This window comes from Chitinophaga tropicalis, from assembly GCF_009758205.1.
GTDB lineage: Bacteria > Bacteroidota > Bacteroidia > Chitinophagales > Chitinophagaceae > Chitinophaga > Chitinophaga tropicalis.
This window is the reverse complement of the sequence record NZ_WRXN01000006.1, coordinates 1-115343: the sequence shown is the minus strand read 5'-3', so window position 1 is coordinate 115343 and position 115343 is coordinate 1. Positions and strand designations below refer to the sequence as shown.

Annotated in this window: 95 protein-coding genes and 1 tRNA gene (1 of these 96 running past the window's edge); 34 read left to right on the top strand and 62 right to left on the bottom strand. The window is 44.2% G+C overall.

From position 1 onward, the window contains the following. The 7 genes from GO493_RS15105 to GO493_RS15075 all read right to left on the bottom strand — a co-directional run. On the bottom strand, positions 1–162 hold the 5' end (the start) of the coding sequence (locus tag GO493_RS15105; RefSeq protein ID WP_157307039.1) for a hypothetical protein. It extends 714 nt beyond the left edge of the window; 162 of the gene's 876 nt are visible here — the first part of the coding sequence; the start codon lies at positions 160–162; the stop codon falls past the left edge of the window. Between the two features lie 87 nt (positions 163–249). Further along, entirely contained in the window at positions 250–954 is a 705-nt protein-coding gene (locus GO493_RS15100; RefSeq protein ID WP_198315725.1) for a DUF2589 domain-containing protein, read from the bottom strand. A gap of 51 nt (positions 955–1005) precedes the next feature. After that, a complete protein-coding gene (locus GO493_RS15095; RefSeq protein ID WP_157307038.1) occupies positions 1006–1425 on the bottom strand; it encodes a DUF2589 domain-containing protein in 420 nt (139 codons plus the stop codon). A 379-nt stretch (positions 1426–1804) separates the two neighbouring features. Further along, a complete protein-coding gene (locus tag GO493_RS15090; protein WP_157307037.1) occupies positions 1805–3415 on the bottom strand; it encodes an AAA family ATPase in 1611 nt (536 codons plus the stop codon). An 88-nt stretch (positions 3416–3503) separates the two neighbouring features. Further along, a tRNA-Pro gene (locus tag GO493_RS15085) sits at positions 3504–3578 on the bottom strand. 158 nt (positions 3579–3736) lie between these two features. Then, positions 3737–4657, bottom strand: coding sequence for a hypothetical protein (locus GO493_RS15080; RefSeq protein ID WP_157307036.1), 921 nt, complete (start codon positions 4655–4657; stop codon positions 3737–3739). A gap of 21 nt (positions 4658–4678) precedes the next feature. Then, positions 4679–5407 carry a YoaK family protein gene (locus GO493_RS15075; protein WP_157307035.1) on the bottom strand — a complete coding sequence of 243 codons (729 nt, stop codon included), beginning with the start codon at positions 5405–5407 and terminating at the stop codon, positions 4679–4681. Between the two features lie 157 nt (positions 5408–5564). Here GO493_RS15075 and GO493_RS15070 point away from each other — a divergent pair, with 157 nt between their 5' ends. After that, on the top strand, positions 5565–6806 hold the full coding sequence (locus GO493_RS15070; protein ID WP_157307034.1) for a multidrug effflux MFS transporter: 1242 nt from the start codon (positions 5565–5567) through the stop codon (positions 6804–6806). 63 nt (positions 6807–6869) lie between these two features. On the opposite strand, the gene GO493_RS15065 is transcribed toward GO493_RS15070, so the two are convergent. The 6 genes from GO493_RS15065 to GO493_RS15040 all read right to left on the bottom strand — a co-directional run bounded on the left by GO493_RS15065 (position 6870) and on the right by GO493_RS15040 (position 16461). After that, the gene (locus GO493_RS15065) at positions 6870–7166 is read right to left on the bottom strand and encodes a hypothetical protein (protein WP_157307033.1); all 297 of its coding nucleotides are present in this window, start codon (positions 7164–7166) and stop codon (positions 6870–6872) included. A 201-nt stretch (positions 7167–7367) separates the two neighbouring features. Next, positions 7368–8777 carry a sigma-54-dependent transcriptional regulator gene (locus tag GO493_RS15060; RefSeq protein ID WP_157307032.1) on the bottom strand — a complete coding sequence of 470 codons (1410 nt, stop codon included), beginning with the start codon at positions 8775–8777 and terminating at the stop codon, positions 7368–7370. 1 nt (position 8778) lies between these two features. After that, positions 8779–10875: a histidine kinase dimerization/phosphoacceptor domain -containing protein gene (locus GO493_RS15055; RefSeq protein WP_157307031.1), complete on the bottom strand. Its 2097-nt coding sequence runs from the start codon at positions 10873–10875 to the stop codon at positions 8779–8781. A gap of 203 nt (positions 10876–11078) precedes the next feature. Continuing rightward, positions 11079–13322 carry a histidine kinase dimerization/phosphoacceptor domain -containing protein gene (locus GO493_RS15050; protein ID WP_157307030.1) on the bottom strand — a complete coding sequence of 748 codons (2244 nt, stop codon included), beginning with the start codon at positions 13320–13322 and terminating at the stop codon, positions 11079–11081. A gap of 386 nt (positions 13323–13708) precedes the next feature. Beyond that, positions 13709–14167 (bottom strand): thioredoxin domain-containing protein, encoded by a 459-nt coding sequence (locus GO493_RS15045; protein WP_157307029.1) that lies wholly within the window; start codon positions 14165–14167, stop codon positions 13709–13711. A 14-nt stretch (positions 14168–14181) separates the two neighbouring features. Beyond that, entirely contained in the window at positions 14182–16461 is a 2280-nt protein-coding gene (locus GO493_RS15040) for a TonB-dependent receptor (RefSeq protein WP_157307028.1), read from the bottom strand. Positions 16462–17059: 598 nt separating this feature from the next. Here GO493_RS15040 and tssD point away from each other — a divergent pair. From tssD to GO493_RS14990, 10 genes are all read left to right on the top strand, one after another. Continuing rightward, positions 17060–17455: a type VI secretion system tube protein TssD gene (gene tssD / locus GO493_RS15035; RefSeq protein WP_157307027.1), complete on the top strand. Its 396-nt coding sequence runs from the start codon at positions 17060–17062 to the stop codon at positions 17453–17455. Between the two features lie 45 nt (positions 17456–17500). Beyond that, positions 17501–18313, top strand: coding sequence for a hypothetical protein (locus GO493_RS15030; RefSeq protein WP_157307026.1), 813 nt, complete (start codon positions 17501–17503; stop codon positions 18311–18313). A gap of 1 nt (position 18314) precedes the next feature. Beyond that, positions 18315–18878 (top strand): hypothetical protein, encoded by a 564-nt coding sequence (locus GO493_RS15025; protein WP_157307025.1) that lies wholly within the window; start codon positions 18315–18317, stop codon positions 18876–18878. Between the two features lie 25 nt (positions 18879–18903). After that, complete coding sequence (locus GO493_RS15020) at positions 18904–20745, top strand: type VI secretion system Vgr family protein (protein ID WP_157307024.1); 1842 nt, start codon at positions 18904–18906, stop codon at positions 20743–20745. 17 nt (positions 20746–20762) lie between these two features. Continuing rightward, a complete protein-coding gene (locus GO493_RS15015) occupies positions 20763–22121 on the top strand; it encodes a hypothetical protein (RefSeq protein WP_157307023.1) in 1359 nt (452 codons plus the stop codon). A gap of 50 nt (positions 22122–22171) precedes the next feature. Continuing rightward, complete coding sequence (locus GO493_RS15010; RefSeq protein ID WP_157307022.1) at positions 22172–26254, top strand: DUF6531 domain-containing protein; 4083 nt, start codon at positions 22172–22174, stop codon at positions 26252–26254. A 16-nt stretch (positions 26255–26270) separates the two neighbouring features. Beyond that, the gene (locus GO493_RS15005) at positions 26271–27092 is read left to right on the top strand and encodes a hypothetical protein (protein WP_157307021.1); all 822 of its coding nucleotides are present in this window, start codon (positions 26271–26273) and stop codon (positions 27090–27092) included. A gap of 206 nt (positions 27093–27298) precedes the next feature. Next, a complete protein-coding gene (locus tag GO493_RS15000; protein WP_157307020.1) occupies positions 27299–28048 on the top strand; it encodes a dioxygenase family protein in 750 nt (249 codons plus the stop codon). 166 nt (positions 28049–28214) lie between these two features. Beyond that, positions 28215–28721 (top strand): hypothetical protein, encoded by a 507-nt coding sequence (locus GO493_RS14995; protein ID WP_157307019.1) that lies wholly within the window; start codon positions 28215–28217, stop codon positions 28719–28721. Position 28722: 1 nt separating this feature from the next. Further along, complete coding sequence (locus tag GO493_RS14990; protein ID WP_157307018.1) at positions 28723–29406, top strand: pirin family protein; 684 nt, start codon at positions 28723–28725, stop codon at positions 29404–29406. Between the two features lie 94 nt (positions 29407–29500). Here GO493_RS14990 and GO493_RS14985 read toward each other — a convergent pair whose 3' ends face one another. The 9 genes from GO493_RS14985 to GO493_RS14945 all read right to left on the bottom strand — a co-directional run bounded on the left by GO493_RS14985 (position 29501) and on the right by GO493_RS14945 (position 41757). Continuing rightward, a complete protein-coding gene (locus tag GO493_RS14985; protein ID WP_198315724.1) occupies positions 29501–31882 on the bottom strand; it encodes a TonB-dependent receptor in 2382 nt (793 codons plus the stop codon). Positions 31883–32004: 122 nt separating this feature from the next. Then, a complete protein-coding gene (locus tag GO493_RS14980) occupies positions 32005–33363 on the bottom strand; it encodes an alkaline phosphatase family protein (protein WP_157307017.1) in 1359 nt (452 codons plus the stop codon). 243 nt (positions 33364–33606) lie between these two features. Then, complete coding sequence (locus tag GO493_RS14975) at positions 33607–35370, bottom strand: hypothetical protein (RefSeq protein WP_157307016.1); 1764 nt, start codon at positions 35368–35370, stop codon at positions 33607–33609. A 98-nt stretch (positions 35371–35468) separates the two neighbouring features. After that, entirely contained in the window at positions 35469–36236 is a 768-nt protein-coding gene (locus tag GO493_RS14970) for an ABC-2 transporter permease (RefSeq protein ID WP_157307015.1), read from the bottom strand. Continuing rightward, entirely contained in the window at positions 36233–36940 is a 708-nt protein-coding gene (locus GO493_RS14965; RefSeq protein ID WP_157307014.1) for an ABC transporter ATP-binding protein, read from the bottom strand. Before GO493_RS14965 ends, GO493_RS14970 begins: the two co-directional genes overlap by 4 nt. After that, the gene (locus GO493_RS14960) at positions 36937–38166 is read right to left on the bottom strand and encodes a nitrous oxide reductase family maturation protein NosD (RefSeq protein ID WP_157307013.1); all 1230 of its coding nucleotides are present in this window, start codon (positions 38164–38166) and stop codon (positions 36937–36939) included. The genes GO493_RS14965 and GO493_RS14960 overlap by 4 nt, the downstream gene beginning before the upstream one ends. Then, complete coding sequence (locus GO493_RS14955; protein ID WP_157307012.1) at positions 38163–39143, bottom strand: nitrous oxide reductase accessory protein NosL; 981 nt, start codon at positions 39141–39143, stop codon at positions 38163–38165. The genes GO493_RS14960 and GO493_RS14955 overlap by 4 nt, the downstream gene beginning before the upstream one ends. 136 nt (positions 39144–39279) lie before the next feature. Continuing rightward, positions 39280–41244 (bottom strand): Sec-dependent nitrous-oxide reductase, encoded by a 1965-nt coding sequence (gene nosZ / locus GO493_RS14950; RefSeq protein WP_157307011.1) that lies wholly within the window; start codon positions 41242–41244, stop codon positions 39280–39282. Positions 41245–41271: 27 nt separating this feature from the next. After that, positions 41272–41757, bottom strand: a complete 486-nt coding sequence (locus tag GO493_RS14945; protein ID WP_157307010.1) for a c-type cytochrome — start codon at positions 41755–41757, stop codon at positions 41272–41274. Positions 41758–41908: 151 nt separating this feature from the next. Between GO493_RS14945 and GO493_RS14940 the strand changes: the two genes are divergently transcribed. Genes GO493_RS14940 through GO493_RS14915 form a run of 6 tightly spaced genes read left to right on the top strand, consistent with a single transcriptional unit; the run spans position 41909 to position 46978 of the window. Then, positions 41909–42532, top strand: coding sequence for a Crp/Fnr family transcriptional regulator (locus tag GO493_RS14940; RefSeq protein ID WP_232538855.1), 624 nt, complete (start codon positions 41909–41911; stop codon positions 42530–42532). A 36-nt stretch (positions 42533–42568) separates the two neighbouring features. Continuing rightward, entirely contained in the window at positions 42569–43783 is a 1215-nt protein-coding gene (locus GO493_RS14935) for a hypothetical protein (protein ID WP_157307009.1), read from the top strand. Next, complete coding sequence (ric, locus tag GO493_RS14930; RefSeq protein ID WP_157307008.1) at positions 43761–44639, top strand: iron-sulfur cluster repair di-iron protein; 879 nt, start codon at positions 43761–43763, stop codon at positions 44637–44639. Before GO493_RS14935 ends, ric begins: the two co-directional genes overlap by 23 nt. 1 nt (position 44640) lies before the next feature. Then, complete coding sequence (locus tag GO493_RS14925) at positions 44641–45417, top strand: DUF2249 domain-containing protein (RefSeq protein WP_157307007.1); 777 nt, start codon at positions 44641–44643, stop codon at positions 45415–45417. Beyond that, positions 45414–46649: a hypothetical protein gene (locus GO493_RS14920; RefSeq protein WP_157307006.1), complete on the top strand. Its 1236-nt coding sequence runs from the start codon at positions 45414–45416 to the stop codon at positions 46647–46649. Before GO493_RS14925 ends, GO493_RS14920 begins: the two co-directional genes overlap by 4 nt. Then, positions 46646–46978 (top strand): metal-sulfur cluster assembly factor, encoded by a 333-nt coding sequence (locus GO493_RS14915; RefSeq protein WP_157307005.1) that lies wholly within the window; start codon positions 46646–46648, stop codon positions 46976–46978. The genes GO493_RS14920 and GO493_RS14915 overlap by 4 nt, the downstream gene beginning before the upstream one ends. A 46-nt stretch (positions 46979–47024) precedes the next feature. Here GO493_RS14915 and GO493_RS14910 read toward each other — a convergent pair whose 3' ends face one another. The 10 genes from GO493_RS14910 to GO493_RS14865 form a co-directional block, all read right to left on the bottom strand. Further along, entirely contained in the window at positions 47025–47465 is a 441-nt protein-coding gene (locus tag GO493_RS14910; protein WP_157307004.1) for a VOC family protein, read from the bottom strand. A 229-nt stretch (positions 47466–47694) separates the two neighbouring features. After that, a complete protein-coding gene (locus GO493_RS14905; protein ID WP_157307003.1) occupies positions 47695–48648 on the bottom strand; it encodes a DUF6268 family outer membrane beta-barrel protein in 954 nt (317 codons plus the stop codon). Further along, a complete protein-coding gene (locus tag GO493_RS14900) occupies positions 48638–51760 on the bottom strand; it encodes an efflux RND transporter permease subunit (protein ID WP_157307002.1) in 3123 nt (1040 codons plus the stop codon). The genes GO493_RS14905 and GO493_RS14900 overlap by 11 nt, the downstream gene beginning before the upstream one ends. A 10-nt stretch (positions 51761–51770) precedes the next feature. Further along, complete coding sequence (locus GO493_RS14895; protein WP_157307001.1) at positions 51771–52829, bottom strand: efflux RND transporter periplasmic adaptor subunit; 1059 nt, start codon at positions 52827–52829, stop codon at positions 51771–51773. Positions 52830–52836: 7 nt separating this feature from the next. Next, a complete protein-coding gene (locus GO493_RS14890) occupies positions 52837–54171 on the bottom strand; it encodes a TolC family protein (protein ID WP_157307000.1) in 1335 nt (444 codons plus the stop codon). 140 nt (positions 54172–54311) lie between these two features. After that, the gene (locus tag GO493_RS14885; protein ID WP_157306999.1) at positions 54312–55079 is read right to left on the bottom strand and encodes a LytR/AlgR family response regulator transcription factor; all 768 of its coding nucleotides are present in this window, start codon (positions 55077–55079) and stop codon (positions 54312–54314) included. Continuing rightward, a complete protein-coding gene (locus tag GO493_RS14880) occupies positions 55054–56109 on the bottom strand; it encodes a sensor histidine kinase (RefSeq protein WP_157306998.1) in 1056 nt (351 codons plus the stop codon). Before GO493_RS14880 ends, GO493_RS14885 begins: the two co-directional genes overlap by 26 nt. A gap of 179 nt (positions 56110–56288) precedes the next feature. After that, positions 56289–58679 carry a penicillin-binding protein 1C gene (pbpC, locus tag GO493_RS14875; protein WP_157306997.1) on the bottom strand — a complete coding sequence of 797 codons (2391 nt, stop codon included), beginning with the start codon at positions 58677–58679 and terminating at the stop codon, positions 56289–56291. Between the two features lies 1 nt (position 58680). After that, positions 58681–64257, bottom strand: a complete 5577-nt coding sequence (locus GO493_RS14870; RefSeq protein ID WP_157306996.1) for an alpha-2-macroglobulin family protein — start codon at positions 64255–64257, stop codon at positions 58681–58683. Between the two features lie 49 nt (positions 64258–64306). Continuing rightward, entirely contained in the window at positions 64307–65788 is a 1482-nt protein-coding gene (locus GO493_RS14865) for an ATP-binding cassette domain-containing protein (protein ID WP_157306995.1), read from the bottom strand. A 449-nt stretch (positions 65789–66237) separates the two neighbouring features. Here GO493_RS14865 and GO493_RS14860 point away from each other — a divergent pair, with 449 nt between their 5' ends. Next, positions 66238–66642, top strand: coding sequence for a GNAT family N-acetyltransferase (locus tag GO493_RS14860; protein WP_232538854.1), 405 nt, complete (start codon positions 66238–66240; stop codon positions 66640–66642). Positions 66643–66716: 74 nt separating this feature from the next. On the opposite strand, the gene GO493_RS14855 is transcribed toward GO493_RS14860, so the two are convergent. From GO493_RS14855 to GO493_RS14830, 6 genes are all read right to left on the bottom strand, one after another. Next, positions 66717–67580 carry a DUF6048 family protein gene (locus tag GO493_RS14855; protein ID WP_157306993.1) on the bottom strand — a complete coding sequence of 288 codons (864 nt, stop codon included), beginning with the start codon at positions 67578–67580 and terminating at the stop codon, positions 66717–66719. Next, positions 67546–68022, bottom strand: a complete 477-nt coding sequence (locus GO493_RS14850) for a DUF6452 family protein (RefSeq protein ID WP_157306992.1) — start codon at positions 68020–68022, stop codon at positions 67546–67548. The genes GO493_RS14855 and GO493_RS14850 overlap by 35 nt, the downstream gene beginning before the upstream one ends. A 125-nt stretch (positions 68023–68147) precedes the next feature. Continuing rightward, positions 68148–71021, bottom strand: a complete 2874-nt coding sequence (uvrA, locus tag GO493_RS14845) for an excinuclease ABC subunit UvrA (RefSeq protein ID WP_157306991.1) — start codon at positions 71019–71021, stop codon at positions 68148–68150. A 311-nt stretch (positions 71022–71332) separates the two neighbouring features. Next, positions 71333–72595, bottom strand: a complete 1263-nt coding sequence (gene fabF, locus GO493_RS14840) for a beta-ketoacyl-ACP synthase II (RefSeq protein WP_157306990.1) — start codon at positions 72593–72595, stop codon at positions 71333–71335. 111 nt (positions 72596–72706) lie between these two features. Continuing rightward, positions 72707–73786, bottom strand: a complete 1080-nt coding sequence (locus tag GO493_RS14835) for a fatty acid desaturase family protein (protein WP_157306989.1) — start codon at positions 73784–73786, stop codon at positions 72707–72709. Between the two features lie 145 nt (positions 73787–73931). Beyond that, a complete protein-coding gene (locus GO493_RS14830) occupies positions 73932–75860 on the bottom strand; it encodes a galactose-binding domain-containing protein (RefSeq protein ID WP_157306988.1) in 1929 nt (642 codons plus the stop codon). Positions 75861–75960: 100 nt separating this feature from the next. On the opposite strand from GO493_RS14830, the gene GO493_RS14825 reads away from it, so the two are divergent. Together GO493_RS14825 and GO493_RS14820 are read left to right on the top strand one after the other, a co-directional pair. Beyond that, on the top strand, positions 75961–76830 hold the full coding sequence (locus GO493_RS14825; RefSeq protein ID WP_157306987.1) for an AraC family transcriptional regulator: 870 nt from the start codon (positions 75961–75963) through the stop codon (positions 76828–76830). 174 nt (positions 76831–77004) lie between these two features. Then, the gene (locus tag GO493_RS14820; RefSeq protein WP_198315722.1) at positions 77005–77787 is read left to right on the top strand and encodes a nuclear transport factor 2 family protein; all 783 of its coding nucleotides are present in this window, start codon (positions 77005–77007) and stop codon (positions 77785–77787) included. Between the two features lie 113 nt (positions 77788–77900). Here GO493_RS14820 and GO493_RS14815 read toward each other — a convergent pair whose 3' ends face one another. Beyond that, on the bottom strand, positions 77901–78350 hold the full coding sequence (locus tag GO493_RS14815; RefSeq protein WP_157306985.1) for a VOC family protein: 450 nt from the start codon (positions 78348–78350) through the stop codon (positions 77901–77903). Between the two features lie 316 nt (positions 78351–78666). After that, on the bottom strand, positions 78667–79617 hold the full coding sequence (locus GO493_RS14810; protein WP_157306984.1) for a bifunctional helix-turn-helix transcriptional regulator/GNAT family N-acetyltransferase: 951 nt from the start codon (positions 79615–79617) through the stop codon (positions 78667–78669). Between the two features lie 256 nt (positions 79618–79873). Between GO493_RS14810 and GO493_RS31430 the strand changes: the two genes are divergently transcribed. Then, complete coding sequence (locus GO493_RS31430) at positions 79874–79987, top strand: AraC family transcriptional regulator (protein WP_394350737.1); 114 nt, start codon at positions 79874–79876, stop codon at positions 79985–79987. On the opposite strand, the gene GO493_RS14805 is transcribed toward GO493_RS31430, so the two are convergent. The 3 genes from GO493_RS14805 to GO493_RS31090 all read right to left on the bottom strand — a co-directional run bounded on the left by GO493_RS14805 (position 79973) and on the right by GO493_RS31090 (position 81277). After that, positions 79973–80689: an SDR family NAD(P)-dependent oxidoreductase gene (locus GO493_RS14805; RefSeq protein WP_157306983.1), complete on the bottom strand. Its 717-nt coding sequence runs from the start codon at positions 80687–80689 to the stop codon at positions 79973–79975. The genes GO493_RS31430 and GO493_RS14805 overlap by 15 nt on opposite strands. A gap of 85 nt (positions 80690–80774) precedes the next feature. Then, complete coding sequence (locus GO493_RS14800) at positions 80775–81002, bottom strand: tautomerase family protein (protein WP_262885968.1); 228 nt, start codon at positions 81000–81002, stop codon at positions 80775–80777. An 8-nt stretch (positions 81003–81010) separates the two neighbouring features. After that, complete coding sequence (locus tag GO493_RS31090) at positions 81011–81277, bottom strand: hypothetical protein (protein ID WP_232538852.1); 267 nt, start codon at positions 81275–81277, stop codon at positions 81011–81013. Position 81278: 1 nt separating this feature from the next. Between GO493_RS31090 and GO493_RS14795 the strand changes: the two genes are divergently transcribed. The 4 genes from GO493_RS14795 to GO493_RS14780 all read left to right on the top strand — a co-directional run bounded on the left by GO493_RS14795 (position 81279) and on the right by GO493_RS14780 (position 85291). Beyond that, a complete protein-coding gene (locus GO493_RS14795) occupies positions 81279–82265 on the top strand; it encodes an aldo/keto reductase (RefSeq protein WP_157306982.1) in 987 nt (328 codons plus the stop codon). A 16-nt stretch (positions 82266–82281) separates the two neighbouring features. After that, positions 82282–83115 (top strand): aldo/keto reductase, encoded by an 834-nt coding sequence (locus GO493_RS14790; protein ID WP_157306981.1) that lies wholly within the window; start codon positions 82282–82284, stop codon positions 83113–83115. Between the two features lie 219 nt (positions 83116–83334). Continuing rightward, positions 83335–83616, top strand: coding sequence for a hypothetical protein (locus GO493_RS14785; protein ID WP_157306980.1), 282 nt, complete (start codon positions 83335–83337; stop codon positions 83614–83616). Positions 83617–84211: 595 nt separating this feature from the next. Then, positions 84212–85291 carry a Fic family protein gene (locus GO493_RS14780; RefSeq protein ID WP_157306979.1) on the top strand — a complete coding sequence of 360 codons (1080 nt, stop codon included), beginning with the start codon at positions 84212–84214 and terminating at the stop codon, positions 85289–85291. 306 nt (positions 85292–85597) lie between these two features. Here the strand turns inward: GO493_RS14780 and GO493_RS14775 are convergent, their stop codons facing one another. The 7 genes from GO493_RS14775 to GO493_RS14750 all read right to left on the bottom strand — a co-directional run bounded on the left by GO493_RS14775 (position 85598) and on the right by GO493_RS14750 (position 93357). After that, positions 85598–88282 (bottom strand): ABC transporter permease, encoded by a 2685-nt coding sequence (locus GO493_RS14775; protein WP_198315720.1) that lies wholly within the window; start codon positions 88280–88282, stop codon positions 85598–85600. Then, the gene (locus GO493_RS14770) at positions 88279–88572 is read right to left on the bottom strand and encodes a PadR family transcriptional regulator (protein ID WP_198315719.1); all 294 of its coding nucleotides are present in this window, start codon (positions 88570–88572) and stop codon (positions 88279–88281) included. Before GO493_RS14770 ends, GO493_RS14775 begins: the two co-directional genes overlap by 4 nt. A gap of 940 nt (positions 88573–89512) precedes the next feature. Beyond that, positions 89513–90646, bottom strand: a complete 1134-nt coding sequence (locus GO493_RS14765) for an Ntn hydrolase family protein (RefSeq protein WP_157306977.1) — start codon at positions 90644–90646, stop codon at positions 89513–89515. Between the two features lie 1085 nt (positions 90647–91731). Then, positions 91732–92088: a DoxX family protein gene (locus tag GO493_RS14760; protein ID WP_157306976.1), complete on the bottom strand. Its 357-nt coding sequence runs from the start codon at positions 92086–92088 to the stop codon at positions 91732–91734. Between the two features lie 11 nt (positions 92089–92099). Further along, positions 92100–92366 carry a nuclear transport factor 2 family protein gene (locus GO493_RS30850; RefSeq protein WP_198315718.1) on the bottom strand — a complete coding sequence of 89 codons (267 nt, stop codon included), beginning with the start codon at positions 92364–92366 and terminating at the stop codon, positions 92100–92102. Next, positions 92350–92541 (bottom strand): hypothetical protein, encoded by a 192-nt coding sequence (locus GO493_RS30845; RefSeq protein WP_198315717.1) that lies wholly within the window; start codon positions 92539–92541, stop codon positions 92350–92352. The genes GO493_RS30850 and GO493_RS30845 overlap by 17 nt, the downstream gene beginning before the upstream one ends. Positions 92542–92607: 66 nt before the next feature. Next, positions 92608–93357 carry an SDR family NAD(P)-dependent oxidoreductase gene (locus GO493_RS14750; protein ID WP_157306975.1) on the bottom strand — a complete coding sequence of 250 codons (750 nt, stop codon included), beginning with the start codon at positions 93355–93357 and terminating at the stop codon, positions 92608–92610. A 103-nt stretch (positions 93358–93460) separates the two neighbouring features. On the opposite strand from GO493_RS14750, the gene GO493_RS14745 reads away from it, so the two are divergent. Beyond that, positions 93461–93859: a winged helix-turn-helix transcriptional regulator gene (locus tag GO493_RS14745; RefSeq protein WP_157306974.1), complete on the top strand. Its 399-nt coding sequence runs from the start codon at positions 93461–93463 to the stop codon at positions 93857–93859. Positions 93860–94480: 621 nt separating this feature from the next. Here GO493_RS14745 and GO493_RS14740 read toward each other — a convergent pair. The 10 genes from GO493_RS14740 to GO493_RS31425 all read right to left on the bottom strand — a co-directional run bounded on the left by GO493_RS14740 (position 94481) and on the right by GO493_RS31425 (position 107601). After that, positions 94481–95344, bottom strand: coding sequence for a hypothetical protein (locus GO493_RS14740; RefSeq protein WP_232538851.1), 864 nt, complete (start codon positions 95342–95344; stop codon positions 94481–94483). 16 nt (positions 95345–95360) lie between these two features. Next, positions 95361–97193: a restriction system-associated AAA family ATPase gene (locus tag GO493_RS14735; RefSeq protein WP_157306972.1), complete on the bottom strand. Its 1833-nt coding sequence runs from the start codon at positions 97191–97193 to the stop codon at positions 95361–95363. Beyond that, the gene (locus GO493_RS14730) at positions 97190–98917 is read right to left on the bottom strand and encodes a restriction endonuclease subunit S (protein WP_157306971.1); all 1728 of its coding nucleotides are present in this window, start codon (positions 98915–98917) and stop codon (positions 97190–97192) included. The genes GO493_RS14735 and GO493_RS14730 overlap by 4 nt, the downstream gene beginning before the upstream one ends. Further along, positions 98914–100494, bottom strand: coding sequence for a class I SAM-dependent DNA methyltransferase (locus tag GO493_RS14725; protein WP_157306970.1), 1581 nt, complete (start codon positions 100492–100494; stop codon positions 98914–98916). The genes GO493_RS14730 and GO493_RS14725 overlap by 4 nt, the downstream gene beginning before the upstream one ends. A gap of 1 nt (position 100495) precedes the next feature. Next, on the bottom strand, positions 100496–103288 hold the full coding sequence (locus GO493_RS14720; RefSeq protein ID WP_157306969.1) for a type I restriction endonuclease subunit R: 2793 nt from the start codon (positions 103286–103288) through the stop codon (positions 100496–100498). Positions 103289–103297: 9 nt separating this feature from the next. Beyond that, entirely contained in the window at positions 103298–103597 is a 300-nt protein-coding gene (locus tag GO493_RS14715; RefSeq protein WP_157306968.1) for a helix-turn-helix domain-containing protein, read from the bottom strand. Positions 103598–103824: 227 nt separating this feature from the next. Then, on the bottom strand, positions 103825–104541 hold the full coding sequence (locus tag GO493_RS14710; RefSeq protein WP_157306967.1) for a hypothetical protein: 717 nt from the start codon (positions 104539–104541) through the stop codon (positions 103825–103827). A 64-nt stretch (positions 104542–104605) separates the two neighbouring features. After that, positions 104606–106483, bottom strand: coding sequence for a PD-(D/E)XK nuclease domain-containing protein (locus tag GO493_RS14705; protein WP_157306966.1), 1878 nt, complete (start codon positions 106481–106483; stop codon positions 104606–104608). Continuing rightward, positions 106476–107264, bottom strand: coding sequence for a hypothetical protein (locus GO493_RS14700; RefSeq protein ID WP_157306965.1), 789 nt, complete (start codon positions 107262–107264; stop codon positions 106476–106478). Before GO493_RS14700 ends, GO493_RS14705 begins: the two co-directional genes overlap by 8 nt. A gap of 109 nt (positions 107265–107373) precedes the next feature. Then, entirely contained in the window at positions 107374–107601 is a 228-nt protein-coding gene (locus tag GO493_RS31425) for a helix-turn-helix domain-containing protein (RefSeq protein WP_157306964.1), read from the bottom strand. 602 nt (positions 107602–108203) lie between these two features. Between GO493_RS31425 and GO493_RS14690 the strand changes: the two genes are divergently transcribed. The 4 genes from GO493_RS14690 to GO493_RS14675 all read left to right on the top strand — a co-directional run bounded on the left by GO493_RS14690 (position 108204) and on the right by GO493_RS14675 (position 110247). After that, positions 108204–108449, top strand: a complete 246-nt coding sequence (locus GO493_RS14690) for a hypothetical protein (protein ID WP_157306963.1) — start codon at positions 108204–108206, stop codon at positions 108447–108449. 62 nt (positions 108450–108511) lie between these two features. Further along, positions 108512–108862, top strand: coding sequence for a hypothetical protein (locus tag GO493_RS14685; RefSeq protein WP_157306962.1), 351 nt, complete (start codon positions 108512–108514; stop codon positions 108860–108862). Positions 108863–109014: 152 nt separating this feature from the next. Further along, the gene (locus GO493_RS14680) at positions 109015–109272 is read left to right on the top strand and encodes a hypothetical protein (protein WP_157306961.1); all 258 of its coding nucleotides are present in this window, start codon (positions 109015–109017) and stop codon (positions 109270–109272) included. Positions 109273–110097: 825 nt separating this feature from the next. Further along, on the top strand, positions 110098–110247 hold the full coding sequence (locus GO493_RS14675) for a hypothetical protein (RefSeq protein WP_157306960.1): 150 nt from the start codon (positions 110098–110100) through the stop codon (positions 110245–110247). A 22-nt stretch (positions 110248–110269) separates the two neighbouring features. Here GO493_RS14675 and GO493_RS14670 read toward each other — a convergent pair whose 3' ends face one another. Then, entirely contained in the window at positions 110270–111298 is a 1029-nt protein-coding gene (locus tag GO493_RS14670) for a hypothetical protein (protein ID WP_157306959.1), read from the bottom strand. Positions 111299–111318: 20 nt separating this feature from the next. Continuing rightward, positions 111319–112386, bottom strand: a complete 1068-nt coding sequence (locus GO493_RS14665; protein ID WP_157306958.1) for a DUF4238 domain-containing protein — start codon at positions 112384–112386, stop codon at positions 111319–111321. Between the two features lie 362 nt (positions 112387–112748). Here GO493_RS14665 and GO493_RS14660 point away from each other — a divergent pair, with 362 nt between their 5' ends. The 4 genes from GO493_RS14660 (at position 112749) to GO493_RS14645 (ending at position 115274) form a co-directional block, all read left to right on the top strand. Continuing rightward, a complete protein-coding gene (locus tag GO493_RS14660) occupies positions 112749–112976 on the top strand; it encodes a hypothetical protein (RefSeq protein ID WP_157306957.1) in 228 nt (75 codons plus the stop codon). A 181-nt stretch (positions 112977–113157) separates the two neighbouring features. Then, positions 113158–113355, top strand: a complete 198-nt coding sequence (locus GO493_RS14655) for a hypothetical protein (protein ID WP_157306956.1) — start codon at positions 113158–113160, stop codon at positions 113353–113355. Between the two features lie 75 nt (positions 113356–113430). Then, the gene (locus GO493_RS14650; RefSeq protein ID WP_157306955.1) at positions 113431–113673 is read left to right on the top strand and encodes a hypothetical protein; all 243 of its coding nucleotides are present in this window, start codon (positions 113431–113433) and stop codon (positions 113671–113673) included. Beyond that, positions 113670–115274, top strand: coding sequence for a recombinase family protein (locus tag GO493_RS14645; protein ID WP_157306954.1), 1605 nt, complete (start codon positions 113670–113672; stop codon positions 115272–115274). The genes GO493_RS14650 and GO493_RS14645 overlap by 4 nt, the downstream gene beginning before the upstream one ends. Positions 115275–115343: the final 69 nt, after the last annotated feature.

The following is a 115343-nucleotide window of genomic DNA, read 5'->3' as shown; positions in this document are numbered from 1 at the left end:
CATTTCAGGTACCTTGAAGCGGGGTACAGAGAAATGCTTTAGTACATCGTCCTTTGCATAGGCAATGGCCATCTCTTTTGCTACCTTGTCTGCATGATCGCGCGCGCGGTTGATCTCAGAGAATATAAAGCCAACATAGTCTGCTAGTGTAATATTTGACATGATTATATCAGGTTGACAGGGAAAAAAAGGGCTGGCGGAAGGTGTCTGCGATAGCTTCTCTGCCTTTCAGCCAGCCCTGGTTAATAATTACGCAGCGAGCATGCCCAGGATCTTTTCAAGGCCGCCAGGCATTTCGTCCTGAACAGCTTTTACATTCACATTCAGGGCAAATTCCTTTTTAACTTCTATGCCTGTAACAGATTTTCTCTGGTAAGAAGCAGATACTTTGAAGCTAACAGGACCCCAGCCACCTTTCACTTCTGCGCTAACGCCAAGGGCGTCAGATACAGTGGAAGATTCTACGGAGTTAAGCTTAGCATTAAAATCGATGATCACATGTTCGATACGCAGGCTCGGAATGGGGAGCATGGCGAGCAGCGGTACCTTTACATAAACTTTTTTGTTGATTGCACTACCGGTATCACTCACATCGTTCCTTTCATGGGTGAAGTCTACCATTACAAGTGTTTTCTTGCCGTCTTCTTCAACGAAACCAACGGCGTTGATGAAATTCACTGTAGCCATGGAGCTGGCTACCTGTGCATCTACAGCTGCCTGTAACGGTCCACCGATCATTTTTTTGAAGTCGATGTTGTTCAGTTCTGACACGAGGTTTGTGTTGATACCTCTTGCAGTTGCCGCACCTCTTGGGGTTACCGCACGGGACAGCTTGTTAAGCGTTTCTACGGCGGCATCAGTAGCATCGGCTACAGTGGGCAGGGAAGCATCAGTAGTTGTCTGTAATGCGATTTTCTGCTGTGGGGTCTGGCTTTTTACATTTGTTTTTGCCATTGTGTTTTACATTTAGTGATAAAAAATGGGGTTACTATTTGTGATGTTATACTAAAACGAAGGGAGGTTCAGTTCTGAGATGAGACTATCAGGCAGCTCTTCCCGCACGGCTTTCACCTGCATATGCATCTGGTAAGACGCATTGGTGGTTGTACGGCGGCTGGCCATGCTGGCGCGGGATTGACTGCTGACCTTCACATTAAAATCTACATTCATTTCCTGTATGCTCAGGCAGTTGAGTGGAATGAGCGAGATCAATGGCACCTTTAATTGCATACTTCCCTCTCCGGGGCGGTTATGCGAAAAGTCTGCCATTACAAGCTGCTGCTTATCATCAAATCCGATCTTTTTTACAAGGCCGGCAACTGCCAGAGAGGAGGCTGTTTGTGCTTCCATGGCTGCTTGCAGAGGTGCAGCGATCAGTTGCCGTAATGTTGTAGCGGCAACGGGTGTGGTGTTATTTTGGGGCATCTCAATATTCAATTTTTCAAATAGCTTATACAGAAACTATTCGAGAACTTTGGATTAGTATGCTGGAAATTTTCTAAGTATTGTCCGGGGTCTAGCTGCTTCAGTACAATTTCATCTTTTGGGGCCAGTGTTAAAACAAATCAGGCTGCAATATTAAGCAACAATTTTTAATCACCAAAAAAATTTTCTTTCCGGAGTGCCTCATTTTCAATTTCTTTTTGATGTGTAGGTTAGGAGAAAGAGCTGAAACAAATTACTTTCATCTTTGTAAAAGTGGTTTTTTGAAAGAGCTTTTGAATTAGTACTGATTGAAATTTAATTGTATTGTGTTTAGCACTAGTAAAGAGGCATAACATCGCTATAAAAAAGAAGTGACAGACTATTTCAATAAATCTTCAATTTTATCCCTAAACCAATTAGTTTTAACAAGATCACTGATAGCAACCTTATTAAGTATTGGTTGCAGATACGTTCTACTATAATAGGTCTTCATACTGAAAAAAGGATAAAAGGTTTCAAATTCATCACTTCCCAATGCCTGCAAAATAGGCTCTATTGATTTATTCTTTTGAACACCATCCTTAAAATCACTATAGCCTTGTCTTGCCACCTCAATACCAGAAACTATCGCAAGAAGTTTTTGATTCTTTTGATCCGTAATTTCTTTAATATACTCTTGTTTATTAAAAACAATCAAATCAAGTTCTGCTATATTATCTGGATGATAAATATAATTTTCAAAAGCGTAGTAACGCAATATGCGGAGATTGGGATATTTTGTCTGAATTCTTGTGATTTCATCATCCATGATATAGTCTCTATCTCTTATGCCCAATTTAGAAGCATCTCCTTTAACGTTTAGAAACACATCTCTACTATCTTTCTCAGGAAGAAACAAATACTTCTTTCCACTTAGCGCCAGATTGTAATGTGCTGCATTTTGATTTTCAACTACTACTAATTTATAATCACGAAGGATATTTTGCAGGGTCTCCTTAGGCAAAGCAATATTGTAAACTTCCAGATTTTCTTTTGGTTCCGGAGTAATTATTTGAGGTATATCAAAATTAAGTAAATCAAGATCTATAATACTAGCATTGTCTGCGCTTCGTGCATAATCAATAAAACCCAATGCATGAGAAGCTGTCCATAATTGTGCATCGTCAGGAATCCATGTATTAACAATTTCTTCAAGCAACCTGGATTGCAAAGAGGTATTCAAATGACAATCCATTTCATCAATGTAAATAATTGCATCTTTATATTGCTCTTTCCTTACTATAAAGTTTAAAAGAAGAATGACAACCTGCTTTTCACCATGGCTTAATAAGTCATAATTAATTCTAGAAGCTCCCTTTTTAAAAATTAATTTAGGATTTGTCTGGGCATTCGCATTCTGATATTCTGCAATCTGAATTGTTGTACTCTCGTCACCACCAAAAATATTTAGTAAAGAAGTATTTAAAGGCCGGATAAAGTCCTGAAAGATTTTCAAAGTATCAGCAGAGCGACCACTAAATACAGGTTCACGCAGCGCATTGTCAATCATTTGAATATATGCAGTCACATCATTATTGAATCGTTCATCTACATCAATAAAGGAAGCAGGACTATCCCCATTGGAAGCCAAAACATCGACTTCTCCTGAATTTTTAATTCTGGGTACAATCCGAATACTACTTCTTCCAATAAACTTATTATATAATCGGAGATTATCACTTATATAATTGAAACCATCGACCGTACCCTCTCGTTTTCCATCGGCAAACGTAAATAGCAATTTAATATCACCGCCTTCCTTCAAATAGTAATCCATCATTATTGGATTCTTATATCCTCTTGCGAAATAATCAAACGCATCAAAAACAGAAGACTTTCCCGACCCATTTGATCCAATCAACAAAACGAGTTTAGACGTCGCGGGAATTCCCTCGATCGTCAGATCAGAAAAACGTTTAAAATTTCCCAGTTCTAATTTTGTGATACGCATAGACCAAATATACCGATTAGGATAACAAATCTAAGAAGTGGCGTACAAAACAAAAAGGAGATCAATTTCTTGATCTCCTTTTTCCCGGTCGGGGCGGCAAGATTCGAACTTGCGACCTCCTGCTCCCAAAGCAGGCGCGATAACCGGGCTACGCTACGCCCCGAGCCCGTGACCATCTTTCGATGTTTGGGATTGCAAAGGTAGGGGATTTTTGTAAATAACCAAATATCAGTTGAAAAAAATTTTCAAATTCTGATTATTTATTGGTTTGAATTTTTCTATAAAGAGCAATCTGGCCCTGCGGGGCAGATTGAAATACTACTAATTAAACCGGTATTCATATTTCATTTCCTGGTACAACCGCTCTCTGCCTGAAGGGTCCAGAAGGTAGTATAAGGCCGCGGTTTTTAGTCCGCGGGAGTCTAAGAGTATCACTTCCCGCTTGCAGGGAGCCAGGCGGCCTTCCATTGTTCTGTAACGGATAACATTCAGGCTGTCTGCTTTTCTGGAGGTATGCACTTCCTCCAGCAATTTATGCTCCTCATTCAACGCATAGGTGCGCGACATACTGTAACTGCTGTCAGCCATATAGTGTTCTTCTGTGTAAAGCAACAGCGGACCACCACGTAAACGCCTGTATGTCATTTTCCCCGTTACAGCCATGGAAGGCCAGGGAGCATATTGGTATACCTCCTTCTCTTCCACACTATCGTCTGACACTACCTTGTCATACAGCCGCTCTTCCTTCAACCGGCCGTGCTGATCGTCTTCCCGCACCTTTATCTTTATGAACTGAGGATTCTTCCGGTCTGTTATCCGCGCCTGTTTCTTGCTGTAGGCAATGACCTTGTCTGTCAGCACCAGCGAAGCATCGCCGATAAAGGCTATCTGAGCCACTGCCCTGTGCTGCGCATCGTAGGTAACAGAATCTTTGAGGCGGATACTTGTAGTGCCTGAAGTCAGGGTAGATATCAGCTGGTCGTAACTATTATAAAGGAATCTTCTTTCTGTAAATCCCGGCTGACCATACCAGCTGTATGTCCGCTGCAGGCTGAGCCGGCCCTGCCGGTCGTAGATGCTGCTGTCTACCGTACGGTATTGCCGTACCTGCGGGTCATTCACCTGGGCAATGCAGGCAACTGAAGACCGGACCTTATGACGTTTCATCAATGCAGTATCGCCAGGAGGCTGCGCCATACCTGTAAAAGGGATGAGAAGGGATAAGAGTAGTAAATATTTCATAGGCTCTCTGAAAGCCGTAAATTACGAAAACAATCGTTTTTTCAACCTGTGCAGTAATACAGGATAAATATCATACAACAGGATGGTTAACAGTATGCAGGGTATGACAAAGAACGTTGCTATCCCGATGATATTAAAAAGATAACCTCCCAATACACCGCCAAATATGAAAAAGGCCAGAATAGTGAGCCTGATATAGATCTTTTCTCTCAAAGTGCGGGTATTCTCCACATTTGGGTGCAACAGTTCCGCCAGTTCTACACCAAGATCTGTGATCAGGCCTGTAAGATGGGTGGTTTTGATCAATCCGCCGGAGGCCCGGGAGACAAGACCATTCTGTAACCCCATAGAGAATAGTACCGCGCCGGTAATAGCCTCCCGTTGCATTTCGCTCCCATTGTACACATCATTGCCATAAATAGCCACTCCCGTCAGGATGATGATCTCCATCAGGATAGGTGTGGCATTGGCACGGTAGGTGCTCTTATTCTCCAGCGATCTTACAATGAAATTGGAGATGAAGGCCCCCAGGAAGAACATGAACAGCCAGTAGATCACAATATATACTTCCCGGATGTTCCGGTCAGATATATTCCCCGCCAGGGTAGCTACGTGGCCGGTTACGTTCGATACAAATGATAAAAAAGCAATTACGCCTACTACATTGGTCATACCTGCAACAGATGCAGTGGATGATGCCAGCATGAGGTTCTTTTGCAGGCTGCGTTGTCCGGGAACATCTCTTAACATAATGGGATGGTTGATGATGGATGAATCCGGCAATTGTGATGCCAAGAGTTTTTCCGGGAAAAGGGCCGGCCGGAAGCAAATTCAAACTTGATAGTTTTGACATATTGATAATCGTCGATATTTCGATATCTTTGTGCAATCATTATTCAATCTTAGCATGGAAGCAAACGTAACGGGCAGGCAATATTTTGTTCTGATCCTCATTTTAGGTTTAATGACCGCACTGGGCCCTTTCTCAATAGACATGTACCTTTCAGGTTACCAGGCCATAGCAGCGGATATGCACACCACCTCTGCCAGCATAGGATTGTCACTGGCCAGCTATTTCATAGGTATTTCAGCAGGACAGCTGTTATACGGTCCCCTGCTGGACAGGTTTGGCCGTAAGAAACCGTTGTATATCGGACTGGTGGTATATATACTGGCATCACTGGGCTGTATTGCCGCGCATACGCTGGGTGCATTTGTAGTTGTACGGTTTATACAGGCCATAGGCAGCTGCGCAGCTACCGTAGCTTCTGTAGCAATGGTACGCGACCTCTTCCCCATTAAAGACAGCGCTAAAGTATTTGCACTGCTCATGCTGGTGGTAGGCGCCTCTCCCATGATAGCTCCTACTGTTGGAGGATATGTGACCGTTGCCTGGGGATGGCAGAGCGTATTTATTATCCTCACCCTCCTGGGTGCAATGGTGCTGGCTGCCTGTATCTTTTTCCTGCCGGAAAGCCATCAGCCGGATCCCTCCATTTCCCTGAAACCAGGGCCTATCATCAATGGTTTCCTGGAAGTGATACGCGAGCCACAGTTTGCTACTTATGCGCTGACAGGTGCATGGGCGTTTGCAGGGCTGTTTGTTTACGTATCCGCATCACCGGTTATCTTCATCGATATCTTTCATGTAAGTAAAGAAACTTTCGGCTGGATCTTCGCAGGGCTCTCCGTAGGATTTATTGGCTCCAACCAGTTGAACAGCCTGGTGTTAAGGAAGTACCGCAGTGATCAGATCATTGGCCCGGCTCTCCTGGGACAGGCAATAGCAGGCGCCATATTCTTTATAGGTACTTATTATGGATGGTTTGGTATTACCGGCACTATCATTATGCTTTTCCTGTATCTCAGCGGATTGGGATTTGCTTATCCTAATGCTGCTGCGCTTTCCATTGCGCCTTTCAAAAGGAACGCCGGTAGTGCAGCTGCGCTGATGGGAGCTTTGCAGATGGGTATTGGTGGATTGGCGTCTACTTTTTCAAGCCTGCTCAGTAAAGATAATCCCATGCCAATGGTGACAATCATGGCGGGGTGTGCTATACTTTCCTGTGTTATACTGGCAGGAGGACGCACACGTATTACCAATCCTGTATTGCTGCAGGATGGTGGGGATGCTGTAGTTGTACATTAACGTTAATAAAACCAACCGCATATATAAAGGGACTGTGTTGTTAAATGCAGTCCCTTATTATTTTTACCTGAGAGATAATTTTTCTAACATTTCTGCGGACAATGGGTCTGCAGAGGCGCCGTAACCTGTTACAAGTACTCCTTTGGATCCGTCTGATGATTCTATGGCATATACGGCGGCTTCGTCAGAAGGATCGCTGTTGCCTTCATAGCGGTATACATCTACTATTTTGAAATCGTTGAGGTGCACTTTACTATTGTCGCAGATGAGAGAGTTACCGTCTATGTTGAAGTCTTTGGTGAAGCCTTGCTTTTTCAGGGCGTTTACTGCGTTTGCAACAGTATCGTAATGATATTCCATAAAAGTTGTTTTTTAATTTAATGATGTCAGTTAAAGTCAGTACAAAAAAAGGACCGTTCCTTGATAGAAACGGCCATTACAATCAAGCTCCACTGTATGAATAAAAGGAAGGTATTCGATTTATTTACACCTCAAATCTACTCTCACAGCGCCTGACTATCAATGGCCGTATTCCTTTGATTGTTGTATCTTTTATCGGGACTATAATGTATGCCGCTTCACAATCCCTAACTTCTTCATTTTCGAAGCCAGCGTGGAAGGCGGCAGGTTTAACAGCTCAGCTGCACCACCAGGACCGGATATCTTGTGATTACATTGTTTCAGTACTGCCAGTATATGATCCCGCTCCATTTCCACAATGGTTTTAATAGATCTGTCTGCAGATATTCCTACCGCTGTTTCCTTCTTTTCTTCCTGTACCGGCAATACCACATCCTTCAGTATGCTATCACGTGAGAGCAATACACTCCTTTCGATAAGGTTCTGCAGCTCCCGTACATTTCCCGGCCAGTTGTATTCCATCAGCTGCCGAAGCGCCGCCGGCGATATGTCATGCACCTGTTTCCCCGCAGCAACGGCATACAGCCTGATAAAATGAGATACCAGCAGCGGAATATCTTCCCTCCTTTCCCGTAACGCAGACAATATGATAGGGAATACATGCAAACGATAATAGAGGTCCAGCCGGAAACGGCCTTCCGCTATCTCCTTTTCAAGATTACGATTGGTAGCGGCAATAATACGCACATTCACTTTCACAGGCCCGTTACCGCCGATGCGTTCTATTTCTTTCTCCTGTAATACTCTCAGCAATTTCACCTGCATATCTGCCGGCATATCTCCTATTTCATCCAGGAAGATAGTACCACCATCCGCCCGTTCAAACTTGCCAATACGCTTTTCCAGCGCACCGGTAAAAGCGCCCTTCTCATGCCCGAACAACTCTGATTCTATCAGGTGTACCGGCAATGCAGCACAGTTCACTTTTATAAAAGGCTTGGACTTCCTGGGCGATAAGTTATGAATACAGTTAGCCACCCCTTCTTTTCCCGTACCCGTTTCTCCCAGCACCAGCACAGAAGTATCCAGCGGAGCTACCTGCTTTATCAGGTCAAATACCCTTTGCATCACGTCACTATCACCAATAATACCCTCAAAGCTGGGAATGACCGGTTGTTTATCTTTCCTGTCAGACGGCTCCGGCACCAGTCTGCCGGAAGGATTCACCTTCAATTGCCTGCTATGCTCATGACGGTAACGCGCAATATCCAGCGTTACCAGCAGGTCTTTTTCACGGAACGGTTTTATAATAAAGCCATAAGGCTGTGTTACTTTAGCCTCTTCCAGCACCTGCCTGTTACAGTTGGCAGACAGGTATACGAATGGGATATTACTTTTATTAAGCTCCCTGGCCAGGTCTATGCCGGTCTGTTCTCCTTTCAGAAAAATGTCCAGCAATACAAGGTCAGGTTTGTTGGTCCCAATGATCTCCAGCGCCTGGTGTACAGAACGGGCTATTCCACAGACCTTGTACCCCGCTCTTTCAAGCGTTAAACGGATGTCTCCTGCTACGATGAGCTCATCTTCCACGATCATAATTTTTTCATCCATACTACGCAGTTTTGTTAAGTACATTCTTTATTGCAGGAGTGCTGTTTCTGGTATGCGGTGGTTTAAATATCAGCATAACAGTTGTTCCCTTTTCTCCTTTGACAGATAGTGAACCATCCAGTTGCTCACTCAGGGTTTCCATCAGCAGCAATCCCATTGACGAATGTTTATGTTTTTCAAAATCGGGAGGTAATCCCTTACCGTCATCCTTTATTGTTAATAAAAGATACTCTCCCAATGTACAGTGCAATGATACAGTTATTGTTCCTTCTTCTTTCTCTGTGAAAGCATACTTAAGTGCATTGGTCAGCGCTTCATTCAGGATCAGCCCTACCGGCACCACCTGGATCACATCCAGCCAGACGGGCGCTATTTCCAGCTGAAAGCTGATCTGCTGTGTACACACGAAACTATCCTTAAAATATGCTACCAGTTCCTGTGTATACAACTGCATATCTACAGTAGAACGACCTTCAGACAAAAATAATTTCTGGTGGATCAGCGAAATGGCCTGCATTCTGCTCCGGCTTTCCCGGATCACTTTCACTGCTACCTTATTATCAAGGTAAGCCGTCTGCGTGTGCAACAGGCTGGTGATGGTCTGTAAATTATTCTTTACCCGGTGATGGATCTCCTTTACCAGCCATTGCTTCTCTTCCAGCAATGTACCTTGTGCCAGCAGCAAGGTATGCAGCGCTTCATGCTGTTCATTGATAGCCCTCCGCTGGGTTTGTAACTGCCGGTGAATGGCCCGTTTCATCTGGTAACGGTTATATCCCATAACCAGCAGAATGACCAGCAATGTAGCTCCTCCTGTTATTACACCGCCTGTGAGCCGGGTATGGTTCAATGCGGCCTGTTGTAACCGGCTCTGCTCTTTCAGCAAACGGATATCCTGGTCTTTCAGACGTATGGCATGGTCTTTCCTTTCCGTTTCGTACTTTACCTGCAACTGTGCTATCTGCCGGCTTTTAGCCTCTCCGTAAAGAGAGTCGTTCAGCAGCTTATACTGCTGATACCAGTCTATGGCGGCCAGCGATCTGCCCAATGCAGAATCGGCTTTGAAGAGGTAAAGATAATCGTTCAGCAGCTCATGAATATAACCTCCCTCTTCACAATATTTCTTATATGCTTTGCCATAGCGGTATACCTGATGGTATTGCCCTGTTGCCAGGTAATAATTGAGCACTGCTGCAAAGACCACGTCCTGCATATAATTAGATGCAGAAAAAGTTTTTGACAACTCCTCCAGCTGTTGTATATATTTCGCTGCTTCCCCATACTGCTCCATGCGGACGTAGCTGCCGGCAAATCCGGCGGCTAAGGTAATTTTATCTTCATTGGAAGTAATGGGGTACCGGTCCCTCATATCTTCCAATACACTAACAGCATCTTCCGGCTGGCCCAGGCGCTGAAAGGAATTGGCAATGTTGGGCCCCAGCGTCAGGATGGCAATGGTATCCCTGCATTTAACCGCTATGGCCATGGATTGCTGGAAATAATACAGGGCATGCTGATAGTCTGTCAGATGATAATATGTCAATCCCAGCCGGTTATAGATAGTGCATAACAATGCTGAAGAGTCTTGCTGCTCTTCCGCTGTTTGTGCGGCCAGAAAACCATATTGTAATGCCTTGTCATAATCGCCCATCTGGTCCAGCACATTTCCCAGGAGATTATATACGCCCTGCAGCTGCCTGCATGACACCTGCCGGTATAGCGCCAGGGAGTTTTCCAGTGTGGTCCTGGCAGGTTGCAGCCATCCCCGGTGATTATAACAATCGCCCAGCCGCTGTAATGCCATGGCTTCTTTCAGTGTATTACCGGTACCTTTTAACAGGAATATCGCCTGTTCATAGCAACCGGTCCTGCAGGTCAGCTGTTCTTCGTCATAGATATTATAGGTTTCCGCCTTTGCCATCCACATATCTGCCAGCGCTTCACTGATGGGATGTGTAACGGGGCGGGTTTCCATCCAGGCATCAATACCCGTTTGCTGCGCCATTGTAGTAAATGGCAGCAACAACACTGTTATACAGATCAGTATCCCGGATAACCTGTCAGAATATTTTATATGTATGGCCTCTTCTTCTCCCATAGTGCAGTTTTTCCATCTCCCGGTTGAATTATGTTATTAATGCTACAACTTACGCATTACACTTTTCCAGCGGCTTTTGTTCATGTTTCCTTATTGCTACAAGTTTTTCATTATTGGGATAACTGGTTAGCATAGTATCTGAAAATAGAATGGCTTGGGCTACGGAGCGACTATCTCCACGAAAATTACAATATTTTTCATGATCAGGCAATGGTATCGGAAAGAGGTTGTTGTTTAAATGTGACAGTGACAACTACTCCGCCGGCATTCTTAATAGTCAGTACTCCTTCCAGCTGCTCTGTCAGTGTATCCATCAACCTGGCGCCCATAGAGCCCCTGGTAAGGATATCAAAGCCCTCCGGGAAGCCCTGCCCATTATCTGCAACAGTGAGTGCTAAAAGATTACTACCGGTATATTGCAGGGATACAGTTACAGTACCATGCGCCATTGAGGGGAAGGCGTATTTGATAGCATTGGTAACGGCTTCATTCAGGATCAGTCCTACAGGGACGGCCTGCGATACGTCCATCTGCACATCTGCTATCTGCAGGTCAAAATAGATCCGTTGTATGTCTGAAAAATTGTCTTTCAGATAACTTATCAGTTCCCGTATGTACTGCTGCATATCTATCAGCGCCATGTTCTCTGACTGGTATAGTTTCTGGTGGATCAGGGAAATGGCCTGCATGCGGTGCCTGCTTTCCCGGATGGCATCCAGGGCATCTTCATCATGCAGGTATGCTGCCTGTGTATTGAGTAAACTCATAACTATCTGCAGGTTATTCTTTACCCGATGATGTATCTCCTTCACCAGCCATTCCTTTTCATCCAGTAATTTATTCTGCATGGCGATCAGCTCCTGCAGGGAAAGGTTTTGCTGGGCAATTTCCTGCTGCTGTTCCTGTAATTGCTGATTACTGCGTTGCTTCAGCTGATAGCGGTTGAAGCCCAGTACCAGCAGTAATAATAACATTCCCGCGCCAGCAATGATCACGTTGCGGATGAGCCGTGTCTGTTTCAGATCAGCTTCTCTTAATAAGCCCTGGCGGGTAAGTAATTCAATGTTCTGTTGTTTTAACCTGATATCCTGGTCTTTCTTCTCTGTTTCATACTGGATCTGCAGCTGCGCTATCTGCCCGCTTTTTGCCACATTGAACAGTGAGTCTGTAGTAGCTTTGTAAAGCTGGTAATGCTGAATAGCCTGGGGATACTTTCCCAATGCAGAATCAGCTTTAAACCAGTAAAGATAACTCTGGGACAGAGGTTTCAGCATTCCCAGTTTAGTGCTGGCTTCCATTTGCAGCCGGCAGTACATGGCTGCGCGGCCGTATTTCCGGGTAGCGAGAAAATACTTTATTAAGGCATTACAGGCCAATACCAGATTGAAATGCGGCTCCTTTACCTCCGACACTAATGTTTCCAGCTCATGAACATATACTCCGGCATTGGCATACTGTTTCATATCTGTATAAGCTATTAACTTAAGTACCTTTATCCGGAACATCACATCGGGCGCCACAGGTTTGTACCTTTGAGAAACATCATCCAGCAATACCAGCGCTTCTGCAGGGTTCCTCTGTTTGATATAAATACCCGCCATATTGGCGAATACTGTAAGAATAGCTGCTGTATCGTGCAGGTGTTGGGCAACCAGCAGGGATTTGCGTGCGTATATCAGCCCCTGTTCCGTATTTCCCATATCTGAAAAAGTAACGCTCACCCTATTATAGATCGTACATAGCTGTGTAGAAGTGTCTTTCAGTGTTTCTGCGGTCCTGACAGCCAGCAGGCCATAGCTCAGGCCTTGTTTGTAATCTCCCATGGCTGTGGCGACTATCCCCAAAAGATCGTAAATAGCTTGTAGTTCTTTATAATTGTTTTCCTTATATAATTTGAGAGCCTGCTGTAATGCCGGAAGCGCTTCCCTGTATTTGCCCCCGAAGTGATAGCAATCGCCCATTATCATCAGCGTATTAGCTTCATTTATTTTCTGTCCTGTTTTCCGGTAGAGGGGAATGGCTTGTTCATATAATTGTATTTTATGTTCTAACCGGGCATCTTCATAAATACTGTAGTAATTAGCTTCTTCTACCAGGGCATCTGCCAGTTCTCCCTTCATATTTTCTTCAGTGAAAACCTCCCGGGCTTTTTCAGCAGCGGCTTTTCCTTTTTCAAGGCTTCCTTTTTCCCTGTAAGCTTTGGAGTACAGGTAGTAACATTTGCCTGTTCTTCCGTTGTCATGCAGGGAAGCGCTTAACCGGGCTGCTTCAGAGAGGAGGGTTAGTGAGCTGTCTAGAGTGGCTGGTTCCTCTCCGGGTTTGTTGATAAGGGCTGCTGCATGGTAGAGGAGCTGGTCTATTCTGCCGGTGTTTGTATCTTTTCTTTGCCCCTGGGTATGGGGAGTAAAGAGAGAGGTACAAAATAACAGCAGCAGTAGCCTGCACATAAGGGTACATGTTTAGGTAATTGTATGCAATAATCCGGTATTGTTTTTAATATTAATGGGAATTCGATGATATGTACAAGAAATTATATGATTTGGCAACAATTGTAAACTTCAAACAGGATTATCTGACAGAAGTGTAAACCTATATCAGGATTATACCGTGATGCGGAAGTGCTACCGCAATACATACACTAAACATGCTTATGACATGCTTATGACATGCTTGAAACATACTTGAAAGGTGGAGTTGAAGTAAGGTATAGATACCGCATAGATACTCCTACTCAAAGGCTACTATAAAGTATGGGTAGTGTATGGGCTGCGGTAGCACTTTAGCGCCACGTCGCTTTCTACTGGAAAGTGTCATTTTTTTATATCTGCGGACCTTAGGAATCCTGTTCATGCAGATATAAAAGCAGGAACCGGAGCAGCTCCCTGCTTTTCAGCATGCCGGCATAAGTTCCCTTCACCACATATTTCTCATCCAGCACCACCCAGGCAGGATAAGCAGGCTTATTACCAACCAGTTTTAATGCCAGCAGATGAATGCCATTGGCAGAACCATTGGAATAGAAAGTATAAGTAGTATCATTAAACTGTACCGGTGTATGCTGTTCAGCATCCAGTACCAGGAAATAGCAATCATTGCGAAGCACCTGCTGAACATCTGCTGAAGCGGAGATCTGCCTGTCCTGCAGCCGGCAGTAGGGGCACCAGCTGGTAACGATCTTTATTACCACAGGTTTTGGATGAACAGCCATACTATCTGCCAGCTGCTCAAAAGAAAGAGGCTCCTGCTGCGCATGCACAACGGCAGTCAACAACAGGAGCCATATGGTATTCATTAACACACGCATTGTTACCTGAACAAATTATACCTTACTCCCAGGAAACCACGGATGCCCTGTAGCGGAGCGTAATTATATTCTGTATCGAATGTATAACCATTAGGATTATTCACAGGATCATTCACATGCTTGTCAAACGGATCGAATGGACGCATCAAAGCATACTTTGGCACATAGTTCAACAGGTTCTTTACACCGCCATACACCTCCCAGCCTTTGGGGAATTTCTTTGTAAGCTGGATATTGGCAAGCATGAACCAGGGAGAATAATCTGGCCGGTAATCATTGTGCTGCACAGGCAGCCGCATAGGACCGTTCCAGTTGCCCGTCAGATCGGCAGAAAAGCCGGCAGGCAGGCTATAGCCTATCACAAAAGTACCTGACCAGGCGGGTGCATTCAGCTGGATAGATTTCTGTGACACGCCCACAGCGTTATCTTCCACCTGGTAAACATCCATATAAGATATACCTGTCATTATTTTAAGAGGAAAAGAAAACGCGAAGTCCGTATTGAGCGAGATACCACGGGAAACGGCATGTCCGCGCAGGTTATCATAAATGATCTTGTTGGGATCTGTATCAAAATCGCCCGTGATCTTATTGGTGAAATAAGAATAGAAGCCTGTTGCATCTATATTGATGAAGGCGTTATCCATCGTTATTTTCCACACATAATTAAGATTAGCGTTGTAAGACTTCTCCGGCTTCAGCGCTTCCGCCACAACAACTTCTCTTGAACCGGTCAAAGCGGCATGTTCTTCTGTGAACAGGTTCACTACGCGGAAACCTGTACCAAAGCTGGCACGCACAGTATGATCTGTATTAGGCGTCCATTTGTAAGCTATCCTGGGAGAATGGATATTGCCATGGTGTTTGTCATAGTCATAACGATATCCCAGTAACAGCTTATGTTTTGGAGCAAACACCCATTCATCCTGCACAAATATTCCGGGCAGCGGTGTCTTCATTGGTTCATTTACCTTACCATCTGCCCCTAAAGTACCGGGCGTATTATCATCATAATAGGTATACCGGAATGAAGCGCCAGCCAGCAGGCTGTGTTTTTCACCCAGTTGTTTGTCCCAGTAAGCCTGGGCAAAGGTCACATTCTGATCTGCCATGAAAGGGGTATGACCATAGTAAGAATTCTGGTTATGGCGATTGTAGGAGAATTGCAGCATGATCTTTTCTTTGACCGGCAACTGGTACATGCCTATCAGTTCCAGTCTTTTTGTATAGATGCTTTCTCCGTAGATGCTGTCAGAACCTCTCCATTGCCTGCTCCATTTCATATCGCCACCCCAGCGGTCCTCATATACATAACGCGCTGCCAGGCTGGCTACCCTGTTATCTCTTCGCTGAAATCCCCATTTATTGAATACAGAGATCCTCTGTTGCAGAGTAACATCCGTGAAGCCGTCATGATTCTTATCTAACGGATGCTGGTAGTTGAAGTAATTTACGCCAACAATGGATTGTGCGGAGCCTGCCTTTAACTTTACAGCGGCATCAACATTATATTCCTGCCAGGAAGTCCCGAATGCGTCCAGGCTCACTACCGGAGCTGTAGCAGGATTCTTCGTGATCACGTTGATAAGGCCTCCCATGGCTTCTGAACCATATAATGAAGAACCGGGGCCTTTTACTACTTCTATACGTTCTACCATACTAATAGGTATTCCGTTCAGCCCGTATACTGTAGATAGTGAGCTGACGATAGGCATACCATCTATCAGGACCATAGTATAAGGCCCTTCCATACCATTAATATGAATATCTCCTGTATTACACACGTTACAGTTCAACTGTGGCCGTACGCCGTTCACCATACCGATAGATTCAAACAGGGAAGGTGATGGGTTCTTCTGAAAATATTTAGGGGTATATACTTCTACCGGTATGGGGCTTTCTGCCCGGCTGACAGGTCTCAGCGTACCAGTCACCACCACATCGTTCAGTTTGGTAACGTCCTGCTGTAAAGTGATATTCACGGTTACGGGCGTATTGCCGGTTATGGTGACACGGCGGGTGTAAGGTCTGAATCCTGTAGCGGATGACTTTAATGTATAGCTTCCCGGCTTGACATTTTCCAGTTTGAAATAACCGGCAGAGTCTGTGGCTATGCCTTTACCGTTCTCTGCCAGGAAGATGCTGGCTAAGGATATGGGTTGACCGTCTGCCATGACCCGGCCGCGTATGGTTTGGGAAAAGGCAGGACTGGATATCAGTAAGAATACGACCGGTCCTGCGATTGAGAATTTTAGATATTTGAAAGTAGAATTAAGATACATTACAGAATATTATTTAGTCTTGTCTAAATTATTATTTTAGACAAATCTAATTTATTTATTTAGATTTTTATATAGTCAGAGTTGGGTTTTTAGAATTTAGGGAAGAGCGAGTGGCAACATGAGCACAAAAAATGAGTTTCGCCTTCGGCAAAACTCATTTTTCGTGCAGTTTTTTTTTTGCGCTGCGTGCGGCTATTAAAGAATGGAACTAAATAAAAACGCCCGGAGCAAAAGCTCCGGGCTTCGTTTCTAGCATCATTATTTATCTGATCTTAGATGGGTCAAATCTCTTTACGGGATTATGACCACAAAGCTAACCGGCGGTGGGTTGCTGCTCAATGATGGAGGTCAGGGAAAAGAATGACACTGGGAAGAATTATTTAAATAATATATCAAGTAACTGAAAACCAGTATTTTTCCAATGACAAATGATAAAACATAACCGGAAATGCGGAATATGTCTGGGAATGGTTAAATTCGCATGTAGCCATATATTGTAACCCGGTTTTAAATGTTTGCACCCTGGGTTGTGATTGGAATTCAGTTATTTAGTTAACAAACCCTGAAAAGTACCATATTAATTAAAAACCTGTAGACTATGTCTTTCAAATCAGTAATGCGTTTAGACGGCGAAGAAATGAATGTGATCAACTGCCACTATTCATTCACCCAAAGTATAGATCATAACGGCAAGCCGGCCGCTCGCCCCAAAGGAGGTCTTGTAACTGTTACACTGGAATCTGACGGTAATACAGAGTTGTTTGACTGGATGATCTCAAATACCAAGCTCAAAAGCGGCAGTATTATATTTTACAGGCGTGACGCACTTTCAAAAATGAAAGAGCTGCGGTTTAAGGATGCCTACTGTATTGAGTATCACGAAAGCTTTGCAGCTAAGGGAGAAACACCCATGGAAGTTCAACTCACTCTTTCCGCCCGTGAGCTGGAGCTGGGCAGCAGCAAGTTTGAGAACCCCTGGCCCGCCGGTTCATGACCTGAAGGAGCTTTTCACCCTTATTTTATTTAACTATATGTCTGCATGCCAAAGTACCAGTACACCAAGATATTTGAGGTGGACGCAAGAGGGGGACTATCAAAGGAAACCATCAGTAAAATACCCCGGCTTGCTACAGAGGGACATACCCCCACACGTTCCGGCAGATTTACCATTCTGACCATAGAGAAACATGTGAGTGGCGGAAGATGGCTCTTTTCCACGATCCCATGGGGCACTCCCATGAGAATAGACCCTGATGCAGTTTACATCAAGCTTAATAATAAATGGAGAAAACTCAGCTCCATGGACCCACGCTGGCTGGCCAGCTATAAGTCTGCGCCCAAACCTGAGCTGGAATTAAGAAAGATGATCCTGGACTACTATAAGCCCATGGGCGCTTACTTCGGCAATTCCACTCCTGATTCCTGGGTGTTCAATGACTTCGGACATGTGTCTGTAAAGTATTTCCGTGATACCAACAGGAATGGCATATTTGACAAAGGCAAAGAAGAAATTATAAGCGACTTTATACATACCACTCCACCGGATGAAGCGCAGACCGCTTACAATAACCGTAATAAGCAGCCTGACAATATCGCCCTCAGTTATTCACATGGCTGTATCCATGTGAAACCTAATGATATTGATAAACTGATCTCCAATGGTTATGCCCGCAAAGGCATTATCATAGAGATACATCCTTATTCAGCCACCCTTAACGCTCCCGTTTCTTTTCTGAGCAACGATGGCAGCCAGCCACATGAACTGCATTTCTTTCCCATGAAAAGTACAGATATGAACCGTGTGGATGGCCAGGGGAAACTGATCGTTTATAAAGTCTCAAAACTGAATTAATATGATGCGCCCGCTTATATATATAGCTATTTTCTTTTCTCCGCTGATAGTTGCCTGTGGCAGCAGCCCGTCTACACATAAAACGGCAGACAGCAGCATCGGTACAACGCAGGATACGCGGCTGTCAGAAAAGATCATGGCCATAGCAGAGGCCCTTCCACTTATTCATGACAGCGCGGCAACGTTCCTGCCATCCCTCTTTTCACCAGCAGACAGTCTACATGTTTCTATAGACGGGAATTATACACATTTTGCCGGAAAGACCTTTGCCCTGGTGATAGAGAACAACCCGCAGGACAGTGTAAGAGATGTAATGATATGGCCCACGCCGGGCGGTTTCCTGCCGGTGTCATTACAGGAGCTTGGCACTAAAATGGACAGCGCCTGGAAACAGCAGCCTAATGGTCCTATAGCAGTAAAGGAACCGCCGCCGGCAGTAACAGCATATTATACGGACCATCATCACAGGAAAAAGAAATTCGTTGTACTGGGCCCATCCGGTCTGGAAACAGCAGAAGAACCGGGAATCACGGAAATTAATATCAGCGCTGACCTGCAACAATAACCCATCCTTTTAAAAATTCTTGACCATGGCTTTACATACAAAAACTTCGTTCTCCATAGCCGGCAAACAGTTTGAAGCCTTCAGCTCTATGACCCTGCTGCAAAGCAGCAACAACCACCACGAGTTTGAAATACTGACCAGCTATGACTGGTTCCAGCAAATGGGCGCTAACCTCTTCACCGCTTCCAGGCAATTTCTGGGTGAAGAGATCAATATAAATGTAGAACCTGTGGAAGCGGCTGCGGGCCAGCAGAAACTTATATTCAAAGGCATTGTCACTTCCGTATCTACCGGCAAGGAAAGCGACGGCACACATGGTTTCTGTGTGATAAAAGGGTACAGTCCCACAATCCTGCTGGATAATGACCCGCATGTACAAAGCTTCGAAAGCCAGTCCCTGCAGGACATTGTGGGCATTGCACTGAAAGGCGCCCCGCCCAATGTGCTGAAATCGTCCGTTAATCCTGACACGAAAGATGTGCAGAAATATATTGTTCAGTACCGTGAAAATAACTGGCAGTTTGTACGCCGGCTGGCCGCCCGTTACGGGGAATGGTGCTTTTACAACGGACAACAGCTGGTATTTGGCAAAAGCACGGGCGATAAAACTACACTCACTCACCAGATAGATCTTACCGAATTTGATATAGAGCTGTCAGTACAACCAGGTAACGTTCGCTTTAACGGGTACGACTACAGGCAGGACAGTGTGGTGGAAAGTGATACGAAGAGCCAGTCGCCCGGGAAACTGAATGCCCATTCCACTCACGCGCTGCAGATCAGTGAGAAGCTGTATGGCAAGGAGTCATTGTATAAGATGAACTATGCTTTCAACAGCAGCGCCAAAACACAGATAGATAAGCTTGCCAGGCTCAGGAAGAAAGATGCCATTGCGCAGATGGTAACCCTGAAAGGCAGCAGTATCAACACTTCTCTGAAGATAGGCGACATTGTGAATGTAAAAGAGGCTGTATTCTCCCAGGAGCAGCATGGTGAGTTCTTCATCACCAACATCCGTCATTACTGTGAAGGCAATGGCAACTACTACAATATGTTTGAAGCTATTCCGGCAGATGCAGCGGCTCCGGAGATACGACTGGACAGCTTCCCGCACTGTGAGCCACAATCCGCCACTGTTGTAGAGAATAATGATCCTAAGGGGCTGGGCCGTATCCGGGTGAGGTTCCGCTGGCAGCAGCAGGGCATTTCACCGTGGATACGTGTAGTATCGGCCTCCGGTGGAGGCGATAAAGGCTTCTTCATGATACCTGAAGTAGGTGAGGAAGTGATCACAGACTTTGAAGGCGGCAACGCAGAGCTGCCATTTGTAATAGGCACCACTTATAACGGGAAGGCCAAAACCAGTTATGGTAATGCCGGCAATGATGTGAAAGCCCTGAAAACGCGCAGTGGCAACACTATCCTGCTTAATGACGCCGCCGGCAGCATTACTGTAACAGATAAGAACGGCAGCACCATGGCGATGGACGGAGCCGGCAATATTACTGTACAGTCGCAAACGCTGATCACCGTTAAAACGGACGATAAGATCATACTGGAAGCGCCTAACTCTATAGAGATGCATTCCAAAAAGATCAACATCAACGGTAAGGAAACTGTGCTGGTAGGCGAAGGCGCTACATTGATCACAGTAGATAATACTGCTACCAAGATCACTTCTAATGCCAAGTTCGTAGATACTGTAGCTACGCAGAAGCTCTATATGAAAGGTGATGCCAATGTAAACGTAGTAACAGCAGCATACCAGAGCGATGCCCCCAGCACCAATATTAACGGGGAATCTGTACTGATAGACGGCAAAAAGATCACTAACGTGAACGGTGGTATGCTGAACCTGAACTGCTGATCTCTCAAAAGAACATTATGAGCTTTATTGAACATAATCCTATCTCCCATCGTATAGACCTGATGCGTGCACGCTGGCACCAATATGTGCAGCCTGACGTACAGATAATACGCTGGCTGGTGGAACCCGATGAAGTGCAGATGGTAGAAGGATTTTTCCGGCTGGAATCATCGCCTCATGGCCAGCTGCCGGAGCTGTTCCTGAAACTGGCCACTCCCTTCTATGAAGAACAGGCATATGAGAATGCTATGCTGGAAGAGTGGCTGCACCGCTGGGAAACACCCGAAGGCCAGCAGGAGCTGCAAGCCACCGGCATCACTGTACAATATAATGCAGCACAATACCGGCAAGCCCTGAATGCCGGACACGATGCCGGAAAAATATTATGGAAGGCACTGGAAGACTTTGCTACCAATATATCCGGATTTGATGGCAAGCTGGTACTTTTTATCTGGCCGGAGGAATGCGCCTTCCCAAAAAAATGGGCCTCGTGGCTGCAGCAGTTCCTGGAGCCGGGCATACCACCGCACCTGCGTGTCATGTTGTTTGATGTAAAGAAACAGGAATACCTGCAGCGCTGTGCCGCACTGAAGCATGCAACTACTATACCTGCCAACCTGAACATGCGGGAAGCAATAAGACAAATAGCCACCAGCGGCAATCCTCACAATCCCACGGTACAGTTTAACCAATGTATGTTCAACCTGGGAGACGCTCTTTCCCGCCGGAAGTTACGGGAAGTGCATGAATGGGGACAAAAGGCCGTGGCTGCAGGTAATAAAAGCGGGCAGATAAGTCTTGAGGCCACCGGTGTAATAGGTTATGGCAGCGCCTTATTTCAGCTGAAAGAATATCCTGATGCTATCAGGCAGCTGGAGAGGGCAGTACAGCTTACCTCCCAACCTGCACAGACCGGAGATATGAGCGCCGGCGGCGTGCTGGTACAGGCGCATGCTTTCAGAGGCGCCGTCTATTACCGCACCCGCTCCTGGAAAGATGCAGAAATTGCCTACCGGCAAATGGGTGAAGCCGCCACACAGCTGCAGATGCCTGTTATGGCAATGGAAGGCTGGCGGCAGGCTGCACATGCCTGTGAAAAACATGGTAACCGCAAACAGGCATTTGAATACTTCCAGCATGCATATAAAGCCGGCCTGGGATTAGATCCTGAAACCCGTAAAGTAACGGCCTTTCCACTGGTGGCAGCAGCCCTTCACCTGCAGGCTAAAGCACTGAAAGAAACCGCCTTGCAGCAGGATATAGAAACACAATTACAACAGATACTGGGCCCCCACTGGGAACAGCAGATCAGGAACTATAAGGCCAGCGTGCCCAAAGGGAACAGGCCCATGCCTGAAATGCTGGCCAACCACTGATCAACACTCCGCCTATTGACCCATACCCTGAAAGCCAAAAACATTTGACTATGCAACTGGCATCAAAACACCTGGATGTGATATTAGGCGTTGACTTCCACTTTGTTAACGCCCCTACTCCTTTTGTACTCTTACCCCATCCCTTCATAGGGATGGTGCTGGATATATTTGATTATTTACCTTTTATAGGATCTACTGTTCAGATCAACGGTAAAAAGCGCTCCAACTCCGGTACTGCCGGTACACTGATCACTTATTTCCATATTCCTTTCGGCCTGGGATTTACACTGGCTCCGCTTATTGCACATGACGCAGTGATGTTCTTTGGTCATAAGAATACCTCCGCAGAAGGCGCACTGATGAGCGGCTCTCTCTTCCCGCTGATGAGCTGTCAGTGTATAGGCCTTCCGCTATCCCTCAGCATTAACAAGATAAAGCCCAAGAAATTCAAGCTGGTGCCCGGACGTTATTTACCCCTGTCCATGTCATTGCCTATTCCCTGGGGAAAGCCGGTGAATGTAGGTTCTCCGCTGGTGCCGGATTTCGGGGCAGCTATTATGCGGTTATTAGCAGGTGCTTTGTTTGGCTTCCTGGTGAAAGCAGGTGTGAGAAGAGTGGCGAACAGGCTAAGTAAGCTCATGGCTAAGGGAGGCCCCAAAGCGGCCAAAGCAGGTAACAAGCTGAAAAGCGCAGTATGCCGCACCATTGGCGATCCTGTAGATCCCTCCAGCGGACGGATGATGGTGACCGCGGAAGATTTTTCCCTGCCCGGCCCTATACCTCTTGCATGGAAACGTTTTTACGATACCACCTCTGAATATGAAGGCCCACTGGGTTACGGCTGGCATGGCCAATATGACTGGGAGCTGGAACTTCTTCCGGAAGAAGGGCTGATACTGCTGCGCATGGAGGAAGGACGTTATATGGCAGTGCCTGTACCTCCGCCCGGTCAGTCGTATTTTGACAGGGAAGAGCGTATTACTGTGTTCCAGGATGAAAAAGGATTTGGTGCAGCCGTGCATGATAAACACCTGACCTACCGTTTTGCTGGTGCACGGCAGCAGAAGCTGGTGAAAATAGAGAACAGGTCAGGACATTATATCCTCTTCAATTATAAACAGGGCTTGCTTAGCAGCATAAAAGACAGTGCCGGCCGCTTGCTACAGGTCACCAACGATAATTCAGGCCGTATTGAAAGCATTGCACTGGCAGGAGGTGATGAATACATCCTGCTTACCAGTTACACATATAACAAAGAGAACGATCTTGCCGCCACCACCGGCGCTATGGGAAAATCTACCGTGATGGAATATCACCGGCACCGGATGACAGCCAAAACCGACCGTAATGGCGTTACCTTCTACTGGGAATATGACCAGCAAGGCAGATGTGTACATACCTGGGGACCGGAAGGAAAGCTGGAGAACAAGCTGGAATACCTGCCGGACGAGACGATCGTTACAAACTCCCTGGGGCATATTACCCGGTACGGCTTTAATGGGGCTGGTATGGTTGTAACTGAGACTAACGCGCTGGGGTATACTAAGTCCTATACATATAATGAGTATAATGAGTTGCTGACAGATACAGACGAACTGGGGCGCACTGTCTCTTTTGCATATGATGAATGGGGTAACGAAATTGCCGTTACCCAACCTGGAGGCGGCACATTGAATACACAGTACGAAAACTTCCTGCCTGTATTCGTAAAGGATGAAGCAGGCAAAGGCGTTGTAATATCGAAATACAATGAACAGGGCCAGCTGGTGATGCGTATAGGGCCTACCCAGGATGTAGAACAATACTCTTACGAGAACGGCCTGCTGAAAACTATTATCGAACCGGATGGCCAGGAGACTACATTGCATTTTGACGCACAGTGTAATCTTGTAAAGGCAGAACACCCCGGTAAGCTTGTATCTGAATGGGAATATGACGCCATGGGCCGATGTGTATGGCAGAAAGACCAGGAAGGCAATGAACAATGGTTCCGTTATGACCTTGAAGGCCGCGTTGTAACGCACGAACTGGCAGATGGTAACCAGTTGCTCATGCAGTACGATGCCTATGATAAGGTGATCTACGCACGCGATAAACAGCACGAAGTATCTTTTGAATATACAGTGCTTGGCAGCCTTCGCACGCGTATCCAGAATGGTACAAAAACAGAATACCGTTATGATAATGAGGAACAGCTCCGGGCCGTACGTAATGAAGCCGGAGATTTCTATACATTCCTCTATGACCCTACCGGTATGCTCATGGAAGAGAAGAGCTTTGACGGCCTTACCCGCCGCTACCAGCGGGACGCTGCAGGTCAGATCACCACTGTAATACGCCCCGGCGGTAAACAGACCCATTATGAATACGATGCCAATGGCAACATGATACGCATCGAATATCATGATGGTACTGAAGAGCTGTTTACATATGATAACAACGGGCAGATGACAGAAGCCGTTAACGAGAACGGTATTATTCAACTGGAAAGAGACCCGGCGGGAAATGTGATCAGTGAAATACAGAACGGCATACAGGTACTTACCCGTTATGATAATACCAGCAGGCGCACCAGCGTGACAAGCAGTCTGGGAGCAGAGCTCAGTTTCTCATACAACCATCTGGGTTATCTTGAAAATGTGATGGCTTCCATGGGGCACCAGCAATGGTCTGCCAACATTAAACGAAGCGTTTCAGGACTGGAACTGGAACGCATGCTTCCCGGAAAAGTATGGCAGACCTGGCAGTATGATACCCTTACCCGGCCTGTTACCCAGGAGGTATTCAGCAATAATGAGCTGAAGCGCAGCAAATCATACCGGTGGAAATCTGACGATAAGCTCTCAGAGATCTTCAACAATCTGAATAATAAGAATACGCGCTTTTACTATAATGAAGATGGTTTCCTGACAGGGTCCAGTGACGAGGATGGCAACCGCCTGTACCGCGTACCTGATGAAACCGGCAATATCTATGAAGAACCGGTAAAACGGGACCGCCGCTATAACAAAGCGGGGCAATTACAGGAGAAAGGCACCGCCAGTTACCAGTATAACGAAGAAGGCGCCCTGATAAGGAAAGTCACCAGCCAGGGAAAGACCTGGCGGTATGAATGGTATGAAAGCGGGCTGCTGAAGAAGGTGATACGGCCGGACAGAAAAGAAGTGACCTTCACTTATGACGCCCTGGGAAGACGTATCAGCAGGACGTTTGAGGAAATCACTACCCGCTGGGTATGGAATGGTAACAACCTGCTGCATGAATGGCAGGAAGCGGCGGTATCGCACGTCAGCACCAGCGGTCAGCTGGAACATCCCAAGCCGGAAAATCCCATCACCTGGCTTTTTGAAGAGTACACCCAGATACCTATGGCAAAGATCACTGCCGATGATACTTTTTCTATTGTCTGTGATCAGTCGGGCGTACCTGTAGAGATGTATAACTCCTCCGGGAAAAGGGTATGGGAAGCTATCATGGATATCTACGGCAGGATACGGGTCATTACCGGCAGCCGCACTGACTGTCCTTTCCGTTTTGAAGGGCAATATGAAGATGCAGATACCGGTCTTTACTATAACAGGTTCCGTTATTATGCACCCGAGGAAGGTATCTATATCAGCGCCGATCCCCTCGGTATTTTTGGGAACAACCCCAATCTTTACGGATATGTGGCTGCTCCCTTTATGGAAGCAGACCTGTATGGGTTGATGCCTAACAACACTCCCCTGGGTGATGCGGCAGAGAAACGATTCATTGAGATGCTGGAGAAACGAGGCTTCAATGTTTACTCAGCCATTCAGAACAATTCAAAGAACGGGATAGATATTATTGCACAAGGCCCGCTTGGAAAAAAGGTTTATGTCTTTGAAGTTAAAGCAAATAGCTCAAGGTTAAGTAAATTGCAGAAAGCAGATGATTATGTAAAGGACATCCTTAACGAAATCAGGACCAATGGTACTCTCAGACGCCAGCGAGTACCGCCGTCTATGGTGCGTAGAGCAAACGAAATTCTGAGGCAGATAGCTCAACACGGCGTTGAGGGCCACCAGGTGCGTTATGAAGTAACCAAACTAAGCTCCGGCAAGTATAAAGTGAAATTTAAAGAGATGCTCAAATGGTGTCAAAACGTTTAACAGTCTAATAAACAATATGAATTATAACACATTTCTCAAAAAGGAAACGGATAAGCTAAGGAAAGATCCCCTCCCTGAAGATGATATCCAGGAGTACAAGGCCATGGTTGTAGACGAGATCAATTCAAAGCTGGACAATAATGAGAGACAAGGCCTGGCCGAAAGCCTGGGGTTAGCCATCGGTATTCACCTGGACAATAATGCCAAGAATAAGATCCTGAATGGGGACAGCTCTGCCTGGGTACTGATTGAACAACAGACCTACTGGATGGCACACATTATCGAAAAGGTACCGGGGTCTATTCACATGGATTCAAGGAATTATGGTGGCATATTAGGTATGAGCATGCTCTGGGGATATGATGATCTTGCTGCGCTCATTGCTGCCGATGCTGAAAGAGAGTTTCAGAAGAACAGGGCAAAATTCGAAAGGTCTCAGGCTATTCATGTATTTATGGCAAGCCTCTATCGCAAATACAAAGACGGGACAATCCCCGAATACTTTAACATTCTTCCTCCTGACCATATCTACCAACGGTTGATAGCTTCCTGGCAGGACGAAGCTGCATATGCGAAACTAATGCCGGAGGTATGTGATTATCATCTGTACAGCGCTTATGACGATGGTAAAAATAAGATGCTGGAGATACTGACCTTCGATCTCATTCCTTTTGACATCCGCACTATTGAGCTGGTGAGGAAAAAAGAAGGGCTTCCTACTCCGGCCATTGATCATCCGTTATTAAAAACACCGCTGGCAGATATTCCTGCTCAAAGACCGGGATATGATCCGGCTTCTGATGAGATACTGCAGCTGGTTCTGAAGAACGAAAAATAAGCGTAGTGAAAAGAAACTGTACAAAAAATGCTTTTGCCTTCGGCAAAAGCATTTTTTGTTGTGAAGGGCCTGCGGCCGACCCGAAACCCAATTTGATGTATTCTGCCATTCACCGCAGAAATCCCCCGGTTCACCTCAAAACGCCGATGAACGGTTAAACCCCTGGTATCCTGCACTGTCATACTCCCGACCAAACTCACTGTGACATGGAAAGAAAACACTTCCTGAAAAACTCTCTGGCAGCTCTCGGGCTTGCAGCAATTGCTCCTCTGGCTAATTCCTGCGGAAAAGACTCAGACGCCACACCCACGACCACAACTGGTACAGATACTACAGGCACCAGTACCGGCACCACCTCAGGCGATTGTACAGTAACAGATACTGAAACAGAAGGGCCCTATCCAACGAAATCTCCTTCTTCCTATGTAAGAAGCGATATTACCGACGGACAAACCGGGGTTGCCCTCACCGTAAAGATCACTATCAGAAATGTAAACAATAGCTGTGCTATACTTGCCGGTGCATTGGTAGATATCTGGCATTGTAATGTGACCGGCTACTATTCAGAATATACGGTGAACCCAGGCGGAGGTTACTCCAGTATTAACTACACCTCTGCCCACTTTCTCAGGGGCCGGCAAGTCACTGACTCTAACGGGCTGGTTACTTTCACCAGTATCTTCCCCGGATGGTATGCTTCCAGGGCGCCGCATATTCATGCGCATATTTACAACTCAAGCGGAACTTCCCTGCTGGTTACGCAGATAGCTTTCCCTACCGATGTATGTAATACTGTCTATACTACTGCAACAGACTACATTGCACACGGTACCCAGGATACATCCAACAGTGCTGATTCCGTTTTCAAAGACTCCCTGGATAATGAGCTGGCTACTGTTACCGGTAGCGTATCAGGGGGATATACGCTGACACATACTATTTATGTGAAAGCTTAAACCTGCAATTGTTTACTCTGACTCAAAAATTGCTTCGCCTCCGGCAAAAGCAATTTTTGAGGGAGGGGTTCCGGCCTGAGATTGAGGGATTTGCTTTAGAATTAAGTTGCGATTGGAGTGAGAATAACTGGTTTCAGACATGTAGCTAATAAGAAAAAAATAACCGATGAAAAAAGGTATTATACGCCTGCTGTACAGAAAAGTCATTGACATCAATTCAAAGAAACCATGGGATAAACTGGTATTCGAAGCCACCTGGCAGGAGCTACTCATGCAGGCACAGTATTACAACCAGGAAAAGAAATACAACACCTTTGCTGAACTACTGGCTAATGTACCTAATGCAGAAAAACTGCATTTCCTGGTTACACCTTCCATTATCGGGTACTTACAACAACTTGGCGGGAAAGTACCGGATATCCTGAATAATACGGGTAAACATACTCTTCCCTTTGCCGGATACAGGTTTGAGATCATCAACTCTGACCTGAGAGATAAAAATAAACACCAGGTAGCTGTGAACTTCATTTCAGCACCACTTACCTGGTATGATACCATCAATAACATGCTGCTGGTATCTGTTAACAATGAACAGGAAAACGGGGAAACGCTGACAGAACTATTCTCTATGCAGCCTTACCTCAGCATCTATTCACTCAAAGAAACTGTCTGATATGCTACCTCAATCAAAGGGAAAGATGTTCCTTGCAGATGAACGCGGATTGAATGAAATGGCATGGTTCCGCACTTATAACACGTTCAATTTTGGCAGATATTACAATGAACATAAAACGCCTTTCGGCTCATTATACGTCCTGAATGAAGATATACTGGCTGGCGGTAAAGGGTTTAATATGCTGGTGGAAGAGCCGACAGATATTATTCTCCTGCCTGTAGTAGGGGCTATCAGCTTCAAAAATACAGAAGGACATAACGGCATCATAGAAGCAGGACAGGTACAGCTGCTGCACATGCAGAAAGGGACACAACTGGAAATAAGGAACCCTTATGAAAGCGACCTGGTTAAGTTCCTGCAGCTCTGGATCAAAATGCCTGCTATAGAAGAAACAACGCCTGTATCTGCGTCTTTTACCCTGGATAATCACCTCAGGGAGATATTTAACAGGGAGGGTTGTCACAGAGGAGCTATTGTAAAACTGGCGAGTAAGGAAGAAGCGGTATATAAACTTAGCAACCCGGAAAATGGCGTGTTTGTTTTTGCAATAGAAGGAGATATGGAAGCTCAGTACAGGTTGCTTTATGCGGGGGATGGGCTGGCGCTTTGGGAAGTGGAGGAAGTAGAAATCGAGGCGCTTTCGGCGAGTGCTATTGTATTGATCGTGGAAGTGTCTTTGTGATTATAGAGCGGAGGAATTGCTCAAAAAAAGGTTTGGCCTGCGGCCAAACCTTTTTTGAGAGGGAGCTTTAACCGGCCTGCGGTTGGTTAAAGTGTTAAAATTTCAGAGCCAGGCTACCCATGAAACGTGCTGGGGCCTGTGGTGTTAACCTTACAGACCAGGCCTTCTCACTTGTCAGGTTATCTACTTTAAAGCCTATACGTATCTTCTTCTGTTCATAGAAAACAGTAGCATCAAATAGCTGGTAAGAAGGAATGATGATCTTTGTTTTGATAGTATTTGTATGATAAGATTCACTACCACCATTACCACCGAAACCAAAACCAAAGCCATTCAGGGCTCCTTTAGGGAAGCGATAGCTGATCCAGAAATTATACATATCCGGCGGACCGGATAATCCCGGGCGCAGGCCATTCGTCATCCTGTCAGAGCGGGTCAGCTTGCTATCGTTATGTGCATATCCGGCAACTATATTCAGGCCTGGCAGCGGGTTGGCAGTCAGTTCTACTTCAAGTCCGCGGCTGCGTTGTGTACCATCCTGTATGCTATACTGATCATTCTGCGGGTCTGTACGAACAATGTCCTTTACCTGGATATCATAGTAACTCACTGTTCCCACCAGTTTATGATCAAACACGTCTGCCTTCACACCGCCTTCCAGCTGGTTACCCTGCTCCGGTTTAAATGTATTACCGTTGATATCTGAACCAGTTCTGTTAAAGAAACCGTTCATATAATTACCGAACAGGGAAACATGATCTTTCAATACTTCATATACTATACCCAGTTTCGGTGACAGCGCTGTCTGTCCATATTTCCCCGTATTGACACCTGTTGCCAGGTTAGTTGTGCCACGGCTTTCTATACGGTTTACACGCAAGCTGGCCATTACAGACAGGTTACTGGTGATGTTGAACACATCAGACACGTATACTGAATAGTTGTCATCTCCATTATTCTCTGCACGTAGGGTACCACTGGACGCCAGGTTATCAATGATCTGCCTGTTTATTTTAGTGGATGCAGTTTGTGTGATGAAGCTGATGGTTGGGCCGTTGATAGTTACCCTGTCAAACGAGTTGGAGTTATTGTAATAATCCAGTCCTAACACTACCCTGTTACGGAAGCTGCCGATATTAAAATCGCCTATAAAGTTCTGCTGGATATTAGTTGCAATGAAGGATGTGTTACCTCTCATTATTGATGCTCTCAGTGAAGTATCTGAGCGACCGTTCAATGCAGAGATGTATCCGTCTATAGTAGATCTTGCCCTGGAAACGATGGTCTGAGAAGTCCATTTCTCTGAGATCTTGTAATTCAGCTGGGCGAAGATGTTCATCATTTGTGTCTGGTAGGTAAGGTCGTTAGCCCCAAACAGCCTCTTGTAGGGGAACTTCATGTCTGCAATAGACTTTGAAACGACTACACTAGTATCGATATATGGGTTGAAACGTACTACAGAGGTACCGGTAGCCTGGCCAAACTCCACATCGAACAGCAATGCCAGGCGGTCATTGATCTGGTAGGAGAAGCTTGGCGCCAGGCTCAGGCTCCTGGTAAAGCCCTGGTCCTGGAAGCTTTTCTCGAATGTAGTGGCTCCGTTCAGGCGGAATAATATGGTTTTATCTGCATTTACAGGTGTGTTCACATCCAGTGTGAGGCGGTTGAAGTTCCAGCTGCCGCCGCTGTAGGACACTTCTCCACCGAAACCATTATATGGTTTCTTGGTCACCCTGTTGTAGAGACCGCCGTAGCTGCTGGAGATATTAGCTCCGAATAAAGTGGCAGAGGGGCCTTTGATGGCTTCTATGCGTTCCAGGTTGGCCGGATCGATGAAGGAGAAAGCAGCACCGGCAACGCCATTTCTGGCATTGGGCTCTGTATCGAAACCGCGGGAACGGAAGGTTACTCTGCCCTGGTTTGCGATCATCGGCACACCTGCTCCCGGTACGTTCTTAGAGATACTTGCCAGGTCCATTGCCATTTGTTCTGTGAAAAGTTCTTTAGGAACAACATTATATACCTGTGGGTTCTCCAGGTTCTTTAATGGCAGCCTGCTTACATACATGCTTTCCTTCTTGGAGAATTTGTTGGTAGTACCGACAATCCTTACTTCCTGTAAGGCCTGGATATTTTCTTTTGTGAACCGGTAGTTCAATTCAGCAGGCTGGCCGTCGGTTACTTCTACCGTGAAGTCTTCTTTGGGAGCACCCAGCATCTGAATGCGTACGGTATATTTACCAGGATAGAGGCCCCTGATCTGGTAGTATCCGTCATTATTGGTAAGAGTGCCTTTCTGCAGCTCTACTATTGATACTGAAACGAGTTCCAGCGGTTGATTGTCAAATGAGGTGATACGCCCCCCGATGGCGCCATGGTATTCTGTTTCCTGTGATCTTTCCTTGATTTGTCCCGTTGATAGAATAGGAGAAAAAAGCAGTGCTGACAGCACAACACGCCTGAACATTCTTAACATGCAGCAAATTTTGCGCAAAGGTAGGACGGATGAGGCCGGGCATGTTTATGGATTCGGGAAATTCTGGGGGAGTTTATTTATGGATTTGGGAAAAAGGGGGCATGGATGCCCCCCCAATAATATTAATTCTTTTTGTCTGCCACTATACCAGGATACAATACTCCGTCCGGTGCATCGAAGCTCAGTCCCAGCAACTTAGCAACAACAGGCGCTACGTCCTGCAGGCCCATTACCGGCACTACCGCTCCTTTTTTGATGCCTGCGCCGAAGCTCACAAAGCCGGTCTGCATTTCCGGAAAATCAGGGAAATATCCGTGAGTGCCACCACTGGCAGCCTTTACATCTGCATTTCCTTTATCGCCTCCGCCAAATACAACACCCTTAACAGGCGCCAGCGCTAATGGAACATCGGGATCAGCGCCTATGCTGTCCAGTTCTGCCCTTTCCACTACGCGGAACAATCTTTTCTTGCTGGCCGGAAGTTTTGCCAGGATAGCTTTCACCTTTGCCACCGTTTCCTTATCGTTCTTATCTTTCAGGTGCAGGAAGGCAGAACCTCCGGAAGGGTGGAACAGCGCTTTCCAGTTGTCTTTGCTACCGGGTTGAGAAGGAGTAGCAAAGCCGTTCTCTCTTAACCAGATATTGGGTTGCAGGGAAGTATGGATATCGGAAAAGCCATGATCTCCCAGTACAATAACGGCAGTGCTGTCTGCTATACCAGCTCTGTCCAGGGCTTCAATAATGGTTTTAACGGCCCTGTCGGCAGAGGCTACCGCCTGTCTTACCTTATCGCCATCACGTCCCTGTTCATGTTCCATATGATCTACACATGGCAGGTGGAGTGATACCAGCGCGGGTTTATATTGTTTAATAATATATGCTGCCAGGCGGGCTATATTATCATCTGCTGCAAGGAAGTCAGCATTGAGATCGTCTTCAGTCAGCTTACCTGTAGCGTTCTGTTGTGCTTCTTCCAGCAGTCCTGCGGGAGTAGCTTTGCTGGCTCTTATTGCCAGCTGCGCTTTTTCACCCGGCCAGGTCCATATTTCAGGGATATTGTAAGTGATAGGTGCTCCTACTGTTACCGGCCAGTTTACGGCGCCGGAGGTCAGGCCTGCTTTTTTAACGGCGTCCCACAAAGTAGGGACTTTGATCTCTGAGGCGTTCCAGTACCAGCGGCCGGGTTCATCCCAGGGTTCAAAGTAGGTGTTGTAATAGATGCCGTGATGGATAGGTAATGCACCTGTCATCATTGTTGTGTGAGATGGGTAGGTAACGGAAGGGAATACACCCTGTACTCCTTCTGCGTATACGCCTTTCTGCATCATCTGTCTGAGATTGACCATTCCCCAGGATGGGTCTTTGTAGAAGTCTGGTCGGAATCCGTCTATGGTTATCACGATGACGTGTTTAGCGGATTGGGCCATAGCGGCGGAGGTGAGTAGGACTCCGGCTATGAACAATAATAGTTTCCTTTTCATAGGGGTAAAATTAGAAAATAGGATAGTGGGGGTGTATTATTTGTAGGTTAAGAAAAGGGGGCTGTTTTCCTGAGCGAGGGGAATTGCGCAAAAAAAACGATTTCGTCTTCGGCGAAACCGTTTTTTTTCATGGGCGGCCTGCGGCCAGCTTTTTTTAAGTTGAGAGGCGCCGTAGTGAATCAGCTTAGTTTTGTGAGTACGTCTGCGGCAGGCTTTTTGAGCGGAGTTTGGCTTGCGGCAGGCTTAGCTGATGCGCAGCGCTGCGAGTGTAATTGCGGCAGCATCCAGCTCGGTTTTCATAGATGTAAATGTTGTTGCCAAACCTTTATAGTATTCAATTCCTTCCAGTAAATTTTTCTTAAATGTTTCCAAAGCTCTTACCTGTTTAGGAGGAAGACTTACTCCTGTAACCAGTTTCTTTTTGAGATAATCTATATAGAGATGCAGCTCATTTACAAAAAGGTTAGGTCTGTGCAATGAATTGAGCAGGTTCAGTTTACCATAAATGTGCCCTACCATTTCTGCTAAAGAAAAGACACCGGAGAAGTATGCCAGGTTAGGGCCCGGACATAGGGTCACAGCTGTTAACCCATGAGAAGGAGGAAGATCATTCTTCTTCAATGCAGATGCTCCTAATCCTTCGCAAAGGCAATCCTTTTCAAGCACATTATCCAATTCCTGCCTGTATTCTGTAGCAGGCAGGCCCTTGGCTTCCAGTTCTTTTATCTTCAGGTGGAGGTACTGACGGGAGGCCGTACAGATAGGTTCTGTTGTAAATTCTGTATTGGAGACAAGGTATTTTTTATGACAGGGACTTCCCGGCCTGTTCTTCGCTATTCTTTCTTTACGTTGTACTTCCGAGGTACTTTTCCTGAAGTTGTTGAACGGCACACCTAACGGAGATGCATAACTCATATAATAATCTTCCTTGCTGGCGCCGGATAGTTGGGTAAGGGTATCCGAATCTACATTGGTTGCCTCTGGTACCAGAAGAAACGGGCTACCCCACCCTGCACCATCCAGGATATAATTATCTATGAGAAAAGCATGCTCACTTGCTGTACCGATCCCCCCCTGTACGGTGATCTTCAATGCCGGCCGATTGCTGAAGGCGGGAAGACCGTTCTTCTCCAGCGTGCTGTTACAAAGCTCAAACAGCTCTGCCGTTAACTCCTCACGTTTGTTCTTAAACTCTTCCAGTATGGGACCTAACAATAAACCGTCCGTAGCAAACGCATGGCCGCCACAGTTCAGGCCCGACTCTATCCTGAATTCCGAGATCCATAAACCTTTTTTAGCCAAAATTTTCCCTTGTACCAACGCCGAGCGATAGTCACTGACCTTTAAGATCAGCTTCTTCTTTAATTTGTCATCTTTACCAGGATAGAAGTCGGGGAACTGTTCAATATAACTGTACAATGCCGGATTATACCCGGCAGACAATACGACGGAAGATTCCAGATCACTCCTGGCAAAGCCGCGCAGGGCAGCCAATGCGTCAGAGTATTCAGGAGGCAGCGGGTTGCCCTTTGCATCTGTGCCAGCCCTGTCCAGCTTACACATGATGTTCACATCTATAGCACCTGCCGTTACATGGCGACGGAGTTCCTGCTGCATCTGCTGCTTTTCGCTACCTTCATCCAGGCTGCACATGCGGTTATACATCTTTTTCAAAGATGAACTGTCAGGCAGCAGCTCAAAATATTTCACAAGATCATTATCACCTTCAAAAGGTAGCAAGACTATCTCCTTCATCTGATCTTTTACAATAGCATGTATTCTGTTCAGATAATCGGTGATGCGTTTAGCGCGATAGTCATCCTCTTTTTCCGTAATAGGGAAGTAATCTACTCCTGCCGTTTTACAGTGAAGGACTCTCATTCTTTCCACCAGCTGATCGTCCACTATAGATATTACAGAGGAGATCCCGAATCGCGCCACCTTCACAGGTGTATCAATACTATATCCCAGGCCAAGAACAGGAATATGAAAACTATGTTTGTCCATTGTTGCAGGTTACTTTGAAATTTAGCACGAAGGTCATTTTATATTTCAGCAGGAACCCTGACCACAAACAGTCCTTTAGCTGATTTAAAACCGGATAATTAAAGATCTTTCCTGTTAAATATCCTTAATGATAACAGGAAAGGAATAATGACCCATAGCACCATGATCATACAGGATACGATCATCCCCAACACGGAACCAAAAAATTGTTTGAATACGGCGCCGGTGTATCCCATCAGGGCAGACATGTCCAGGAACAACAGCATGAAGATGCGGCACAGGTCTACAGGGTTCAGGGATATTACTGCCACCATTCCGTTCTCTATAGGATAGTCAGCAAACTGGAACAGCAGCCAGAGTATCAGTCCGTCAAACAATAATGTGAACAGCAGCCATATCATGATAGCCAATCCTATTCCCTTGGCCTTATCCCTTATTTTCACTGCTCCCCATAATGCCAGCGATACGAAGACGGCAGACAGTAAACAGCCACAGGCCATCATTATCCACCCCGTTACGCCGGGGGCATAGATCAATACCGGAATGCCCACGCCTACAATGAAGGCAAGGCATAAGGCAACTGCCAGTCCGCAGAAAAGGCTGGTCCAGATCACCTTCCGTTTTACCGGCTGGCTTACCAGCAGTTCTATAAATTCTGCGCTGTTATACACATAGATGGTTGAAAAGATCAGGCTTACCAGGGGCACTATCAGCAGTACTATATTTAATAAGCTGAGCAGGCCTTTTGATGTATTATCCTCCAGGCTGAAGATGCTGAACGATATTACCATCAGGAACAGCATATAGGCGATAACGATCCTGTTACGGAGAATATCTGCCATTACATATCTCGTCATCTTTTTCATATTCCCGACATTACTTTTGCGATGGCTCTGCCCAGTCTTTCTTCTTTTGTATCAGACAAAAGCCGCTCTATCTGTTTATGAAAACATAATTTTCCGTCCTGCATGTAGATCACTTCGCTCACCAGTTCTTCCAGGTCGCTCAGCACATGGGAAGTGATCAGTATCAGCTTTCCTTTATCTGTTTCCCTGACAATCTTTTCTTTCAATATTTCTGTGGATACGGGATCCAGCCCTGCAGTTGGTTCATCCAGGATCAGCACATCCGGCTGGAAGAGAAATGCCAGACAGGCGCTGACCTTTTGCCTGGTGCCACCGGAGAGGGTACCCATGCGTTTATGCAGCAAGGAGGGTATTTTGAAAGCCCTGATCAGCTCTTCATCCAGCCTGGCAGCAGGGGTCTGTCTCATATCCTTTATCATGTCCAGCACCTGGCCAATGGTCATATTGTCCGGGTAGCGGCCTATCTGCGGCATGTAACCAATCCCTTCCCGGTATTTCCAGCCGCCTGCAACATCTTCCCCGTTAACCAGTATTTTCCCGCTATCCGGCACTATCATGCCCAGTATAGATTTTATGAGGGTGGTCTTACCACTTCCGTTAGGGCCGGTCAGGGCAATACATTCGCCAGAGCGGCAGGTGATGGATATATTATCGAGTGCTTTCAGCTTTCCGAAAGATTTCGACACAGCGTCTACAGTGATCATAATACAATTGGTTTCATTAACGGCGCATCATCTTTCAGCGCTTCCGGTGTAAGGCTGGGAATGACCCTTTCCGCCTTTTCCAGCAGTGTTACCATAAAACTTCTGAACAACAGCATGGAAGGCGGATATCTTTCTATGATCATGGCATACATGCTGACGGGGTGATAAGGCACATCGCCTTTTCTGTCCCTGTTCAGGTCGTAGCCTTCGTATTTATCCCAGTAATTACCATTAAATACATTCAGCACCAGGCTGCCATTCGTGGCCACATCGAAGGTGTTGCCGGTGAAGTTGTTATTACTGACATGGTTGTCCATGCAGCTTGCCTGGATCTTCAAAGCCCAGCCATTGCCAGTGAAAGCATTCCTGCTTACGTTGATCCGGCTGGCGCCTTCCATATAAATAGCTGTGGTATTATTCACAAAACGGTTATGCTCAATACGGCTGTCAGAGATCTCTTTCAGCAGGATACCATAGGCAGCATCTCCCCAGTTCTCTTCAAACAGGTTGTCCAGCATGGTGACGTTGCGGGTGAACATCACCGCTACTCCTGCCCCATTCTTACGGAAGGTGTTGCTCTTATAGGTGTTATTGTGAGAGAACATAAAATGTAATCCATACCGGTTGTTGGAAGCAGATATGTTCTTCTCGATCAATGAATGTGTAACGAATTCAAAATAGATACCATCCCGGTGACCGGACACCCGGTTGCCGCTGATGGTCATGCTATCGCTTTTCCAGCAATGGATACCATTGCCGGACAATTCTGTTGCCCTGCTATACGCGGTTAAATGATTATCTGTAATGGTACAGTGTTTAGCCCCCTGGGCGTAGATCCCGAAAAAATTGTTATCCAGTGTATTGTTGATAACAGTGACATGATGTGTATTGTATATTTTGATGCCGGCTATATCTGTTACAGAAGAATATCCTGAGTGTTTTACCAGGAAGCCTTCTATCACCACATAAGGCGATTTCACAGAAATGATCTCATGTTTTCCTTCCCCGTCCAGTATGGGCTGGTTCAGTCCCTTCAAAACAATGGGTTTATCTACAATGATATTCCCTTCTTTATAAGTCCCTTTGTCCACCAGTACCGTGTCTCCTTTTACAGCCATGCTGATAGCCCGGTGTATGGAAGTGATACGTTGACCCTTTCCTACCCGGATAGTATGTGCATGGGCGGTCCCCACCATTAACAGACATATCAGCAACAGGCATCTCATGGCAGTATTTCTTTCCAGGTGAGTGTTTTGCCGTTGTATTTCGCCGTGGCCTCTTTATCTGAGAAAGCAGCTGTTTGTCCACCCATAGGCCCTTTCAATTCAGCGCTTTCAACAAATATCATCTTGTCTGCCGGCTGTAACGTAAACGGCTGTTCGTAATCCGAGACATAATATTTTCCGTTCTCTGTTGGAGTGGCTTTCAGATATGCCAGCAGGCAGTGCAGGTCGTCAAACTTATATACTCTTCCTTTCTGTGTAACCAGTTCTCCTGCAAAGCGGGCATCGCTGATGGTCATCTTACAGAAATCGCAATGATCTGTTCCCGGTTTAATGGCTGATGGCCCCTGGCCGCAGGAAGACAGGAAGAAAAGCGGGAAGACGAATGCCAGCATTAATGAGAGCTTTGCCTTGCGGTATTCCCAGAAGGATGCGCCCACCAGCAGCACGCCTACAGCTGCGAAGATCCATCCACCGGCATCCAGCATGGAATAAGCACCGAAGTTCAGCAATTGTTTAAATCCTATTAATGGCGGCTGATAAGCCATGCCAGGTACTTTTATGGCTGCATCCGGGTTCAGGTTATGCCCGTAGTCATACTCCCATTTCCAGAAGTCTATCATTGATACGATACCGAACAGCAGGAAGAGTATGCATACTTTATACAGGAACTTACGGCGACCGACTATTGATGCCAACAGGGTTAGTGCGCTGAAGCAGAAGATAATTACTGGCAGTATTTTAAATTCAATGAATGCGTCTGAGTGCAGCGTTCTCATTCCTATGTAGTGGTTCAGTCCATTGATGATCTCTACGTCTCCCGCCAGGCGGTTAGCAAAGATCAGCAGCTTTAATCCTTCCGGGTACTGCGGCGCATCCAGTTCTATCCTCCAGATGGGCAGGAATAGTGCACCCAGCAGCACGATACCGCCTATGAGCAGTAAGACCCGCGTTATACCATGTAATTGAGCTTTCTTCATGACAAATTCTTGAAATAAGGATAGTGTATCAGTTTGGAATAGTTGGCCCTGCGGGCTAGACTGAGACACTACCGAAATAAGGAAACAGGGAAGCCGTCTCTCTCTACATCTGAAACAGCCTCCCGTTCCAATAATATTACTCTGCCGGCAGGTTAGTGCCTGTGCTGAATGTGAGGGGTACGTTGCTACCTGCAGGAGATACCCTTACATAACCAGACATTTCCTGGTGCAGGGCGCTGCAGAAGTCTGTACAGTAGATGGGGAAGATCCCTACTCTGTCAGGTACCCATTTCAACGTGGTAGTTTCTCCGGGCATTACCAGCAGCTCTCCATTGTTGGCGCCTTTGATGGCAAAGCCATGTGGTACGTCCCAATCCTGTTCCAGGTTGGTAACATGGAAGTACACTTCATCGCCCATCCGGATACCTTCAATATTATCTGGTGTAAGGTGAGAGCGGATAGTTGTCATCCGTACATGTACTTTATTACCTTCCCTTGTTACTTTCGTATCAGACTCTCCTTTTGCTACATAAGGATGTTTGTTCTCTTCTATCTTAAAGATCTTCACTGACTTTCCGGTTACTTTATCGGCTTTGATGGCCTGTGCATAGTGAGGCTCGCCGATGGTGGGATAGTCGAGGATGAGCTGCATCTTATCGCCGGAGATGTCGAACAGCTGTGCACTCTGTGAGAGTTCCGGTCCTGTTGGCAGGTAACGGTCTTTTGTGATCTTGTTGTATGATACTACGTATTTGCCTTCAGGATGGATAGCATCTCCGCCGGGAATCATCAGGTGGCCGGGAGAATAGAATGTAGGCTGACGGTCGATCACCTTCAGGTCTTTAATATTCCATTTCACGATCTCGGATGATACGAACATAGTGGTGATAGCGTTGCCTCTGCCGTCAAACTCTGTGTGTAATGGTCCCAGGCCGGGTTTATCTACTTCGCCATACAGCGCTGATTCATATTTGATGACAGGGATACCGGCAAAGTCGCCCTCAAAGTCTTTCTTCTCAATGGCTTTGATCATCTTGTCAAAAGAGAACACAGGGATCAATGCAGCCAGTTTACCGCTACCTACCATGTACTGACCGGTAGGATCAACGTCAATACCATGAGGGGATTTAGGACAGGGGATGAAGTAACAGATATCCTTCAGTTCCTTTGCATCCAGTACAATAACGTTGTTCTTTGTTTCAGAAGTGGCAGTATGTGTGGATTCATCGAATACATTGTGCATATACTTTGTATTCACTTTCTTTCCTTTGCCGGCTTTCACATATTCTTCTGCTTTCTTCCAGTTCACTGCCATTACAAAGTCCTTATCGTTCTTTGAGGCGTTCACTTCCAGCAAAGTATTGGCCTGTTCGGTGTTATAGCAGGAGAAGAAGAACCATCCGTGAGAAGGGCCTTTGCCTGCGCGGCTCAGGTCAAAGTTCACGCCTGGCGTTTCGATCTGGAAAGCGATGTCCATGTTCCCGGATTGGGGGTTTACACTGACAAAGCTGAGAGTACCTTTAAAGTTCTTTTTATAGGTGTTGATAGGTACGTCGCCATCGGCATCGTCCATCGGTACGCTGAAGCGTGTACCTGCCACTACATATTCCGTGTTTTCGGTAATGAAGGGAGAAGAGTGGTTACCGCCGCTGTTAGGCAGTTCCAGTATCTCTGCAGTACGGAAAGTGCTCAGGTCAATTCTTGCCAGCCTGGGCGTGTTGTTACCGTTTACAAATACCCAGCGGCCATCGTTATCTCCTTTGGTTTTGGAGAGCTGCACGTGGTGCAGGTCATCCCAGGGAGTGAAGCCGTGTGAGGTATTCAGCATGGGTTTTGTTTCTTCACTGAAACCCCAGCCTTTTTCCGGATCAAGGGAAAATACGGGAATGACCCTGAGCAGGCGTCCGGAGGGTAGTCCGTATACGGATAGTTGTCCGCTGAAGCCACCGGACACGAAATTGTAATATTCATCGTATTTGCCGGGTGCCACGTATGTTTTTTCCGCAGCATTGCCACTTACGGCATTGCCGGCGTTCTTAGGTTTACAGGCGCCCAGTCCCCCTATTATAAGAGAAGTCAGGACAAAACAAGCAGCTCTCATAGTATACATTTTTTGAGATTTTGAGTATTATTTAACACCGTCGTTCTGCCTCATAAACTCCAGTATGTTCCTGGCATCTTCATCATTCAGGTTCTGGTTAGGCATGCGTACCATGCATATGGCCAGCTGTGCCTGCAGTTTGGGATCCTTATCGATCATGGGATCAGGATTGGTGATGAAGTTCATGATCCATTCCGGTCTGTGACGTTCTGTAACGCCTTTCCATCCGGGACCTACCAGTTTTTCGTCTGACAGTTTGTGACAGCTGGAGCATTTCACGTCAAAGATCTGTTTCCCTTTCACGGCCATTCCCTGGTCCAGGGCTTTTCCAACATCTACTTTGTCAAATTTTCCGAGTCCCCGTAACGAGTCATATGCAGACGCCTCCTGTGGCACCTCCTGCACTTCCTGTACGGCCGGCTCTGTTTTAGATGCGGTTTCCTGTGTGTTTGTGCTCCCCCCACAGGCATACAGCAACAAGGCCGAGAGGCCTAAAAAAGCTACCTTTTTCATATAGTATGCATTGATTATGCTGCAAGACTACCGTGTTCAGGCTTCCTATTTTATGATCGTACTCATAAAGACCGGAATCCTGCCGAGGATCATTTCTTTACAGGACGGTGGTCAGTATTGGAGGGAGCCGAGATCAGTAATTTTATACTGTATGATGATAGACATTGAAACACTTATTTCACTGGGAGCTGTTTCCAAACAGGTCAGCGCCGGAGAGATGCTTTTCCTGGAAGAAGGAAGCGCACACTTTTATAACCAGCTGATAAGCGGCCGGGTACGTTGTGTAAATATTACCGATGAAGGGAAAGAATTCACACAGATGATCATTCAACCCGGGGAATGCTTCGGTGAACTGGCGCTGATAGATGACCAGCCCTATGCCGTAACTGCCATTGCAGATACAGATGCCGTATACCTGCGGCTGAATGGAGACGCATTCAGACAATTGCTGAAGGAGGACACTGAGCTACATCTTGCTTTTACCCAACTGCTTTGCAGAAGGCTTCGTTTCAAATACCTTTTATCTAAAGAGCAGGCTAACCAGAACCCGAGGCATAGTATCTTAAACCTGCTCAACTACTTCAAGCAAACAAAGCAGAACGTCTGCTCACAATGTTCTAAAGTAATGCTTACACGCCAGCAGATAGCAGACATGACAGGGCTGCGCGTAGAGACCGTGATACGCGCTATCAGGCAGCTGGAAGAGCAGGGAGTGCTGTGGATCAATAATGGGAAGGTATATCTTTCCTCTTATGATTGTGCGCATAGAAAGTAGTCTGCAATGTTTGTTGCTTTGCAATAAACACATGATATGCTTTCATCAATAAAGTTCTGGACGAGGTTGGCGATATGGAACATACTGATTGTTGCCATACTGGGCATGGTAATGCGTTATAAGATACTCTTCTCCCTGGAATGGCTGGACCAGAAGTCCCTGATGCACGCACATTCGCACTTCGCATTTGCAGGATGGGTATCTCTTTCTTTAATGGTGCTGATGGTATACAGCCTGGGCATTACCCGGCTTACTCCTGTCTATAAAAGGATACTCATTACACACAGCATTGCTGCGTATGGGATGTTGTTCTCTTTTCCCTTTCAGGGATATGGAGGTTTCTCCATCTTCTTCTCTACCTTATCTGTTATTGTTTCTTATTTCTTTTCATGGTATTGCTGGCAGGATTGTAAACATCATGTTGCTGCCAGATGGTTCGGAGGGGCGCTGATCTTTCTTGTACTATCATCTGTGGGGCCATTCAGCCTGGGGTATTTCATGACGCATCCTACAGACCAGCAATATATTCTTGCTTCCATTTACTACTACCTGCATTTCCAGTATAACGGCTGGTTCTTCTTTGCCTGTATGGGGCTGGCAGTACATGCACTTGCTGAAAGGAATGTACAGCTGCTGTCTTCCAATACAGTGTTCAACCTCTTTGCTGTAGCCTGCGTACCCACATGTTTCCTCTCTATAACATGGATGACCGTTCCTGTATGGGCTTATGTGGCAGTGATCTTTGCGGCAGGCATGCAACTGTTTGCATGGATGCTGTTCTGTAGGGAGCTGGTGCGATACCCGGTGGTATTCGGGCCTCTTCCAAAATGGCTGTTCATCTTATCTGCCATTGGGGTGACTATCAAAGTAGTACTGCAGGCATTGTCTGCCATTCCTTCCCTGAGCAGTGTGGTATATGGTTACCGGCCTATTGTAATAGGCTACCTGCACCTGGTCTTACTGGTGATCATTACCCTGTGCATTATTGGTTACATGATTACAAACGAGCTTGTTTCCCTTACCGCAACAGGTATTGCCGGTATTATACTTTTTGTGTCAGGCGTATTTCTCAACGAGCTGCTGCTAATGATACAGGGTATCACAGCATTGGGATATATACACCTTGGCTATATGAACGAACTGCTTTTTGTTATTGCTTTTATAATGGTTGCGGGACTGCTGTTCCTCAATCTTGGACAATATTTTATTACTACCAAAAAATACAATTATGATAAACGGCACCACGCTTGATGTGACACTGATCGAGCCCAGGCTCAAGCATCCTACTATCTTCAAGTACTTTGACAATCTTTCTTACGGAGAACATTTCACTATTCATAATGACCATGACCCCAGACCACTTTATTACCAGTTGCTGGGTGAAAGAGGGAACACCTTTACCTGGGAATATGTTCAGAACGGACCGGAAGAATGGAAGGTAAAGATCACCAGCTATAAGGAAGATACTGTAGGGGAAATAGCTGCCAGCGACCTGCGCAAGGCGGATGTGTTCAAGGCAATGGGGATTGACTTCTGCTGTGGCGGTGGCAAAACCGTTAAACAGGTATGTGCGGAACAGGGTATTCCGGAGGATAAGCTGCGGGCAGCGCTGGAAGAAAGCAATTATACCAGCACCTCTCCTTCCAGGGATTATAACAAGTGGGAGCCGGCTTTCCTGGCAGATTACATCATTCATACCCATCATAGTTATGTAAAGGAGCAATCTCCACAACTGAGAGAACTGGCGGCTACAGTAGCTGCCCGTCACCAGGAACAGCATCCGGAGCTGAAGGAGCTGTATTCATTGCTGGACCAGCTGCTGACAGAGCTGGCAGATCACCTGAAGAAAGAGGAAGAGATACTCTTTCCGATGATCAGACAAAACCTGGCGGAAGCAGAGATCATCCGTAAGCTGGAGGGTGAGCATGAAACTGCTGGTCAGCTGCTCAAACAGATACGGCAGGTGACCAACAACTATACTCCGCCACCTTCAGCCTGCAATTCTTACTGTTATCTTTTCAAAAAGGTAGAAGAGTTTGAGGAAGACCTTCACCTGCATATACACCTGGAGAACAATATCCTGTTCAAAAAATGTAAACTGATGTAGCATGATCCCGATCAATGCCAACACAAAGATCTCCGCGCTGATAAAGGCCAACAAGGAAAGCATTGAAGCCATTGCGTCCCTGTCCCGGCCACTGGAAAAACTCCGGAACCCATTGCTGCGTAAGATGATGGCATCGAGGGTCAGCATAGCGGAAGCGGCAAAGATGGGAGGATGCTCCATACAGGCATTTGCCGATGTATTAGCACCACTGGGATTTGTCTTTGAGCAGCAAGATACCGCTATGCAGGCAGAAGGGAATAAAGCGCCGCAATGGCTTACTTCCGCACGTATACATTACCTCGATGTGCGCCCTTCCCTGGCAGAGAACAAAGATCCTTTTAAAGAGATCATGCAGCATTTTACGGCATTGCCGGAAGGAGAGGTACTTTGTATCATCAACACCTTTGTACCTTATCCACTGATCTCCTTACTGGAAAAAAGAGGAGTGCTGAGTTATGCTGCTCCTGTTGCCTCAGGTGAATTCCATACATGGTTCCTTAAACAGGCGCCTTTCAATATCAGCATTGCTTATCCGAAGGAGTTCCCTTCATTTCCGCAGGAAAAGATAGTACAGATAGATGTACGGCAGCTGGAAATGCCGGGGCCTATGCAGGCTATACTACAGGCATTGGAGACATTGCCGCAAGGCCATGCGCTCTACGTACTGCATAAGAAGAAGCCTGTATACCTGCTGGATGACCTGGCAGGGCAGAATTACCAGGTACATATGAATGAAGTGGGAGAAGGAGATGTACGACTGTTAATTATTAAATCATGAGCAATATCAACATAGCAAAAGCGCCAGAAAATTATGCAGTACTGCCTTTTTATGCAACCGCTGCTTTCTTTTTCCTTTTGTTGTCATTGCTGCTTTTCATATCGGCAGGTGAGCTGGGCGGGCATTACTTTCATCCGCGGTTGCTGGCTATTGTACATACTGCCACATTAGGGTGGGGCACCATGATCATTTATGGCGCTTCGTACGAGCTGCTGCCTGTGTTGTGTGAGAATGACCTGTACAGCTCTCCGCTGGCGCTTTGCTCCTGGATGGTGCTGACAGCAGGTATCCTGCTGCTGGCGCCATCCTTCTGGTTTTTCAGTACAGGGCCTGTCATGATAACAGGAGGCGCACTGGTATTACTATCTGCCCTGTTGTTCCTTTTCAATACAATCCGGACGGCAGGCAGCTGCCGGGCATATACCGCCCAGAAATGTTTTATGATCAGCGCAGCGGTATGGCTGGTCATCACGGCATCTATAGGGTTGTTACTGGCTGTGAACCTGCGCTACCCTTTTCTACAGGTGAATCATCTGCAGATATTAAAGCTACATGCACATGCCGGTATAGCAGGCTGGTTCCTGCAACTGGTTACCGGGGTAAGCGCCAAGCTGATCCCCATGTTCCTGCTGGGAAAGTCAACAAAGAAAGGGCTGCTGACCACCGCCTTCATCCTGCAAAATGCCGGGCTGCTGCTTTTTATGGCAGATGGTTTTACAATACGCGCCCTGTTTTACGGCCTGCTGATCATTGCCGGGATTATATGCTGGCTATGCTATCTGTACGATGCTTTCCGGTCACGCGTGAGAAAAGCTATTGACCTGCCTATGCAGCATACGGCACTTTCTTTTATCTGCCTGTTGCTGTCTGTCATTATGATACCTTTTGTATGGCATGATGGCAAGTGGGGCGTGCTTTACGGTACGCTTATACTGCTGGGCTGGATTACTGCCATCATCCTTGGTAAAACATTTAAAACATTACCTTTTATAATCTGGAACCAGCGGTATAAACATCTGAACGGGAAAGTAAATGTGCCCCTGCCCAAACAGCTCTACTCCTCTCCTTTATTGAAATTCCAATACGGTTCCTATATACTGGCATTGCTGACACTGTGCACAGGCATCATAACCCGGCACCATCTGACACTGCAGATAGCTGCAGGGATATGGATAGTTACTGCCCTGTCATATAATGTGAATGTCCTTAAAATAATTTTTCATAAAAGATGACTATCTCTATCAGCGATCCTCATTTTGAGGATAAGACCAAAGCTATTGAAGTATTATACCAGGTAATAGATCCTGAGTTATTTGTAAACGTCATTGACCTGGGGCTGATCTATGATCTTAACATGGAAACAGAAGGGAAGATCATCGTAACAATGACCTTATCTACTCCTCATTGCCCGATGGGAGAAGCTATTACCATGGGTGTAGAGAATGCGTTGTCTGCCGCATTCCCGGGGAAAGAGACAGAGATAATACTTACCTGGGAGCCTGCCTGGGATTTTACAAGGCTTACTGAGGAGGGGAAGAGGCAGTTGGATATCATGTCCTGAGATGTTACAGACTGCCCGGACCAAAGGTCCAGGCAATCTTCCTTTATTATGGTTTTTCCGGGCAATTGAACATCCAGTTAATGCCATACTTATCAGTAAGGCTTCCAAAATAATCTCCCCAGAACATGTCCTGTAATTCCATTGTTACGTTACCACCTTCTTTCAACCTGTCAAAGATGCGTTTTGTTTCTGCACGGGTACCGGGGTCAAGGTTGACGTGCATGTTATTGCCGGATGTGGTTTGCATACCGCATGACCCTATACTGTCTGTTCCCATTAAAGTGTGAACGCCGAGAATACGCAGCTCTACATGCATTACGAGATTTTTATCCTTCTCTGATAATGGCGGCATGCCTTCCTGGGGAGGCGCATCTCCCATACGCATGATACCGGCTCCTTGAAATTCCCCGCCGAATATTGACTTGTAAAAATTGAATGCTTCTTCTGTTTTTTCCTGGAAGTTCAGGTATGTGCTTACTGATGCCATGGTATTCTTTTTTGGTGATTCAATGCTTCAAAGGTAAGTAGGGCATTATGTTTAAGAAGGGGTTGAAATGGACAAAACGAGGGGTGGTTTACGACATTTTTTGAGAGAGGCATTTTTGCACTGCGCACGAATGAAAGGATATTTATAAAGATGCCGGTATAAGATTATACCGGCACGTTCCTTAGGTCTACATATGTACTGTCACAAATTTCAAGGTGTGTTCACCGTCCTAAAATTTAAAACTCAATGTTGCCTGGAACATAGGAGAACTTTTCTCATAAGAGACCAGTTTTATTCTATCCTTCATTGTTGCCAGGCTATTGAAAGATATCTTCTGATCGTTGTTAAACGTTTGTAGTTTCTGGCTGAATGCATATCCCCCCATCAGGTTAAATGTCCAGTGCCGGCCTATATTAAGCTCATACATCAGTCCACCGCTGACCTGCTGGAACTGCAGGTATTTACCTGTTTTGGTTGAATCATTGAGACGATAGCTGGCTGTATTGAGGCCTTGTACCAATGCTAATGTCTGTGTCTTATTTAGCTTATACTTCAATGCTAACCGGGTTGGCATAAATGCTTCCAGCTTCCACCTGGAGCTGATGGTCCAGTCAAAATCAGGCATAGGGATCAGGGTGCGGCCTACATAAGTATCAGAATATACCAGTGTTACACCTAACCTGAACCTCTTTGTTTGCCTGAAGCCGAACCTTACTCCGGCAACGTAAATAAGATCATCTGATGTAACATCCTTACGAAAATCTGAAGCAATGCCTCCGTTAAGGATGGCTGTAATGCTGGTGTTACGGGATGCAACGTAGGTGAGCATCAACGGAATACTTACGGAGTGAAAGTTATCTCCGTCTATTGCCTTCTCGTTAGCCAGGAACAGGCCCTGGTAGCGGAGGCCGAATCTCAGCATCAAAGGATGCGGAGATCGTTTCTTTGTGAGTCTGTATAAGGGGCTGATCTCGTCTACAGTCAGCTGACTAACTGCAAAAGTGCTTGTCCCTGCATCTACAGGTGCCAACATATAATTTACGTTAACCCGCCCCATTAGCGGAGGCGCTGTGGCTATAGGTTGTTTCTTCTCTGCGCGGAGAGAATCGTTCATGTTCACTTTTCCCTGTGCTGACAGCTTTGCAGATGCCAGCAGGAGTAAGGGGATGATGCTATACTTCATATTGTATATGATGTTTATGTTGCTCGTGCTTTTTCTTGCGATGGATCATGTTATCTATGATCAGGTACATAGATGGTACAACAAACAGTGTCAGGATCATTGAGCTTGTAAGTCCGCCGATGATAACCCATGCCATACCATTCTTTATTTCCGAGCCGGCGCCAGCTGCCATCGCAATAGGCAGCATACCGAATATCATTGCCAATGTTGTCATTAATATGGGGCGCAGACGTTCTTTCCCTGCTTCTATCAATGCTTCGCTCACAGAACGGCCTTCTTCTTTCAGCTGGTTGGTAAAGTCTACTATCAGGATCGCGTTCTTGGAAACAAGTCCCAGCAGCATGATGATACCTATTATCGAAAAAATGTTCAGTGTTTCCATTGTGAGTGCCAGCGCCAGCAGAGAGCCGATCAGTGCTACAGGAATGGAGAAGAGCACTACGAAAGGATATACCGCATTCTCGTAAAGAGCCACCATGATCATGTATACCAGGAGGATAGCGGTCAGGAGCGCCAGTCCCAGGCTGCCGAAGGCGTCCTTTTGATTCTTTGCATCTCCCAGGTATTCAACTGTGATACCCGGGGGTATCTTTACGGTTGCCAGTTTGGTCTTAATATCACTTACAACGGTACCTGTGGGACGACCTACCACGTTGGAGTTGATCGTGATATTACCTTCGCGGTTCCTGCGTTGCAATACACTTTCTCCCATGCCTTCATAGACATCCGCAAACTGGTCCAATGTGAAAGTCCCTCCGGAAGAGCTTGTAAAGGCGAGCTTCCTGATATCGCTGATGGTGGACCTGTTGCCGGCGTCCAGCCTGATCAGCATGGAATATTCATTTCCTTTCTCCCTGAATTTGCTGTCGTCATTACCATTGAAGGCATTCTGCAATGCGGCGCCCACCTGCCTGGCATCTACACCGAGCATCATCATTTTTTCACGGTCCAGTTCCAGTTCTATTTCAGGTTTCTGTGCTTTTACTGACAGCTCTACAGATTGGGTGCCCGGTACTGTAGCGATCAGGTCTTTACATTGATCAGCTACATTTCTTAGCGTTACAGGATCGCTGCCTTTTATTGCGATCTGGATGGGAGGGCCGCTGCTATTGCCGGAGAGGGATACCGGCGCAGCGCTTACCTTGGCTCCGACCACTGCCCTGCTTACTTCCTGTTGCAGCAATAATCCAAATTCATCGGATGACAGGGAACGTTTCTTTTTATTTACCAGCGTTATGGCTATCTCTGCCTGGTTGGCGTTACTTGTAGAACCCGCTACGCTTCCTGTAACGAAACCTACAGTAGAGAAAACATTCACTACTTCCGGATGGGCCATGATCAGCTTTTCAGCTTCCTGTGTCGCCATATTTGTCTGGTAGAGAGAAGCGGCGGGCGCCAGTTCGATCTTTATCAATAATTGCCCCTGGTCCATTACAGGAATGAAAGCGGCGCCGATAAAGCCTTTCACCAATAAGGAAAAAGAAGCCACAATCATAATAATGACACCGGAGAGCAGCCATCTTTTCTTTCTTAACAGGAGCGCCAGTAGCTTGGCATATTCTTCTTTAACGCCGTCAATAAAGTGTTCGAACCCGAGGTTCACTCTTCCCCATAAGGTTTTTTTACTTAATTCTTCCAGCTTTCCGAAACGGCTGGCAAGCAGTGGTGTGATAGTGAAGCAGACGATAAGGCTCATCAGGGTGGAGACTACAACTACCAGCGAAAACTCTTTCAGGACAGCACCGATTATCCCTCCGGAAAGCGCCAGCGGCAGGAACACTACTACGTCTACCAGTGTAATGGCCAGGGCGGTGAAGCCTATTTCATTACGGCCGTCCAATGCTGCCTGCCACCTGCTTTTACCCATTTCCAGGTGCCGGTAGATATTTTCCAGTACAACGATGGAATCGTCTACCAGGATACCAACCACCAGCGACATAGCCATCAGCGTCATCATGTTCAGTGAGAACCCGAGAACGTACATAGCGATGAAAGTGGGAATTATGGAAGAAGGGAGCGCAATGAGTACGAACATAGAGCTTCTGAAACTGTGGAGAAAGGCCAGCATTACTATTCCTACTATCACGATAGCCAGTACAAGGTCTTCTATCACCGCATTTGCCGAGGCCAGCGTATATGTGCTCTGATCTGTAGATACAGAGAACTTTATCCCCTGCGCTGCATATTGTTTTTCCAGTTCGCTGAATTTCTCTTTTACCAGCCGGCTTACATCAACAGCATTGGCATCGGACTGTTTGATGATCTGTAAACCGATAGAAGGAGAACCGTTCAGATGGGTGACAGCAACAGGATCTGCAACGGCATCGCTGATGCTTGCTACATCTTTCAGATATATTACACCACCTTTATTATCCTTATAGATAATGAGATCGCTCAGCTCTTTTACAGAAACGATATTAGCATCGTAGCGGATAGAGAGACGCTCGTTACTTGTCTCAATGCTACCTGCGGGGAAAGACTGGTTGGCATTGGTGATAGCCTGTGTTAATGCAGGAATGGCCATTCCGTAAGCATTCAGTTTATCATGTTCAATATTCACCTTTATCTGCCTTTCATCGCCACCTATGATATTGAGCTGACCAACACCAGCAACATTCTGTAATGCAGGTTTTATCTGCTTATCTACCAGGTCATACAAAGCCCTGGAGTCTACTTTACCTGTAACCCCCGCTTGCACAACCGGTGTTTCTTCCAGGTTGATCTTCTTTACTATTGGCTTGTCAGCCTGGTCAGGCAGATCATTTTGCGACTGATCTATCTTACGTTGAATGTTGCGTTCTGCTTCATCAACGTCTGCATTGCTTTTAAGTGTAATGGTTACCTGGGATACTCCCTGCTGTGAAGTGGAGCTGATCTGATCCAATCCTTCCACAGAGGAAAGTATGTCTTCCAGTTTCCTGGTCACCGAAGTTTCCACCTCAGTAACGGAAGCACCTGCATAAACGGTGCTGACCGTTACCGTGTTGACCTGTATCTTAGGTAACAGGTTATAGTTCAGACTGATGTAACATTGTATGCCGAAAAGGATCAATACCGTGAATATTACGACGATAAGCAACGGCCTTTTAATGGCTATTTCAGTAATTGACATGAAGCATATTTTATTTGGATAAACTAATGGATGATCCATCCTTCAGATTGATCTGACCGGACACTACCACCTGGTCTCCTTCTGTCAGGCCGCTCAGCACTTCGATCATTCCATTTACCTGTTCACCTGTTCTGATCTTTTTCAGTTCAACACGGTTATTCTTCACAAGAAATACGGAAGCATCGTCCAGACTACCGGAGATAGCCTCCCGCGGAATAAGCGTTGCTATCCTGCCTGTATTGCCCATGAAATCAGCTTTAACAAAGGTGCCTGGATGCAGCATGAATTCGCCGTTATTGCCGGTTGTAACTTCCACCATGTAATTATGTGATTCATCTGCGCTTGGGCTGATGAAAGTGATCGTTCCTGTAAACTCATGTTCAGGGTAAACGGCCGCCGTTATTTTCACCTGCTGCCCCTGGCGTATATGGTATACCTCACTTTCTGAAAGGTTCACCTGGATCTTCGCTTTTTCTGCATTCACGATAGTAGCTATCTGTGTACCCGGGCTGAGAAAAACGCCCGCCTCCACATCTTTGCTGAGTATGACACCGCTGATAGGGGCAGTGATCTTTGTATCTTCCAGTTGTTTGGCAGCTATTCTTTCCTGGCTTACTGCATTGTCATAATCCTGCTGCAGGTCTTTCACCTTCTGTGCCGTTGTTGCTTTTCCTGCCAGCAGTTCTTTGTATGTACTCAGGTCGTTTGACAGTTTTGCGGCAGTCAGCTTTGCTTTCTGCAGGTCTATCAATGCTGTTTTGTTATCCATTACAGCCAGCAGCTGTCCCTGTTTTATCTTACTGCCCAGTTCAAAATGCAGGTTCATTACATTACCACTTTGAGTAGCGAATACCTTAGCTTCTTTGAAAGGTGATATGTTACCTGTTTTCTGAATACTGGTAACTATACTGTCTGATCTTACCGCTACCGCCTTTACAGGGATAATGATGGCGGCAGTATCATTACGCTGCTTACGCGTATCGATCTCCTTTTTGTTACCCGCCAGTTTCCAGGCAACCAGGATAACTACCAGCAATACGATACTACCTGTGATAATTTTCTTTTTCATGCTGTTTTTATAAAGAGTTATAGTATTCTTTCAAAGTGCCGTTTGCTTTTTCAAGATCTATCCTGGCGGTATAGAAAGAATAAAGGGAATTGAGATAATTATTCTGCGCTTCTTTAAGTGAGTTCTGGGCATTGAGCCAGTCTGTCAGATCTGTCACTCCTTTCTGGTATTGCAGGTTGGTGCTTTCGAAAACTGATCTGGCCAGTTCAATATTGCGGTTATCGTTGGCGACATTGGCTTCTGCTTTCACCAGTTTTGTCTTCGCATTCTCATATTCAACCTTGTATTTATCTGCATCCAGCTTCATATTTTCCTGTGCATTCAAAAGATCTATCCGGGCTTGCTGGTATTGTGCGTTCTTCTTAAACCCGTTAAAGATGGGCACCTTCAGGGTCAGCCCTATTACTGAGAATGTATTCTGTGAGCTGAAGGATTGTCCGAGCTTATCGCCAAACCCATTGCTACCGTAGCGTGCGTAAAGTGAAAGGGTAGGTAATTTTCCTGCGCGGGTTTGTTTTGCATTAATATCCAGTAATGAAGCTTTTGCTTTGGACAACAGGAAATCTGAACGGTTATCGACCTGGAATGTGTCAGGGCGCTGTGTTTCAGGCACAGGCAGGGTGCTGGTTAAGGTAAGTGTATCTATCAGCAATGCCTCGCTGAGCGGATAACCCATTTCATTCTTCAACTGCAGGCTTACCTGTTCCAGGTTTCTTTCTGCCACATTGATATCAGACATGGTGTTGTTATAATTTACCCGGATCTTGTTAAGGTCTACCTCTGCAGTTACGCCTTTGCTGACGCCCAGTTCAGAGATGCGCAGCTGTTCCCGGTAGGTTTCTTCATTGGCATGCAGCAGCATGAGCTGCAGCTGGTAAATGTGTACCTGGTAATAAGCGTTGCTGATATTGTAGATGAGTGCTTCATCATTGTTCCTGATATTCAGGTCGGCCGTTTCTTTGTTGTACTTATTGGCTTTCAGGCCAATGATGGCTGACTGGTCAAAGATGGGCTGGTTCAGCTCTACCTGGGTGCTGGTGTTATATCTTTTGGTAAAAGCCACCTTCATATCTGTAGGGCTGAATAAACCGGCAGGAATGATGCTTACCTGGGGTTTGATGTTATCTGCCAGTCCGCCGGTACCTTCTATACTTGGCAGATAGGAAGCCAGTGCCTCTTTTGCCTTTTCATTAGCGGCTATTTTTTCATTCTGGTAGACCCTGGTGCTCCGGTGGTACTTCAATCCGTAGCTGAGACAGGATTTCAGATCCCATCTTTGTTGCGCATGCAGAAATCCCGGAGCAAGTAAAAGGAGTAAGAGACAATACTGTATATTCTTCATTTGACCATGTTTTCACCGGCAACAGAGCGGCCGGCGCTTTCATGGGTCAAAGATCAATATATAGGTCAGTGGAGAGGAGCCCAACCGGTACGAAACAGCCAAATTCCTCAATGAAACATCCCTGAGGGGATATTTTGATCTCAGCTTCCGGTCTGTGTCAGCCATTCCAGGAACTGGGATACCTTTTCCTTGCTGATGGTAACGGTTTCTTTGGTGGGAACTGTGAGGTTAACAGACAGCTTGCGGGAAAGGTAGCTGGAGGCGTCCTGCACGGCTTTCCGGTTTACCAGGAACTGCCTGTTGGTACGGAAGAACAAGGGGCCTGTTATCTTACTTAGCTCTTCCATATTTTTATTGACAGTATAGCTTTTGAGGTCGAATGTAGTGAGTTGTACCAGGCCTTTATTCAGGTAAAAGAATGCGATCTGGCTGATGGCTACCGGCAGGATCCTGTCCTTATAAAATACTAGGATAGATCCCGGATCAAGGCTTTTTTTCGAGACAAATATCTCTTCGAGAAATTCATATTTAGGGCGGTTATCAGCAAACTTCTCCCTGAAGCTCAGGTACTTCTTCACAGCTGTATTTACAGTAGCGGAAGTGAAGGGTTTTAATATATAATCGATACCATTCGCTTTAAAGGCATTCAGGGCATATTCATCGAAGGCGGTACAGAATATAACAGGTACTGTTATTTCAACTCTGGAAAATATTTCAAAGCTCAGTCCGTCGCCCAGCTGGATATCAGAAAAGATGAGATCAGCATTTGTGGTTTCACGGAAATAGCTGACGCTTTCCTTCACAGTGCCTAATATAGCTTCTATCTCTGCTTCAGGATATAACTGGGTGATGGTTTGCGCCAGGTCCCTTGCAGTCACTTTCTCATCCTCTATGATTACTATCTTCATTGTTCAATACTTTAATACTGACTGAAAATGTGTCGTTTTCCTGGCTGATTATAACTTCATCATCAGATAATATCCGGTAACGTTCTACTAAGTTCATAAGTCCCTTTCTGCTGGGAGTATCTGTCATTGTTCTTAACTGTATGTTATTCTCTGTAATGATGCGGTCATCTTTATAGTAGACCCTGATCACAAGCGGAGACAGCTCTGACACTTCATTATGCTTGATAGCATTCTCTATCAGGGACTGAATGGAGAACAAAGGTACGGAACCATGTAATAATACGTTTTCCGGAATGTCTATGGTGCAGACCAGCGCATTTTCAAACCGGATCTTCTGCATTTCGAGGTAGTCATTACACAGATTAATCTCGTCAGAGAGGCGGGCAACCCTGGCGTGGCTTTCTGCCAGTGAAGCGCGGAGGAAATTAACCAGGTGCGTAAGATATTCTTCACCTGCATTAAGATCCGATTTATAAAGGCTTTTCAACATGCTCAGGGCATTGAACAGGAAGTGAGGATGTATCTGTTGTTTGAGCAGCAGATTGGTTGATTCTACATTTGCAGCGCTTAGCCGGGCTATTTCAAGCTCATGGTTGGCCTTCTGATGTTGCAGTATAACGAAGTTATGCAGGATCAGCACAAGGCTGTTATTCATTAACCCCTGTACCAGAACGGCAAGTATCTGATCAGGCCAGAGTTTATCATGGAGTAGCGGATGAGTAAGGAATTGCGCTATGGGATCTGTTATAAAGAAAAAGACGAGTACAATAGCATAACCTACCCCATAGCGGATAAATTTCTTCTTCCTTTCCGTCATTGAAGGCCTGTTTTTATCGAGCCAGATCAATATAATTATATTGAGAACGCCCATTAAAAAGAACCGCATACCGACCATTAATGAATAAAGAACAGGTTGATGGCTGGCCTGTTTAAATACATACAGGAAGATCATTGCTATTGCTGCAACGATCAATGACAACAAACAGCTGTACCGAAACAGGTCTTTACAGAGCGCATTGATTTTCATCATATAAAGCTAATGAATTTGTTGTTTGGGCAGGGCATGGAGGGATGGTTAAGCGGACAATTTGGTTGTTAAGGCGGTTGTTCCGGGCTTTTTTCAGGCCGATGTGGGGTATGCAAAGAAATGCTTTTGCCTGAGGCAAAAGCGTTTCTTTGTGAAGAGGTTCTGATCTGTAAGAGATAATCTTAGTTATTCTCTTTCTCCAGTATCTCGAAAGAGACGTGTACCTGTTCTCCTTCTTCGTCTACTAATGTAATGGTATGTTTTCCCGGCTTTGGATGCAATGCTAACTGATGATATTCTTCTGTGCTTCCTACATAGTTATTATCCAGGTGCCAGTAGATCTTTTCTGTGATGTTGCGGTGAGTAGCTGTGAATACAGTCTCTCCGGGCGTACCATCAATTTCTATAGGCACATAGATCCTGGCATCAGGGCGAGGATAGATCAGCTCCATCGGCGGTTTTTCCTGTGCAAGCCCAGCCAGGCAGTCCTGTTTGTAGGGAGGTAAGGGTAAGTAGTTATGTTTTGTACGATAGTAGAACTCCATTGCAGGAGGCAATACAAACCAGGGCACATGTTTCATCTGTGAAGGAGATTCACAGTCGTCTGTTACACGCCATTGCCCGGTATGATCAAGATGTACCAGCTGGTGATAGGGACAAATACCTGAGCGCAGGCCTGCCAGTGGTACGGCAATAGAATCTTTTTCAGGACAGAGCTCACCGGCCCTGTAGCCGCTTTGCCTGCAGACTTCTATTTTCCGGAGCTTATTGTAAGGCGTGTTGAACCAGCTACCGGTCTGTAACAGGCGGAACACATCAAACATTACCGGGGCAGCCGTAGCTACGCCTATCAGGCCCGGACGGCCTTCTCCATCTGCATTTCCTACCCATACGCCTACTACATACTGAGGTGTAACACCGATAGCCCATCCATCGCGAAAGCCAAAGCTGGTACCTGTTTTCCATGCTATGCGCTGAGAAGAGGAGAATTGCTGCCACAGCAGCTCCTCACCCGGGCGCATCACTTCTTCCATAGCCTGGAAGGTGTACCAGATAGCCCCGGCATCCAGCGGACCGGAGGCAGCAGGGGTATGCCTGGAGATACGCTTTATATCTTTCCGGTAGTTAGGTGGATGAATATCATCAGCATCATATTTACCATTATACTGATCCAGGTGCAGCAATGTACGGGCCATGCTGGCGTACATACCACCCAATTCCCAGAGAGTGGACTCACCACCGCCAAGAATGAGAGAGAGGCCGTAATGATCTGCCGGTTGATTGAGTGTGGTGATGCCCAGTTTTTTAAGCAGGGCATGTAAGCGTTCATAACGATACTGCTGCAACATGCGTACTGCCGGTATATTCAGGGAACGCGCCAATGCCCTGCTGGCAGGGACAGCGCCATCATAACCCAGGTCAAAGTTCTGCGGCGTATAACCTGCTATCTGTGTGGGAATATCTGCCACCAGGCTATGCGGCAGCAACATACCGTCTGTCAGCATAGCGGCATATAACACAGGTTTCAATGTACTGCCGGGGCTGCGGGGCGCCTGGATAATATCTACATGGCTTTCCAGCTCTGCATTATCAGGATGGTAGATATTGCCAACATAGGCAAGTGTATTACCTGTCTCTACATCCAGCACCAGGGCTGCAATATTATTAATACCGTTTGCTTTATAGATGTTGTGATAGCGTTCTGCAATACGGGATACATTTCTTTGCAATTGTGCGTCCAGTGTGGTTTGCAGGCGCGTGCTCCGATCTTTCCCTGGCTGATAGTCCCGGCGGTACCGGTCCAGCAGGTGAGGCGCATCCTGCGGGAGGGCCTGTGGCTGGTCTGGCAGTGGTTCCAGCTTTGCCAGCTGGCAGGTGGTGCTATCTATTGTTTTGTTATGCCAGAGTTTTTCCAGCAGCTGATTACGTTTATTTAATAAGATCTGCCTGTTACGGCCGGGGTGCACCAATGCGGGGCTGTTGGGTAATACTGCCAGGGCAGCCGTTTCACCCCAGGAAAGCTGGCTTGCACTACGGCCATAATAACGCCATGCAGCAGCTTCCAGCCCTACTACGTTGCCGCCAAAAGGAGCATTGCCAGCGTAGAGGGAGAGAATACTTTTCTTTGAATAGGTAAATTCCATCCGGGTAGCTAACACTGCTTCTATCAGCTTCTGAAAGATGGTACGGGGTTTATTGCGGGACAGGCGTATGACCTGCATAGTGAGGGTGCTACCTCCGCTGATCACTTTATGATTACGCAGATTCTGTTTTATGGCGCGGCTTAAAGCCAGGATATCTACTCCCCAGTGATAATAGAAACGTTTGTCTTCATAAGACACTATACATTCAGCGAATTTCTCCGGCACGTCTTTATCTGCCGGGAAGCGCCATTGTCCATCTGCAGCAATGGCGGCACTGAGCAGTTCTCCGTTGCTGTCTTCTATCACAAATGAGGTAGGTGTTTTAAAAAGGCGTGAAGGAAGAGAGAACGAGTAGAGTAATAGTAAAAAAGTGGCGGCACTCAGCCACCACTTTTTCTTATAGATCCAGTTTTTTATTTTCTGACGCATATTATTTCACAACTTCTACCCACTTACCTGGCAGGAAGGCCTGTATGGTGTTATCATACATGGCTTCACAGGAAACGGCCGGCAGATAATAACGACCCAGGTAGGCCGCATTCAGCAGCACGTTGTAAGTGCGGGTCTTGGTTTCTTCGATATTGAAATAAGTATATACCCTGTCATCACGTATATCTTTATACGTAGCTGCGGAGGAGCGGAATGTGCTGTCGTTCTCCATCAGGCGGGTATTGATGATCTCCCATCCGCTGGGGAAGATCTGTGTCAGCGCCATCTGCTCGTAATAACCACGTTTACCGGGGTTGTGGATGGTCACTGTAGCCATGAAATCAGCGCCCTGGCGCATGGAGGCAGGATCCACCGGTTTGCCGTCGCGGGTGCTGTATTTTACCTGGATATCCAGCACATCAGGATTGTTAGGTACGTTAGGCTCCTGTCCGGCGTCAGGACGGCCCTGCAGGATAAGGCGAACATAAAGCATATTCTGGCCTTTGTTCTGTACGCTAACTGTACCGTCTCCATTAACGGCAACAGGCACCTGTGTTACGTAAGACTCTGAATTTACGGTGCTGGTGCGGCCATTTACAGTAGCGGCAAAGCTCATCTTGCTGCCATTGGTATTGCTGCCACAGAACTTAGCGATAGCAATGAGTGAGTAAGCAGTGGTTTGAGTACTGTACCAGCTGTCCTGCGCCATGCTGGCCGCCAGCTGTCTTACCAGTTCATTGGCACGGCTGCGCTGGCCAAGGATGGTGAGTGTTTCCAGGATCATCGCTTTATCACGTACATCTGTACCGAAGGTACCTCCCAGTTGTCTGTATGGTTTTACATCTGAGCTGAGGCCTTTTATCAGGCTGTTTGCCAGCTCTGGTTGTCCTATCAGTTTATATGCCGCTGCCAGTCTCCATTTGGCTGCTTCACTAAGGCCTTTGAATTCCTTCAGGCGGTTCATAGCTCCCAGTTCAGGCACCTTGGCCACAGCCAGCAGGTAAAGGCGGTAAGCCTGTGTAAGGTCTGTGTTATAATAACTATAAGGAGCAGGCGCAGACCAGGCAGCTGCTCTGTTACGCTGGAACTTCTTCCATTGGTCAAGCATACCTGCCGGCAGTTCATAACCTTTGGCCTGTGCTTCCAGCATAAAGTGACCGGCATAGTTAGTACCCCATTCATCGGCATCTGCGTTACCGGGCCAGTAGCTAAGACCACCATCTGAGGTCTGGAAGCCTTTAAGACGTCTGAGACCGGATTTGATATTGGCTTCTATTTTGGTTAGCTCTTCCGGCTTGAGGTCCATCACCTGGTTCAGCACCAGCTGCGGGAATACGCTGGAAGTAGTTTGTTCTATACATCCGTGAGGGTACTGGATCAGGTAGCCGAGGCGTTTTGCCAGGTTCATAGCTGGTATAGTGGATACTTCCAGTACACCGGTATTGGTGCCTGCCATTCCTGCGGGCTTATAGCCAGCGCTCCAGTTCTGTCCACCCTGTAATGTAGTTTCCTGTACGGTAGTAAGCATAGGGTTAGGGTTGCGTATTTCCAGTTCTGTTTCTTCATCAGCCCTGGCAGCACCGCTGGTGGCGGTCACTTTTACTTTTGCAACACCTGTCTGTGGTTTTACGCGTACATCAAAGTATACTATCTGCTCTCCGGGCTGTGAGAAGGTAACTGTCTTTGTACGCTCTCCCACCACTTCCAGCAGAGCGCTGGTAGCCAGGGTCACGTTTGCAGAACGGATATTCTTTTCCAGTCCGAATACGGTTACCGGCAATTGTATTGTTTCAGAAGGCCCTAATACACGTGGCAGTGTTGTGAGCAGCATGAGAGGTTTCTTCACGGCCACTACTTTTTCGGCAGTGCCGTAAGCACCGTCCTGTCCTGCTACTACCATCGCTTTTACAGAACCGATATAAGGAGGCAGTTTGAAGTTATGTGTTTGTTTCTGACCGGATTTCAGGGTGAATGGTCCCATGAAATGTACCACAGGTTTGAAACGGTTGGCTTTTGCTGTACCGGCATTCCTGTTCAGGCCTTCATCACCACCAATACTTAAGATGCGTTCCATATCACCACCCCATGCGCCTATTACATAATCAAACAGGTCCCATGTTTTTACGCCGAGCGCTTCACGGGCATAGAATGCACTGTGCGGGTCAGGTGTTTTGAAACGAGTGAGGTCCAGCAGGCCTTCATCGACAATAGCGATGGTGTAGGTCATTGCTTTTCCTTTGGATTCGGAAACGGTGATGCTGGCGTTCTGTTCCGGTTCCAGTTTATCAGGCATAGCTATCTGCGGCTGCAGGATGGTGTTTGCATCTTCTATGGAGATGGGGATGACACCGTACATGCGGATGGGCAGGTCGTTCTTTGTCTGTGCATGCGGCTGGAGCAGGCTAACGTTTACGTATATATTCGGCGCCATTTCCTTTTCCGCCTTGAAAGAATAAGTGGTCTGTCCTTTCTGGGTATTGATCCAGAAAGTTTTGAGCACCTTGCTGCCGGACTCTATGCTTACCAGTCCGCGGCCGCCTTCGCTGCTGGGAATGGTGAGGGTGATATCTTCACCTACATTGTATTTGGCTTTATCTGAAGTGAATACCAGCATGGCGGCTTCGGCAGGGTTTTCTTTCTGTACCCTTTCTGCCCATCCCGGCCAGTCTATGTATACTGCCTGACCGGTGGTATGGCCGCTCTGCAGGTCTTTCACCCTTACCAGGAAGCGTCCCCAATCAGGATAAGCTATCTGCAGGTTCCAGGTGCCTTTACCGTTATGCAGGGTGACGGTTTCTTTGTGTAACAGCTGGTTGTAACTGTCCTGTGTGAAGTTGCTGAACTCATCTTCACTGCCCTGGTCCCACCACCAGCGCCAGCGTACTTTATACAGTTCTACCTGTACATCCTGGTTACCACGCAGCAGGTTACCGTTCTGATCTACGTTCACGATGCTGACAGCATGGGCTTTGTCTGTCAGCAGCATACCTGTCATACGATCGCCTTCCGGCATACGTATACCCGCATACGAAGCAAACGGATTGTAAGGCATGGAGAAATGATCTATGCTGAAGTCGCCTCCGGGTTCAAAGACCTTGATCTCGAAATTGGCTTTCAGCTGACCAGGCGCCAGGTTACCCAGCGGCAGGTTTACTTTTACGGGAGCTGAGCCGCTTTCGCCCAGGCTGCTTTCAAAGATTGTTTTGTTCTCAGCTTCAAAATGAGTGATAGGATCGTCAAAGTGATATCCTGTAAAGTTTTTGAAGCTGGTGGTCTGCTGGCTCAGCGACACATCCACTTTTGCTTTCAGGTTCTGAGCAGTGGCACCAAACAGCCATTGGGCGCTGAGGTTACCTTCAGTTCCTTCTTTGGAAAGAGTGGTATTAGTGCCGAAGTCCATCTTTATTTTGAGCCTGTTAGGCTTGATGGTCTCAATGCGCAGATTTTTGGAGAATGTAGCGCCGCCTACCTTCACTTTAGCAGTCCAGCTGCCTGTCAGATCGTCCGGGGAAGTCGCAGTTGTGAAGCTGTAGAATCCGTTAACGGACTGCAGGGCATTCAGCTGTTTGTATAATTGTCCTTTAGGATTATAGAGCTCCAGTGTAACCGGGTGATTGGGCGGCAGTTTCTGGTCTTTATCTTCCAGGATGAATGTGAGGAAGAGGGTATCTCCCGGGCGCCATACGCCACGTTCGCCATAGAGGAAGCCTTTGATACCGCTCTGCACTTCTTCGCCCTGCACATCAAAACGGCCCAGTGGCAGGGAGTTGCCATCGTCCAGTTTCAGGTAACCTCTTTCATTATCTTTTTTGGCAATGAGGAGATAAGGTTTGCGTTTCAGGTCAAATTTAGCAAGACCGTCTCCATCACTCTTGATCTTGAAGATCACCTGGTTCTGGTAGTCCAGCAGTTCCAGCTCAACACCTACCAGGGGTTTGGTGTCGCGGATGTCTGTAACGGCTACCAGCATACTGTTGTCATTTCCTCTCTTAACGGTAAGGCCTATATTGGAAGAGAAGACGTTACGGGATGCCCATTTGTCTTTATTGTAGTAAGAGTTGGAGCAGGGATCGTCCCTGTGTTCCCATGAATAACCGTAGGGGTAGTAGCTGTCGTAACGACGCCAGAATTCATCGTCTTCATCGAGCTTATCACCATAGTATCCACCATAATACTCTTCATCTTCTCCTTCGCTGCTGCCAGCTTTATCATCTCCGCCGGCAGCACAGCCGTACAGGGAGTATGATTTACGGAAGCCGATAGTAACGCGGTAGATAGCGCCGGGTTCTGTACGCAACAGTTTTTCCATATCGAGGAAGAAGCGGTTGCGTTTATGCAGGTTCAGGGATTTATCGTCATCGAGGCGGATGGTTTTCTCAACTACAGGGCGGCTTACGCGGCGCAGCTCCTGGCTGCCATCCAGATCGTTCTGCTGAAGATATTGCGGGATATTGTTCTCATAGATCTTGATGATGGTCACATCCACAGCGTTCAGGTTCACGGCTTCGAAAGGCAGTACCAGTTTGTTACTTTCAGGCAGGATCACACCTTTACCCGGGATAGTAACAGAAGGCATTACATTTTCGAAGTTGATATTGGCGGAGAAAGATTTACTGAGCTTGTCGTCATTGATGTTTAAGATACCTTCATTCACTACAACAGTGTAATTACCTTCCAGTCTTTTAGGAGCAAAGACCTTTACCTCGCTGCCTTCTATGGAGTAACGGAGATCGCTTACACCACTAATCCCGATCAGGCCGTCCAGGTTCTGGGCAACGCTGATAGGATCGGAGAACTGTACCAGTACATATTGTTCTTCTTCACTTTCTGCACGTACTTCCAGTACTTTGAAGTCAGTAATGGCAGGAACTTCTATGGTCTTTTTACCATCCATGTCCACTTTCAGGGGCTTACCGTCCCAGCTGAGCTCCAGCTTACGGGCGCTGTTGCCGCGTACCAGGTTCTCTATAGAAAATTTAGAAGTTTTTTCTGCTGCGCTGTGCTGCCAGGTGATGGGCATCTTTTTTCCATCGAAAGTGGCGCTGAGCACTTTTTCTATCTGCTGCGGATCTTCAATATCGGCAGTGGCGATCTGGCCGGTGAAGGTCATTTTGCTGATAGAGCTTGTGCTGGCAGATTTGAGACCATATTCCTCAATAGCATAGGAAGGTTTGATGACCTGGAATTCAAAGTCGAACTCCTTCACTTCCTTCTCTACTTTCAGGATCCTGCCCAGTTTAAAAGTGGCGGTATATTTTTTGCCGGGGTCGAGGTTAGCGTCGGGCCGGAATTCGACTGTAGTGGCGTCTATCCAGTAGGCCTTTCCTTCAATGCCGGGGCTGAAGTCGAAGAGTTCTTCGTCTACGGGCTCATTCTGTGTATGTGTGATATTGTTGCTGCTGGTCAGCTGTACCCGGATAGTGCTTTGCCGGGAAATAACGCCAGCGGTATAGGCCTCTACGTATTTGGCCAGAGCGGGACTAATAGCTCTCTTGGTATGCTTACAGGCAGTCAGGCATGATAGGACAATACCTATCATGAGGGTGGCGGCAACCGCCAGTCTTTTTTTGGGACCCATGAGGATAAATGCTGTTTAAAGTCTAAAGGTAATCAAATATGGTATATTGCTAATATATAGGTTTACCCTTTTCGAGTTTCAGTACTTTGTTCACGGCGGCAGGAATTTCATCCTGGTAATGTGTTACAAAGATGAGGGTAAGGTCCATAATACCGCATAATGTATCAATTACATGTTTAAAATGTTCTTTCTGTTGGGTGTCAAGGCCCTGGCAGGGTTCATCAAATATCAGCAGGGGTGGTTCTTTTACCAGTGCCCTGGCCAGGAGGGTGAGGCGTTGTACGCTTTCCGGCACTCCTTTGAAAGGTTGGTCCAGGTAGGAGGCGATGTCCAGAATATCCATCCAGGCAGCGGCATGTTCCTGCTGTTCCGGGGTTCCCTGTCGCCCGCCACCTATAACATCATAAAATCCGGATACCACGACCTGTTTGCAACTGGTGCCTGCCTGGAAATACTGGTGTAGTTCGGGCGAAACAAAACCTATCTTCCGTTTAATGTCCCATATACTTTCTCCGCTGCCCCTTTTACGGTCAAATAAATACAGTTCCTGCGCGTAAGCCTGGGGGTTGTCGCCCGTGATCAGGCTCAGCAGTGTGGATTTGCCTGCGCCATTGTGACCCAGCAGCGCCCATTTTTCGTTGGGCTTCACTATCCAGTTAACATCATCCAGTATCAAATGTTCACCGTATTGTACTTTTATGTGCTCCATACGGATGATAGTGTCAAACTTCGTTGCCGGCGGTTTGACAATAGCACGGATCTTTTCTTCATCCAGCCGGATAGCGGGCGATCCTTCGGGTAAAGGTAACTGTAAAAACTCTTCCCGTGTATATTTACCTGTTATATTCCCGTCTTCAAGGGTCAGCACATTTGTAATATTTTCCGGTACTTCTGCAGGTGAGGTTACCAGCAGCACGGTAGTACCATTGGCAATAATACTGTTCACCATCTCACGGAAATGCTTCCTCGTTTCTATATCAAGGCCGGTGAAGGGATTGTCCAGCATGAGCAGTAAAGGCTCCTGTAATAATGATCTGGCGATCATTACCCTCCTGGTTTCTCCGTTAGAGAGTTTGATCAGTTCCCTGTCCAGCAATGGGGCGATCTTCAGTGGTGCTAATATTGCGGGGAGAGCAGGTTCTGCTTCTCCGTAGAGATACTCACGTACAGTGGGAGCGTCTTCCGAGTCCATGCTGTTGAAACGTTGCTGGTAGTAGAAATCTGTTGTTGTATTGGAACGGTTTCTGAATGTATGGTGATGGCCTACAAGGGCCAGTAAGTTGCGGTGGGTAAAGTAGGGGTCGGTAATGGTGTGGGTGTTACGGTAGGTGTCGAAGAAATGATATTTTATAGAGCCGTTGATGATATTGAACTTGCCGGCGATGGTGTTGAGAAGGGCGGTTTTGCCGGAGCCGCTTGGGCCGGTAATGGCCCATTGTTCGCCTTGTTTTATTTCAAGGGAGAGGTTGGTGAAGAGAGTTCTGTCTATGTAGCGTACTGTGATGTGTTCTAAAGTAAGGAATGGGCTCATGATCTTTTTGCTGTTTCTCGGTGCTAAATTATTACTAATTGTGGGATTGTTTATCCCTGTTTGTGGGGATGTTGTGGTTTGTTTTTGGCTTTGGGGGTTTGTTTTTTTGGGAGGAGTCGCTTTTCCGGAAGTAGTTAAAATGGGCTGAATCTATTTGGCTGGAATTCTATTTAACTTTATCAAATGTTTGGGCGGTGGTGGTGGATGGGGCGGTGTCAAATATTTGTCAAATAGATAAGGCCCATTTTTAACTACTTCCGGAGACGCTGACCTTCCGGGAGGGTTGAGACAGGTTGTTGATTGGTGATTGTTGATTGGTGGTTGGTGGTTGGTTATTTGGGTTGGGTTGGGTGTTTTGTTGTTTGTTTTAATTCAATTTTACTTTTATGATACAATGGTTGGTGAAAACCTTTGAGGAATTAACAATTCATGAGCTTTATGCATTTCTTATGCTTAGATCTGAAGTGTTTGTGGTGGAACAGAATTGTGTGTTCCAGGATATAGATAACACAGATCAGCTGGCAGTGCATGTGATGGGGTTTGAGAAGGAGAATGGAGAACTGGTAGCCTATTCAAGGGTGTTTGGGCCGGGAATTAAATTCAGTATGTCTGGTATTGGGCGGGTAGTGGTGCCGGAAAAGGCAAGGAAAGGAGGTACAGGAAGGGTGTTAATGGAACATTCTATTAAGGCGATAGAAGACCGGTTTGGAAAAATTCCTGTGAAGATAAGTGCACAGGCACACCTGGAGAAGTTTTATGGTTCTTTTGGATTTGTTGCCTGTAGTGAAGCGTATGATGATGATGGGATCATGCATATTGATATGATCAGAGAGGTGAGTGAGAGTGAGAAGTGATGGTGGTGGAAGGATAAAAAAAGCTTTCATCTGAAATGAAAGCCTTTTTATAGTGTTTGAATAATCTGAATAAGTTAATCCTTCTTCTTTCTGGGCTCGCGGGATTCGCTGACCTTTAGTTTATAGAGCGGGAAATAATAAGAAACGGTGTATGTCATATCAAACTGGGAACGCTTATTACCACTGCCAAAGCCGGGAATGACAATTGGCGGGAAAGCATCGTCTGCACTGCTGCTAAGCATGATCTTTTCACGGATGCCCCATCCCAGGAAGAAATTTTTCAATGCCTCTACCCGGATCCCCATACAGAGCTCTATCCAGTGAGCCGTCATACTGGTTTTAGGATAGGAGCCGGTAATGTCTGAGCCCCAGTAATCGCTGATTATCCTGTAATTGGGCACTTCATAACTATTCCGTGCAAAACCGTAACGGATGCCTGCAAATACCATGTTCTTCTCGTCCTTATCTCTTTTCTTCAGGAAATCATAATCTACGCCGATGGTGGCATACATACCATTTCCCTTATAAGTATAGCTGGTATCGCTGTGGGAGGTCCGGTTATACCCCATTTCTATAGCGCCGTAGAGCTTTTTGTTGATGCGGGCATCTGCCTGGAAAGTGACATCTGTTCTGTAAGGCTGGAAATAGAGCAGTGCAAAACGGCTGATGTCTACGCCTACACGGAGGCCGCCGGGTACATAGTAAACACTGTCAGGCAGGCGTGTTACCGGAGGAGTGGGCCGGGCCTGTTTACGTGCAGCAATGCTGTCCTGTTTGCGGGGAGGCGTTGCCTGCCGGCGAAGGGTGCTGTCCTGCGCGGGTTTGGTCAGACGAATGGTATCGCCCGCCGGGCTGGCCGGTTTTACCTGTGCCTGTAAAGAAAAGGCGGACAGGAGCGCCAGACTAACGGATATAGTATAAAGAAACGTGCGTATCATTCGTACTGTTTACTTCCTTGTTATTAATACGGAGGTAGTCGATGGTGTTAAATGTGCAGATAACGGTATCCAGCGTATAAAAGGTGGCAAAACCGCAACCGGCAGAGACAAAATTGGGTTTCCTGGCGTAGCGGAAAATGAGGGTATCTGCCACAGCGGCAGAATCCAGCCGGAGGTAGAACATGCTGCTGTCTGCCAGCGGGTTCAGTGCCACGAATACACTGGAGCGCGGCTGGCGGTTTACAATAGTGTCTTTACCTATTGCATACATGGTGACCTTGGGCCAGATAGTGTCCTTAATAATAAAACCATCCAGTGTATCCCTCTTAAAATTAATGCCCAGATCTGAGATCAGCGTCTGATCGCAGGTCTTCGTCTCATCTTCACAGGCTGCAAAAACTGACATGAGCAGTATTGCAATAAGTCCAGGAATGTATTTCATGCGTGCAAATTACGAGTTCCTGCATTTTAACTGTGCAGGGGGTAAAAAAACTGCTCAAAAAAATCGCTTTTGCCTTCGGCAAAAGCGATTTTTTTGAGAGGGGAGTTTAACCGGCCGAAGGCCGGTTAGTTAAGCTCTGATTTGAGGAAGCGGGCAGTATGGCTGTCTTTACAATCTGCCACCTCTTCAGGGGTACCAGTACAAAGAATGGTACCACCACCAGCGCCACCTTCAGGGCCAAGGTCAATAATATGATCAGCCATTTTGATGACGTCCAGATTATGTTCTATGACCAGGACCGTGTTACCACGGTCTACCAGTTTATTCAATACGTTCAGCAGCAGCTGTATATCCTGGAAGTGCAGACCGGTAGTGGGCTCGTCCAGGATGTAAATGGTTTTGCCGGTATCTTTCTTGGAAAGCTCAGTAGCCAGCTTTACACGCTGCGCTTCACCACCGGAGAGGGTTACGGCTGATTGTCCGAGGGTAATATACCCCAGTCCCACATCCTGTAACGTCTTGACCTTCCGGTAGATATAGCTGACAGGCTGGAAGAATTCCACGGCTTCATCTACCGTCATATCCAATACATCGGAGATGGATTTGCCTTTATAGCGGATCTCCAGGGTTTCCCTGTTATAACGGCGACCATTGCACTTTTCACAATGTACGTATACGTCTGGCAGGAAGTTCATTTCTATGACGCGCATGCCGCCGCCTTCACAAACATCACAACGGCCGCTTTTCACGTTGAAGGAGAAACGCCCGGCGTTATATCCCCTGATCTTGGCTTCCGGTACCTGGGAAAAGAGCTGGCGGATATCTGTGAAGAATCCGCAGTAGGTGGCAGGGTTACTGCGGGGAGTACGGCCAATGGGAGACTGGTCGATCTCTATCACCTTATCTATGTTTTCCAGCCCCTTGATACTTTTATAAGGCATCGGTTCCAGGCTGGAATCGTAGGCATGCTTACTGAGGATAGGATACAGCGTTTCGTTGATCAGCGTGGATTTACCACTGCCGGAAACACCGGTAACACAGATGAACGTCCCAAGGGGGAATTTGACATTTACGTTCTTCAGGTTATTGCCTGTAGCGCCTTTCAGCTCCAGGACCTTGCCATTGCCCTTGCGGCGTTCTGCCGGAACGGGTGTTACCCGTTTGCCATTCAGATAACCAGCAGTAGGCGTATCGAGTTTCAGAATTTCTTTGGGAGTGCCCTGGGCAATGATCTGACCACCATGTACACCGGCGCCGGGCCCGATGTCTACCAGGTGATCTGCATGCAGCATGATATCCTTATCGTGCTCTACTACTATCACCGTATTGCCCATTTCTTTCAGGTTACGGAGGGCGTCTATGAGCTGCATATTGTCCCGCTGATGCAGGCCTATGCTGGGCTCGTCCAGGATATAGGTGATGCCCATCAGCTGGGAGCCTATCTGGGTGGCCAGGCGGATACGCTGACTTTCGCCACCACTGAGCGTGCGGGTAGCACGGTAGAGGGTGAGGTAGTTCAAGCCTACGTTGAGCAGGAACCCGAGCCTCTCGCGGATCTCTTTCAGGATATCTTTGGCAATAGCGTTCTGCTTTTTATCCAGGCGCTTTTCTATGTCTTTGAACCATACCAGCAGCTTATCCAGGTCCATGCTGCTCAGTTCAGCGATATTCCTTTCGTCCACTTTAAAAAAGAGGCTTTCCTTTTTAAGGCGGGTGCCGGAGCATTCAGGACAGGTATGCAGTTTCATGAAGCTTTCCGCCCAGTTGCGTACGGCATCTGAAGAGGTATCGTTAAAGTAACGGCGTACGGTGTTGATCACGCCTTCGTATTCTGTAGAATAGGAGGCTTCTCCGTTGTCGCCAAATTCCAGGTCCATGTCCAGTTTGCCGTTCTCGTCGCCGAAGAGCAGCAGGTTCAGTATATTTTCAGGCAGTGCGGAAATGGGAGCTGTCAGGGAGAACTTATATTTCCGGGCCAGCTGCTGTACCTGTTTGAAGGTAAAGGTATCGCGGGCTTCACCCAGCGGGGCAAGGCCGCCATCATTGAGGGAGACGGAGTAGTCAGGGATGACTGCATCCATATCTATCTGGTAGATGGTGCCCAGTCCTTTACAACGGGGACAGGCGCCGTAGGGCGAGTTGAAGGAAAAAGTATTGGGAGAAGGTTCTTCGTATGAGATGCCGGTATCCACGCACATGAGCTGTTTACTGTACTGGCTCACTTTTCCGCTGTCGTTATCCAGGATAAAGAGCAGGCCTTTACCCATCTGCAGGGCTTTCTGAACGCTCTGGCTGATGCGGGCGCGGGCGTCGTCCTGTACCTGTATGCGGTCTACCACCAGTTCTATTTCGTGGATCTTGTAACGGTCTACCTGCATACGGTCTTTCAGGTCCATTATCTCTCCATCTACCCGTACTTTCAGGTATCCCTGTTTGCGGAGCTGTTCAAACAGCTCACGGTAATGGCCTTTACGGCCGCGTACCAGGGGAGCCAGAATGGCGAGCTTCTTTTTAGGGTAGTTTTTGAACAGGTGTTCCATGATCTCTTCTTCCGAGAAGCGGGTCATGCGTTTGCCTGTATTATATGAATAGGCAACGCCTACACGTGCGTAAAGCAGGCGGAGGAAGTCGTAGATCTCTGTAATGGTACCTACAGTAGATCTTGGGTTCTTATTGGTTGTTTTCTGTTCAATAGAGATAACGGGAGAGAGACCGGTGATCTTATCTACATCGGGTCTTTCCATATCGCCAATGAACTGCCGGGCGTAAGCGGAGAAACTTTCCATGTAGCGGCGCTGGCCTTCTGCATAGATGGTGTCGAATGCCAGGGAGGATTTTCCGCTGCCGCTGATGCCGGTAATAACGACCAGTTTATTTTTCGGTAACTGCAGGTCCAGATTTTTCAGGTTATGTGCCCGGGCGCCAAATACTGCTATATGGTCGTCCGCGAGGGTCGGCGCAGGTTCCGGTAAAGTTACATTCTCTTTCTTCTTTGCCATATCAGATTATAAAAAGTCAGGGCGATGCCATGAACTTATTTAGACTACTAAACTACGGCATAATTATGATTTTACTAAAAATTTTAGTGAAAGGTAATTGATCAGTATGGTTTTTTGAGTGATGTGTGGGATAATAAGTGGTGCAGAAGTGCACCCGCAATACATGCTTTAAACATGCTTGAAACATGCTTGAAACATACTTGAAAGGTGGAGTTGAGTAGAGGGATGAGAGCCTCCGGCAGCAGGCAGGAATAAAAAAAACGGACCGTAAAAGTCAATTTACGGTCCGCATAAGTATGTGAGAAGGCTGGTTACGCCTGATATTTCTTGAAAACTACGATAGCATTGTGACCACCGAAACCAAAAGTATTGCTCATAGCAACATTGATGGTACGTTCCTGCGCTTTACCCAGGGTAAGGTTCAGGTTGGCAGGAATGCCTTCGCCCAGGGTGCCTGTATTAATAGTAGGAGGCACCAGGTTATGGCGGGTAGCCTGGATACAGGCGATAGCCTCGATAGCGCCGGCAGCACCCAGCAGGTGACCGGTCATAGATTTGGTAGCGCTGATGTTCAGTTTGGTAACGTAATCACCAAACACGCCCATGATACCTTTCAGTTCGCTGGCATCGCCCAGGGGGGTAGATGTAGCGTGAGCGTTGATATAGTCAACATCTTCAGGTTTCAGCTCAGCGTCTTCCAGTGCTCTCTGCATACCCAGGCGAGCACCGAGACCTTCAGGATGGGTAGCTGTGAGGTGATATGCGTCTGCCGTCATAGCGCCACCTACCATTTCAGCGTAGATGGTAGCGCCTCTTTTTACAGCGTGCTCATATTCTTCCAGGATGATAGCGCCTGCGCCCTCTCCCATTACGAAACCATCACGGTCAGCATCAAAAGGACGGGAAGCAGTAGCGGGATCATCGTTGCGGGTAGAAAGCGCTTTCAGTGCGTTGAAGCCTGCAATACCTGCGCGGGTTACAGGAGCTTCGGAACCACCTGCTACGATAGCATTGGCCTTACCCAGGCGGATAAAGTTGAATGCGTCTACCAGGGCGCTGCTGGAGGAAGCACAGGCGGATACCGTACAGTAGTTCACACCCATGAAGCCATATTTCATAGAAATCTGGCCTGCAGCGATATCGGAGATCAGTTTAGGAATAAAGAAGGGATTGAATTTGGGAACAAAGTTGCTCTGAGTAAACTCAACTATCTGGTCCTCAAATGTTTGCATACCACCGTTACCGGAAGCCCAGATCACACCGATCTGTGTTTTATCCACACCGTCAAGGTGAAGTCCTGCATTCTCAACGGCTTCCTGGGCTGCTACCATGGCATATTGTGTAAACATGTCCATTTTGCGGGCCTCTTTCTTCTCCATGAACTTCTCTATGTCAAAACCTTTCAGTTCACAGGCGAACTTGGTTTTAAATTCAGTAGTATCGAAACGGGTAATAGGACCCGCACCACCAGTACCAGTTTTAAGACTATTCCAGAAAGTGTTTACATCGTTTCCGATAGGCGTTAAAGCCCCCAACCCGGTAACTACAACCCTTTTTAACGTAACAGTGCGCATATTGCTTTGACTTTAAAATCGAAAGTTAGAGCGCAAATTTAGTCACTTATTCTTATGATTACGCATATTCATAAGATTTATGTGTCATATAAGCCAAAAGGGAGTGTTATTTCAGGCTGTAACCATGCTTGTAGCGGGTATAGTGGCGAGATTGATCTTTTTTGTCCGGCTTTTCAGGAAGGCTATTACTTCTTCATCTGAATTGAACCTGTTACCGATATTGACAAAATGACGTGCCAGCAGGTCATAACGTTTACCCATCAGGTATAACCAGACATGAAGGAAATGGATACCATCAAACACTATCGCCTCATTATCAATATATTCCTGCAGAGTCTGGCGGAAATAATGTGGATGTTCCGTCCAGTGCATGGAGGGTTTTACATGGTGGCTGATGTGATATCCGTCATTCCAACATTGGTGGTTATACTTAGTATTAATACAGGTAATGCTGTTCTTGTAGGAATTGTCCGGCTCGGCAGCGCATATAAAAGCGTGCTGCGCCCAGTTGCCGGTCATCATAATGATACGGGAAATAATGAACGGGAGGATAAACACTGTTAAAGTAGCCGGGAAGTTTACGAAGGACAGGCCTATGCACATGGCAAAGAACAGGAGCTCTCCTCTCATAGAGCGGATCAGCAGTTTTTTGCGGTGTTTCTTTATAAAATACCTGGAAAGGTTGACAATACCGATGGCAAGAAACACTCCCAGATAGCGGCCAAAGCCCCGGAGAGAATCCCGCTGGAAGGGCATGGTGCAGCTATCGTCGTCCGGCATATTGTTTTCCGGGTGATGCATACCAATATGATGACTGTAATAAGTTTCCGGCGTCTGCCCAAAAAGAGGGCCTATCACCCAGGGTAGGTAGTGATTAAGGAAGCCGTATTTTTTATCAAAGAACACGCGATGACTGGTGCAATGCAGCATCAATCCGAAAGAGCCTTTATAGCGGAAGTTGTTGAGCAGTGTGAAAATAACAGCCGCGATCCACCATACCACCTCATTGATTGGCAGGTATAATATTACCGCCAGTGGTATCAGCACCAGGGTCAGTTCAATAGTGAGATAAAGGAAAGGAAGATCTCTTTCATCGCGGATCATTGATTTCAGGAACTTCCGGGTAGTGGAATCTGGCTTCTCCGGTTTGATGTATACCGGATCGGTAATCACGTTGTTGAATACTTTCATTGTAGGTTTTTAAATGGCACGCCTGGGGCCGGTGTTCGCATTGGATATCTGTAAGGTAAACGAATTAAACGGGAAATTCTTATCATATCCGGAAACATTAGCAGAGGGTTAACATTTTGGCAGCCCTTCGCCGGAAATCTATTCATTACCACCAGACCTGTTTATCATTCTCATATGTAAAGATCCTTTCTTCAATTCCGCCGGAGAGGTTGCGCAGCCATAACAACGCGTTGGCAGGAACATTATCGAAATATAAATAATTGTTAGCTGCCAGCTGTTTTCCCAGCGAGACCCATTTATTGTTCCAGTAGAACAGTTCATACTGATCTCCTTTCTGAACACCATTCATATCATTCCTGGTCAGGAAGCGGATCTCACTTACCGACCTTTTTTCTCCGAGGTCAATACCTACCCAGCTGTTGTCTGCAAATTTTGAGTCAAAGTAAGTTAGCGGGTTACCATCTACAGCTGCGTACCTGGTAGTTCCGGGGTTGTTTAAATAGGAGCTGTCGGTACCCAGTACCGTTCCTTTTAACAGCTCTCTCCTATCCCCATAGAACTGTACTTCAGCAATATTGCCATAAGAATCTTTGGGGGAATAATACCTGAGGTAGCGATATTGCTTTGTATCATTTATGGGAACGATGTTGAAGGTATCTAACGGATCGTAATTGATGGTGTGCAGGGTCACTGCATCTTTAAAGTCGCTTCTGTTAGCTGCCTGGAACCGGCCTCCGATGGTCCTGTGTATGTATTTGGTATTGCTGCTCCTGAAATCTGCCGGGTATTTCCTGTACAGTTTCACTTTCCTCTTATGATCCGGGTCAGGAGCCAGGGAGTGAATAACTCCACTCTTGTCCAAACAGATAGCGTGCTGGGCCGGTTGTAGTTGTCCGTCGTCCTTAATAAACACAGGCAGGTAAACTCCATTGCGACCGGCCTTTTTAAACTGTGCTTTTTGCGCTTCCACTTTTGCCCAGTCTACCGGGTACCAGTTGGGGTAACTGAATACTGCTAAATAGGCTGTCTTGTTCTTACCATTGTCAAAGAGAGAGAATTTCAGATCGGTAGTTGCTGTATATTGCTCTGTCACATCTTCAAAAAAAGGATTATTAAAGAAATCTGGGAGAAAGGTGCATGCTCCTCTATACCAGAAATGGTTTTCTTTATTAACCTGGTAATTGTACCTGTATACTTTTGAGATAATGTATCCCGGTAATTTGAATTTACCCAGTGTATCGTTCTGCAGATCTATAGGTATAGCATGGGAATTATCCATGACCGCTACGGCCCAGGTATGGTCAGAGCTGAGATTAGCGTAGTTGGGAGTATAGTCTACACTGGCAGGTATTCCCAAAGATCTTAAAAAAGCCGCGGTGATAAGTGCCAGTTCTTTGCAGGAGCCTTCCGGCAGTTTCTCCAGTGCGGACAGGGAAAGGTTAGGCATCCGCAGGCCGGATGAACCAAATCTTATTTTAAAGTCTTTATAGCGTTTGCGCAGCCAGGTATGCATGAACCGGACAGCATTCTGCAGGCTGTCTTTCGTTATGTCATGATCTTTGTTGTATAAATAAAAGCTGTCATGCAATGCCCTATTCCATTTTTTCATATCAATAGCCTCGTCTCCTATCCTGTATGGCAGCACGTATTTGTAATATATCTCTGAAGGCAGGCTTTTACTCCATTGTGTTTTGCGATAGGTATCCAGCGAAGATCTTACAAACCGGCTGAGGTAATCGTGCGTAATAATATCAACATCATAACGCCGGGATGTAATCACATTTCTTGATGCGGAAACAGAATCTATTTTATTCAGCAAGGTAGTTTTGTCTGCATATTTCCCTTCCAGCATTGATGTAAATGAATACACGTCAGGACTTGCGGGAAAGGAATGATATTGCAGGTTATCGAAGATAAACCCGACAGACCGCTTACTCATAGTATCTGCCAGGGTGAACTCATTATTGAACGTCTGATAGAGGCTATCGCTTCGTTCCTGGAAATTACTGCCGGTCTTATGCTGGCAGGCAGAGAGAAATATAAGGTAAATGAACAAATGGTATATTGATCTCATTACGTGGGTTGGGTGTCAGATAAACAATAATATTAAGATACAAAATCCGGATAAGTTTATTTCAAAATTTATTAGCTACTTTGCTGTATGGGTAACTGATATGAGCAACAATATTATCAAATATGAGTTTAAGCCGGGGCTTCCGCTGGAGTTTGAAATAATTCCCTTCTCCGGCCTGTACAGTAAAAGCAGGGATATAATTATAAAACCCCATCGTACCTCTTTCTATCATATAATATGGTTTGAAAAGGGTACAACAAAGCATCTTGTGGATTTTAAACCGGTACCGATAAAAGAGAACAACCTTCTTTTCTTAAATAAGGATGTTGTGCAGGTTTATGAGGACAAGCCGAAAGCAGAAGGGATAGCCATAGTTTTTACTGACTCCTTCTTCAGCAAATCTGAAGCAGATATAAAGTTCCTGCATGAGAGTATATTGTTCAATGATCTTTTCTCCGTTTCCATTATTGAATTGAAAAAACAAGCGGGCATCTTCAGTAACCTGGTCAAACTGATGAAAGAGGAATTAAGTAACAGGAAAGATGCGATGCAAGGTGACATTCTTAAGAACCTCCTTCATAATTTCCTTTTATATGCGGAACGGGAAAGAAGAGAGCAAAACTTCCAGGAAGTTAAAAAAGGCGCAGACCTGGATTATGTTCTGCTCTTCAAAGATCTGATAGAAGCCAATTACAAAAAAAACAAACAGGTAAGTTTCTTCGCGTCCAGTCTCAGCGTTACGGAAAAGCGGTTAAACCTGGCAATAAATAAAATACTGGGTAAAACGGCCAAACAAATGATCGACGAGCGGATCATGCTGGAAGCAAAACGTTTGCTGGCCCATTCACATGAGAGCATTAAAGAGATTGCCTATTCACTGGGCTTTGACGAACCTACTAACTTCATCAAATTCTTTCGCAGAAACAACCAGCATACTCCGGTTGAATTCAGGGAAAAGTTCCTGGGTTAAGCTGCCGGCGGAAAAGTATCATACAACTGCCTGATTCTACCTTGATCCCGGATTGCCATTTGTTCAACTTTGTGGTGCATAAAATCACCCATGAACAAAAAGCATTTTATACTGATCCTGGCTTCAGCTATTACAGCGAATATAGCATTGGGTCAACAAAAAAAATCTGGCAAAATGGAAAACTCACAAAAGAAACAACAAGTTGTAGCTTTACTCAAAGCTATAGAAACAGGTGAAGCCGCTCCCGTTGCGGTCATCAATCCCAATAGCTACAAACAACACAACCTGGCAGTGGCTGATGGTCTTGCAGGCTTTGGCGCATTATTGCAACAATTGCCTAAAGGATCTGCCAAAGTAAATACTGTTCGCGTATTCCAGGATGGCAACTATGTTTTTGCTCAAACGGATTATAATTTCTTTGGCCCTAAAACCGGGTTTGATATTTTCCGTTTCGAGGATGGAAAAATTGTGGAGCATTGGGACAACCTTCAGCAAACACCGGAGTCTCCTAACCCCAGCGGGCATACAATGATTGATGGGCATACTACTTTATCTGATGCCGGTAAGGCCAGTGAAAACAAGAAGATCGTAAGCAATTTTGTAAACGATATACTGGTGAATGGTAAAATGGAGAAACTGAGCGCCTATTTTGATGGTGACAACTATGTGCAACATAATCCACAGATAGGCGATGGTTTATCCGGGCTGGGCAAAGCACTGGAGGCAATGGCTAAACAAGGGATCACAATGAAGTATAATAAAATACACAAAGTGTTGGGAGAAGGGAACTTCGTACTTGCTGTCAGCGAAGGCAGCTTTGCCGGGAAGGCGACATCTTTCTATGATCTGTTCAGAGTAGAGAATGGTAAAATAGCAGAGCACTGGGATGTTATTGAAACAATTTCGCCGGAGAGTGATTGGAAGAACAGTAATGGGAAGTTTAATTTTCCTGAATAATACATATTTTATCTCTTTTATAAATGCGGCTGTTATAAATGGCCGCATTTTTTCATTTTTTTACTGAAGAACAGGACGGCATTACTACCGTCCTGTTCCTTTTTCCTGATAATTTACTGAGGTTTTGCCTTTGATGGATCGTCGTAACCGACCATCCAGTTGACACCAAACTTGTCTGTAAACATTCCGAAGTAAGAGCCCCAGAACGTGTCTGCCATGGGCATGGTTACCTGACCTCCTGCGGAAAGACCAGTAAACAGCCTGTCAGCTTCTTCGTGGCTGCCGGCGCTCACTGAGACAGCGAAGTTGTTGCCTGCTTTAAAGTTTGAAGCCCATTCTCCGCCTGTATCGCTTCCCATCAGCATTGTTTCTTTACTGATAGGCAGAGATACGTGCATGATCTTGTTGGCATCCTCTGCACTTACTTTCATTCCGCCGTTGCCAGGTGGCATTTCGCCGAAACGCCCTATATATGGGAATTCACCACCAAATACCGACCTGTAAAATTTAAAGGCGTCTTCGCAATTACCATTAAAGGTTAAATAGACGTTTACAGTTGCCATTGTTTACATTTTTAATTGTGATTTTGAAGAATGCATTCCTATTAGCTTCGTGATTCATGGGGCTGGGATATTAACAAGTTACTAAAAATAAAAAACAGGGAATTATTAATTTATCTTAACGTCAAAATATTACATACAAAAAACAGGCAATGCTTGTGAAACAATTACAGCTTCTATTTTGGGGTATATTGTATACTTTCTCAGCCCAGGCACAGGATACCCTACTATGGAAATTCTTAACAAAAGGGGAGGTGAATTCTTCTCCGGCTATCCAGGCAGATCTCCGTTTTCTTTTTTCACTACATTTTCATCATCATTAGAAGTTTAACTCCATTTGAATATTACAGCGTTTGTAAGGTGTTGCACGCCCTGTAACTTTCTGAAAGCCTAATTTCTGATATAGATTGATTGCAGGTTTAAGTATGGTATTGCTTTCCAGGTATATCTTTGATGCGCCTAATTCCTTTGCTGCATTGGTAACTGCCTGTCCAAGCAGCCAGCCTATGTTTTTGCCCTGTGCCCTGGGAGAAACCGCCATTTTTGCCAGTTCAAAATCATAATCAGGATCATTCATTTTGATGAGCGCACATACTCCAACGACTTCATTGTTCAATAGTGCAACAAATATTTTTCCGCCTTTGTCCAGGATGTACTCGTTCGGATGGTCTAATGCTTTATAGTCTGCCTTTTCCATTTCAAAATAAGTGGAGATCCATTCTTCATTAAGCGCCCTAAAAGCTGATTGGTATTTAGATTCATAGTTTACAATCTGCACTTCCTGACTTTCACGTAACTTCTTCTGTTCCTGCACTCTTCTGAATAATGACTTTTGTTTCAGTAGAAAGTCCCATTCTTCAATTGCCTCCCAAAGGTTATGTGTAGCTTCTTCAATAATATTTTCAATGGCAGCGTCTACATCGGAACACTGTATTCTGATTCTTTCTGAAAGCACTGTTCCCTTCTTAGTCAATCCTACAACGGTCCTTCGTTTATCCTGTGATTTCAGATTTTCACGAACCAACCCTGCTGCGGTCATTTCCTGAATAATTTTAGAGACCGACGGTTGAGAATGCTCAATTTCACCAGCAATTTCAGTAATGGTCTTTTCCCCTTCTTCTGAAAGGAGGAAAAATACCGGAAACCATTTTGGAGAAAAGTCTACATTATATAGTTCATAAATCCGGGTGGCATCATCGGTCACTTTTGCAGACAATAATCGTAGCCGGCTACCTAAGGCCATTTTTCCCGTTTTACTGAAGAAGTCCATTATCTATTATTTAAAGTTCAATCAATCACAAGTTATATAACTAATTATATAATCAGTTATGTAAATGTAGGCACTTTTTCGAAAATGGGTAAAAAAATATGTGCCTTTCTTTACCAATAGTAAAAATCATTGAAATCCAATACCTTAGAACACTTTTTCAGCAGAATGAGAATATACTTATCTATTGGGGCAGACGATATTAAAGCCATTTATGCAATTAAATTACGTTTGCAGTCACACTTAGATATCGGTTTCTGTGGTTGGTTACCAGCCGGGATTTACCAATCTCAGCCACTTTTCAAGAGTTTTTGAACAGCATATTGGTATGAAACCAAAGAAGTATTCAGGCAGATCATTAACCGGGGAATGAAATACCAGTAATTTTCCTGCAATCGTCTAATAGTTTTTCCTGTAATAAAACATTATCAGCTTCCGGATTATAATGATCTTCTTTCTGATGAAAGAAATAGCGACCACTGACTTTAGCTTTATTATCGTTGCTTACGGCAAGCCATACCTGTGTTTCATATCCTTTTTGTAAGTTATCCGGTGCACCCCGGCCTCCCATTTTCGTTGGTACCCACCCAGGATCGACAGCATTGGAATAAACATCTGTCCATTTCCTTGCGACCGATTTGCAAAGCATTAACAGATGCAGCTTTGAGTCGGAATAAGTTATGTTATCATTGAGCTCAGGAGTTCCCTGCAAGTGCATTCCTGAGCTTAAATAAATCAGTCGCGACGGCTTCCGGATTAAACAGGTAAGGATATAAGGAGCCAGTATATTCACAGATAAAATTTGTTTTGCTGAAACATTGTAAACTCCTGCATTATGGATTATGGCGTCAAACTGTCCTGTTTCATTTATTGCCTGAGCAAGCTTTTTCGTTTCTTCAATGTCTGACAGATCGCCGGTCAGAATATTCTCCGCCCCTGGTACTTTCCCCAATATTTCATTTTTCCGTGCGTTACTACGTGTATGTAAAACAACCTGATGTCCGTCAGCTATAAGTGTCTTTGCTGATAATAAGCCAAGCCCATCAGCCGATCCTGTAATGAATATTCGTGCCATAACTTATAATCGGTTTTATTTTATCTATGACCAAACGATATTTATGTCAAATTAATAAAATGCGGTTTTACTATGAACGATTATTTTAAAGTTCGCCTGTCAGGAACTGAGCTCTGCCTGGTCCAAATGACCAATCCTCTTTGGTATTCTCACTCAATGAAATAATCAGGTCAGTGGGGGGAATGCCGATCTCTTCCAGCCTCTTGCACATGGTGGCATACATCTTTTCTTTTTGTTCTCTGTTGCGCCCCTGATGGGTAATCTGGAGTATCACCAATTTATCGGTCCTGGCATATCCTAATCCCGTGTCCAGTGCCTTTATCAGTCCCTTTCTGCACCTGCCACAGTAAAAGAAGGATCATATTTACCCCATATGACCTGCATTTCCCGTTGATGTTTTCTTAGCCATTCCTGCCATTCAGGATATGACTTAACGTTATTCTGATAATCATAGAAAAGATTCAGCTGAATGTCTGCCGTTCCTTTTTGATACCAGCCTTCCCAATCAGTGATATTGGTAAGAAACCCCGTAATCGGTATACAAAACGCTCGTCCTTCCTTCGCAATTTTGCTGCAGAAAACATACAAAATGAAAACACGACAATTAGGAACCTCCGGATTAGAAGTGTCCGAACTTGGTTTCGGCTGCATGGGATTAAGCCATGGTTACGCTAACCAGCCGGACCGGAATGAAGCCATTCGCGTGTTACGCGACGCCGTGGAACAGGGTATCACCTTCTTTGATACTGCAGAGGTTTATGGCCCTTACACCAACGGGGACATCGTGGGAGAGGCTCTGGAGCCGTTCAAGGGCAAGGTGGTGATCGCCACCAAATTTGGATTCAAGAATGGATCGAACGCTGAACTCGACAGTCGCCCGGAGACAATCCGCAAAGTGGTGGACGCATCACTCAGGCGCCTGCGTATCGATACGATCGATCTTCTCTACCAGCACCGCGTTGATCCGGCCGTTCCCATTGAGGATGTGGCTGGCACAGTGAAGGATCTCATTGCCTCGGGTAAGGTGAAACACTTCGGGCTATCAGAGGCTGGGGTAGTAAACATCCGTAAAGCCCACGCCGAGCAACCTGTGACGGTGCTGCAGAGCGAGTACTCCCTTTGGTGGCGCGAGCCTGAAGAAAAGGTCTTTCCCCTGCTTGAGGAGCTCGGCATCGGCTTTGTGCCCTTCAGCCCACTTGGCAGAGGCTTTCTGACCGGCAAAATGAATGCCGACACGATCTTTAAGAAAGAGGATGGCCGGAGTTACTTCCCACGTTTTCAGAAAGAAAACATGGAAGCTAATCAAGCCTTTGTGGATGTTCTTGACCGCGTTGCGACGGAGAAGGGAGCCTCCATTGCGCAGGTGGCGCTCGCCTGGATCCTGGCACAGAAGCCATGGATCGTTCCGATCCCGGGTACCACGAAATCGGAACGCGTGAAGGAAAATATCGGCGCGGCGGCTCTGGAGCTTTCTCCCACGGAGCTAAGCACGATCACCCGGGGCGCAGATAGCATCGAAGCCAAGGGCGGCCGGTATCCAGAAAATCTGGACAAGGTGATAGACCGGAAAGCTTAGACGCCATTAAAAACTTATGGGAAAACAGCATTCAGATAGTTATAAAGTGATGAACATAACATTAAATAACGGCATAAGAATGCCGCTGCTTGGTTTTGGTACTTACTTGCTTCGAGACGGTTTAGAGTGTGAGCATTCTGTGCTGAATGCTTTAAATATCGGCTACAGACTGATCGACACAGCTGCGGCATACTATAATGAGGAATCGGTGGGTAGAGCGATCAAAAAAAGTAATGTCAAACGAGAAGAGATCTTTGTGACCACAAAATTTTTGCCAGTGGATCAAGGGTATGAAAAAGCAAAGCGCACCTTTGAAGCATCACTAAAAAAATTGGGGCTTGACTATATTGATCTGTACCTGATCCATATCCCGCAGGGAGACATAAATTCCTCCTGGACAGCAATGGAAGAATTATATAAAGAAGGTAAAGTAAGGGCTATAGGTGTAAGTAATTTCAATATGAATCAGATTCAGAATTTACTTAAGCAGCATAGTGTGATACCAGCAGTTAATCAAGTGGAGACACATCCATTTTCCCAAAAAACAGAAATGCAGAAAGCTTTGAAATTTCAAGGCATCCAGTTGGAGTCATGGGCTCCCTTTGCCCAGGGTAAAAACAATATTTTTAATAATGAACTTTTAAAAGCGCTTTCAAGCAAATATAATAAGAGCATTGCCCAAGTGGCTCTACGATGGTTAATTCAAAAAGAAGTCGTGGTTATTCCGAAATCAGCAAATTTGAAAAGGATAAATGAAAATTTCAATGTATTTGACTTTGAGTTGTCTTCCGAAGATATGATAACTATCAAATCGTTAGATAAAGGTAGTGGGCTAATTTATCATGTTTAAAAGACGTTTGAAAATAGCAGGCAATTAATAAAACTTCGTAAACTTCATCGTAATTTTTCTATCGTGGAAGTTTATTTGTATACCCTTTGACAGTCAAAACCATTCGAGACAAGACCACGCATTGATCATCCACAATAAAAAACCTTCAGGCAATCATTTATTGAGATACAAATGTAGCGCAGGTAATTTTTTTTCTAAAATGAATAAAGAAATATTACAATGAAGCTTTTAATTTTCTGTCTCATAATGCCTTTCTTTTTCCAAAATAGTCAAAGTGGATATACCATCACTGGTGATGAAATCGAATTTACTTATGCAGGTAACGCTACCCAAAGCGTATATGTCAGCGGAAATTTTAATAATTGGGTGCAGAAGAATGCTCTCTGGAAAATGAGGTTTGGTGCAAGACAGAATAGGTGGTATTTGAAGTTGCCTGTTAAAGAAGTATATGTAAAAGGTAAAGGATTCTATGAATTTGCCTTTAGGGTTGATGCAAACTAACTGATGCCAAAAGCAATGTCAACAAAGTTATTTTTTACAGTGGATATGGCTATCGTTACGTTATCAAGGAGTTTGAATGATACTGATATTCATTTGACTTGTTTTTTGAGGTAAAATAAATGAGGAACAAGGCATTTCGACTCCATAAATAATTGACAATTAATTTTATAGAGTAAAGAAATAAAAATTAAGAGAAATTCTTTGAACTTAAAAAGCCTTCAAATCCAAAGATTTGAAGGCTTTTTAAATTTTCCTGCGGGCTACGAGGGACAACTTTCGAACTTGTTTATAGATGATTTATCTAAGATTCACAACTTTATTGGTGAAATGAAATTAAAAATCTCTTGAAAGCCAGATAACGATCAAATTTCATTTACACACTGGGGGGATGCATGGTTTGATATCGAAACATCAGTGTTGCCAAATCACCTTCCAAAAATATCAGCGACTGGCTACACTATATCTGCACCTGATAATAGTATTATATTATTGATAATGAATTGTTTAAATGTAATTTTTCTTTGCCCAATTGTTGTCATGTATAAAAAAGTGAATTATCTTTACATGACAATTGCCTCATGTATAATTTCTATGTATGAAACCTGATAAGCCATATAATGATCTTATTCCACTGCCTCCACAAAGAACGGTGATAGAAACCCTGCCTATATTAAGGCAATTGGTTAATTCATCAGTGGCTTTAGCAGAATTAAAAGGATTGGCCAATATTTTACCCAACCCCAATATCTTGCTCAATGCAGTTATCTTAAAAGAAGCAAGTGCTAGTTCAGAGATTGAAAATGTTATTACAACTCAGGATAAACTTTATCAGGCATTATCTGCCGATACATCCTTAGTTGATCCGGCAACGAAGGAGGTGCTTCGCTATCGGGAAGCAGTTTTATATGGATTCAGTTTTATCAGGCAGAAGGGATTTTTAAACACCAATTCAATTGTCAGTATTCAACAAAAGCTGGAAGAGAATAATGCCGGTATACGAAAATTACCAGGAACAGCATTGCGTAATGGAGCTACAGGAGAAGTTATTTACACTCCCCCTGATGACTATGATACAATCCTTAATCTGATGAAAAACCTGGAAGAATATTTAAATGATAAAGACGATCTTTCTCCCCTTATTAAACTGGCAGTGCAACATTATCAGTTTGAAAGTATTCATCCCTTCTATGATGGTAATGGTCGCACCGGAAGAATCATCAATGTGCTTTATTTGATCATTCATGGAATGATTGATAGTCCGATATTATACCTGAGTGATTTCATAATAAAGAATAAATCTGACTATTACAGACTGTTGCAGAAAGTGCGCATAAGTGGAGAATGGGAAGAATGGATTCTTTATATCCTGAACGGAATCGAGCAAACTGCAAAGCAAACCTTTAATCAGATTAAAGAGATTAATAGGTTATTTATTGCCACACAGGAGAAAATAAAACTTGAGGCTGAAAAGCTATATGATAAGGAGTTGGTAGAGCTATTATTTGAACAGCCTTATTGTAGAATTGAATATGTGATTGAGCGATTAGGTGTATCAAGAATTACTGCATCTAAATATCTGAAAGGATTGGAAGAGATCGGGATATTAGAATCCAGGCGTGTGTGGAAGGAAATATTGTATATCAACACGAGCTTATTTGCACTGCTAAAAAGTTAATTAACATTAACAGGGAATTGCTACATTAGAAAATTCAATTGATTTCGAACTTAAGTTTCAACTTGATCCACAACTTGCTCCACAACTTTTGGTATTGATCCATTGATCCCTTAAATGTAGTTGAAAACAAACAAGTTAGGGGTTCATGATTATGTATAAAAAAGCAAGACCCACTCTATGAGCGGGTCTTGCTTTTTTGCGGGCTATCGGGGACAAAGTTCGAACCAGTTTGCAGATGATTTGTATCAAATTCAATTATTTAAGCAAAATTTATTTCAGAAATAAAGGGTTAACCAGATGAATGTACTATTCACTGCGTAAGCTTTTTATAGGATTTGTCAGCGCGGCTTTGATACTTTGAAAACTCACCGTCAGCAAAGCAATTCCGATTGCCAGCAATCCTGCCAGTGCAAAAAACCACCAGTCAACCGTAACCTTATAGGCAAATTCCTTCAACCATTGATTCATACCCCACCAGGCCACTGGGGAAGCCATCGCTAGCGCTATCACAATAGGTTTTAGAAAATCCAGGGAAAGCAGCGTTACAACACTACCGGCAGATGCACCCAATACTTTCCGAACGCCAATCTCTTTTGTCCGCTGTTCTGCAGTGAAGGTCGCCAATCCGAATAACCCCAGGCAGGCAATAAAGATAGTCAGGCCAGAAAAGAGGGTCAATACCTGTTCTATCTTTTGCTCGCCGATATAAACCTGTTTAAACCGGTCATCTAAAAACGAATAGGAGAAAGGTGCTGCGGGTGAAAATGACTCCCACTGCTGTTTCAGTGATGCGAGAAACTGTGGAAGTTTACCAGGACGCGTTTTGATTAGAATATTGCCTGAATTCCCACCCAGGAACATGGCTAAAGGCCCGATTTTCTGACGTAGGGATTCAAAATGGAAGTCGCTTACGACGCCAATAACCCTGTAATATGTTTTCACACCATTATCATCAATGTGACCAATCAGTTCTCTTCCGATCGGGTTCTGCTGCCAACCTAAGGCCCGTACAGCTGTTTCATTCAAAATAACAGCTGAGGAATCGGTAGAGAGATTTTTAGAAAAATTACGTCCCTGCACCACATGCATCCCCAACGTAGGAATATAATCATTATCTACTTTATAGAATCGGCTCATTACTGCTTTATCAGGATTTTCTCTGGACATTATGGGACTGTTATCATGGGCCGAATTTCCAATGGGTACCTGTCCTGAAATACTTCCCGTGACTACCAACGGAGACTGGATAATCTTATCCCGAAACAAGGTTTCGTTATCGCTAAGCATTTGTGTGTTATGAACGATCAGCACTTGTTCACGATTGAAACCAATTTTCTGCCTTTGCATGTAACGTAGTTGCCGATCTGCGGTAACGGTGGCAATAATCATTGAAATGGTGACAAAAAATTGAAACGCTACCAAACCACTTCGCAGATTAAAGTTTCCGCGTCCAGCTGTGATCCGCCCTTTCAAGATCACGACAGGCTTAAACGAAGACAGGTAAAAAGCCGGATAACTACCTGCCAACAGGCCTACCAACACAGTTCCTACCACCAAACCAGTGGCTACGAATGCGTTGGTTAGTAAACTCAACGTAAGTATCTTGCCAGTTAACTGATTAAAGAAGGGCAAAGACAGGCCTACAATCAGCAAGCCGACTATCAGTGCTGCAATCGCCAGCAGAACCGATTCGATCAAAAACTGTTGTTGCAATTGCCCTTTTACCGACCCTAATACTTTACGTACCCCTATCTCGCGCGAACGCCGTACTGCCGTGGCCGTCGCGAGGTTCATGAAGTTCACGCAAGCTATCAGTAACATAAAGGCCGCAATGGCCAGAAGCACATATACGTATAGCATGTTTCCCCCTGGGGTTAACTCATTTCCGCCGAATGGGGAATGTAAATGAATACTAGTGAGTGGCTGAAGAAAAACCCCGAAATCATCACCCTTCTCACGAAATTGTTTCAGCGTAAGGTGTAGAAATCCCTCTAATTCACCGCCAATCTGTTTTTCAGCCAGCCGGCTAATTTTAGCCTCTAACTCTTTATAATTGTATTTCTCAGGCAGAACCACGTAGGTGTAATAGTTTATGCTATATATCCATCCTATATGCTGCTCATCATAACCAGGTGAAGAAACCAGCATATCGAACCGGAAATGAGCGTTTGCGGGTACATTTTTGACCACGCCTGTAATTCGATGAGGTGTCTTTTCACGGCTGAATAATAAGACTTTCCCGACCGGGTTCTGATTGCCGAAGTATTTCCGTGCAGTTTCTTCGGTCAATACCACAGTGTTTGGCTCGGTCAGTGCCTGTTTCGGATCTCCTTTCAGAAATGGAATGGTGAACACTTCACAAAAATTTGAGTCGGCATACAGCAGGTTATCTTCTTTAAATGAACTGGTTCCGTTACTAACAAACTCAGCTCCTCTTAGCAGGCGTGTAGCTTTTAATATTTCCGGAATTTCCTGTTGTAAGTCCCGTGCAGCATTTGGACCTAATATGGGGCCACTAACGTCCTCACCGTTTAACCGCGCCCTGAGTCCGACCCGGAAAATTCGGTCTGCCTTCTCATTATAGCGATCATACGATAATTCATCCTGTACATAAAGCATGATCAGTATGCAGGTAGCCAATCCGATGGCTAAACCAATTATATTAATACTGGTTGATACTTTTTGACGTTTTAAATTTCGAAATGCGATTTTTAGATAATTCTGAATCATCATGGTTTTTATGCTGAAAGTGGCTGGGTAATCTGGTTGTCGATAATATTGTTTATCCGTTTTTCTTCTGCGTACAAATGGCGGTAATACCGACATCACATTCAGAAGATAATAAAGTGTTGCCCTGGCTTTGCCTGAACGCTTATACCAGTACGTATACAACTCATCCAGATCACCTGATACTTCCTCCAACGTATCGTCAGGATGTAGTCTAATGAGTAACCACTGGGCCCAGCGCGGTGGTTGAACAGGAGATTTCATACGTTACCAGGTTGAAGGATGTCGGGGGGTAATAACGACCAGAGGTTTTGGCGGAGCTGTTGAATTTCCTGCAGCGCCCGACTTCCCGGAGCAGTGATCCGGAATAGCCGTTTACGTCTTCCCCCGCGTTCGGTCGTGGCCCCACCCAGTTCAGATGTCACAAATCCTTTCTCTTCCAAACGGATTAGCGTGTTATGTACGGTGCCGAACGTAACGATCCGTCCCGTATGCTCTGCGAGGGCCTCACTTATCGTTACACCATACCCTTCTCCGTTAAGGAGGGCGACCATCAGTAAAACCATTTCTTCGAATTCGCCCAAATAAGTCCTGCGCATATGTTCAGGTTATTAGTTTCTATTTTATCGTACAAAGGCGGTGCCAACTCATTAAACAGGCTGTTTCTATTCAGATACAGCCTGTTTATGCTTAATAATAGGCTTGTAATTGTCCGTAAATGGCCATTTCCTGTCCGGCACCGGACAATGTAATGCATCATATAGTAGTCTATCCTTGCATGAAATGGATTAAGCAATTATTGAGAAATATAGAATAAAGAGCAGGAAGTGTTTGGCTTTGCTAGCACGGTACCAACAGGAAGTAAAACCGTTTATAAGAATGGCAATACGATTATTGTTGAAGACGTATTGGGAAATTCACAATTGAAGATGAGCAGACTGGGGAAAATAGAGCAGCATACAACCCGATTATCAAAAGAATTGCTGAAACAAAAGCTTCATATGGGAATTCAGTTAGCGTAACAGAGAATAAGGAAAATAAATGCTTAGATGGGTAATTACAGATCTTAAAGCTATTATTGATTTCGAATGCTTTTGTGGTTGACAACAAATATCTTAGATATTCATCAAAATAGGTTTAAAAAGCAAAACCCGCTCTATGAGCTGGTTTTGCTTTTCTGCGGCCCCAGGCATCGGAACCTCGAACCAAATTATGCAGGATTTGGTAGCTGTTTGAGCCAAATTCGGTGAATATAGTATGATAAAAGTTCGAGGTTGGTATATATTGCCTGAATTGGGAATAAGATGGAGCTTTACTCCAAGGGCGATGGTGCTACTTATAATTAACGCCTCCCCAATGCCAGGTTTAATAGTAACCTGTTTTGAAAATATAATATCTGGCATTTCCTGCATTTATATATGGGTGGATTCAGACGCAATTCCAATCTGTAGTTGTATTCTGTCCAGGGTTGTATTTAAAGTGACCTATCTTTAGTTACACCTTGAGGAATGCCTTCTTTGCTCCGGCACGCATTTTCTCCATTATTTCTGTAGGTAGCGATACAGTAAAGGATTCATTGGACTGGAATTTCACGAACCCATCTCGCCCTTCATTAAAAAAAGCCATGTCATAAATGCCGGCCTCCTTTTGGGTTACCACTATGGAGGCGGCAACACGTTCTGTATAAAACGACAGATCATCAGGCAGATTATCAGAGGACTGGATAATACCTATGTCCAGGGAAGGAATATCAAAATAACCCACCTGTATTCTTTGTCCTCGAATTTCTAGTTGTGAACCCTTCTCTATTACTTGTGCTTCCAGTATGTCCAAAGAAGTGATACGGAGGATTTCAGGGTAGTAGTAATAGTACATTGCTTTAGTCAGTACCGGGTCACTGATATTCCCTTCCTCGTCATAAGCACATTCAAAAATTAGATACACGATCTCATCTAATTTAATAAAGTGCGTGCCGGTGTAAAATGCTACTTCATAGCCGGCACCCCACGCTTTCTTTATGGTTGCCAGCGTTACCCGTTCAATACCTAAAAGTCGAGCAGCCTGGCAAACACTGACAGTTAGTGCATAATCAGGATTGCCAAGTGTAGAAGTGGTTTCAAAATTGATCTCCTGACTAGCCCAAAGATTAAAGGTCTCAGATCCGCTGCCAATTGAGCTAAGGTCATTGAATATGGGCGTGTTCAATTCATCCCATTCTCCGGAATCGAAATGCGAGACCTGCAGTTTGTTATTGTCTCCATGGTTGCTCAGCATCATGAAGAATGCTGAGCCAGAATAGTTTTTGCGCAGATCATACTCCTTCAGGAATTGATGAATATGTTCAGGTTGCAAATCATTATAATAGCTGCAGCGTATTTTTAGATCTTTTAAAAATGCCTTCATTTCCGCTACAACACCAGCCATCGCGAGTATAAGGTGTGGAGTGATGATATAGATTTTCTGAGCCATATCATTAGGAAAGTATTTTATATCTTCATCGTTAAGTAAGGTTGAGACGTCGTAATTGATTGTTGGCGGAACAAAAGGTGTTTTCTTCTTAGAAGATAGTACCAAGTCTCCAGTAATGAAGGGAACTTTGAAAGTATTAGCACGGGAGATTAATGTCATAAGGATTGGTTTACATCATTTTTGCAGGAAATATTTACATAAGGGTTGTAGTGTTAAAAATACAATTTTCCAATGGGACAATCTTAAATCCCTGGAGTTCTGTTTATGTTGACAAATCTCGTAACGCGATGTACTATTATAGGCAAGAATGTCCCACGAACGAAGCCTTCAGCCTGCAAAACCCACCACAGCCTATACAATAAGGTTTATCGTGTATCAAAACGGCATATTATAATCCTGCTGGTATTATCGTGGTTGAACATTATCGTCTACTAATGCAAGAGAATCACCTATTGTTATCTACTTTACAAGTTAATAGTAATCAAATGTAAGCGACCTCTGATGCAAAACCATATTAATGCTATATAGGCGTAAATTATTAAAATCATAATGTTATTTGGTGATAAATTTTGATATTTAATTTATATATCATGCATTTGCATTATGATTGGAGTTCATCCAATCTATGCTTTCCGTCCTGGTAAGCATAATATGAATACTACATAAGTTTTCTGGACTTCCCATATCGATAGCTTGCGGTGAGCAAGGTGCTGTACTGTATGGTGGTTCTTATGCTTTATTGCATTAGGGCTTCCCTTGGGGTGTTATGCAACTATCGGGGCAAGGAGCAACGGAGGCTATTTAGAAGGCTGAAATTGATTTAATCTATAGGAAGGAACTCGACCAAAATAAAAAAGCCCACGCTTAGCGTGAGCTTTTTATTTCCTTGCGGTGAGACGGTTACAACTTTCGACACTTTTTGCTGAAGATTTGGGCCGAATTTCACAGTTTATAGCCAGATATTGCCGGAATAGACCGGAATTTAAGTTTAAGTAAAAGAGGAAATTGAATCGAGCTTTTTGCCAAATTGCACAATACAATGTGACAGTTGTCGTGTTGTATTGTGCAATCCAAAATTTTGTATTCAACACCAGGGCCGTTTACTTTTTCTTACCAATTATATTCTTACGGTGTTGCAATTACCCACTCAACGGAATTTCATCATCTATGACTATCCTCGTTTTTTCGGGGCGTTTCATTTTCGCCTGAACCATCATCCAATAGTCTCGTCAATGATGATACCGTTATTGGGGAGTGCCTAAAAACAGTTCCCTGTCCCGAATATATGCTGTAATCCAAACCAGAGCCAAAGGTATTGCAGGGTTTAGCATTGAGCCGTCATGTGATAACTCTGTAGCCATTGCTCCTGCAAAATAACAGCTAAGTAAAATGAAGCCGATGCGCAATGTTTTTGGGAAGATAAACAGGATGGCAAATGCCATCTCCATTAAGCCAAGTACAGTTGCGGAGTTAGGCAGATTAAATTTCACTAGCCCCGCCACCGACCACGGCAAATGGATGGCTTTCATCAGTCCGCTTGTAATAACCATCAAGCCAACCAGTACAGTGAGCGAAATCGTAACGATTTTTTTTATTTTCATATTCTAAGTAATTAATTGTTTAATGGCTTACTGTCGACTATTAAGAAGTTTCCGATACGTTCTTTAATCAGCCACTTTCCGTTTTGATACACATACTTGTCATCGTACCTGACGCTATAATCTGTAAGTATGTCTTTACCGTCTTTTTCCCTTACCATCTTTAGTTGGGAAAAGGATACACCTGTAGCTATCTCGCCATTAATCTGTACGGTATGTTGCCCGTTCAATGTAAAATAGGTTTTCACCTCTGCGGCGTGTCCGCTAATATTCTTTTTCAAGCTTATCTGTTCCTGCGATATTGGCTACCTCAACGCCGTTCATGTACACCTTATAGATTGCATCAGGTGCAAACAATTTCATTTGTTCGCCAATCTTTTTATCATCACCCAAATACGCATAGGCATCTATCAAATCCCTTAATTCTCCTTTGGTTTTCAAAATTTCTAATGACATAATTTTATTTGTTTTATTTACTGTTAAAATCTATTTTATAGTTTGATGCAGCAGGTACATTTGTTATTAAATCTGACCTGCTCCACCATCTACAAACAGTTCGCTTCCAGTCATAAACCTGCTTTCATCTGAGGCAAGGAAAAGTGATGCCGATGCGACCTCGCCCGGTTCACCCATACGCCCAAGCGGAGACTGTTGTTCTATTCCTGCCTGAATAGCTTCCAACTGTCCAATAGCCGTGAGGTTTTTAATTACATTATCGGTGGATGTTGCACCTGGGGAAAGAACATTGATACGGATACCTGTTCCTTTCAGGTCTAACGCCCAGCTTCTTGCAAAGTTCCTTACGGCTGCCTTGGTTGCATTATAAACACTCATGGCAGGCGTACCTTTGTTGCCGCTTACAGACCCTGTAAGAATTATCGAACCACCGTTCTTCATCAATGGCAATGACTTTTGCACAAGGAACACGGTTCCTTTGACGTTAGTTGTGAAAAGTTCATCAAAAGACTCTTCGGTTATATGTCCGAGCGGTTCCCATTGCGCAATACCAACATTTGAGATAAGCACGTCAATTCTTCCATGAGCGGACTGCACTTCTGATATAAGATGGTCAATGTCCGCCAGACTTGAAACATCACTCTTTACCGCTGTTACATTGCTGCCGATTGCGGCAACTGCTTCGTCCAGCGTTTCTTGGTTACGCCCTGTTATATAAACATAAGCTCCATGCTGTACAAACAATTTTGCCGATGCAAGTCCAATTCCATTGCTTGCTCCTGTGATTACGATAACCTTGTCCTCTAATCGTTTCATATTTTCTGTCATTTTTTAATTATCTGACAAAATTACCGTTTGTTCGCTTACAATTTGTTAGTCGTTACCTAAAGGTTAGCGAGTAATTTTATAAAAGTAGCGTATGAAGGAACAAAACGAAACAGAGAAAAGCACTAAAGAATTTTCCGAGGATTGCCACAAGCTGTTATCTTCTGTCAGCGATGCACTCTATGCAATCGGGGGGAAATGGAAGCTCATGATAATCATCGCTATGGCAAGGGGCAATAATAGGTTTACGGAGCTTCAGCGAATGGTAAACGGGATTTCTGCGAGGGTTCTATCAAGTGAATTGAAAGAACTGGAAATGAACGGCTTCATTGTCAAAAAAGTTTCCGTTGGTTATCCTGTTACCATAGAGTATCAATTGCTACCCTACAGCGAAACGCTGCAAGAGGTCGTTGGTGCATTATCACGATGGGGCGTACAACATCGGGAGAAGATAAAAAACGATATGTCAAAAGAAGGTTCTTCCAAGCCCTAAAAAAATGCCGTTTCGTATGGCTGCGAAACGGTACTGAACTTTCGACATTTCAAATTACAAAGACATGGCAAATGCGTTCTGATTATTAGGCAATACCTATTCAGGCAAATAAAATTCCAAATATGCCACAAGCCATTGCTGGTAACCAATATAACATTACCCATAAAGAAATGGGCATAATTGATCGATTTTAATCAATTATGCCCACTTTTACTCGGTTGCGGAGAGAAGGTTACAACTTTCGACACTTTTTGCCGAAGATTTGGGCCGGATTTCACAGTTTATCACCAGATATTGCCAGAAAAGGCCAGAATTTAAGCTTAAGTGAGTATGCCTGCAATGAATTTACAGACACTATGCCTGCATTAAGAACAGCGTCCTGTCGCGAAGAAAAGCGGGTGATCCAAATTAATGCCAAAGGGAGTGACGGATTCGGCATTAATCTATCATGAGACAATTTAGTAGTTATATAGCTACTGAAAATAACAAAAGCACTATGAAACCGATGCGCATTGTTTTTTGTATCACAAACAAAATAGCGAATGTCATTTCCATTAGGCCCAGTACCGTTGCGGAATGACATAGATTATATCTAAATATTGGAGTGTAGAAGTTCCACGGTCAAATATACCGTTTCCTTTCGGCTAAGGTTAGAATATGATCGCGAATCCATTGTTTATTCATCCCTTTTAAGAAAGCCAAAACCATCATTGTAAATTCTTTATCTGGTCTTAACATCGCAATTATATAACCACAATTATTAGAAAACCCAATTTTCGCTAATTGATATGCTTCTTGGTTATTACCTCTATTGCTATTCATCGCATTCCAATTCCTTGAGGCCTCGTTGTAGTAATTTTTCAAGTACTGGAGCACCACGGCTCTAGCGCTTTTCAACCTCTGTAATCTGTCCAATCCATATACTTTTATTGAAATTCTTGCTCTAATATGCTCTATTGATAATGGGTTTGGATTGGCTTCAATTGGTCTTTCTCCATCATACGTTAATAATGTTGTATCTCCCTCAATACAGGGGTCAAGTAACATATACTTTTCTTTACGCCACGAATTATCTAGTTCCTTGGCGATGATGCTACCAGCCTCTAAAGGAAAGTAGTTTGCCTTAAGTTGATTAGGTTTGTAGGCCGCTAAACGGAAGTTCTCAAGCTCGTAAGACAGCCACCAATACCCGTTAGGGTCGGTTGCTGTTCTGCATTCACGATACTCATCCTTACTCTTAATTAGATCAACCCCTTTTTTAGGCCTGAAATGCTCAATTGCATAATCTGAAACAGTTGCTCTTGCTTCAGAGAACCAACATTTACCATGGCTTAATCGCTCAAATTTTTTTTTATGCTCATTCCATACCTTATGAGTTGAAGTATCTAGATAAGCTTTGCGTTGTTGCATGTCTGCACAATGTCTTAACGCTTTTAGATGCACATCCGCTTTCCTTTGCCAACCGCGTGGCTTATAGCCAGCCATATTAATGTAACGCATATTAAAAGCCTTCTTCGTTTAATTTTTGCATTACTTCCCTAGCCAAGGCTTCCCGTTCTTCAACCTCTCTATGTGTCAAATTTGTACGTTTATAACTATCCAGGTTTTGTAGGGCAAGAACAAAATCTTTATAAAGGGGATCAGCAAATGGAATATTAAAATCAATGTCTTTAAGCTTTTCCGCTAATTCGCCAAGAGTAACATCTTCTTCAGGAGTAAGTCCTTCTTTTTCTTGTTTGACCAACAATTTCCTCCTATCAATCATATCATTTAAGGTTTCGTGATCTAGTGTGGAATTTAACCCAAAAATTTCACTGGTGAGAATTGCATCAGCGCCCATGCCGACAATATCTTTATCAGGATTTGATATACTAACTTCTCCTGATTTTGATTTTCTAAACATCAAAAGTTGTTCTTTCTTAATCCCTGAAATTAGAACTGGATCATGGGTTGTTAATAAAAGATCAGAATCTATTTCTGAAGCAACACTATCAAGAATCTGAAAGTAATTGTACTTCCATTGGGGATTAAAATGTGTTTCGGGTTCATCAAATAGGTAAAGTACATTTCCTTCTTCAAAAAGCATGATAGTCCCAACTAAATGTAAAAACTGTTGCTCGCCATCGGATAGCGACCTAAAATACTTAGGCCGTATTTCGTAAGGCTCAAGCGACTTTATCTTATTGATCTCTATTTTCTCCAATCTAAATGGAAGATCATATGGGGCGTGTTTAGCTATTTCATCCGCGAAAATGATCCACTTTGGAGATTTTACAATTTGCCCTCTCAAGTCTTTGCCAACGGCATGTATATTCAAGATGTGTAATTGAATAAAAACATTAAATAACTGATAGGCTGTCTTAAAGTGAAATTTGAAGGCATCTTGGGTGCTTTCGTTAACGATAAAATCTATAATTAGAATGTTTTCGGACGAGGTATTTCTGTCAATCCAGGACGAAGCGCATTTTTTCAACTTTTCAATCTGCTCAATTAGTTGGGCGCTAACTCTTATTTTCTTCTTGGCATAATCTCTGAAATTGATACTTATCCTGAAGCTTTTTAATCCTCTTATTGATACTTGCTTTTCAAGTACCTCCACTTTTTGTGTTGGAGCAAGCAATAGGTTTGCTACAACAATATAATGACTAGTATTATAGTCTAAAAATAATAGTCGATCCTGAAAGTAACCGTTACTTTCATTTGCTTCAAACTCTAAAAAGTGGCGGTACTTGAGCCTGTAAAAAGGATTACTGAGCATTTCATTATGTCCCGAGCTATAAGCAACCACTTTACTGGGAAGGAGTAAATGAAAATTTTTATCGACCCTGGTGTAATTATCTTTTGAAGATCTTCTAATGCTGAATTCAAAGCTATTCTGGTCAAGTGTTTTTTTTCTTGGCTTTTTATCGGCGTATTCTTGCACTTCTTTTCGTCGCCTTGGTATTGAGAATTTAACTTCTTGCAGAAAATTTTTTTTGACACGAATTTCTACCTGAGTATGCTCATCAAGACTAAAGCCAACTTGCTCGGCTTTTTCTTTGGTCAAAAAAAGTAAATAACAAATTTCAAAGCCAAAATTACCATCATCAGGCTTATATTTATTTAATGAGATCGAAGCATCAAGATAAGCAAAAGCTTCAGCCAGAAATTGGAGAAAATTAGACTTCCCACTACCATTGAGGCCTGTAAATATCATTTTCGTTATTCCTGTTTCTTCTGAAAAGCCTGCATCGTCTTCAGCATCGGATGTATCTGATCGGAAGTTGTACTGTTTATTCACCTTGAGACTTCTGAAGTCTTCATTGCCTAATATGGTTGCAGAAAGTAGTTTCATTTTATTTTAAAGTAAATGCCGGATCGCATCTGTTTTGATTCTTTTTCCAGCAAATCAAAATCAGCTTCGGTGATTTCAAGATTAAAGTTTTCTTCGTCAGCATTATAAAATAGTTGCTCAAAGCGTATAGGAAATCTTTCGTCATTCAAAGCATTTTCAACAAATGCTTTGAATGTTTCACGTTCCTGCAAGCTTGGCTTCATTAGTAATTCTTTTGTTGTGAAGTAGGTGATTGTGTCTCCGAAAGTTTGTTGCAAATGCTTGTAAAGCATCTCGGCACTGAAATAAAAGCTACGATTCAAGTTGATATTCCAAAAACGCATTCGTACTATTTCTGCAATATTTGTAAAGCTGGTACGGGTCCAGTCCTGCTTTTCTACATGTGCCAAGTTGTTCTTTTCTGTTGTTTTCCTATTCGTCTTATTGTCCTTTCTTTTGTCTTCTTCTTTCCTATAAACACTCAACGTTTTCGGTTGATTAAAATGCCATTCCTCAGTTCTGTCATTAGTTGCAGGAAAATATTCCTCTTCTTCTACAAGAATAAAACTGCTTAAATCTAATTCCCCTTTAAATGCTCGCTGGCTTAAGGAAGCATATAGCTTTTCTGAATCAGCCAAACTGCTTTGAAATTGAGTTTTGAGAAGCCGAGCCCGCTTTGCGATGTCTTCAAATTTTCGTTGAAGCTTATTTGGAGGGTTAATCAATTCGAGTTTTCTTATGTCACTCAGGTTTATTTGTCTCAATGCGCTTCCATAAGTCTTTTTCGATATTTCATTTTGAATAGAAGTAGATTTCAGTAAATAGAACATGAATAATTTACATGCATCTTCCGAAAACCAAATAGGAGTAATTCCCCTGGTTACATTACATCCTACTAATTCATCTGTAGCTAATGAAATAACGCCAGTCGTTCCCCTAACACATAACAATATTTCATTCCCTGCCAGTATTGTTCTTTTAAATTTCTCTGAAATTTCAGGATCGATTAGCTTCAACCCTTTTAGAGATATATCTTCATTTGTTAAATCCATAGGTCTAACAATAGGTACCCCATTAGGGTAGTCGTCGCCAGGTTGAACAATGCCATATGTTAACGGGCAATCTTTTGCAACAAGCTCTTCTAAAGTTTTTTTCTTCCATCCTTTTTCATTCCTTACTGGATCACCAAACATCTTCAAAAAAGTACTTTTCAAAAATTCATCCAGTAAATCAATACTTTCTTTACGTCGCCTGATAAGTGCTTCCGCCTTACTTAATACAGTAGCAATTTTAATTTGGTCTGAATAATCGGGTATAGGAATTTCAAATTGTTCAAATCTTAATTTTGAAAGTTCTAAAAAAGTAGTACCAACGCCTAAACTCTGAAGCCGATCAGAATTGTATTTTAGTATATAATAAATATATAGAGGGTAAAATCCCTTGTTTAAAATGACACTCTTGAATCCCTGATTTGTACAAACTTCAATATTGGCGATTGCGACGAGACCAATTGGAGCCCGAGATGAAAATAAAATGCTTCCTTTGGGTAGTAAATAGGTCGAACATGATTTATAGCCCTCTTCTGTTATTTTCCTTTCAGTATTATTTAGATAAGGTGTATCTAATGCGCTAATTTCTTTTGGTGTTACCCAGGGAATATTACCATTCCAGTAACTATCAATTCCTGTTTTGGGAGTTGAACCAGAAACGATTTTACCTATATCTGCAATTTTATATAATTTCATTTTATGTAAGAATCCAATTCAGTTATGTCTAATAAAATAGTTTGTTCGTTTGTCTTCAATCGTTGCAAAATATTTTTTGGCTCTTCGAATATTATTTCTTTATCTACGTCTTTCTGGTACTTATTCAAACTCAAATCATACTCATTTTCTTCAATCTCCTTCTTAGACACAAAGAAATATTGGTGCGTACGATCACTTTCTTTTTTAGGGTTACGCTTTTTATAAGCATCAATGATTTTGTGTAGATCACCAAAGTCACGACCGCCATCTGGCGATTTTAACTCACTACGTTTGTCATCTAGGCTCCGGCCATCGCTTTGCATTTCATAAAACCAAACATTTTTGGTTTCACCTCCTTTGGTAAAAATGAGTATGGCCGTAGCCACGCCGGCATAAGGCTTAAACACACCGCTGGGCATACTGATCACCGCTTTCAGCTCGCATTTATCAAGCAGTATTTTACGTACATCTTTAAATGCTTTACTACTACTAAACAATACGCCCTGTGGTACTACTACGCCCGCCGTGCCACCCATGCGCAGCATTTTGTATATACGCTCTACAAATAATAATTCCGATTTTGTAGTAGCTAAACTAAAGGTTTCGTTCAGATCGCCCTTATCAATGCTACCGGTAAAAGGTGGGTTGGCCATTACGATATCATAGGCATTATCTTCATTGTAGTTTTTGCTTAGGGTATCTTTGTAATCTATCTGCGGTTTGGTAATGCCGTGCATCATCAGGTTCATGAGCCCAATGCGGATCATGGTAGGATCAATATCAAAACCGAAGAAAGTGGCTTCGTTCAACATTTTCTTGGCATTGTCGTCTACCAGTTTATCGGCGAGCGTACCGCGAATAAAACCATTGTCATCCGGCTGTTTATACCGATCGCTGGTAAACTGTGTGATCAGGTACTTATAAGCCCCCAGCAGAAAGCCCGCTGTACCACTGGCCGGGTCCGCAATACGATGCCCCAGTTGCGGTTGTACAAGTTCTACAATTAACTCTATTACATGCGTGGGCGTACGGAATTGCCCATTTTTCCCAGAGCTACGTAACTCGTCCAACAAGTATTCATAAAAATCACCTTGTGCATCTATAAAGCGGTTTTCTTTTTCCAGTTCATTATAAATATCATCAATGGTTTTGGTGGCTTCTGTAAGCATACGACCACTTGGTATCAGGAAAGTGGCATTGGCCATGTGTTTGGTAAAAAACGAATTACCATCCTCCAGTTGTCTGATGAAGGGAAAAACTCGGCTTTGCACATGTAACAGCATTTCTTCACCGGGCATTTTCGTCCAGTAACTCCAGCGCAAAGTTTCTTTATCAACAGCATTCTTTGGGTCTTTATCGTCTACACCTGGTGGATAATATTCACCGGAGAAAATGGATATATATTTTTCACCTAGAAAATCTGCATTACTCAGTTTGCGTTTATCCGTTTCATCCAATTGCTTCATAAACAACAGATAGGTAATCTGCTCTATAGCATTTAGAGGATTGGATATGCCGCCACTCCAGAATTTATCCCAGAGGGTAGAAACTTTATTTTTTAATGATTGCGTAAGCATGTTATGCTGCTAATTGTTGTATAAATGAAATAATCTCGTCTATCTCTTTGTTGGAAAACACCCCCCGAATACCATCTGGATGAATACCTGTGAATGGTGCACTTATCAGGTCTTTTTTAGCTACATCACCTTTTTCAATCAGAAAGCTGCGCAACAGATTCATAAATTCCAGTTGACGCGTGTTTAGGTAACTATGCGCTGCAATAAACTGGTCGAACGAACGGGATACTGTATCCGGGAAGGACTCTAGCACTTCGATGCCAAGTATATGCCGGATAAATTGCAACAATTGCGCTTTACGGTGATTGTATGCACGGCGTAGCAGATCCAGCGTAATATGGGGATGCTCGTCATGCAACATTTCCACCAATTGCCCTGCTTCTATGTCAGTAAGACTATTGCCCCGTTTTATTTTTTGTACTAGCGGATTGGCTGCTACCAATTCATTTACTTTTTGTTCTACCAGTTCACGATAGCGCGCAATGCTCAATGACTCGTGTTGCGGGCCGAACTCCACATACTCCTTGGCATGTAATGCATCCTGCAGATTGAATTTTGCCGGTCCTAATAATGGAATAATAGTGGAGTCTCTGAAATACATGAGCGGCGCCAGTTTTTCAATCAACTCATCCAGTTTTTCTTCACTGATCGTTGCCCAGAAATGATTGGTTTGGCTTTGATGTATCAATTTTTCTTCTTGCGCCACTGTATTTACTGATAGCGGCAGTTCGCCAATTTCTTCCACAATACTTTCTTTCAGTGTAGCAAATTTTTGCTTCTCCTGTGCAAGGTGTGCCAGCGAAACTTCTACAATATCCTTTTCAAAACGCATGGCTTTGTAATCGGCGTTTGATACGGTTCGCAGCAACGGTTTAATTACGATTCTTAAAAATTCTATCTTATCGGCTGATAAGTAATTCCAAAAGTGTTCGTCTTCCAGTTGATGCAATTCTTTTCGTGCATCAAGTATTACAACAGAATTGGCAGGCAAGGCCGCAATTTGTTTTCTAAGTTTGCCGATTTCTTTTTCAGCGAGGGCGTTTTCTCCAAGGGCCAGCGCTTTTTCTATTTTATCTAACCGTAGGCCAAACAAGCGAACGGGTAAAGGTATTTGCAACTGTAAGGATTTACCTTGTGGGTTTAGCTTGAAGTATTCAAAATTATCCCAGCAATCCAATATCAGGAAATCGTCTTTTTCGGTACACCAAGGCTTAATTTTATTTTGCTCCAGCAAACGAGTACCACGACCAATCATTTGCCAGAATTTGGTGTAGGAATAAACAGGTTTGGCAAATACCAAATTAGTTATTTCACGTACATCCACACCTGTGTCCAGCATGTCTACACTAATGGCAATGCGAGGCATATCCTGATTCGTGAATTGATCTAACAATCCACCTTTCCCATATACCCGCGGATCGTCGCTTACCAATACTTTTGCCAGTTCGCCTTTGTATTCGGGATAGAGCGCATCAAATATTTGCTCCAGGCGTCGTGCGTGAGCCTTAGTCATACAAAAGAAAATGGTTTTACCAGGCAGTACGCCATTTGCATCTTTAATGCACTCTTCCATAAACTCCCGCACGATGAGCGCATTGGTGCCACGGTTGATGACGGTCTTCTCCAATTCCGTTCCTTCGTAATTGATCTCTTCCACATCACGGCCTTCCAACATCAAATGTTTTTGATCTGCGAGCGAAATGGTTCTTTTATTAATGCCTTCTTCCTGGAACTTGGTCTTAATTTTCATTACCTGGAAGTTGGACAAGTAAGGCGGTATATGATTCACTGCTTCGTCGTACGAATAGGCATAAGTAGGCAGCCCATCTTCGCATTCGAATAATTGGAAGGTGTTATGATCTATCACATCGGTAGGTGTGGCTGTAAGCCCCAATGTGATAGTATTAAAATAAGTCAACACCTCCTGGTAAGTATTGTAAATACTCCGGTGACTTTCGTCTACTATAATCAGGTCAAAAAAATGCGGGGAAAGGGGATTATGCTCATTACGGATAATATTCAACATCGTAGGATAGGTAGATACATAAATGCGCCTGTCCGTAGCAATTTTTGTTTCGCCCTGGTGTGGCCAGCGAGGTTCATTCGGCAAATGCTCTTTAAACGCATCCAATGCCTGATCTTGTAAGGCAATACGGTCCACCAAGAATAAAGTTCTTTCCGCCCAACCGGCCCGCATCAAAGCATCTACTAGGGCAATACAGGTTCTTGTTTTACCGGTGCCCGTAGCCATCACCAACAAAAATTTCTTCTTACGTTTTTCAACAGCTTCCATAACGGAACGTATGGCGGCTATCTGATAATCGCGGCCTGCAATTTTTGTATTGATTAGCTCACTGGCTAAATTCTTTCTGGCTTTGCGTATGTAGGCGTAGCGTTCTAAGTCTTCTCTCGACGGAAATCCCAATACTTTTTGAGGCGGATAATTTTCTATGTCCCAGAAATAAATGTCGTAACCATTCGTGTAAAAACAAAAGGGCAATGCGCCTTGTTCGTTTTTAATATGGTAGCAATATTGTTTGGCTTGTTCTCTTCCTATAGCAGCATCTACAGCGGTTTTTTTGGCTTCTACAACCGCTAAGGCTTTGCCATCTTTACCCAACAGCACATAGTCGCTGAACTGTATGCCATAAGGGATATCAGGTTCATTTAGTTCATTAGTATTTATAGCAATGGAAAATTCTTCAATAACCTGTGTGCGGTCCATAACGTTCCAACCCGCTTGTTGTAAACGGGTGTCAATGATTTCTTTCCTGGTTTGTTTTTCGTTACTCAAGATTATTTGTTATTGCCAAACATTGTTACTTGGATACAGGTCTTTGCCTGCTATTAAAAGACCGCTTTGTCCATACTTCTCTTCTTTCAACAAGTCAATGATCTGATCTGCCAACCAAATTGACATTAGTTCTTCTTCTTTTAATCTGAAGAATTTCACCAATTGCAATACATGCTGTCGTTTGGCTTTTCTTGTGCCGCTTTCAATTTTGCTATACATGGGAGTATCTATTTTAAGCTCAGCTGCTATTTCTCTTTGAAATAAGCCACTCTGCTCTCTTAATGATTTTATTTTCTCCCCGAAGCGCATATTTTCCGATTTTTGACTTGTCTGTTTTTGACAATATTATATTATTTAATCATAAAAATCAAACCAATTTCACAAACTTATAAGAAATCTGTCTAATGTTTTGTGTCCAGTGGTGCTATCAAGTCCCATACGTAGTAAGTGTAGAGTGGTGTAATTATATGGCCGCTTGAAATTAATAATTCATCGAGCATGCATCTGCCAATAAATAGTGTTTCATAAAGGTCACATCACGGGCCCAATAGAGGGTTTATTTCTTTATACAAAAATCTTCCAGTTTCTATAGGCTGCGCCAAAGTTTCTGGTAAGCAGTGTATAATTTTGTATTTTGACAACTTCTTTAAAGTAGCAGGAGAAGCAAACTCATACCAATTCTCTGTAGCATAATATTCTTCACCTTTATGCTGCACCTTTACAGTTCTTGATTTAAGAAGTTTTTTAGGAGGTAATGTTTCTTTATTATCAATTATGAGAAAAAGTTGAAGATGAATTTTCTTTCCTGCACCAGGAATGATTCTCTCCTTGAGAAGGCCTTGCTTTATATATTTCTTTAACATAGCTCCCTTCAGGTTGAAATAATCTTCAAGGTCATACTTTGAATACCAGTTTTCACGATTTTTTATAACAGAAACGGGAATGATTTTTTTGTCGACTGCTGCCTGACAGGCCATGCATTTCAGCCCATGTTTATCATACCATGAGTCCTCTCCTGAAGTTACATTTCCACAAATCACGCAACTACCAGTTTTGTCAAGATGAAATCCTTTGGGAGACTGCTCAAACAAATTTTCACGTCGGATTTCTTCACTAGCAGCATCTAAAGCTATTTCAGCAAGAACTTGTATAGCCCGAAAGGCTTTTTCTGCCTCCTCCCAAGTGAACTCTCGACCATGTTCCTGCTCAAGAATGCTTTTTATTTCCTGTAGTTCTTTGGGTGAAGGTTCCATTTTATCGGATATTGAGTGGAAAAATTGGATACGGGCTACAAGTAATTCATCTTACCAGGCCAATTCATCTAATGATACTAACATAGCAATTCGGATGTTTTTCTATATCGCTAGCAAATAAAGGGTCATTCGCTATTTTACGTTCTGGATCGTAAATGACAAATAGTTTATGCTTATCCTGAGGATACTTTGTAATATCAGCCCCGATTTGGTCAGTAATGGCGGCTTTGGAGGTAGAGCCACGTAAATATTTTGCTTCAATCAATAGATGATAATCGACAAAAGAGTGGTCGGGAATAACTTTTGCAATTGAAAATTTAAATGCAGGATATTCCCTGTTATAATTGCCGCTTTCTCCTTCCAATAGTGCATGTATCATGTCATTTAATGCATTTTCATGTTTGGGCTTTTCGTGTTCAAATGCCTGAGGAACAGCAACGGCAAGCTTACTATTAATTAATTTTATAAGCCCCTCAACTGGTGGGCGTAAATAGACTCGGTCATCTATATAAGCGTTAAGCGTATTGGCAATCTTGGGCTTTAGTGGATCCTGTAGTCCCTGGATCCTTTTTATTGCATGCGCTACTTGTGTCGCATGTTTGTTTAGTAGCGCATATATAGTTAAAGCCTTTTCTGAAGGACGGTAGCCTGTTAAATAGGGGATTATGTCTGCAATCTCTGCCAGCATTTCATATTGAAAATTTAACTCGGTTAGTTCACTATAACGCACAATAGAGCGGATGTAATCAAATACATGAGTACGAGCTTCCGCATTATTAATTGGGTCTTTGGAAATATCAACATCATATATGGCATCATGTTCTTCCAGACCGGCGGCAAAGGCGGCTAAGCGTCTATCGACACATTGGGAACATCCACCACAGTGAGAGGCTTGTGAATTGTTTTCAAACCTCAGGAAAGTTTTTGTACAAGAAATGGTCGAATTAATGTACGATAGCTTATCAGCATCTTTAATTTTATTGAAAATGTCAGTCTTTGTGTTATGCAGAAAAGGATGAACTATGGGCCTCTTTTCTTCACCAACTATGGAATAAAAATCTTCCAGTAACTTTAATGTCTTGGGATGAGTAGTACGGCTTGCGCGAGCATTAATAAGATCTGCGCGTTTTGAGAAATTTAGTGAGGTTACGCCGTTTTCAAAAACATAGATTTCCTTTTCGGAGGCAAGAGTGGACAATGAATAAGCAATTGCTGTATAGAGGAAAATCCGTGTGCGTTGGGTTTCTTCAACTGCACGTTCACCATGTAGATTGCAATAAAACGTAAAATATTGTATTCTGCCCGGAAAGTCTTTATCAAGAAGGCCATAAATGTCATTCTGGATTTTTGCAACGCCCGTTGAGTTAGAACGATGGCTAATAAGAATTAGATTCTTGTCAGTAGTGGTCAGGGTTTCAAGAGCACCAGCTAAAGAATCAAGTCCACCAGAAAAGAGCGCAATTATGGAGTTGTCCTTTTTATCCAAGGAGATACTTTCGTGGTCGTAGAGGTTACGTTGACCAATATCGTTGCCACCACTCTGAAAAGTAAAATTATAAGATTTATCACCTGAAACAAATGTTAAAGCTGATGCTAAGGCCTGCCCAACATTAGAATCACTCCAGAATGCAGCATCTCTAACTTTTATGATGAAATGCAACTCACGTGACCAGCTATGATATTCCAATCTGTCAGTACCACCTCTGCCAATCATCCTATCAGCAGCATATACATAACCGGCGATTTCTAGTAAATCTTTTATCCTATCAAGGAAATAACAGTTCACCGATTTAACAAAGTGAGGTAATTCCAAATTTACATTATGTCCTGGGGCTGCAGGATTAATGTTCAATTTGTGAACATGGCTGTCGGGGATTTTTTTTGCCTTACGTGGTGGAGTAGCTCCGCCACATAAGATTATGTGGCTGTTTGTACTACTCATTTTTTGTTTCTTCTCTGACTAATTCACTATTGATTTTTTTAAACGCAAACGATAAAAATCCTTGGATTTTCCTGTCAGTGGGCAGTTTTGCTTTCACTTCTTTATTAAACCATGCGGCGGCAAATGATTGAACAATTTTTGAAGTTTCAAATGCATGCTTTGAAATTCGCTCGACATGCTGTTCCAGGTTTTTATTGAATTGAGTACGCTCGTAAAGACTATTAATGCTCGCTGCCGCTTCACGTTCCAGAAAATATTTCAAATACCGCTCTGTAAACTTTGCAAAGAATAACCTCGAAAGTTCGCAAAATCCTGCACCGTTTGCAGCTTTTTGCCATAATTCAAGTCCTTTGTCATTAGAATCGAATAATACTGTCTGGCTAGTTTCATTGTGTTTAGCCCATTGACCAATCGTTTCGAGCATGGATTGTGTCGCAAAAGCAGAATATTCCTTTGATTCTGCATTTTGAGCAACATAGCTCTGTATAGATAAGGCAAGATCGTATAAACTAAAATCTTTAGGCAGCTCAATCCCTTGTTGCGCCAGTTTAGCAAATGCATCTTCTGATTTTGCAGCGAAGGCTAGTGTTAGAACATATTTGAATGCGGCAAAAACACCGCCATCGTCTTCAATATTTTGAAAACGGTACCGTACATTCTTTGTAGTCTGAGCTGCAATATCAACTATTGTATTGTCAGTATGAGCATAGTTACTAATACTGTTAACAATCCCACGCCACCTCTCGGATTTGGGTAAAGTGCCTATACGTTCATGTCCCAATTTCTAAAAATTATTTACAGATAAGGTAAAATTGTGTGTTACAACTTATTGAGACAGTGGGGCCTTATTTGGAGTTCATAGATAAAGTTATTAAAATTTATTAATAAGTCTAGTGAGGTTTCAAAAGTTCATGCAAATGAATTTCCAATCCCTTTGAAATCTTAATAATCGTGGAAAATCTAAAATTCAGTGTCCCTCTTTCAATTTCGTGGATGGTGTTATGCTCTACATCACAGATGGCTGCCAGTTCTCGAAGGCTTAGTCCCTTGTCAGTTCTTGCCTTCTTTATCCTTTCTCCAAGATGTACATATACTATTTTATCATCACTGGGCACCATGCCGGGCAATTTGGGATAATTCTTAAAATATTTTGTATTAGAATAAGCATACAAAACAATCTTTTTACTATATTCGTCATATTGAATGCTATTTACTTGGATTGAGAGGCAGATTATTATATTTGCCGACCAAATTGAGATATAGCGCTTCTTATTCTCATATCGCCAGGAAAACGTAGGAAATTTTCAAGGGTATGAAGATGAGGATGGGAGGCCCATGCCATAGCGTGGGCTTCTTGTCCGTACCCTGGGCTTCCTACGGCCCTCCTGGCGGCAAGGAGACCCGCGCTTTTTTGCGGATTTCCTGTTAACTCATTACTCACTATAACCCGCAAAAATTATGAAAAAGTTAAGCAAACTTTCCAAACCCGTCAATAGCTGCAACATATTTTTGCAAAACAGCGTTCCAACATTTTGCCGTTACCTTACTATTCCACATAGCTGAGCGGCAAATGCCTTTTACCTCATAGAATGAGTTCTTCGTATCCGTAATGGTATTAACCTTGAGGCTACGTATGCAAACAACTGCCAGGATATTTATCCTGGCCCGGCATCCTATTGCCCAAAGACACGCACTAATCTACTTCTTAAAAGTATTCATTATGTCGCAATCTATTGAAAACATAAAACAGTTTATGGACTGGTACCCTGAGGTAGCGGAGGTAAAATCGACCATGTGGAACTTGCTGGAGACTGCTATGGCTAGCCCTAATGCAGATGCATGGAGTGCCAATGACCGCAGTAACATGATGTCTTTCTATTCCCGAATGACGGAATTTATGGATGCCGCCTATATAATAGTGCCGCCTTTATTGCAAATGCTGCACAGTCCTGAAGTAAATGAATAAGACGTGGGATCATTCCTCCAAACAATCATTTAAAACGATTTGTCACCCAAAACTATAATTAGATGCCAAGTGAAAATCTGAAAACCGATCCTTATTTCTCTTTTTTCAACGAGTTTGACAGAAAGGGCGTTAGAGAGTTATTCCCATCAGGCCCATTGTCCGAAAATCTGTTAGACGACATCAATAAACGCACATTCAACTTGCCGTATTTCTGGAGGAAAATATTGATGGCGGAGATGGACTGGTCTGTTGTCGTAATGTTTAGAAAAATGCAGAACAGGAACCCTACAGACAAGATTGTGCAGGATCTGACTGTTCCCGAAAAAAAGATGATTCTGAAACTAACATTTCTCGTGTTGGAAGTTTATCAGCAATACTTATTACACGAATACCAGGACTTATTAACTGAATAGCATTTTAGTTGCGGGCGCTATTCATAGTTATTACGCGGCCTATTGCGAGATAATCGAATCGCGATAGAATCTGATTAAAATCACGTATAACATTAACAAGCTGGATGTATGAAATTCCGCTGGATTTCTACTCAGTGGATTTGTTTTAAAATATGAAAAGTAAAGCAGTAAATAAGGCATTAAAAGTTCCTTCGGTCTGGCCCGGTATTGAGGTTACAAGGTATCATGAGAAGATATACGGGGACTATATGAAGGAACTGCAAGATGCGTTCGATTATCAGCAGCTTAATTTCCTTATTGGCTATGAGGTGCCCAATCAGTTTAGGCCTAAAAGAAGGACTGCAGCGGAGTGGAAAAAATACGAAAGAGTAGCTGAATACCTTGAGCAGCTTTTTATGGAAGAAGATTAGCGTATAGAATACGATAAGTTGAGGTTGCAATGTGATTTTTCAAGAATGCTTATTTGTGGTTCATCAAGGGGTGTTATGATCCGTGCGGGGATGTCTATCCTTGTACCAATTCAGAATGATGTACATGGTATGGTAGGTAACGGGGCTGGATTTTTATTCAGTCCCTTAATTGTGTCATTTGGGGCGAGTTAGACCTATATCAGGACGAGACACCTAGGTGTAAACCTTTTTCAGGATTAACGGAAAGGGGTGTAAACTTTTTCAAGGACTAATAGAAACAGGTGTAAACTAAAATCAGGATTATCTCATCTAGGTGTCAACCTATTTCAGGACGAGTCACAGGACGAGTCAGCACAAGTCAAAAATCATTTGTCTGCCATTTGACTTCTATTTGAGCACCATTTGGTTTCCATTTGCCCGTGATTTGAAAATGATTAAAAAATGATTGCTTTTACTCGGATTTGATCACTTTATCGAAGCTCCAAAAACAGATACCGTCTTTAAACGGTAGATTTTTTAATTTGCATCCTGTAACATTGCTGTTCAAATTGCTTCCTGTAATCAGGACGGAATTTTGTAACGATAAATTTTTAGCGTTTAGCTAATAACGAGGCTGCCACTCAAATACTCGCAACATTTTACGACAGCAGCCAAGTCAACAGCTAAACGCCTGCGGCCTCGCCGTGGGCGTTAGTGTTGCTTGCTGTCGGGCCCCGCGAGGGCTAGAGTGGCGGTTACATGAAGCCTGCGGCGAGGCCGAAATATTTTTCATGTACGTTTTAGCGAGGCGTGTTTATAAACAACTCGTATGAAAACTGCAACTGCATGGACAGCAACTACAACCATGCCCTTGCTATAAAGAAGGCGCGATACACTACATTGCTCACCAGTGGACCATTGCAGCAGAAGATGCTTTGCACCGCTTTTTTGCCGATCAAGCCGGTGTGGTATTTATCACTTAGAAAAACTTTTTAAGCTTAGTAACACAATTTCATTATTACCAATATTCCCCGTAATCCCCATCATTATCTATAAAAAAGGCCCTTTTTAATAAGGTGTCTTTTATTCTTTCATCAAAGCTATGTTGATCCACAGGGAATCCATTTTTAGGCCAATTCTCCTCCCTGATTTCAAACAACCAGGGATTGACCTCAAAATGTTTTTGCCCATTACGGGTGTATAGGTAGCCAATTGTATAATGAGCCAACAGTCCACCTTTCAAGGATATTTCCTGTTGATTAGGATAAATTGAGCGACTGAATGTCGGGAGTCCGAGCTCATTTACAATCTTCTCGCGCCAGTGATTGGTCCAGGTGTACAGTATTGTTCGTTGTCCTAGAGGAACCCATCCAAAGAAAATAATATCATTTTCATCCGTGATCTCCTTTGCAACATATTTTTGGGCCACTTGGAAGCTGGTAGTCGCGGATAACAAAAATGAAACGGGGTAGAATTCATTTTTGCCAAAATGATGAAGTAGTGTCAGGTAGTAGTCTCTGGCGCGGATTCTAACCCTTCTGTCTGCACTCGTTATCCGGGATACAAAGTCTTTCTTATTATCTTCGTTAATAAAGTATTTAATAAATTCTGGGTGATCTTTTTTAAATTTATCAAGGCTGGCTTTAACAGGAAAGGCGTATCTGTCGCGGGTAAAAATAGCATGTAACATATCAAAGATTACTGTAAGAAAGCCTTCTGAAGTATCCGTGATTCCATACGTGTTAGTTCCAGCTGTTGTGATTTTCTCCTTTAAAAAATAACGGCCTTTTTCTCCAAACAGAAATATATAATCATTAAAGCCGTGCGGAATTGCCTGCACTGTAAGATTAAACTTTTCAACAGCCTTATTCTTTTTGTCTCCACGATAGACAATTCTTACATTAGCTTCACTTAGCTCGGCAATCACACTGAGAAAAATTTTGGATTGGCTATCTGTAAGATCAGTTCCATTCATCTGTAGCCGGAATGAGCCATAATCTGGAGCATCCATACCATAGTTCGCATTGAGTTTTTTTAGCATCTTCATAAAAAATACAGTGTGTTATATTATTGGGGACGGTGCAGTGCTCGTTTATCCATCTTTATCCAGTCAACAATTTCTTTATTCCTGGTGTAATCAGAATGTTCATTAATATTATAGACGCTGGCTTCTTTACCCTCTCTCAAAAAAGAAAGCTCAGGGCAAAACCGATGACTCACATAGTATCCAAACTGTTGCTTAACTCCTTTTTGTTGCGGGTGATCAATGATTTCGCTGATTGTTCTGTTTTCTCGTAAACTGCCAGCTTTGGTGGCAGTTGCTACAAGCTGCTGAACATCTGTGCCATCTGTAAAATATATATTCTGATCTGCTGAAATCGCTTGAAGAGTATTGATATTATTCAAATCATCTATGTTGTCCAGTGTCACCGTGTTTCCTGCACAATAAACATCATATGCCCATGGGTCGCATAACATTAGGCAATGCTTTGGTGAAACTGGAAGAAATAAGATTAGTCCTTTATTTAAAAGACCCTCAGCTAGGTGATATGCACTACGCCTCAGCATTAAAGGATTGAAATTTACGAGGGGATTATCAGAGATTATAAAATCTTCTTCGGTATCGTTTATAATTAAGAACAACTCCAGATCTGCACAAACCACCCAATTGTCCATAAAGTATGCGAGATTATAAGCTGCAGGTTCCGGATGCGATAGGCGGAGGTGCTCAAAATCTATATTTTCAAAATCGGAAATATAGGGAGCAATTTCCTTGAACATCGAATTTAAGTGGTCAAAGGTTTTATTAACGTTTGCTTTTGTTCTAAAACTATAAAGCATTAGGTAATGAAGTAAGAATGAATACTCCTTTCGTTCACCAAAAGCTACAGTATTCTCTTCGCAAATTCTGTGTATAATTGGAGCGGCCCTTTCTTCAACCACCGAAAGAAAGTTTTCAAAAGTGAGGTCTTCTCCATAGTAGAATTTGTCTTGCGCCTGACCTTTAATCGCGGTAGGCATAATTAGCTTACCAATCTTGAGGTTATAGGCATTGATCATTGTAGCATTGTCTTTATTCCCAAATTTTCTGAGTAAAAATTGAGAGACATAATGCTGTTTTTTCTTTTCCGCCATCAGGTGATAGGTTTTTACTAGGCAAATTTACCGGATTTATAGCTGCGCTTATTGTAAATGGTACGGATACTTATGCCAGATGTTTGCCAATTTATTAAGATGCTATATACAATCCAGCCGATACGATACGATATGACAGATCGATTCTGTCCCTCAGGACCGGATGAACGGTCACTTTGCAAATTCTTTTGACTGGCTCACTACCAGTATATGCAACTCGTGGATCTGGCGTGGCAAATTCTGCCAATTCATACCAAATTTTACCATTCTGTGGAAAAGCGGTCAAAATCGTGGAAGTAGCTTTTCCGGGCATCGTACATTCGCTATCTCAAATATTTTTTACACCCTAAAAATACACACGAATGAAAACAACAGTAATCAAAAAAGAATTGCAGGTTCCTTCAAGTGCCATGGTCTCCGTTGCAGAGATTATCGCAGGCAATGAAATTACGCACACCATAACAGGAGTAGATGAAGATGATGATACTATCGCGTTGGAGGTCGAGTACTCAAAAAAAGAGCGGGACATCATCCGTGATATTGAAAATGTAATCGAGGATCACGAAGAGGAGGACGACGACGGCGAGTAGCCATCCTCTTATGTAGCCTAGAGCGACAGCTATCCTTTTACAAAGGACAGCTGCCGCTTTTTGTCTTTCCCACAGATGTGCTACAATCTTATTTCAGGCAGCATGTAATTTGCTGCTGTTTTTGTTTATGTAAAAAGAGTTCCTTAATGTGCAATTGAATCACTTTGAAAAACTAATAGATATGGCATCTACAGACAACCACAACAAGAGTAAAAAAGCCAGTTTCGACCCTAATAATCCCAAGCCGCTGACACCCGAACTGCTGCGCAGTAGCTCCGGGTTACATGATTTGACAGATGAACAGGCTGAGGAGATTATAGATAGTCTTTACTCTTTAGCCAGGATATTACTAACCGTCAACCCGCCAGGCAGCGAATGATGTCTGTAATTTGGAAATGCCAAATCAATTATATAATGTTGATTATCAATTGCATGAAAGTAAAAATACTGCTTCATGAAAGAAATACCTATTTCATTGAAAACAAACTCAATAATAAACCGGAACGGCCAGCCGCCGCTTACTCCCGAGAAATTGCGGGAGTTATCCGGCCTTGATATACCAGACGAAGAAGCGCAGCAAATCATCCATTCTATTCGGCTTTTTTGTAAGGTACTCTATCAGTTTACTGTTACCACGCATTCAAAGAATGAACGCCAAAAAGAAAACTTCAAAAACACAATAAATATTGCAGCATGAAAACGGATATTAATCTATTCAGCCAATTTGGAGTAAAGCAAAAACACACGAAGCCATTGCATGAGACACCTTATGTAGTTACCCTTACCAGGGTATCTACAAAGAAGCAGTTGGATGGCATGAGCATTGAAAACCAAAACAAGTATTTTAAAGAACATGCAGAACGAACGGGGAAGATCATTTTAGAATCATTCGGTGGTACACACGAAAGCGCGAAAACAGATAAAAGGAAGGAGTTTCAGAAAATGCTGGCATTTGTTAAAAAGAATAATGCTGGTGGTAATAGTAAAAAGATTAGTGAGATATGGGTGTATATGATTGATCGGTTCAGTCGAAGTGGTGCCGGTGGGATTGGTATAGCCAAAGAATTGAGAGAGAAATATGGTGTGGCTATTTATGCCATTGCCCAGCCGGTTAGTGTGAAGGATGATAGCGGAGTGTATTTTCAGGAAATGCAATTTTTGCAAAGTAATTATGAGAATAAAGTGAGAAGAAGGAGAATGATTGATGGCATGACCGGAAAATTTGAGAAAGGTGACTGGGTAACAAGGGTACCACAAGGTTACAGTGTAATTAAAGAAGGTAAGCAGCGTACAATTGTAGTAAATGAAGTAGGCAAAAAGATCAGGCAGGCGTTTATATGGAAATCGGAAGGCATGAAGAATGAAGAAATTATTAAGCGGCTCAGGGGCATGGGTGTAAAGATGTACAAGCAGCAGCTTACCAAAATATTCAAAAAGCCATTTTACTGCGGTTTAATCAATCACGGCTTGTTGGATGGACGAGTAGTACAAGGAAACCACGAACCATTAATCAGCCAGGAGCTTTTTTTGAAGGTGAATGACATCCATATAAGTAGTCCTCAATATGGAGTACCCCATGAAAGGGAGAACAAGTACCTCCCGCTTAAAATTCATGTAAGATGTGATGTTTGCCTGCAACCGATGACTGGTTATGCACGAAAAAAGAAAACCCGAACAGGCATTATTGTAATTTATTACTATAAATGCAGAACCAATGGTTGCTGCTGTAATAAGAATGCGGATCAGCTTCATGAAAGCTATGGGAATCTGCTTGGGCAATACGGAGTAAAAGAGCCACTTATTCCGGTAATCTTTTATGAGCTTTCGGCCTATTTCAATGAAATCACTAAGGACATTGTTGCCCAGGAGGCAAGCCTAAAGGTTCAGTTAACGGAAATAAATAAAAAGATAGATGCAATAGAGGAAAGGTACTATGCACTGGGGGAAATGAGTAAAGATACCTTTGAAAAGTTCCATTCCCGTTATCAGGATGAGCGGCTTAAAATTTCCAAATTATTACAGCAATGTGCCAATAGCATTTCGACCCACAAAGAAGACCTTTTTGATTCGGTAGCTTTTTCGCGGAAACTCCTTACTGTATGGGATTCCTGTGATGTGGGGGATAAGGAAATACTGCAAAACCTACTATTTTCTGAGGGAGTTTTGTATAATCGCAAAAATGGTACACTTCGACCCAAAAAAGTTAATTTCATTTTTGAGCTAATGGCCCGTCAGGTAAGGGATCAAGTTGAAAACTTGGGGGGAAGATCAAAAAGTTGTTTTTTTGCAGCTCATTAAGAAGCAACAACTTGGATCAGAACTATCGACAGTTAATGGAATTTCTTCTCCCAAAGGGACTTTTAGAGT

Bases quoted from the DNA above. Each gene is read 5' to 3' on its own strand.
- GO493_RS15100 (WP_198315725.1), bottom strand. From the start codon at position 954: ATGGCAAAAACAAATGTAAAAAGCCAGACCCCACAGCAGAAAATCGCA.
- GO493_RS15095 (WP_157307038.1), bottom strand. From the start codon at position 1,425: ATGCCCCAAAATAACACCACACCCGTTGCCGCTACAACATTACGGCAA.
- GO493_RS15090 (WP_157307037.1), bottom strand. From the start codon at position 3,415: ATGCGTATCACAAAATTAGAACTGGGAAATTTTAAACGTTTTTCTGAT.
- GO493_RS15080 (WP_157307036.1), bottom strand. From the start codon at position 4,657: ATGAAATATTTACTACTCTTATCCCTTCTCATCCCTTTTACAGGTATG.
- GO493_RS15075 (WP_157307035.1), bottom strand. From the start codon at position 5,407: ATGTTAAGAGATGTTCCCGGACAACGCAGCCTGCAAAAGAACCTCATG.
- GO493_RS15070 (WP_157307034.1), top strand. From the start codon at position 5,565: ATGGAAGCAAACGTAACGGGCAGGCAATATTTTGTTCTGATCCTCATT.
- GO493_RS15065 (WP_157307033.1), bottom strand. From the start codon at position 7,166: ATGGAATATCATTACGATACTGTTGCAAACGCAGTAAACGCCCTGAAA.
- GO493_RS15060 (WP_157307032.1), bottom strand. From the start codon at position 8,777: ATGGATGAAAAAATTATGATCGTGGAAGATGAGCTCATCGTAGCAGGA.
- GO493_RS15055 (WP_157307031.1), bottom strand. From the start codon at position 10,875: ATGGGAGAAGAAGAGGCCATACATATAAAATATTCTGACAGGTTATCC.
- GO493_RS15050 (WP_157307030.1), bottom strand. From the start codon at position 13,322: ATGTGCAGGCTACTGCTGCTGTTATTTTGTACCTCTCTCTTTACTCCC.
- GO493_RS15045 (WP_157307029.1), bottom strand. From the start codon at position 14,167: ATGAATACCATATGGCTCCTGTTGTTGACTGCCGTTGTGCATGCGCAG.
- GO493_RS15040 (WP_157307028.1), bottom strand. From the start codon at position 16,461: ATGTATCTTAATTCTACTTTCAAATATCTAAAATTCTCAATCGCAGGA.
- tssD (WP_157307027.1), top strand. From the start codon at position 17,060: ATGTCTTTCAAATCAGTAATGCGTTTAGACGGCGAAGAAATGAATGTG.
- GO493_RS15030 (WP_157307026.1), top strand. From the start codon at position 17,501: ATGCCAAAGTACCAGTACACCAAGATATTTGAGGTGGACGCAAGAGGG.
- GO493_RS15025 (WP_157307025.1), top strand. From the start codon at position 18,315: ATGATGCGCCCGCTTATATATATAGCTATTTTCTTTTCTCCGCTGATA.
- GO493_RS15020 (WP_157307024.1), top strand. From the start codon at position 18,904: ATGGCTTTACATACAAAAACTTCGTTCTCCATAGCCGGCAAACAGTTT.
- GO493_RS15015 (WP_157307023.1), top strand. From the start codon at position 20,763: ATGAGCTTTATTGAACATAATCCTATCTCCCATCGTATAGACCTGATG.
- GO493_RS15010 (WP_157307022.1), top strand. From the start codon at position 22,172: ATGCAACTGGCATCAAAACACCTGGATGTGATATTAGGCGTTGACTTC.
- GO493_RS15005 (WP_157307021.1), top strand. From the start codon at position 26,271: ATGAATTATAACACATTTCTCAAAAAGGAAACGGATAAGCTAAGGAAA.
- GO493_RS15000 (WP_157307020.1), top strand. From the start codon at position 27,299: ATGGAAAGAAAACACTTCCTGAAAAACTCTCTGGCAGCTCTCGGGCTT.
- GO493_RS14995 (WP_157307019.1), top strand. From the start codon at position 28,215: ATGAAAAAAGGTATTATACGCCTGCTGTACAGAAAAGTCATTGACATC.
- GO493_RS14990 (WP_157307018.1), top strand. From the start codon at position 28,723: ATGCTACCTCAATCAAAGGGAAAGATGTTCCTTGCAGATGAACGCGGA.
- GO493_RS14985 (WP_198315724.1), bottom strand. From the start codon at position 31,882: ATGTTAAGAATGTTCAGGCGTGTTGTGCTGTCAGCACTGCTTTTTTCT.
- GO493_RS14980 (WP_157307017.1), bottom strand. From the start codon at position 33,363: ATGAAAAGGAAACTATTATTGTTCATAGCCGGAGTCCTACTCACCTCC.
- GO493_RS14975 (WP_157307016.1), bottom strand. From the start codon at position 35,370: ATGGACAAACATAGTTTTCATATTCCTGTTCTTGGCCTGGGATATAGT.
- GO493_RS14970 (WP_157307015.1), bottom strand. From the start codon at position 36,236: ATGAAAAAGATGACGAGATATGTAATGGCAGATATTCTCCGTAACAGG.
- GO493_RS14965 (WP_157307014.1), bottom strand. From the start codon at position 36,940: ATGATCACTGTAGACGCTGTGTCGAAATCTTTCGGAAAGCTGAAAGCA.
- GO493_RS14960 (WP_157307013.1), bottom strand. From the start codon at position 38,166: ATGAGATGCCTGTTGCTGATATGTCTGTTAATGGTGGGGACCGCCCAT.
- GO493_RS14955 (WP_157307012.1), bottom strand. From the start codon at position 39,143: ATGAAGAAAGCTCAATTACATGGTATAACGCGGGTCTTACTGCTCATA.
- nosZ (WP_157307011.1), bottom strand. From the start codon at position 41,244: ATGAGAGCTGCTTGTTTTGTCCTGACTTCTCTTATAATAGGGGGACTG.
- GO493_RS14945 (WP_157307010.1), bottom strand. From the start codon at position 41,757: ATGAAAAAGGTAGCTTTTTTAGGCCTCTCGGCCTTGTTGCTGTATGCC.
- GO493_RS14940 (WP_232538855.1), top strand. From the start codon at position 41,909: ATGATGATAGACATTGAAACACTTATTTCACTGGGAGCTGTTTCCAAA.
- GO493_RS14935 (WP_157307009.1), top strand. From the start codon at position 42,569: ATGCTTTCATCAATAAAGTTCTGGACGAGGTTGGCGATATGGAACATA.
- ric (WP_157307008.1), top strand. From the start codon at position 43,761: ATGATAAACGGCACCACGCTTGATGTGACACTGATCGAGCCCAGGCTC.
- GO493_RS14925 (WP_157307007.1), top strand. From the start codon at position 44,641: ATGATCCCGATCAATGCCAACACAAAGATCTCCGCGCTGATAAAGGCC.
- GO493_RS14920 (WP_157307006.1), top strand. From the start codon at position 45,414: ATGAGCAATATCAACATAGCAAAAGCGCCAGAAAATTATGCAGTACTG.
- GO493_RS14915 (WP_157307005.1), top strand. From the start codon at position 46,646: ATGACTATCTCTATCAGCGATCCTCATTTTGAGGATAAGACCAAAGCT.
- GO493_RS14910 (WP_157307004.1), bottom strand. From the start codon at position 47,465: ATGGCATCAGTAAGCACATACCTGAACTTCCAGGAAAAAACAGAAGAA.
- GO493_RS14905 (WP_157307003.1), bottom strand. From the start codon at position 48,648: ATGAAGTATAGCATCATCCCCTTACTCCTGCTGGCATCTGCAAAGCTG.
- GO493_RS14900 (WP_157307002.1), bottom strand. From the start codon at position 51,760: ATGTCAATTACTGAAATAGCCATTAAAAGGCCGTTGCTTATCGTCGTA.
- GO493_RS14895 (WP_157307001.1), bottom strand. From the start codon at position 52,829: ATGAAAAAGAAAATTATCACAGGTAGTATCGTATTGCTGGTAGTTATC.
- GO493_RS14890 (WP_157307000.1), bottom strand. From the start codon at position 54,171: ATGAAGAATATACAGTATTGTCTCTTACTCCTTTTACTTGCTCCGGGA.
- GO493_RS14885 (WP_157306999.1), bottom strand. From the start codon at position 55,079: ATGAAGATAGTAATCATAGAGGATGAGAAAGTGACTGCAAGGGACCTG.
- GO493_RS14880 (WP_157306998.1), bottom strand. From the start codon at position 56,109: ATGATGAAAATCAATGCGCTCTGTAAAGACCTGTTTCGGTACAGCTGT.
- pbpC (WP_157306997.1), bottom strand. From the start codon at position 58,679: ATGCGTCAGAAAATAAAAAACTGGATCTATAAGAAAAAGTGGTGGCTG.
- GO493_RS14870 (WP_157306996.1), bottom strand. From the start codon at position 64,257: ATGGGTCCCAAAAAAAGACTGGCGGTTGCCGCCACCCTCATGATAGGT.
- GO493_RS14865 (WP_157306995.1), bottom strand. From the start codon at position 65,788: ATGAGCCCATTCCTTACTTTAGAACACATCACAGTACGCTACATAGAC.
- GO493_RS14860 (WP_232538854.1), top strand. From the start codon at position 66,238: ATGCTTAGATCTGAAGTGTTTGTGGTGGAACAGAATTGTGTGTTCCAG.
- GO493_RS14855 (WP_157306993.1), bottom strand. From the start codon at position 67,580: ATGATACGCACGTTTCTTTATACTATATCCGTTAGTCTGGCGCTCCTG.
- GO493_RS14850 (WP_157306992.1), bottom strand. From the start codon at position 68,022: ATGAAATACATTCCTGGACTTATTGCAATACTGCTCATGTCAGTTTTT.
- uvrA (WP_157306991.1), bottom strand. From the start codon at position 71,021: ATGGCAAAGAAGAAAGAGAATGTAACTTTACCGGAACCTGCGCCGACC.
- fabF (WP_157306990.1), bottom strand. From the start codon at position 72,595: ATGCGCACTGTTACGTTAAAAAGGGTTGTAGTTACCGGGTTGGGGGCT.
- GO493_RS14835 (WP_157306989.1), bottom strand. From the start codon at position 73,786: ATGAAAGTATTCAACAACGTGATTACCGATCCGGTATACATCAAACCG.
- GO493_RS14830 (WP_157306988.1), bottom strand. From the start codon at position 75,860: ATGAGATCAATATACCATTTGTTCATTTACCTTATATTTCTCTCTGCC.
- GO493_RS14825 (WP_157306987.1), top strand. From the start codon at position 75,961: ATGAGCAACAATATTATCAAATATGAGTTTAAGCCGGGGCTTCCGCTG.
- GO493_RS14820 (WP_198315722.1), top strand. From the start codon at position 77,005: ATGGAAAACTCACAAAAGAAACAACAAGTTGTAGCTTTACTCAAAGCT.
- GO493_RS14815 (WP_157306985.1), bottom strand. From the start codon at position 78,350: ATGGCAACTGTAAACGTCTATTTAACCTTTAATGGTAATTGCGAAGAC.
- GO493_RS14810 (WP_157306984.1), bottom strand. From the start codon at position 79,617: ATGGACTTCTTCAGTAAAACGGGAAAAATGGCCTTAGGTAGCCGGCTA.
- GO493_RS14805 (WP_157306983.1), bottom strand. From the start codon at position 80,689: ATGGCACGAATATTCATTACAGGATCGGCTGATGGGCTTGGCTTATTA.
- GO493_RS14795 (WP_157306982.1), top strand. From the start codon at position 81,279: ATGAAAACACGACAATTAGGAACCTCCGGATTAGAAGTGTCCGAACTT.
- GO493_RS14790 (WP_157306981.1), top strand. From the start codon at position 82,282: ATGGGAAAACAGCATTCAGATAGTTATAAAGTGATGAACATAACATTA.
- GO493_RS14785 (WP_157306980.1), top strand. From the start codon at position 83,335: ATGAAGCTTTTAATTTTCTGTCTCATAATGCCTTTCTTTTTCCAAAAT.
- GO493_RS14780 (WP_157306979.1), top strand. From the start codon at position 84,212: ATGAAACCTGATAAGCCATATAATGATCTTATTCCACTGCCTCCACAA.
- GO493_RS14775 (WP_198315720.1), bottom strand. From the start codon at position 88,282: ATGAAATCTCCTGTTCAACCACCGCGCTGGGCCCAGTGGTTACTCATT.
- GO493_RS14770 (WP_198315719.1), bottom strand. From the start codon at position 88,572: ATGGTCGCCCTCCTTAACGGAGAAGGGTATGGTGTAACGATAAGTGAG.
- GO493_RS14765 (WP_157306977.1), bottom strand. From the start codon at position 90,646: ATGACATTAATCTCCCGTGCTAATACTTTCAAAGTTCCCTTCATTACT.
- GO493_RS14760 (WP_157306976.1), bottom strand. From the start codon at position 92,088: ATGAAAATAAAAAAAATCGTTACGATTTCGCTCACTGTACTGGTTGGC.
- GO493_RS30845 (WP_198315717.1), bottom strand. From the start codon at position 92,541: ATGTCATTAGAAATTTTGAAAACCAAAGGAGAATTAAGGGATTTGATA.
- GO493_RS14750 (WP_157306975.1), bottom strand. From the start codon at position 93,357: ATGAAACGATTAGAGGACAAGGTTATCGTAATCACAGGAGCAAGCAAT.
- GO493_RS14745 (WP_157306974.1), top strand. From the start codon at position 93,461: ATGAAGGAACAAAACGAAACAGAGAAAAGCACTAAAGAATTTTCCGAG.
- GO493_RS14740 (WP_232538851.1), bottom strand. From the start codon at position 95,344: ATGGCTGGCTATAAGCCACGCGGTTGGCAAAGGAAAGCGGATGTGCAT.
- GO493_RS14735 (WP_157306972.1), bottom strand. From the start codon at position 97,193: ATGAAACTACTTTCTGCAACCATATTAGGCAATGAAGACTTCAGAAGT.
- GO493_RS14730 (WP_157306971.1), bottom strand. From the start codon at position 98,917: ATGAAATTATATAAAATTGCAGATATAGGTAAAATCGTTTCTGGTTCA.
- GO493_RS14725 (WP_157306970.1), bottom strand. From the start codon at position 100,494: ATGCTTACGCAATCATTAAAAAATAAAGTTTCTACCCTCTGGGATAAA.
- GO493_RS14715 (WP_157306968.1), bottom strand. From the start codon at position 103,597: ATGCGCTTCGGGGAGAAAATAAAATCATTAAGAGAGCAGAGTGGCTTA.
- GO493_RS14710 (WP_157306967.1), bottom strand. From the start codon at position 104,541: ATGGAACCTTCACCCAAAGAACTACAGGAAATAAAAAGCATTCTTGAG.
- GO493_RS14705 (WP_157306966.1), bottom strand. From the start codon at position 106,483: ATGAGTAGTACAAACAGCCACATAATCTTATGTGGCGGAGCTACTCCA.
- GO493_RS31425 (WP_157306964.1), bottom strand. From the start codon at position 107,601: ATGGTGCCCAGTGATGATAAAATAGTATATGTACATCTTGGAGAAAGG.
- GO493_RS14690 (WP_157306963.1), top strand. From the start codon at position 108,204: ATGTCGCAATCTATTGAAAACATAAAACAGTTTATGGACTGGTACCCT.
- GO493_RS14685 (WP_157306962.1), top strand. From the start codon at position 108,512: ATGCCAAGTGAAAATCTGAAAACCGATCCTTATTTCTCTTTTTTCAAC.
- GO493_RS14680 (WP_157306961.1), top strand. From the start codon at position 109,015: ATGAAAAGTAAAGCAGTAAATAAGGCATTAAAAGTTCCTTCGGTCTGG.
- GO493_RS14675 (WP_157306960.1), top strand. From the start codon at position 110,098: ATGGACAGCAACTACAACCATGCCCTTGCTATAAAGAAGGCGCGATAC.
- GO493_RS14670 (WP_157306959.1), bottom strand. From the start codon at position 111,298: ATGAAGATGCTAAAAAAACTCAATGCGAACTATGGTATGGATGCTCCA.
- GO493_RS14665 (WP_157306958.1), bottom strand. From the start codon at position 112,386: ATGGCGGAAAAGAAAAAACAGCATTATGTCTCTCAATTTTTACTCAGA.
- GO493_RS14660 (WP_157306957.1), top strand. From the start codon at position 112,749: ATGAAAACAACAGTAATCAAAAAAGAATTGCAGGTTCCTTCAAGTGCC.
- GO493_RS14655 (WP_157306956.1), top strand. From the start codon at position 113,158: ATGGCATCTACAGACAACCACAACAAGAGTAAAAAAGCCAGTTTCGAC.
- GO493_RS14650 (WP_157306955.1), top strand. From the start codon at position 113,431: ATGAAAGAAATACCTATTTCATTGAAAACAAACTCAATAATAAACCGG.
- GO493_RS14645 (WP_157306954.1), top strand. From the start codon at position 113,670: ATGAAAACGGATATTAATCTATTCAGCCAATTTGGAGTAAAGCAAAAA.